The sequence below is a fragment of the Bradyrhizobium sp. BRP19 genome (genome assembly GCF_020194195.1).
Lineage (GTDB): Bacteria > Pseudomonadota > Alphaproteobacteria > Rhizobiales > Xanthobacteraceae > Bradyrhizobium > Bradyrhizobium yuanmingense.
Genome location: NZ_JADYVZ010000019.1, coordinates 1 through 115,343 on the forward strand (window position 1 = coordinate 1; position 115,343 = coordinate 115,343).

General features: G+C 58.4%; 90 protein-coding genes and 3 pseudogenes. 31 read left to right on the forward strand and 62 right to left on the reverse strand.

What is annotated here, in order from left to right; all coding sequences use genetic code 11:
• Window positions 1-517 precede the first annotated feature (517 nt).
• From I6F36_RS33020 to I6F36_RS33045, 6 genes are all read right to left on the reverse strand, one after another.
• Window positions 518-1,300 (reverse strand): SDR family NAD(P)-dependent oxidoreductase, encoded by a 783-nt coding sequence (locus I6F36_RS33020; RefSeq protein WP_225131283.1) that lies wholly within the window; start codon window positions 1,298-1,300, stop codon window positions 518-520.
• Window positions 1,297-1,617, reverse strand: coding sequence for a hypothetical protein (locus tag I6F36_RS33025; protein WP_225172912.1), 321 nt, complete (start codon window positions 1,615-1,617; stop codon window positions 1,297-1,299). Before I6F36_RS33025 ends, I6F36_RS33020 begins: the two co-directional genes overlap by 4 nt.
• Window positions 1,618-1,893: 276 nt before the next feature.
• A complete protein-coding gene (locus tag I6F36_RS33030; protein ID WP_225144543.1) occupies window positions 1,894-2,949 on the reverse strand; it encodes an LLM class flavin-dependent oxidoreductase in 1,056 nt (351 codons plus the stop codon).
• Window positions 2,950-3,287: 338 nt separating this feature from the next.
• Window positions 3,288-4,913, reverse strand: coding sequence for an ABC transporter substrate-binding protein (locus tag I6F36_RS33035; protein WP_225172913.1), 1,626 nt, complete (start codon window positions 4,911-4,913; stop codon window positions 3,288-3,290).
• 215 nt (window positions 4,914-5,128) lie between these two features.
• The gene (locus tag I6F36_RS33040; protein WP_225172914.1) at window positions 5,129-5,863 is read right to left on the reverse strand and encodes a GntR family transcriptional regulator; all 735 of its coding nucleotides are present in this window, start codon (window positions 5,861-5,863) and stop codon (window positions 5,129-5,131) included.
• A 298-nt stretch (window positions 5,864-6,161) separates the two neighbouring features.
• On the reverse strand, window positions 6,162-7,682 hold the full coding sequence (locus I6F36_RS33045) for a porin (protein ID WP_225172915.1): 1,521 nt from the start codon (window positions 7,680-7,682) through the stop codon (window positions 6,162-6,164).
• Window positions 7,683-8,012: 330 nt separating this feature from the next.
• Between I6F36_RS33045 and I6F36_RS33050 the strand changes: the two genes are divergently transcribed.
• The gene (locus I6F36_RS33050) at window positions 8,013-8,564 is read left to right on the forward strand and encodes a MarR family winged helix-turn-helix transcriptional regulator (protein WP_225131295.1); all 552 of its coding nucleotides are present in this window, start codon (window positions 8,013-8,015) and stop codon (window positions 8,562-8,564) included.
• A 103-nt stretch (window positions 8,565-8,667) separates the two neighbouring features.
• Here the strand turns inward: I6F36_RS33050 and I6F36_RS33055 are convergent, their stop codons facing one another.
• From I6F36_RS33055 to I6F36_RS33165, 23 genes are all read right to left on the reverse strand, one after another.
• The gene (locus tag I6F36_RS33055) at window positions 8,668-9,876 is read right to left on the reverse strand and encodes a S9 family peptidase (RefSeq protein WP_225172916.1); all 1,209 of its coding nucleotides are present in this window, start codon (window positions 9,874-9,876) and stop codon (window positions 8,668-8,670) included.
• 404 nt (window positions 9,877-10,280) lie between these two features.
• The gene (locus I6F36_RS33060) at window positions 10,281-11,213 is read right to left on the reverse strand and encodes a 3-keto-5-aminohexanoate cleavage protein (RefSeq protein ID WP_225172917.1); all 933 of its coding nucleotides are present in this window, start codon (window positions 11,211-11,213) and stop codon (window positions 10,281-10,283) included.
• Window positions 11,214-11,368: 155 nt separating this feature from the next.
• Complete coding sequence (locus I6F36_RS33065) at window positions 11,369-12,247, reverse strand: SMP-30/gluconolactonase/LRE family protein (RefSeq protein WP_346656695.1); 879 nt, start codon at window positions 12,245-12,247, stop codon at window positions 11,369-11,371.
• 23 nt (window positions 12,248-12,270) lie between these two features.
• Window positions 12,271-13,059, reverse strand: coding sequence for an SDR family oxidoreductase (locus tag I6F36_RS33070; RefSeq protein WP_225131302.1), 789 nt, complete (start codon window positions 13,057-13,059; stop codon window positions 12,271-12,273).
• Complete coding sequence (locus I6F36_RS33075; RefSeq protein ID WP_225172919.1) at window positions 13,056-13,796, reverse strand: GntR family transcriptional regulator; 741 nt, start codon at window positions 13,794-13,796, stop codon at window positions 13,056-13,058. The genes I6F36_RS33070 and I6F36_RS33075 overlap by 4 nt, the downstream gene beginning before the upstream one ends.
• A 149-nt stretch (window positions 13,797-13,945) precedes the next feature.
• Window positions 13,946-14,863 carry a DUF1028 domain-containing protein gene (locus tag I6F36_RS33080; protein ID WP_225172920.1) on the reverse strand — a complete coding sequence of 306 codons (918 nt, stop codon included), beginning with the start codon at window positions 14,861-14,863 and terminating at the stop codon, window positions 13,946-13,948.
• The gene (locus I6F36_RS33085; protein ID WP_225131308.1) at window positions 14,863-15,648 is read right to left on the reverse strand and encodes an alpha/beta fold hydrolase; all 786 of its coding nucleotides are present in this window, start codon (window positions 15,646-15,648) and stop codon (window positions 14,863-14,865) included. The genes I6F36_RS33080 and I6F36_RS33085 overlap by 1 nt, the downstream gene beginning before the upstream one ends.
• Before the next feature lie 226 nt (window positions 15,649-15,874).
• Window positions 15,875-16,384: a nuclear transport factor 2 family protein gene (locus tag I6F36_RS33090; RefSeq protein ID WP_225131310.1), complete on the reverse strand. Its 510-nt coding sequence runs from the start codon at window positions 16,382-16,384 to the stop codon at window positions 15,875-15,877.
• A gap of 567 nt (window positions 16,385-16,951) precedes the next feature.
• Window positions 16,952-19,408 carry a 5-amino-6-(D-ribitylamino)uracil--L-tyrosine 4-hydroxyphenyl transferase CofH gene (gene cofH, locus I6F36_RS33095; RefSeq protein ID WP_225172921.1) on the reverse strand — a complete coding sequence of 819 codons (2,457 nt, stop codon included), beginning with the start codon at window positions 19,406-19,408 and terminating at the stop codon, window positions 16,952-16,954.
• Window positions 19,409-19,476: 68 nt separating this feature from the next.
• Entirely contained in the window at window positions 19,477-20,184 is a 708-nt protein-coding gene (gene cofC, locus I6F36_RS33100) for a 2-phospho-L-lactate guanylyltransferase (RefSeq protein WP_225172922.1), read from the reverse strand.
• A complete protein-coding gene (gene cofD / locus I6F36_RS33105) occupies window positions 20,181-21,188 on the reverse strand; it encodes a 2-phospho-L-lactate transferase (protein ID WP_225140371.1) in 1,008 nt (335 codons plus the stop codon). Before cofD ends, cofC begins: the two co-directional genes overlap by 4 nt.
• A complete protein-coding gene (cofE, locus tag I6F36_RS33110) occupies window positions 21,185-21,949 on the reverse strand; it encodes a coenzyme F420-0:L-glutamate ligase (RefSeq protein ID WP_225131318.1) in 765 nt (254 codons plus the stop codon). Before cofE ends, cofD begins: the two co-directional genes overlap by 4 nt.
• 247 nt (window positions 21,950-22,196) lie before the next feature.
• Entirely contained in the window at window positions 22,197-22,673 is a 477-nt protein-coding gene (locus tag I6F36_RS33115; protein WP_225131321.1) for an Lrp/AsnC family transcriptional regulator, read from the reverse strand.
• A 28-nt stretch (window positions 22,674-22,701) separates the two neighbouring features.
• A complete protein-coding gene (npdG, locus tag I6F36_RS33120; protein ID WP_225131330.1) occupies window positions 22,702-23,364 on the reverse strand; it encodes an NADPH-dependent F420 reductase in 663 nt (220 codons plus the stop codon).
• Between the two features lie 200 nt (window positions 23,365-23,564).
• Window positions 23,565-23,798: a MoaD/ThiS family protein gene (locus I6F36_RS33125; protein WP_225131332.1), complete on the reverse strand. Its 234-nt coding sequence runs from the start codon at window positions 23,796-23,798 to the stop codon at window positions 23,565-23,567.
• Entirely contained in the window at window positions 23,795-26,068 is a 2,274-nt protein-coding gene (locus tag I6F36_RS33130) for a xanthine dehydrogenase family protein molybdopterin-binding subunit (protein ID WP_225172923.1), read from the reverse strand. Before I6F36_RS33130 ends, I6F36_RS33125 begins: the two co-directional genes overlap by 4 nt.
• The gene (locus I6F36_RS33135) at window positions 26,065-26,559 is read right to left on the reverse strand and encodes a (2Fe-2S)-binding protein (protein WP_225131379.1); all 495 of its coding nucleotides are present in this window, start codon (window positions 26,557-26,559) and stop codon (window positions 26,065-26,067) included. Before I6F36_RS33135 ends, I6F36_RS33130 begins: the two co-directional genes overlap by 4 nt.
• Window positions 26,556-27,431: a xanthine dehydrogenase family protein subunit M gene (locus I6F36_RS33140; protein WP_225172924.1), complete on the reverse strand. Its 876-nt coding sequence runs from the start codon at window positions 27,429-27,431 to the stop codon at window positions 26,556-26,558. Before I6F36_RS33140 ends, I6F36_RS33135 begins: the two co-directional genes overlap by 4 nt.
• Entirely contained in the window at window positions 27,428-28,468 is a 1,041-nt protein-coding gene (locus I6F36_RS33145; protein WP_225131338.1) for an LLM class flavin-dependent oxidoreductase, read from the reverse strand. The genes I6F36_RS33140 and I6F36_RS33145 overlap by 4 nt, the downstream gene beginning before the upstream one ends.
• Window positions 28,469-28,531: 63 nt before the next feature.
• Entirely contained in the window at window positions 28,532-28,852 is a 321-nt protein-coding gene (locus I6F36_RS33150) for a hypothetical protein (protein ID WP_225131341.1), read from the reverse strand.
• Window positions 28,834-30,417: a hydantoinase/oxoprolinase N-terminal domain-containing protein gene (locus I6F36_RS33155; RefSeq protein WP_225172925.1), complete on the reverse strand. Its 1,584-nt coding sequence runs from the start codon at window positions 30,415-30,417 to the stop codon at window positions 28,834-28,836. The genes I6F36_RS33150 and I6F36_RS33155 overlap by 19 nt, the downstream gene beginning before the upstream one ends.
• Window positions 30,414-31,490, reverse strand: coding sequence for a DUF917 domain-containing protein (locus I6F36_RS33160; RefSeq protein WP_225172926.1), 1,077 nt, complete (start codon window positions 31,488-31,490; stop codon window positions 30,414-30,416). Before I6F36_RS33160 ends, I6F36_RS33155 begins: the two co-directional genes overlap by 4 nt.
• Window positions 31,491-31,534: 44 nt before the next feature.
• Window positions 31,535-32,404, reverse strand: a complete 870-nt coding sequence (locus I6F36_RS33165; protein ID WP_225172927.1) for an IclR family transcriptional regulator — start codon at window positions 32,402-32,404, stop codon at window positions 31,535-31,537.
• 52 nt (window positions 32,405-32,456) lie between these two features.
• Here I6F36_RS33165 and I6F36_RS33170 point away from each other — a divergent pair, with 52 nt between their 5' ends.
• Genes I6F36_RS33170 through I6F36_RS33190 form a run of 5 tightly spaced genes read left to right on the forward strand, consistent with a single transcriptional unit; the run spans window position 32,457 to window position 37,948 of the window.
• Window positions 32,457-34,082, forward strand: coding sequence for an ABC transporter substrate-binding protein (locus tag I6F36_RS33170; RefSeq protein ID WP_225144534.1), 1,626 nt, complete (start codon window positions 32,457-32,459; stop codon window positions 34,080-34,082).
• A 36-nt stretch (window positions 34,083-34,118) separates the two neighbouring features.
• Window positions 34,119-35,135, forward strand: a complete 1,017-nt coding sequence (locus I6F36_RS33175; RefSeq protein ID WP_225131358.1) for an ABC transporter permease — start codon at window positions 34,119-34,121, stop codon at window positions 35,133-35,135.
• On the forward strand, window positions 35,135-36,013 hold the full coding sequence (locus tag I6F36_RS33180) for an ABC transporter permease (RefSeq protein WP_225131360.1): 879 nt from the start codon (window positions 35,135-35,137) through the stop codon (window positions 36,011-36,013). Before I6F36_RS33175 ends, I6F36_RS33180 begins: the two co-directional genes overlap by 1 nt.
• Window positions 36,010-36,987 carry an ABC transporter ATP-binding protein gene (locus I6F36_RS33185; RefSeq protein ID WP_225131362.1) on the forward strand — a complete coding sequence of 326 codons (978 nt, stop codon included), beginning with the start codon at window positions 36,010-36,012 and terminating at the stop codon, window positions 36,985-36,987. The genes I6F36_RS33180 and I6F36_RS33185 overlap by 4 nt, the downstream gene beginning before the upstream one ends.
• Complete coding sequence (locus I6F36_RS33190; RefSeq protein ID WP_225131364.1) at window positions 36,974-37,948, forward strand: ABC transporter ATP-binding protein; 975 nt, start codon at window positions 36,974-36,976, stop codon at window positions 37,946-37,948. Before I6F36_RS33185 ends, I6F36_RS33190 begins: the two co-directional genes overlap by 14 nt.
• Window positions 37,949-38,393: 445 nt before the next feature.
• On the opposite strand, the gene ald is transcribed toward I6F36_RS33190, so the two are convergent.
• Window positions 38,394-39,506, reverse strand: coding sequence for an alanine dehydrogenase (ald, locus tag I6F36_RS33195; RefSeq protein WP_225172928.1), 1,113 nt, complete (start codon window positions 39,504-39,506; stop codon window positions 38,394-38,396).
• Window positions 39,507-39,771: 265 nt separating this feature from the next.
• Here ald and I6F36_RS39765 point away from each other — a divergent pair, with 265 nt between their 5' ends.
• The 5 genes from I6F36_RS39765 (at window position 39,772) to I6F36_RS33215 (ending at window position 44,572) form a co-directional block, all read left to right on the forward strand.
• Complete coding sequence (locus I6F36_RS39765) at window positions 39,772-39,903, forward strand: hypothetical protein (RefSeq protein WP_275945364.1); 132 nt, start codon at window positions 39,772-39,774, stop codon at window positions 39,901-39,903.
• Window positions 39,904-40,459: 556 nt separating this feature from the next.
• Window positions 40,460-40,606, forward strand: coding sequence for a hypothetical protein (locus I6F36_RS33200; RefSeq protein WP_225131368.1), 147 nt, complete (start codon window positions 40,460-40,462; stop codon window positions 40,604-40,606).
• 72 nt (window positions 40,607-40,678) lie between these two features.
• Window positions 40,679-41,236, forward strand: coding sequence for a lasso peptide biosynthesis B2 protein (locus I6F36_RS33205; protein WP_225131370.1), 558 nt, complete (start codon window positions 40,679-40,681; stop codon window positions 41,234-41,236).
• 20 nt (window positions 41,237-41,256) lie between these two features.
• Entirely contained in the window at window positions 41,257-42,888 is a 1,632-nt protein-coding gene (locus tag I6F36_RS33210; protein ID WP_225144531.1) for an asparagine synthase-related protein, read from the forward strand.
• On the forward strand, window positions 42,875-44,572 hold the full coding sequence (locus I6F36_RS33215) for an ABC transporter ATP-binding protein (RefSeq protein WP_225144530.1): 1,698 nt from the start codon (window positions 42,875-42,877) through the stop codon (window positions 44,570-44,572). Before I6F36_RS33210 ends, I6F36_RS33215 begins: the two co-directional genes overlap by 14 nt.
• Here I6F36_RS33215 and I6F36_RS33220 read toward each other — a convergent pair.
• From I6F36_RS33220 to I6F36_RS33240, 5 genes and pseudogenes are all read right to left on the reverse strand, one after another.
• The gene (locus I6F36_RS33220) at window positions 44,481-45,176 is read right to left on the reverse strand and encodes a GntR family transcriptional regulator (protein ID WP_225131377.1); all 696 of its coding nucleotides are present in this window, start codon (window positions 45,174-45,176) and stop codon (window positions 44,481-44,483) included. The two genes, I6F36_RS33215 and I6F36_RS33220, sit on opposite strands and share 92 nt — an antisense overlap.
• A 1,368-nt stretch (window positions 45,177-46,544) precedes the next feature.
• Window positions 46,545-47,966, reverse strand: a complete 1,422-nt coding sequence (locus tag I6F36_RS33225) for an MATE family efflux transporter (protein WP_225144529.1) — start codon at window positions 47,964-47,966, stop codon at window positions 46,545-46,547.
• Complete coding sequence (locus I6F36_RS33230; RefSeq protein ID WP_225172929.1) at window positions 47,963-54,439, reverse strand: non-ribosomal peptide synthetase; 6,477 nt, start codon at window positions 54,437-54,439, stop codon at window positions 47,963-47,965. The genes I6F36_RS33225 and I6F36_RS33230 overlap by 4 nt, the downstream gene beginning before the upstream one ends.
• Window positions 54,440-55,721: 1,282 nt before the next feature.
• Window positions 55,722-55,898, reverse strand: coding sequence for a hypothetical protein (locus tag I6F36_RS33235; RefSeq protein ID WP_225172930.1), 177 nt, complete (start codon window positions 55,896-55,898; stop codon window positions 55,722-55,724).
• 791 nt (window positions 55,899-56,689) lie between these two features.
• Window positions 56,690-56,910, reverse strand: a pseudogene (locus I6F36_RS33240) (transposase); the annotation flags it as partial.
• Window positions 56,911-57,823: 913 nt separating this feature from the next.
• Here I6F36_RS33240 and I6F36_RS33245 point away from each other — a divergent pair.
• Together I6F36_RS33245 and I6F36_RS33250 are read left to right on the forward strand one after the other, a co-directional pair.
• Window positions 57,824-58,831, forward strand: coding sequence for a radical SAM family RiPP maturation amino acid epimerase (locus I6F36_RS33245; protein ID WP_225144528.1), 1,008 nt, complete (start codon window positions 57,824-57,826; stop codon window positions 58,829-58,831).
• Window positions 58,780-59,310, forward strand: a complete 531-nt coding sequence (locus I6F36_RS33250) for a hypothetical protein (RefSeq protein WP_225144527.1) — start codon at window positions 58,780-58,782, stop codon at window positions 59,308-59,310. The genes I6F36_RS33245 and I6F36_RS33250 overlap by 52 nt, the downstream gene beginning before the upstream one ends.
• Before the next feature lie 1,144 nt (window positions 59,311-60,454).
• Here I6F36_RS33250 and I6F36_RS33260 read toward each other — a convergent pair.
• The 4 genes and pseudogenes from I6F36_RS33260 to I6F36_RS33275 form a co-directional block, all read right to left on the reverse strand.
• A pseudogene (locus tag I6F36_RS33260) lies at window positions 60,455-61,054 on the reverse strand (IS3 family transposase); the annotation flags it as partial.
• Between the two features lie 499 nt (window positions 61,055-61,553).
• A pseudogene (locus I6F36_RS33265) lies at window positions 61,554-61,820 on the reverse strand (zincin-like metallopeptidase domain-containing protein); the annotation flags it as partial.
• Between the two features lie 1,127 nt (window positions 61,821-62,947).
• A complete protein-coding gene (locus tag I6F36_RS33270; RefSeq protein ID WP_225144526.1) occupies window positions 62,948-63,256 on the reverse strand; it encodes a hypothetical protein in 309 nt (102 codons plus the stop codon).
• 848 nt (window positions 63,257-64,104) lie between these two features.
• Window positions 64,105-64,680: a hypothetical protein gene (locus I6F36_RS33275; protein ID WP_225144525.1), complete on the reverse strand. Its 576-nt coding sequence runs from the start codon at window positions 64,678-64,680 to the stop codon at window positions 64,105-64,107.
• A gap of 1,743 nt (window positions 64,681-66,423) precedes the next feature.
• Here I6F36_RS33275 and I6F36_RS33285 point away from each other — a divergent pair.
• Both I6F36_RS33285 and I6F36_RS33290 read left to right on the forward strand, forming a co-directional pair.
• Window positions 66,424-67,770: an MFS transporter gene (locus I6F36_RS33285; protein WP_225144524.1), complete on the forward strand. Its 1,347-nt coding sequence runs from the start codon at window positions 66,424-66,426 to the stop codon at window positions 67,768-67,770.
• Between the two features lie 645 nt (window positions 67,771-68,415).
• A complete protein-coding gene (locus I6F36_RS33290; protein WP_225129470.1) occupies window positions 68,416-68,625 on the forward strand; it encodes a hypothetical protein in 210 nt (69 codons plus the stop codon).
• 822 nt (window positions 68,626-69,447) lie between these two features.
• Here the strand turns inward: I6F36_RS33290 and I6F36_RS33295 are convergent.
• The 10 genes from I6F36_RS33295 to I6F36_RS39775 all read right to left on the reverse strand — a co-directional run bounded on the left by I6F36_RS33295 (window position 69,448) and on the right by I6F36_RS39775 (window position 82,007).
• Window positions 69,448-71,661 carry a hypothetical protein gene (locus I6F36_RS33295; protein WP_225172931.1) on the reverse strand — a complete coding sequence of 738 codons (2,214 nt, stop codon included), beginning with the start codon at window positions 71,659-71,661 and terminating at the stop codon, window positions 69,448-69,450.
• A 543-nt stretch (window positions 71,662-72,204) separates the two neighbouring features.
• Window positions 72,205-72,558, reverse strand: a complete 354-nt coding sequence (locus I6F36_RS33300) for a hypothetical protein (protein WP_225144522.1) — start codon at window positions 72,556-72,558, stop codon at window positions 72,205-72,207.
• Window positions 72,559-72,835: 277 nt separating this feature from the next.
• Window positions 72,836-74,077, reverse strand: a complete 1,242-nt coding sequence (locus tag I6F36_RS33305) for a cytochrome P450 (protein WP_225144521.1) — start codon at window positions 74,075-74,077, stop codon at window positions 72,836-72,838.
• A gap of 333 nt (window positions 74,078-74,410) precedes the next feature.
• Window positions 74,411-75,292, reverse strand: coding sequence for a pantoate--beta-alanine ligase (locus I6F36_RS33310; protein ID WP_225144520.1), 882 nt, complete (start codon window positions 75,290-75,292; stop codon window positions 74,411-74,413).
• A 203-nt stretch (window positions 75,293-75,495) separates the two neighbouring features.
• Complete coding sequence (locus tag I6F36_RS33315) at window positions 75,496-76,977, reverse strand: pentapeptide repeat-containing protein (protein ID WP_225144519.1); 1,482 nt, start codon at window positions 76,975-76,977, stop codon at window positions 75,496-75,498.
• A gap of 1,014 nt (window positions 76,978-77,991) precedes the next feature.
• Window positions 77,992-78,756 carry an ABC transporter permease gene (locus I6F36_RS33320; protein ID WP_225144518.1) on the reverse strand — a complete coding sequence of 255 codons (765 nt, stop codon included), beginning with the start codon at window positions 78,754-78,756 and terminating at the stop codon, window positions 77,992-77,994.
• 205 nt (window positions 78,757-78,961) lie between these two features.
• Window positions 78,962-79,633, reverse strand: a complete 672-nt coding sequence (locus tag I6F36_RS33325; protein ID WP_225144517.1) for an ABC transporter substrate-binding protein — start codon at window positions 79,631-79,633, stop codon at window positions 78,962-78,964.
• 76 nt (window positions 79,634-79,709) lie between these two features.
• Window positions 79,710-80,633 carry an ABC transporter substrate-binding protein gene (locus I6F36_RS33330; protein WP_225144516.1) on the reverse strand — a complete coding sequence of 308 codons (924 nt, stop codon included), beginning with the start codon at window positions 80,631-80,633 and terminating at the stop codon, window positions 79,710-79,712.
• A 34-nt stretch (window positions 80,634-80,667) separates the two neighbouring features.
• A complete protein-coding gene (locus tag I6F36_RS39770; RefSeq protein ID WP_276573699.1) occupies window positions 80,668-81,402 on the reverse strand; it encodes an LLM class flavin-dependent oxidoreductase in 735 nt (244 codons plus the stop codon).
• Window positions 81,399-82,007: an LLM class flavin-dependent oxidoreductase gene (locus I6F36_RS39775; RefSeq protein ID WP_225144515.1), complete on the reverse strand. Its 609-nt coding sequence runs from the start codon at window positions 82,005-82,007 to the stop codon at window positions 81,399-81,401. The genes I6F36_RS39770 and I6F36_RS39775 overlap by 4 nt, the downstream gene beginning before the upstream one ends.
• A 2,831-nt stretch (window positions 82,008-84,838) precedes the next feature.
• Between I6F36_RS39775 and I6F36_RS33345 the strand changes: the two genes are divergently transcribed.
• Entirely contained in the window at window positions 84,839-85,129 is a 291-nt protein-coding gene (locus tag I6F36_RS33345; RefSeq protein ID WP_225144513.1) for a hypothetical protein, read from the forward strand.
• Between the two features lie 1,127 nt (window positions 85,130-86,256).
• Here the strand turns inward: I6F36_RS33345 and I6F36_RS33350 are convergent.
• On the reverse strand, window positions 86,257-86,697 hold the full coding sequence (locus I6F36_RS33350) for a VirK family protein (protein ID WP_225144512.1): 441 nt from the start codon (window positions 86,695-86,697) through the stop codon (window positions 86,257-86,259).
• Window positions 86,698-88,769: 2,072 nt separating this feature from the next.
• On the opposite strand from I6F36_RS33350, the gene I6F36_RS33355 reads away from it, so the two are divergent.
• The 3 genes from I6F36_RS33355 to I6F36_RS33365 are packed head-to-tail and all read left to right on the forward strand — an operon-like array spanning window position 88,770 to window position 91,585.
• Window positions 88,770-89,459, forward strand: coding sequence for a response regulator transcription factor (locus I6F36_RS33355; protein WP_225129483.1), 690 nt, complete (start codon window positions 88,770-88,772; stop codon window positions 89,457-89,459).
• A 28-nt stretch (window positions 89,460-89,487) separates the two neighbouring features.
• Window positions 89,488-90,942 carry a type II and III secretion system protein family protein gene (locus I6F36_RS33360; RefSeq protein ID WP_225144511.1) on the forward strand — a complete coding sequence of 485 codons (1,455 nt, stop codon included), beginning with the start codon at window positions 89,488-89,490 and terminating at the stop codon, window positions 90,940-90,942.
• 10 nt (window positions 90,943-90,952) lie between these two features.
• On the forward strand, window positions 90,953-91,585 hold the full coding sequence (locus tag I6F36_RS33365) for a CpaD family pilus assembly lipoprotein (protein WP_225144510.1): 633 nt from the start codon (window positions 90,953-90,955) through the stop codon (window positions 91,583-91,585).
• 196 nt (window positions 91,586-91,781) lie between these two features.
• Here the strand turns inward: I6F36_RS33365 and I6F36_RS33370 are convergent, their stop codons facing one another.
• From I6F36_RS33370 to I6F36_RS33420, 11 genes are all read right to left on the reverse strand, one after another.
• Window positions 91,782-92,819: an EscU/YscU/HrcU family type III secretion system export apparatus switch protein gene (locus I6F36_RS33370; protein ID WP_225129489.1), complete on the reverse strand. Its 1,038-nt coding sequence runs from the start codon at window positions 92,817-92,819 to the stop codon at window positions 91,782-91,784.
• Window positions 92,816-93,631: a type III secretion system export apparatus subunit SctT gene (sctT, locus tag I6F36_RS33375; RefSeq protein ID WP_225129491.1), complete on the reverse strand. Its 816-nt coding sequence runs from the start codon at window positions 93,629-93,631 to the stop codon at window positions 92,816-92,818. The genes I6F36_RS33370 and sctT overlap by 4 nt, the downstream gene beginning before the upstream one ends.
• A 694-nt stretch (window positions 93,632-94,325) precedes the next feature.
• A complete protein-coding gene (locus I6F36_RS33380) occupies window positions 94,326-94,601 on the reverse strand; it encodes an EscS/YscS/HrcS family type III secretion system export apparatus protein (protein ID WP_225129493.1) in 276 nt (91 codons plus the stop codon).
• 1 nt (window position 94,602) lies between these two features.
• Entirely contained in the window at window positions 94,603-95,268 is a 666-nt protein-coding gene (gene sctR, locus I6F36_RS33385) for a type III secretion system export apparatus subunit SctR (protein ID WP_225144509.1), read from the reverse strand.
• Window positions 95,261-96,316, reverse strand: coding sequence for a type III secretion system cytoplasmic ring protein SctQ (gene sctQ, locus I6F36_RS33390; RefSeq protein ID WP_225144508.1), 1,056 nt, complete (start codon window positions 96,314-96,316; stop codon window positions 95,261-95,263). The genes sctR and sctQ overlap by 8 nt, the downstream gene beginning before the upstream one ends.
• Before the next feature lie 54 nt (window positions 96,317-96,370).
• Window positions 96,371-96,907 carry a hypothetical protein gene (locus I6F36_RS33395; RefSeq protein WP_225129499.1) on the reverse strand — a complete coding sequence of 179 codons (537 nt, stop codon included), beginning with the start codon at window positions 96,905-96,907 and terminating at the stop codon, window positions 96,371-96,373.
• Complete coding sequence (sctN, locus tag I6F36_RS33400) at window positions 96,883-98,238, reverse strand: type III secretion system ATPase SctN (RefSeq protein WP_346656694.1); 1,356 nt, start codon at window positions 98,236-98,238, stop codon at window positions 96,883-96,885. The genes I6F36_RS33395 and sctN overlap by 25 nt, the downstream gene beginning before the upstream one ends.
• Entirely contained in the window at window positions 98,235-98,858 is a 624-nt protein-coding gene (gene sctL, locus I6F36_RS33405; RefSeq protein WP_225172932.1) for a type III secretion system stator protein SctL, read from the reverse strand. Before sctL ends, sctN begins: the two co-directional genes overlap by 4 nt.
• The gene (locus tag I6F36_RS33410) at window positions 98,855-99,475 is read right to left on the reverse strand and encodes a nodulation protein NolU (protein ID WP_225129503.1); all 621 of its coding nucleotides are present in this window, start codon (window positions 99,473-99,475) and stop codon (window positions 98,855-98,857) included. Before I6F36_RS33410 ends, sctL begins: the two co-directional genes overlap by 4 nt.
• Window positions 99,476-99,496: 21 nt before the next feature.
• Window positions 99,497-100,351, reverse strand: coding sequence for a type III secretion system inner membrane ring lipoprotein SctJ (gene sctJ, locus I6F36_RS33415; protein WP_225144506.1), 855 nt, complete (start codon window positions 100,349-100,351; stop codon window positions 99,497-99,499).
• Between the two features lie 17 nt (window positions 100,352-100,368).
• On the reverse strand, window positions 100,369-100,890 hold the full coding sequence (locus tag I6F36_RS33420; protein WP_225129506.1) for a nodulation protein NolB: 522 nt from the start codon (window positions 100,888-100,890) through the stop codon (window positions 100,369-100,371).
• Between the two features lie 190 nt (window positions 100,891-101,080).
• Between I6F36_RS33420 and I6F36_RS33425 the strand changes: the two genes are divergently transcribed.
• From I6F36_RS33425 to I6F36_RS33470, 10 genes are all read left to right on the forward strand, one after another.
• The gene (locus I6F36_RS33425; RefSeq protein ID WP_225144505.1) at window positions 101,081-101,782 is read left to right on the forward strand and encodes a secretin N-terminal domain-containing protein; all 702 of its coding nucleotides are present in this window, start codon (window positions 101,081-101,083) and stop codon (window positions 101,780-101,782) included.
• Between the two features lie 1,578 nt (window positions 101,783-103,360).
• Window positions 103,361-105,064: an HrpF/NolX family T3SS translocon protein gene (locus tag I6F36_RS33430; protein WP_225144564.1), complete on the forward strand. Its 1,704-nt coding sequence runs from the start codon at window positions 103,361-103,363 to the stop codon at window positions 105,062-105,064.
• 909 nt (window positions 105,065-105,973) lie between these two features.
• On the forward strand, window positions 105,974-106,267 hold the full coding sequence (locus tag I6F36_RS33435; RefSeq protein WP_225144504.1) for a hypothetical protein: 294 nt from the start codon (window positions 105,974-105,976) through the stop codon (window positions 106,265-106,267).
• 71 nt (window positions 106,268-106,338) lie between these two features.
• Complete coding sequence (locus I6F36_RS33440; protein ID WP_225129511.1) at window positions 106,339-106,572, forward strand: nodulation protein NopA; 234 nt, start codon at window positions 106,339-106,341, stop codon at window positions 106,570-106,572.
• Window positions 106,573-106,686: 114 nt separating this feature from the next.
• The gene (locus I6F36_RS33445) at window positions 106,687-107,577 is read left to right on the forward strand and encodes an FHA domain-containing protein (RefSeq protein ID WP_225144503.1); all 891 of its coding nucleotides are present in this window, start codon (window positions 106,687-106,689) and stop codon (window positions 107,575-107,577) included.
• A gap of 33 nt (window positions 107,578-107,610) precedes the next feature.
• Window positions 107,611-108,150, forward strand: coding sequence for a hypothetical protein (locus I6F36_RS33450; protein WP_225129515.1), 540 nt, complete (start codon window positions 107,611-107,613; stop codon window positions 108,148-108,150).
• A gap of 2 nt (window positions 108,151-108,152) precedes the next feature.
• A complete protein-coding gene (locus tag I6F36_RS33455; protein ID WP_225129517.1) occupies window positions 108,153-108,581 on the forward strand; it encodes a M48 family metallopeptidase in 429 nt (142 codons plus the stop codon).
• Window positions 108,582-108,589: 8 nt separating this feature from the next.
• Window positions 108,590-110,707 carry a type III secretion system export apparatus subunit SctV gene (sctV, locus tag I6F36_RS33460; RefSeq protein ID WP_225144502.1) on the forward strand — a complete coding sequence of 706 codons (2,118 nt, stop codon included), beginning with the start codon at window positions 108,590-108,592 and terminating at the stop codon, window positions 110,705-110,707.
• 217 nt (window positions 110,708-110,924) lie between these two features.
• Window positions 110,925-111,314, forward strand: coding sequence for a tetratricopeptide repeat protein (locus I6F36_RS33465; protein ID WP_225144501.1), 390 nt, complete (start codon window positions 110,925-110,927; stop codon window positions 111,312-111,314).
• A gap of 561 nt (window positions 111,315-111,875) precedes the next feature.
• The gene (locus I6F36_RS33470; protein WP_225144500.1) at window positions 111,876-112,046 is read left to right on the forward strand and encodes a hypothetical protein; all 171 of its coding nucleotides are present in this window, start codon (window positions 111,876-111,878) and stop codon (window positions 112,044-112,046) included.
• Between the two features lie 46 nt (window positions 112,047-112,092).
• Here I6F36_RS33470 and I6F36_RS33475 read toward each other — a convergent pair whose 3' ends face one another.
• A complete protein-coding gene (locus tag I6F36_RS33475; protein WP_225144499.1) occupies window positions 112,093-112,278 on the reverse strand; it encodes a hypothetical protein in 186 nt (61 codons plus the stop codon).
• 1,160 nt (window positions 112,279-113,438) lie between these two features.
• Between I6F36_RS33475 and I6F36_RS33480 the strand changes: the two genes are divergently transcribed.
• Both I6F36_RS33480 and I6F36_RS33485 read left to right on the forward strand, forming a co-directional pair.
• Window positions 113,439-114,188: a hypothetical protein gene (locus I6F36_RS33480; protein WP_092302639.1), complete on the forward strand. Its 750-nt coding sequence runs from the start codon at window positions 113,439-113,441 to the stop codon at window positions 114,186-114,188.
• Between the two features lie 59 nt (window positions 114,189-114,247).
• Complete coding sequence (locus I6F36_RS33485; protein WP_225172933.1) at window positions 114,248-114,967, forward strand: hypothetical protein; 720 nt, start codon at window positions 114,248-114,250, stop codon at window positions 114,965-114,967.
• Window positions 114,968-115,343 lie beyond the last annotated feature (376 nt).

Genomic DNA, 115,343 nt, shown 5'->3' on the forward strand with positions numbered 1-115,343 from the left:
GGGGGGGGGGGGGGGGGGGCGCCGAGCCTTTCAAGCTCTCTCGACCAAGATCGACTTTGTGCCGCTCTCCCAGTCAGCCCGATCCGCCGACCGGACTCTCAATCAATCCGCTGGTCCGAATGAATAGGCAATGTTGCCCGCGCGTCATTCCATGACATCCCGCCTTACGCCGCGCTGAGATACGGTCCTTCGTGTCACCCGTGCAACGAAAGCTAGCTCACACTTGCCGCGGATGAGGCCCAAGGTCAGGCGCCAATACTGCGGCCAGCTGCCGATTGGCCTCACATAGGATCCCGCCCCATTGCATTTCCCCTCGGGTCTACGGGCAAACTAGCACCGGGAAGACGTCGTTTCTCGGCGATCTGACTGCCTTCGCTGGAAACTAGCGGTGAAATTCCACGAAAGACTGGAGGTAAGTGAATGATTCCTGCAAGATACGATGGATTTTGACGCGCGAACGAATCAGCATCGGAAAGCACCCGCACCGAATGTCGCGCGCTCTGGCGCAGCCGGAGACCTAACTGGTCGTCGTGAGGTTGAGTTTCAGCGTGCGCGGCAGCGATCGTCCGCCGTCCATGACGATTGATTGTCCCGTCACCGCGGAAAACTCCGATGTACAGAGAAACGCCACCATCCGGGCGACCTCCTGTTCGGTGACCAGTCGCGCCATCGGTGTTTCCATGACGACGCTGGCCTTGTAGTCGGCCATCATATTGGTACGCTCGCTGGCGATCTGGCCGGGTACGATCGCGTTGACCGTGACGAGCGGCGCAAATTCGAGCGCGAGGCACTGCGTCAAATGGATCAAAGCCTCTTTGGCAAGCCCGTATACCGAATGCGACCTCGCATAGGCCGAGGTTGCGCTCACATTGATGATCCGGCCCCAGCCCATTCGCTCCATGCCTGTGATCGCGCTTTGAGCAAGCTGGTACGGGGTCCTTAGATTCACCGCCATGACCGTCTCCCACTCCGACAAGGATAGCGACCGAAACGGTGTATCTGAATAGGGACCCGCATTGTTGACTAGGATGCCTAAGGCTCCCAGTCGCTCTGTGACCCGGCATACAAGCGCTGCCGCCGCCTCTGGGTCTCTTAGGTCAACCGGAAACAGCATCGCTTTTCCACCGATCGCGGCGATGCGAGCGACAATGCTTTCGCCCTCGCTCAAAGCACGCCGGCAATGCACCGCGACACGCGCCCCACGCCGGGCGAGCTCGACTGCGATTGCAGCGCCGGTGCCTGATGAGGAGCCGGTGACAAGGGCGACCTTGCCGTTGAGATCACATTCGCCCGCACTCATGGATCGATTCTCCTAGACCAGATCAACTTCAGCTTCGACTCGTCCAGATATTTGTTGTGTATCAGGTCGATCAGATCCTTGGCGGATGTGGCGAGCTCCGCCTCATAGGCGGCGCGATCGGTCACCTCGATGCGCTCGATGTAATCCCAGGGGCCGTCGTCGAACGGCACCGGCTCCGTCAGGCGATGAATCCGATAGCTGATGATCGTCTTCAGCTTTGCTGTAAACGGATAGTCAACCTCGCGCTCGAAGCGTTCATATTCGTCCGGGTCGACACCGGTTTTCAAGGCGGTCAGGATATAGACGACCGTCGTCATCATTTGCTCCTTATGAATATTGCTCAGAGAGGACGAACGAGCTTTGATAGCCTGAAGGCCAAGCTTCGGCAGATCCTTATGTTTGGGATAGTCGGGCGCCGATAAGTACCGCTGTCCGCCAAGCACGAGCCACTCGTCTTCACCATCCCGCTCGTCTCCGACGCCAAGCTACACGCGTCATCCGTCACGTCCCTGGCAGGGCTTCGATCAGCGCGGCGCAAAGAGCCCGCGAGGAGACTGCCAGTCCTCTTTTGGGAAAAAAAGTTGGCTCGAGGCTTATGCCTGCCGATCGCTCGACGCCTTCGCGAAAGCCGCCTCGACGGCCGGCCAGACTTGCGTTCCGAAGCGCATGATGACGTCTTCGTAACTGACGCCAGGAGCCGGAACCGGAAAGATGTTGAAGCCGGTGACGCCGGCGCGGCGGAGGTCAATGACGTGCTGGGTCACCTCTTCGACAGTCCCGCAGAGGGTGAGAGCATCGACATGGCGGTCGGTGACGAGAGGAAATAATGCGGCGAACGGGGCGACGCCGGCAGCATAAGGGACTGGACCAATGGCATCGACGACCTCTTTTGGCAATGTAAGTCCCTGTGTCTGAAGCGTGTAGAACCGCGAAGTGGCTTGCGCAATGATCCGCGTCACTGAAGGGCGCAATATATCGCGCGCCTGCTTACCGTCATTGGCGATACAGCAATCAAGGCGCGCGACAAGCTTGATCTCGCCCGGAGAACGGCCGGCCTTTGTCGCCCCCTCGGCGACGGCCGACGCGAAGGCCTTTGCTTCGTCGACAGAGCCGCACCCTTCCATCATCACGCCATCGGCGACTGCGCCGCCCATTTTCTGACCGAGCGGACCATTGCTTGCGACGCGAACAGGGACGCGCGCGCGCGGCGGCGTGAAATTCAATCGGCCGCGGTGAAATCGAATGATCTCGCCCTGGTAGTCGACCTCCTGCCCGGCCATGAGCTGACGAATCAGATCGACGGCTTCGCGAATGGCGAGAGGCGGCTTGCGCGATTGGATCCCGAGCTCGGCGAAGCCGGAGACACCCGCGCCGATGCCGAGAATGGTGCGCCCCTTCGAGATTTCATCGAGGGTGCCCAGGGCCATGGCGGTCAAAGCCGGGTGGCGCGCGAACGGATCGGTCACGCAGGGACCAAGCTTGACGCGTGAGGTTTGCCCGGCCAGATAGGACAGACACGAGTAGGTTTCGCGGTAGAAGCGCTCATCCGCAAGCCAGACGGTTTCAAATCCGCTCTCTTCGGCAAGCCTGGTACGAGCGGCAAGGCGGGACACCGGTTGGTCGCCGAGCATCAACAGTTCTATCGACATGAACGACTCCGACAGTTGCCTCCCTCCGCGCTCAAGCGAGCTGACCCGGCCGAGAGGTGATGAAGAAAAAGGGCTTGACTTGCCGCCTCGCCGGTCCGCGGCCAGGTCCCTAACCAGCCGAGGCATCCGATCCTTGAGGGCGAATGCGCGATGAGGCCGAGCCACGTATTCGGGCGTCGCCATGGCGCCGGCCTTCACGAGGGTGGGATTACCGGGCAACAGATAGACGAAGAAAGCCGGTCACGCTGACGCCGAATAGGGTCGGCGTCAGCAAAGAGTGACTGGCGAAGCACGAAAGCGAAGAACGACATGATCTTGTCAGCGCGTCCAGGCCGCTCTCAACTCAGCTTCATCTTGTTGAAGCGCTCGAAGGAATCCCAGTACTTCGCAACGCCCGCGAGCTCGGAACGAGTCACCCTCGCCCAATTGTCATACCAAAGCAGACCCCAGGCCGCGTCATCCAGAAGAATCTTCTGCGCGTCCTTGACTGCGGCCATGCGCCTGGCTGGATCAGCCTCTCGGATATTCTCGTCGATGATCTTGTCGAGGGCAGGATTGGCGTAGCCCCCCTTGTTGGTCGCACTGGCTTTGCTGTGAAAATTCCAATAGAGGTGATAGAATGGGTCGTTGATCCAGGACTGCCACGTTTCAATCGACAGCTCGTGCCCGCCGCTCGATGACAGTTGGCGGAAGGTCGCGTCAGTCTCCTTCTCGATGCTGACCCGGAATCCGATTTTCTCCAGTTCGCGCTGAATCCATATCGCTGCTTGCTCATGCGGCGCATATCCAACACGCACCGCGAGCTTGACCGGGATCGGCTCCGAGCCGAGCCCAGCTTCCGCCATCAGTGATTTTGCTTTGGCGACATCGTAATTGTACGGCGAGAGCGAACCATCATGGCCGGGCGTTTGAGCTGCGATCGGGCTTTTCATCTGTTCGCCATAACCGTAGAGGACGTTCGGGATGATTGCGTGGATCGGCATCGCGTAATTGATCGCCTGGCGAACTTTCACGTTATCGAACGGTTTTTTCTTCAGATTCATGCAGAGAAAATTGCAATTTGTGTCGGGCAACGACACGACATTGAGACCCGGCTCGCCCTCAAGGCTCTTGAGATTCTTCGGCGACATCGAGTTGGGTCCGATCACCATGTCGATGGCTTTGCGCTTAAGCAGGAGAATCCGGTCAGCCTCATTCGCCGTTGATTTGATGACGATGCGCTTGAAATAGGGTGACGCCCCCCAATAGCCTTGTGTGGCTTCCAGGACCACCTCGACGCCTGGCTCGTTTCTGACGGCTTTATAGGGCCCGAGCCCGGCCGTGTTGCGCTTAAGCCATTGAGAGGCCCAAGGATCGTCGGCGGTCGCGTGCAGCTTGATCTCTTCGGGATCAAGAAGTGCGTTGTTGGACAAGGACAGCACGTCGAGCAACATGGCACTCGGCGCCGGCAGGTTGATCGCAAAGGTACTATCGTCGCGCACCTCGAATTGATCTGCCTCCGTCACCCCGATCATGGTTGGAAAGATGAGCCGCATGTAGCCGGAAGATTGCAGCCCACGGTCGAAGAGATATTTCACCGCGTTCGCATTCACCGGCCGGCCGCTCGGAAATTTCAGGCCACGACGGATGTTGACGACAAGGGTTTTGTTGTCGTTCTCATACGTCCAGCTTTCGCCGATGCCGCTTGCGAAAACAGCGGGCTTGGAAATCGCAAGGTTAGGCGATCCGGCGACTGGCTCTGCACCCCAGCTCAGCACCGTGTCGTAGATGTTTGCCTGAACGATATAAGCGCCGTCGGACTTGAATTGCGCCGGATCGAAGGAATCGATATCCGTGCCCCAGGCCACCGTGAGCGTCGGACCACCCTGTGCATTTGCAGACCCAATAAAAAGGCCCGGCGTGAACATCGCACTGCCGCTCGCCGCCAGCTTGAGAAAGCTGCGGCGTGATTGATTTCCCAACATTCAAGTCCCCTGCGTAGGTTCTGGATTTGCGTGAACAAGCTCGAATGACGTGGATAGCTCTGTCTCGTGCGCACGAGTCTTCGAAGGCGCTCCCGCAAAGGAGCGACCCAGGAAGTTCCGCTTGCGTCCGCACAATCGACGATCGCGGAGATAAAGATGCGCCTGACGTGTTCAGACACACAGCTCGGGATAAGGCATGAACCGCTGCAGGATCCTCAGGCAGAGGCGTTTCCGCGCCTGCCTTTCGGAGCGGCCGCCGATCGCTTCTTTACGGGTTTGTCGATAACGCGCGAGAGGCAATTGGCCGCCTGCATGATGTCATCGGTCACAGCCGCGCGGGCGGCGGGGCCGTCGCGATGCGTCAGCGCATCAAGGATGCGGCGATGAGCATCCATGGAGCGACGCAGGTGCGCGGCGTCGGGCGCAACGAGCACGAAGCACGGGCCAATCAGAACCCAGAAATTCTCGACCGCACCAAGGATGATGGGTGCTTGAGCGATCTCATAGATCCGCCTATGAAAGGCGAAATTCGCCGATAGATAAGCGGGCACATCGACTGCATCGGCCGCCACCTGGAGACGATCATAGAGCTCAGCGACCTCACTATCGTCAACGCCCGTCATGCGGATTGCCGCGCGCTCGGCAAGAAGCCCCTCAAGCGCCACCCGTGCATCGCGCACGTCGCGCAATTGCGCTCCTGACAGATGAACGACGCTCAGGCGCGCCGTGTCGCTGAACTCGAATGCACCTTCAGCCTGCAGGCGGCGGAGCGCCTCGCGCACCGGCATCGGGCTCGAACCCAACGCCTCGGCAAGTCCTCGAATTGTCAGCCTCTGGCCCGGCGCGAAGCGGCCGGCCATTACGCCGTCACGCAAATGCCGGTAAACCTGATCCGCCATCGAGTCCCGGGCAACGGACGGCAGTAGCGGCAGCGGTTTCTTGTCCTTCACCTTCGCGGGTCCCCCCAAGTCTTAATTTCGGATATGTGATCACAAATTCGCCCCTACGTCAAGTTTGCTCAGCCCATTCTTGATTTTGGACTTAAGGTTGCAGACTTGTCGGGTCGTTCGGTCAACGTGAGACTTCAGATGGGACGCGAGCGGCGGAGCACCGTTCGTCCCGCGGATCATGGGCCTGAAAAACCGGTTCTTAGAAAGGCCTCCGGCGGGCATGCCGGAGGCCTTCTGGAGGTCAAACTCGATTCTAAAAGCCTCTTCCTTTCTCCTTCGTGCTAGTTGCCAAAACAGATCACCAATTGCGCTGAGCTCGCAGGAGCAAGCTCACCGTGCTCTGGTCCTTCAGCTCGTAGGTCACTCCGGGCTTGGCAATACCCGTCTGCGCCGGCAACACCACAGTGCCGCCGGCCGCATACTTCTGGTCGAGCACGCTGTATGCCAGATCGGCCGAGAAGGTCAGGTTCTTGACCGGAGTCCAGCGAGTGATCACGCCTGCGACCGCATAGTTGAAGTCGGGGTTGCAGCCGGCCGCGCCGCTCGTGAGCGCTAGGCCCGCGACGAATGCACCGCAGATGTAGCCTTTCGCTGCACTATTATATCGCGCAGCAGCCCACGCACCGTAGATGCCAGTGTTCCAGTAAGGATCCCAGTTGTGGGTATAGCCGCCACGGAAGCCGTAGGTGGTGGTCAGTTCCTGACCGGAGCCCGCCACGAAGACCGAGTCGGCGAGACCGGCAAGGCCGACGCTCTGGTAGACCCCCGCAAGTCCCGCCCCCCCGTACATCGCGTAGGTGGTGGGTACGAGGTCCTGGAAATTATAGCGGCTTGCGCCATACGTATAAACGCCTTGGACGTTGATTGTGTCACCCGGACCGGTCGGGAGATTCTTGATTGACAAGGCCAGTTGACCCGCCCAGCCCCACTTGTCGCCGGGATGACCGGTCGTCGCGTCGGCGCCGTAGTAAGCGGCATGATTGTCATGCATCGCGACTGACGCCTGGAAGAGGCCCCAAGCCTGATCGACTCGAAGCATAGCGACAAGGTCAGGAGAGCTTGCACCGGCAATGTCGCTCGCGCCGTACGCGCCTGTCGCAAGACCAGCCACTGTCGCGCCGCTGATGTTCCAGATGTTGGTCGTGTAGTATTGGACCTGATCCTGCGCCGAGAATGATGCCGTGATACCCTGGCCGAAGTCAGCGGTGTACGTAAACTGATTCACACCCGTAACCGCACCGCCGCCGCCCGGCAGACCGTCAAAGTTGTTCGCGGGGTAATTGATCCAGGGCGTTGAGAACTGGGAGATGGTTTTGCCTATCGTGAACCCTGCGAACTGGATGAAGGCCAGATAGACACCAACCGATCCACCAGCGACGCCAGTTCCGCCGTAAACCGTCGAGCCGTTAACACCGCTGGTCCCAACGCCGGTATAGCCGCCCGACCCCCAGTCGAACACACCATCGAAGAAGGTGCGGAGCATACCGTATTGTGTTGCGGTGCGCGTATCGATCGTCAGATCTTCACGGGCATTGGTGGAATAGTAGTTGCGCAGGCGATTGCCCGCTCCAGGCGCACCATTCACCGCGCCCTGCGTGTAGATCGAGTTGGTGTTGAAGGCCGCATCAACGCGCAGATAACCTCCGAGCTTGATGCATGTGTCGGTGCCGGGGATATAATAGAACCCGGCGCCATAGAGAGAGCAGACCTTCACGTATTCAATCGGCCCTGCCTTGGCCGGCAGGTCGGCCGCCTGTGCACCACCCATCAAGCTGAGCGCAGCGGCCGAACCGCAGAGCATTCGGTTAAACGTCTTCATAAAAGCCCTCCAACATCTTCTGCGGCCCTTATGGGCGGTTGCCGAAGAATGATCCCAAGTTCACGACTGTTGCTTCTCGTTTCGCGCACCTCGACGTCTTCGCCACGCGCGAATGGATCGATTTGCTTGACGTGCGACCGAGGGGCCGCTCCGTCACGGGATGGACATTATATAAGCAACTTATATATGCAACTGATATAAGTTAGCGAAGTGTCGATTCGGGAAAGAGTCGTGGTATTCGAGCAACACACCACCGCACCCGCATTGTTGCTGCGTGTTGCAAACCGGGTTAGGTAAGTTGGCGAAATAATGAAGAGGAGGTCTCGGATCATGTCCCGAGATACGACCCGGCAGCAGCCCTCGCTGAGCGCGAAAGGTCACAGGACAAGCAAACAAACCGCTCCGTCGGACCGAATCATAGGAGAAGTCGGTTGGGACATTGCGGCCATCAATGTGCATCTGGAGGACATTCGGCGGACCTGGGCAAAGGCACTTGGCGTCAGCGGCCCCCAATGGCTGATCCTAATGGCGATTGCCGATCTGGATCAGGGTGCAGGCGTGTCCGTCGGAGATGTTTCGGCGAAGATCAACGTCCGCTCCCCGTTCGTGACCGCAGAGACCAAAATGCTGGAAAAGGGGGGCTTCGTATCTCGCACTGCCTCTCCGGCGGATGGCAGGGTCGTTTTGATGTCGCTGACCGAAAAGGCTCGTAAGGCAATTACGAGCCTTGCAGCCAAGCGCAGAAAACTGGATGAGACGATTTTTGCAGATCTTGGGCACGAAAGGCTGCAAGATTTCAGAGAAGTGCTTTCGACCATCAAGCGCAGAATGGAGAAAGTGGCCCTTCAGCTCGAGCTGGATGCAAGCAAGCCGGACGTGTGAGTGGCTATATTACAGGAGCCATTCGGCTCCGAAGAATTTATGAGCAGATTGTGCGCACCGGACGCCGAGCGCGAGAGCGATTGATCCCAATTGAATTCGCGCCCTAGGCCCTCGACGCCGTGCGGGTATCATTGAGCGCCAGCGGCCGAGCGTTCTTTACGCAATTCTTTCGCGTTGGAATGCTAGGCGCCTGGTCGTTTCGGTCGATGCGCAGTTTGTCTCTGAGCCAATCGAAGATAAACTGCCGCCCAATGCTCGGATTGTCGAGTTGCCGGTGCGATGAACCGGTCTCCTCGCCCTTGAAGATCTTGAGATCCATGGGTACGCCGGCGGCGCGGCAGTGCTCATGCAAGGCAGTGATATCCTCCAGGCTGACATAGTCGTGCTCTCCCACAACGACCAAGGATGGACATTTCATCTGACGGGCAAGCTTACAGAACGGGGATAGTTTTATATCTGGACCGAAGAGGCTGGCGGTGACATATCTGTGCTCGAGATCATCCCAAAATCCGCCGTCGCAAACGGCAGCAGCCCACCTCGTTTCGGTTGCCGCCACGCGTGTGGCAAGGGCCCCTCCAAGACCATCGCCTATCAAGGCGATTCGCTTCCGATCGACGTCATCGCGGCTGAGTAGATAATCCAACCAGCGACGTAGAGCCACGCATTGATAATGGTGGACCGGTCGATCCTGGAAGCGCTCGATCTCTCGCGGCAGGTCGGTAACGAGCAATGACAGGCCGTTCGCAATGGCATGAGACTGAAATCTCACCAATAGGTCTTCTTTCGTATCTCTTTCCTCGCCGATGGCCACGACCACCGGGGATTTGCGCGCGGCCGATGAACGAATGAGATAGCCTTGGAGCAAATTGGTACCGAAGCGGATCTCGAGCACCTCTCCACGCGGAGACAGCACTTCCAGGAAGGCCTCGGCACATGAGTTGGCAATGCGAGACAGTTCGGGAGTTCTCGGATCGCTGCGAACAAGAAAGGCGGAAGCTGTGCGATAATAGTTCAAGGCGCGCAGCCATTCGTTCCTTGCCGTCGTAAAGTGGCCTTCTGCGCTTGATAGGCGCGCGCGCCTTGCGATCCGGTCGGCCAGGGCACGCCACTCCTCGAGCCAGCTCTCGTCGTCGCCGACAACGATCTTGCCGGCAATCATGAGGCACTCGGACACGAAGCTTGCGCCCTCTTGAGCATCTCCCAGCAGGCGTCTCAGCTGGGTGCTCTCGACCTCATGATCCGGCCAGTGGGTCCAGCCGTCAGCGTCATATCTGGGCGAGCGGTGGACACTTTTCGCCTGTTCTCGCATCATCCTGCCCTCCCTATTAAGCCGCGTAGAACGTCTCTGTTCTTTGCGGTCGATCACCTTTTTTTCGTCCAAGCGCCGAATTGACACGTGGCGATATGTCGTATGGTGCGGCGCGCGCATGCAATGCTATTTGAACTCATGCTCGAACCCGAAAACGCGACGATTAGGCCGGCTGGTCACATTGAACCGCCATCGGCTCGTCCTGCGGAACGTGAGACCATTTCGTGTTCGTCTATGCCCAGCGGAGTCTAGGCGACGACGACGCACGCGCTCACGGCAGAGAGCCGGACGCTATTCACAGCTCACCGAGTTCTCCTGTCTTCGCCCCGAACGCTGATCGGTGGCCCTTGGCTGCCTTGCTGAGCTGGCGCCGGTCTCATTCGCAAAAGGTCGCCACAAGATCGCACTCAGAAGCCGACATCGCTCGTCCCTTTCAACTTCAGCATGACACGAGCCTCGTCCGGGGTTGCTGCCTCTAATCCGAGTCCTTTCAGGATCGAGCGGGCTAGCCTCACTTGCTCGGCGCTGGAGGTGGCGAGCTTGCCAGGCCCCGCCCAAAGGCTGTCCTCGAGTCCCACGCGGATATTGCCGCCCATTGCCGCAGCCATGGCGCCTATGCGCATCTGCGCGGCGCCCGCGCCGAGTACCGACCAGACATAGTCGTCGCCGAACAGCCGCTCGGCCGTGCGGCGCATGGTGACGATGTCCTCATGATGCGCCCCGATCCCGCCGAGCAAACCGAAGACGGACTGGATGAAGAACGGCGGCCGCACCACTCCGCGGTCGACAAAGTGCTTAAGATTATAGAGGTGGCCGACATCGTAGCATTCGAATTCAAATCGCGTGCCACTGGGCGCGCACAATGCGAGGACCTGCTCGATCTCGGCAAAGGTGTTACGGAAAACGAGGTCGCGTGAGGACTCCAGGTGCTCGCGTTCCCACTGATGGGTGAACTCGTGATAACGCTCGAGCATCGGAAACAGGCCGAAGTTGAAGGAGCCCATGTTGAGCGAGGCCAGCTCAGGCCGGAAATGCCGGGCGGGCTCCACGCGTTCGGCGACTGTCATGAATGGGCTGCCGCCGGTCGTGATGTTGATCACGGCCCCCGATCTGCGGCTCAACTCCGGGAGAATCTTCGCAAATCCTTCGACCGATTGGTCCGGCTGACCAGTTTTCGGGTTGCGTGCATGCACATGCAGAATCGCAGCTCCCCCTTCCGCAGCCCGCACGCCCTCTTCGATGATCTCCTCCGGTGTCACCGGCAGGTGCGCGGACATTGAGGGCGTGTGGATCGCGCCGGTTAAGGCGCAAGTGAGAATGACCTTGCCAGACCTGGCCATGTGAAACCTCAAGAGCTAATCGGTAGCGGTAAGCGGCGGCGGCCGCGGAATTTTCGGCTTTGATGACAGGACAGCCGGATCAGGAGTGCCCATCGCGCTTGTGCACGATGGATCTCCTCGCCTGCCAATTGATGACGAGGCAGCTTTTCGCGAGGTCAGCTGGCGAACCGCGGCTCCGGTATGCCCCGGACGCCAAGCCCCTTGATTGCAAATAGGGCCCCGCGCTGCTGTCCGTCATCGGGAAATCGCGGCAAGGGCGGCTTCGCCATGGAGGTCACATAGAGAATGTCGAGGTTGGGACCACCGAACATCACGCTCGTGACCTTGCGCACCGGCATCTGAATAACGCGCTCAACGCTGCCGTCGGGCGCGTAGCGTACGAGCTTTCCATCATAAACAAGCGCTTGCCAAAGAAATCCTTCTGCATCGACTGTGGCGCCATCGGCAGCACCGCCGTTTGAGCGATCTACTGGCGCGAAACGGCGCCGCTTGGTCGCAGCGCCGGTCTCGATGTCATAGTCGTAGGCCCAGATTTCTCCAGTCCAGGTGTCGGCGAAATAGAAGGTCTGGTCGTCCGGGCTCCAGCACGGGCCATTGGACACGATGATCTTCTCATCCAGGACGTGCAGCGAGAGATCGGGATCGAGCCGGTAGAGACGGCCGGAGGCCTGATCCTCCAGTGTATCCATGGAACCGAACACGAAACGCCCGCGGCGATCGACTTTGCCGTCATTCAATCGATTGCGCGGCAAATGTGCCTCGGGGGCCGCGATCAGCTTCAGCTCCCCGCTCTCCAGATCGAGATCATGCACGCCCGATTGCAGCGCGACGAGCGCATGCGTACCGTCGCGACGAAGCGCCATCGAGCCGATTTTCGCTCCAACATCCCAGGCGCGAAGCTCGCGTCCATCTGCGGTCGCACGAAAAACGCGACCATCGATGCTGTCTATCCAGTACAGACGCTGCTGCTCGGTGTCCCAAAGCGGGCCTTCGCCAAGCGTCGTCTTCAGATCCGCCACGATCTCGATCTGCAAAGTCATCCCCCCATTCTCACGTTTCACAGGTATTCCACATTCCCGTCAACGCTGATCGCTTGGCCAGTCACATTGCGTGCACCTGGCGAGCAGAGGAATAAGGCCATGGCCGCAACGTCCTCAGCCGTCACCATGCGACGCAGCGAGATCTTCTTGAGGTATTCCTGGCGCATCGCCTCGTAGCTGGTATGGAGCTGCTCGGCGCGCGCGCGGATTACGCCCTCCATGCGCGGGCCCTCGACGATACCGGGCAAAAGCGCATTGACGCGGATGTCGTCAGGACCGAGCTCGGCAGCAAGCGATTTGACGAGCCCAACAATAGCCCATTTCGTTGCCGCGTACGGGGTACGCCAGGCATAACCGAGGCGGCCGGCAACGGAGGCCATGCAGAGGATTTGTCCATAGCGAGATTGGCGAAGCATCGGGACCGCATGACGGGCGAAGCGGTACTGTGCATTGAGATTGATATCGATCGTTTGCTGCCAATCGAACTCTGCAATGGCATCGATTCCGCCCGTCGGTCCGGCAATGCCTGCATTGTTGATGAGCACGTCGAGCCCACCCCAACGCGCAGCCTGCGCGCGAAAGACGGCCGCGACCGCACCGCGGTCCGATACGTCGGCCTTTGTGGCAAGGACCTGCGGATGTTGATTGCAGAAGCTTGCAAGCGCATCGTCGTTGACGTCGCAGATATGCACATACGCACCAGCCTCAACGAAGGCACCCGCAAGTGCGGCGCCAATGCCGGATGCGCCCGCCGAGATCAGGACGCGCAGCTCGGGATGAGGCACAAGACGCTGCAGCACGCTCATGCCGGTGCACCTGCCCGGCCGCGTCTCGGAACGGCCACGGAGCGCCCAATGCCCGCATTGTCGAGAAAGCGGGACAGACAATTGGCGGCCTGCATGATGTCGTCTGTCACAGCGGCACGAGCGGCGGGCGCATCGCGGTTCAACAGCGCATCGAGGATCTGGCGGTGCGCGTCCATAGAACGCTGCAGGTGGGCAGCGTCGGGAGCAACGAGCACGAAGCACGGACCAATGAGCAGCCAAAAATGCTCGACGGCGCCGAGAATCGCCGGTGCCTGTGCAATTTGGTAGATCCGCCGATGAAAGGCGAAGTTGGTCCAGAGATAAGCGGGTCCATTGATTGCATCAGCGGCGCTCTGCAGCCGGCCGTAGAGTTGCGCCACCTCGGCATCGTCGACACGCGTCATACGCGAAGCCGCGCGCTCGGCCAGCAGCCCCTCGAGCGCCACGCGCGCATCGCGCACATCCCGCAGCTGCGCCTCGGACAGGCTCCCAACGCTCAGTCGCGCCGAATCGCGGAATTCGAAGGCGCCCTCGGCTTGCAGGCGGCGGAGCGCCTCCCGTACCGACGTCGGGCTTGAGCCCAGCGCCTCGGCAAGGCCCCGGATTGTCAACTTCTGACCCGGCGCAAAGCGTCCGGCCATCAGACCATCTCTCAAATGCCGGTAAACCTGATCCGCCATCGAGTCCCGGACGAGGGACGGCAACGGCAGCAGGGCAATGAGGTTGCGCGATTCCAAGTTCCCTCTCCTATATGAGATATGTGATCACATTATGAAAAACCCGTCAAGCTTCGTCGGCGGGGATTCCCGAATCGCGCGTTGAGGCAATTGCCGCCCGGCTGGCGGCGGCAGAATGCCTCGCAGAGGAGGCAAGAGGATTGAGCTTTTCACGCACCGAGGAGTTCGTTCGATGACAGCTGAAGGATGCCGACTGCGTAGAGCCCATCGACGAAGGCCCGATACTGCGGTCGCGCCGCAACGATGGCGGCAACGAGTCTCCTCCCTGAAGCGATCTCGCCGGCGCGGATCAGCAGCACGCCCTTCCAGAAGGTTGGCTCTGGATCAAAGCCGATCAATCCCTGGGCGTCCGTGAGCATGCGCAGCGCCTCTGCAAGCTGCGGACCTGTCGCTGCCGTCTCGCCCGAGAGCAGCCCGGGTGTGAAGACAGATGCGCCGAAGATCGTGTGGGCCTGAGAGAGCTTGGTGAGCCTGCGCAATTCGGCAAGCGGCTCCGGATGGTCGTCAACTCGCACATCGATGAGCCGGTTAGCCCAGGGCGCTGGAGCGATTTCGGCGGACACAATGAGGAGCGCGGCCGACATCCGGCCGCGGGCGTCACCTCCAGCGGCTTCAGCTGCATCCATCGCCGCGAGCATGCGGTCGAGAAGTGGGCCGGCAGTATCCTCGTAAGCTGCCAGCATGGCGGGAACCACGGCGTCGCTGGCCAGCATGTTTCCCAGCACCACAACGTTGCTGGCCTCGAGCTGAGCGCGGTGGGGAACGCAGCGATCGCCAGTGAACATGGCTTTGCCGCCAGCGGCATCGAGAAAGGCGACTTGGCGCAGCTCTCGGTCCTCGTCCTTCGCAAGCAGGCTCGTGAGCGCCATCGGCGCCGACACGCCGGAGGCCATGAGATCCAGCCCGTTCGGCCCGTAAGCTGGATCAACGAACGATTGGGTCGCAACAACACCAACGCCGGCTCGCGCAAACGGCACAACGCGCCCGAGGGCGAAATAATGCGATTGGCTCGCAACACCCAACTCACCCGTAACCGAATCCCGGGCGACAATCGAGTACGTCATCATCAAGACTCCACACGCTCGAGGTGCGCCTTGATCGCCGCGATCAAAGCCAGCGGATCCTCCAGCATCGGCAAATGACCGATACCTGGCAGGAGAACGTGTGGAGCATGCAGCGAGGCTGCCATTTCTGCGCCGGCTGCGGGAGGGCAAGTCAGGTCGAACTCCCCGGTCAGAACCGTCACAGGGCAATTGACGCTGGCCACATGGGCGCGGATATCGGCCGCGCAGGCGGCTCTCCACACGCGACGGATGTCGTCCTTTCCGTTTGGATTGCGCAGCGCAATGGTCTTGGCCACCACTTCGGCAGACGCGTGTGGACCCAGCGCATATTTCGGCAAGATAAGCTCAAACATTTCGGTGACGGTGTGATACTCGAGGGTGGCTAGAACAGCCGCATTGTCAGAATCTCGCGAGTAGAGCTGACTGCCTACCGCAACAACCGAGAGGACCCGTTTGGGCTCTGCAGCGGCGAGATAGACCGAAATTGCTCCACCAAGCGAACCGCCGATGGCGTGGAAGCGATCGATGCCTGCCCGGTCCACGGCATCGATGCAGTCCTGCGCCCACCGCGCAAGGTCGTACTGTTCGGCCGGCGGCGAGTCACCGAATCCACGCATGTCGGGGACAATCGTAAATCGGTCGGCGAATGCCGGAACAATTTCGGCCCACGCCGCGCCCTTGAGATTGATAGGATGCACGAACAGGATTGGCGGCCTGCTCGCGTCGGTCTCGCCATGGTAAGAAACGGCGATCGGACCGACCGGTCGCTTGATAGTGAGCCGCCTCATGAGTCCTCCACGGTCACGACGTTCCGAACGGCCGAAGGGACGCTCGATTGCGTGTGCTCTCCCTTTCCAGTGAGGCTCGCGCACTACGGTCCATCCGCTTCTCGGCGGTCACATCGGGCGGCAAGTTCAGCTGGAAAATCTTCTTTGGACGTTCTTCGCCCCGGCGGGATCAGCCTGTCCGCCGGATGTAGGCGGCGCGGCCAGCCCGGCGGGGCGCTCGCTTTGATTACAGCTTTTGGTCGTCCGTAACCGAGAAGCTCTTGCCGAAGCCTGGCGGCAGATAACCCACGCCGCGGCTGGCGTAGCTATCGCCGAACGGCTGCCGGATCTTGTCTTTGGGCGCCATCTCCGAGCAGTGGAAGTGCCAGATCTTCCACTCCGGCTTTCCCTCTCCGTCGTTGCGCACGTAAATTTCGGTGCTGCGCAGGTACTGGTCCGGTTTGTCGGCTTCCTCGAAATTGCCTTCGCAAAGCAGGTAGGCCATGTCGCCATGGAGATCCAGACGCCAGATGTGCATGACCGCAGGCTTCGATCGCGGCCTGTCCTTGAACGACTCCCAAAAAGCGGTCAGTTCCTCCCGCCCAAAGTACGGATCGCCGCTAAGGTTGAAATTCAAGAACGCGGTGCCACTCGGGAAGCAGGTTCGCATCAAGGGGATATCCCACTTGTGATTGGCAACCCACCAGTCGCGGTGCACTTTCAAAATGGCTGCTCGGTCCTCATTTAAAGTCGGCATGAATGCTCCTGATTGGTGTGATCGTTAAATTGGCCGCCGGGAAAATCCCCCTCAGATTGGCGACCTCATCGGCCTTCGGGTCAAAGACCAAGGCAGATTCTTGTGCTTACGCCTCGGCCACTAGCAGTCGCTCTGGACAGCAGTTCTGAGCGGTTCAGCTGAGCGCGCGCCAGAAACGCGAAATTTCGAGCGCTGAAGCAGGGCGTTGCCGCTGCTCGTCGTGATCCACTGACGCGGACGACGCCAAGAATGCACTTGGATGGCCTGCAACGCTGAGCCAACTCATAGGCCGCGGAATAGTTGATCCAATGACTCTTGCGGCACAGCGCATTGCGCGCCCACAACAAGCTTGAGCTGAGAGCAACACGAAGAGATGGCGCGAAGCGCCGGCCGATCGAAGCTGGATGCGCGATCAATGCCCGGCCGAAAGCGTGCGCTGGCGCGATAATGCGGCTCACTTTAGGGGCCCTCCGTTCTCGATATGTGATCACAAATCAAATTCAGCGTCAAGCATTCCCGGCCGACGCCTTTCGGCATCGTCTCAGGCTCGCGCGGGACGCGCTCCCATTACGTCATTTCAAGCGCGCGGGACCGAGGGATGTTTCGCACCTCGCGATGGTCGTCCAGTCCCGTAACAATCGGAGTGAGCGCCGGAGGGTTCAGCGACGCGAGATAACGAGCGTCAGCAACTTCGCCATAGAGCGTCGTACGTTGGCGCGGCAGGCGTGCCATGGCCCGGATGAGCTCTTCCATTTGTTTTGGAGCCATCTCGTGGCCATGCTGAGCACCGGCTGAACGCGAGATCGTTTCGTCCATCAGCGTGCCGCCGAGATCGTTCACACCAGCCTCAAGGCAGGCGCGAATGCCTTGTTCGCCGAGTTTCACCCAAGAGGTTTGGATGTTGGAGATTTTCGTGTGGAAGACGAGCCGCCCGATCGCATGCATGAGAACGACTTCGCGGAAGGTCGGCCCCTTGCGCGAGCGCCCTTTCAAGTAGATCGGGGCCTCCATGTGCACGAACGGCAATGGGACAAATTCAGTGAAGCCGCCGGTCTCGGTCTGAAGATCCCGGATGCGCAACAGATGCTTTGCCCAATGCTCGTAACGGTCGACATGACCGAACATGATCGTTGCGGTGCTGCGCAATCCGGCTCTATGGGCCGCTGCCATGACCTGCAGCCATTGCGCGGTGTTGATCTTGTCGGGACACAGAATCGCGCGGACCTCGTCGTCCAGGATTTCTGCGGCGGTCCCGGGCAATGTACCAAGACCGGCGTCCTTCAACTCGCGCAGAAACTCATCGACCGAAACTCCGAGCGTCTTGGCCCCCTGAAACACCTCCAAGGGCGAGAAAGCATGGATATGCATTTCGGGCGTGAACTGCTTTACGGTCCGACAAATCTCAAGATACTTTGCGCCGGTGTAGGCGGGATGGATGCCGCCCTGCATGCAGACTTCGGTCGCGCCACGCTCCCAGGCTTCGCGCGCGCGCCGCCCGATCTCATCCATGGAAATATCGTACGGCCGCCCGCGCAAGTTCTCGGCGAGCTTTCCTTTCGAAAACGCGCAGAACTGGCACCTGAAGTAGCAGATATTAGTGTAGTTTATGTTGCGGTTGACGACATAACTAACGGAATCCCCATTGACGGAGCGGCGCAGCTCGTCAGCAGCGCGGCACACGGCCGTGAAGTCGCACTCCTCGGCTTCGAACAGCGACACGATCTCTGCCTCGTCGAGTCGTGCCCCAGAATGAGCCTTTGCGACGATTCTCCGAAAGCTGCCGGTTAGGACGGCGGGCGAGCTGGCATCTTCACGCAGCATCGCGAGGTCCCCGGCAGGCGGCTCGCACCTCGCTCCAGGGCACCATTCGTCTCGGCGCGGCCAGCCATGTCCGTCGACAAGACCGAGCAGGTTCTTCTGCAGCGACATGTCAGTCCAGCGAGCATATTGACGCGCATAGGGCGGATAAACTGCGAGGCGTTCGACGAGCGTCTTGCCGCATTGAACGGTGGCCTCGGAGAGACGTGCCAGATGCGGCCATGGCGCCTCCGGATTGACATGGTCCGGTGTAACCGGGGATACGCCGCCCCAGTCATTGATGCCAGCGGCCAGAATCTTGTCCAGTACGCCCGGGCTGAGATTGGGGGGAGCCTGGATGTTCATGTCGGGCCGGAACAGCAATCGCGCGAGCGCAATGGTCCACAGATGCTCTTCCATTGTTGGGGCCGCCGCGCCCCTCATGCGGGTATCCGGCTTCGGCTTGAAGTTCTGGATAATGACTTCCTGAATGTGCCCGTAGCTTTCGTCTAAATTGCGCAATGCAAGCAATGAGGAGATGCGCTCAAGCGGCGTCTCGCCGATACCGATGAGCAATCCGCTCGTGAATGGGACCGAGAGCTGGCCTGCCAGTTCAATTGTCCGCAACCGACTTCCAGGCTCCTTGTCAGGTGAGCCGAAATGTGGCCCCCCGGGCTCGCACAGTCGTGCCGAGGCGCTCTCGAGCATGATCCCTTGCGAGATGGAGACCTTGCGCAAAGCTGCGATATCGTCGGCCTCCATCAAGCCTGGATTGAGGTGCGGCAACAAGCCAGTCTCGCAGAAAACCACGCGCGCGGCTTCCTGGAGGTAGGCGAGCGTCGATGCAAAGCCCATCTCGTGCAGCTCTCGCTCGGCCTGGCGGTAGCGCAGCTCAGGCTTGTCGCCCAGCGTAAACAGCGCCTCCTTGCAGCCGGCCTCACGACCGGCACGCGCGATCGCCAGCACCTCATCGATGGTGAGGTAGGCACGCTGCCCTTTTTGGGGCGGATGGGCGAATGTGCAGTAGTGGCAGACATCCCGGCATAACTGGGTCAGCGGAATGAAGACTTTTCGCGAGTAGGAGATCTTTCTGCCGTGAGCCTCATCCCGCTTTGATGCCGCCATCCGCATGAGATCGGGAAGGGACACGTCGCTGACGAGAGACATGGCCTCGGAAGCGGAAATGTCACTTCGCCTCAAGGATTCCAGAAGCATCCGATCCACCATTCTCAGAACTCCTCACGCTCCGCGAAAAACGTCGGAGCTCTCTGCATTTTGGGCAACCAACCCCGAGCTCACTTCGGCCGCCGCATCGACGCTTGCGCGCCCAGTCCGTCCGTTCCCATCCCCAGCCGCCTTTGGCCGAGATTAATCGAACGCAAATAGCGATCGGTGGCTGTGGACGTGTTCAGGTCAAGAAAATCAAAGACATCGGCGGGAGCATCGAGATCAAGCCCAATCCTTGCATTGCGGCACACGATAGGCTGAATGCCGAGCCTATCGGCTGCGGCGATGTGGCGGGCGAAGCTATCGGGGCCGAAACACGGCTGCAAGGCTCGCGCTACGGTGAATGCAACCGCGTTGGTGCCGCCATCGCGCGGCGCCGGCACGATCACGGCGTTGCCTTGCGCGGCTTGGAGGAGCGTCGAAACGTCCTCGCTCAAGATAGCCGGCACATCGCTCGGCAGAACAAGGATGAGTTCGTCCCCACGATTTTCGACCGCGGCGAGCCCGGCTGCCACTGCCGCATTGGTTCCGTCCGCACCGCCGTCATCAATCACGACAGTCCCCAGACGAGCCGCCTCTTGAGCGACATCCTCAGCATTTGTTACCACAGCGATATGATTTAGTTTTATCACGCCACATGCCGCGCTCAGAACATCGCACAGCATAGACCGGGCCAACAGGGCGCGCTCGGATGCCGTCAGCAATGGGGAGAGCCGCTGCTTCGCGCACCAGAACGATTTTGCCGGGATGACTACCCATGCATCACGTGTCGTCATGATGCGCCTCCCTTTGAAGGGGCCCTGCCCCGCCGCTCGTGCGTTGCGCGAAGGTTTTCGCCGAAGGCAAGCGCATGCTCTGCGAGCATGAACTTCGACTGCATGTCTGTCATGAGCGTAGGCGCCGGGTGTACATCGACCCCCAGGTCGCCCGCCCCTGCCGCATCGGCAATATCTATGATTAGGCCATCGAGCAGCCCCGCATAATGCCTGGAAATCTCTGCATTTGACGGCTCAAGGCCGAGTTCGTCCATGATCTTGCGCGTCGGTCCTTTGATTGCCTGACCGCCGATAATCGGGGAAATGGCCACAACGGGAACGCTGGTCGCACGCAGTTTTTCAGCCATCCCTGGAACAGCCAGGATTGGATCGATGCTGAGATAAGGATTGGAAGGACATAGGATGATGAGGCGGAGATCCTCGGCATCGAATGACGCAAGCACCTCCTCGCTCAGGCGAGCGTTTTGCGCCCCGCTGAACCGGATCTGCTTGACAACCGGTTCGCAGCGACGCTCGACGAAATAGCGCTGGAATTCGAGCTCGCCTTCCGTGGTGTCGAGGATGGTCGAAAGCCTGTCATTGGTGACGGGCAGCACAGCTGAAGCGATCCCGAGCCGTCGTGCAATGTCGCTCGCAATCGCTGTGAGACTTTCTCCCCTTAAGCGGCGGCGGGTCCGCTCGATATGCATCGCCATATCGCGATCCCCGAGCAAGAACCAGGTCTCGCCGCCGATCTGCTTCAAGGCCTCCATGAAGTTCCAGGTCTCATCGGATCGGCCCCAGCCGCGCTCGGGATCGCTGAGACCGGCGAGCGTATAAAGGACTGTATCGAGGTCCGGCGAGATATGGAGTCCGAGATGCTCGAAATCGTCGGCCACATTGATGACCACGGTCAATCGTTCTCCGAGAACGTGCTGTAATCCAACAGCGAGCTTTGCTCCTCCGACGCCCCCGCAGAGCGCCACAACACGCCCTTTTCCCGGCAAATGTGACCGCCCGTTCATCTGAACATATCCCGTTCTTTCGCACGCACGAGCGCGGACGCCGAATTGATAGGCGCACGAGAGGAGAATCCACGAACATGGATTACTGGTTGGCCTTCGGCCGCCTGTCCCATCAAGAGCGAGGCGGCGGCCGCCAGCTCATCCGCGACCGCGATCTCTGTTACCTGCATGGGCCGGCCGAACAGATCGGGCTTGCCGATCATGCTCTGAAGGGCAGGAATTCCAGCACTTCCAAGCGCCACACCTACGACGCCGTTGCGCCATGGACGGCCGAAGCTATCGTTTATGATGACGCCGACATCGACCCCGAATTGTCGATCGAGGCCGCGCTTGAGGTGCCGGCAACTGTCATCCGGATCTTCAGGCAGCAACAACACGCGATGGCCGCGATCCTGCTCGATATTGGATTCATCTATGCCGGCGTTCGCCATCACGAAGCCGAGGCGGTGAACAACGATGATCACATTCTGTCTTGCGCGAAGGACCTCGGTGGATTCTGAGAGTACCACCTCGATGTGCCGGGGATCTTTGCCGACCGTTTTTGCAAGCTCCACAGCGCGGTCGGAAGGCCTCACATCATCGAGATAGACGTACCTGTTTTCCGCCTTCGACACGATCTTTTGTGCGACGACAAAAATATCGCCAGATGCCACGGCGATCTCTCCGGTCTTCGCGCCATCCGCGATGACACCAACCAGATCGTCGCCAGGCCCCACCAGAGGGATCCCGGGAAGGGCGCTGTATGTGATGCTCCTCGTCATGGCGACTTTTTCCTCCTTCGCCGCTGCCCACACGTCTTGTTGTTTCTGGCGCGGGGCATCTCTCCTCGAATACGATCTCTACGCGCCGTACCCGAAATCAGTTCTGTATCCTATCTGCTTCTCCCTTAAGCAGACCCTGGCACACCTCCTGGATAAGTCTTCGACGTTCGCATCCTTCAAGCGTGCTGACGCGCGTTTCCGTGCTATCTCTTGCCCTTATTCCGAACTCCGCTTCGCAACGGAGAGGCTAGCCATGAAGCGCCGCCGGAGAAATTGACCGCTTTATGACAGTGCGCATTGCGAAACTCGATTGCAGTCTTGCCACCCCCGGCAGGCGTGACAGGTGCTGCTTATGAATGCGTTCGTAGTCCTCCATGTCGCGCGCCAGTACCGAAAGCCGATAATCGTCCGTACCGGACATCAGATGGCAGGCGATCACGTCGGGGCATTTCTGAATTTCGGCTTCGAAAGCCCTGAGCGCGCCCTCGCTTTGGCGGTCAAGCGTGATGTGGACGATCACGGTGAGGGGAAAGCCAAGCGAGTTTGCATCGATCTCGGCCGAGTAGCCTTTGATGATCCCGGCTTTCTCCATTTGCAGCACGCGCCTTGCGCAAGACGTTGCCGAGAGGCCGACCCGTTCGGCCAACGCCAGCTGGCTTATGCGGGCATCCCGAATGAGTTCGCTTAGGATTTTGCGGTCTAGAGGATCGAGGGCTGTGAGCATCGTTGCGAACGCCCGTGTGGTTTTCCATTCAGGTCAGGCCGGAAATCGTGATGCCGGCACCCTTCACCTTGTATTTGCGGTTGATCGCGATCAGGACGGAGGTGAGGGCCTCGGCTGCAGCGGAGTTCGCGAGCGCACCGCCATCGATCCCGCGATTGCTCACCGCATCCGCCAGCAACATCACCTCCTTGCGGGCCTCAGGATCATCGCTGAACACCAGAACGTCGCAGTCCGCCTTTCCTCCGGCATGGAGCTTCTGTGAGCCGACATTGTGAAACGCTCCGACCACCCGCGAACTCGGATCAAGCTGCGATTGGGCGATCAGCGCAGCCGACCCGGCGCTCGGGAGTTGAACAACAGAGACCTTCGGCGGCACGAGCGGCACGACCGCGGTGACAACAATCTTGCCCTTGGCCGCGTCCTTGATCTCGGCCAGGCTTGTCTCATAACTGGAGAATGGCACCGCAACGACAACAATATCGCTCTTCGCCGCGGCGGCAGCGTTGGCCTCGCCAGTCACATTGGCGAACCCGTCGGATTTTAAGAGCGCGACTGCATCCTGAGCGCGCTCAATCGAGCGCGATCCAAGAATGACGGAATATCCGGCGCGACTCCAGCTGCGGGCAAGGCCGGATCCGAGATCTCCAGTGCCGCCGACGATCGACAAAGTCGGAAGGGGCGCGTTCGACATTTGGCTTACACTCCTTTGCTTGCGGCATGACGCCTTGACAGTGAAACTCTGCTTCGCTCGAGCGTGCTTGACCGTATTCACACCAGGCCGAACACTCAATAGATCAGTCGCACCGCTCCTTCACGTGAACGAATTAGTTCAAAGACGGCTCGATCGCGGGTCAACACTTCTCGGTCCGTCGCCGAACAAAGAAGTTCATACTAGCCGCCTTCAAGATAGGGAAAGAAATTGAGCTCGGCTCCGTCTTTGACTTCAGCTGACAACGGCACGACCATGTCACCAATCGAGGCCAGCCAGACATCATGCTCGGCGCTCAACGAGCCGATCACGTTGAGAATCGTCGCTCCCTCGGGGAGGTCAAGCTGAATGGATCCAACCCCGCCGGGCAAGAACCGACGGAGATTTCCATGCATATTGACCTCGACGCGGATCATGAGTGCGGGGCTCGCATTGTGGCGGCAATCTTTTCAGCGGTCATCGGCAGCGAGTTCGGCCAGCAGCCAGTCGCCGCCGCGATCGCATTGCCGATTGCAGCCGGTGGTTCGATGCATGGTGGCTCTCCAACGCCCTTGGCACCGTAAGGACCGGCAGCGGATCGGCATTCGACGATAATGCTCTCGATCTCCGGGACATCCATCGCCGTCGGCATCTTGTAATCTGTCAGGTTCGCATTCATGACGCGACCGTCCTGATAGACGATCTCTTCCGACAGGGCCTGGCCTATACCTTGCGCCACGCCACCCTCGATCTGTCCCTCAATATAGGTCGGATTGATCGCATATCCGACGTCCTGGGCCACGACATAGCGATTGATCGTCACTTTGCCCGTGGCTTGATCGACGGAAAGGTCGACGGCGTGGGCATGGTAGCTCGGCGTATTCCAGACCGGGAGCGGATGGTTCTTGACGCGTGTCGGATCGTAGGCTGGTGCCGGTGAAATGGCTGTGCCATGCGCAATGAGCCCGCCACCGGCAAGACGCGAGATGCGTGCCAGCTCCGCAATCGAAATCGACTTGTTGCCGACGACCACGTGCTTGTCCTGCAGCTTCATATCCTCAATCGGTGCTTCCAGCTGCTTGGCCGCGAGTTCGAACATCTGACGCCGCAGCTCTTTAGCTGCCGCAAGGCACGCATTGCCCACAGAAAAGGTCGTACGGCTGCCTTGAGCGCCGTAGTCGAACGGCGCGGCCTGAGTGTCCACCCCGGTGACGTTGATGTCCGTCAAGTCCAGAGACAGCTCCTCGGCGAGCACTTGAGCGGCTCCCGTGATCGCGCCGGTGCCGATTTCAACGGCGCCGCTGACGAGCGTCGCACTCCCATCGGGATTGATCTTGACATAGACACCAGACGAGCCACCCGTCGTCATCCACCAGCTGCAGGCGATGCCCTTGCCCCGTCCTGGCTCGGGATTACGATCTTGCCAGCCGATCGCATCGGCTGCCTTGCGCAGACATTCCTCGATGCTCACAGAGGTGTGCGTCTCGCCCGAAGGGCCCGGATCCCCCTCCTTGACGATGTTGCGCAGGCGCATTTCGAGAGGATCCAGGCCGAGATCCTTTGCGATCATGTCGATCTGGCTTTCCATCGCGAAATTCGCCATCGGTCCCGCCGGAGCACGGAAGGAGCCAGAATGGACCTTGTTCGTGTAGACAGCGATGCTTTCGAACGCGAGCGCTCCTGTCTTGTACGGACCTGCCATGACCTGAAGTGCGATAGCAGCCGTGCCTGGACCTGAGCCGGCATAAGCGCCACAATCCACGATGACCCGACCGCTTCGGGCAAGAAGATGCCCATCCTTGTCAACGGCAGTTTTGAGCAGAACCACGGAAGCCTGACGCGGAAGCGCGGCTGTAAGCTCCTCTTCGCTCGTCGACATCACTTTGACCGGGCGGGCAGTCTTGCGCGCCAGGAGAGCTGCGAAGTGCTCGACACCGATCCTCAGCTTGCCACCGAAGCCACCACCAATTCCCGGCACGGTGACGCGCACCCGCGCGGCCGGCAAATCGAGGATTTCGGCCAATGTCGTTTGCGTGTCGAACGGCAATTGGGTGTTGCACCAGACCGTCACTATCCCGTTCGCATCCCAATCCGCGGTCGCAACGCGCGGCTCGGTGTATCCTGGATGCTGAAGCGAGGTCGTGAACCGATGCTCATAGACCTTATGAGCCTTTGCGAAGGCTCCTTCGACATCGCCGACGTGAATACGGGCGTGACCTGCGATGTTGTCCTTGCGCGAAATGATCGGGAGCGCCTTGTAGGTTTCCCAATCAGGATGGATGCGGATATCGCTTGTGAGCGCCTCTTCCGGATCGTACAGTGCCGGTAGATCCTGATATTCAACCTTGATGGCTTCAATCGCGCGCTCGGCGATCTCGCATGACGTGGCAGCGACCGCGGCGATCGCATGTCCCATGAACAGGACGCGATCGGTTGCAAACACGGTCGTGTCGCGCACCGCCGTTCCATAGCGGACCTGCGGGATGTCAGCGGCGGTGATGATGCCACGCACGCCTGCGATCGCAGCCGCGCGCGAGATGTCGATGTTCTTGATCAGAGCGTGCGCGCGAGCACTGCGCAGGATCTTGCCGTAGAGCATACCGGGCAGCTTGAAATCCGCAGCGTAAACGTGCTTTCCGGTAACCTTGCCGACGCCATCCCGCCGGGGCAGGCGGTGACCGGCAACGCGATGGGTTTGAGCGTTCATTGCTTGGCTCCCGAAAGTGCGATGCGCTCTGCCGCGGTTTCCACGGCATCGATGATCTTGCGATAGCCGGTACAGCGGCAAAGGGTACCTGCGATAGCTTCCCTGATCTCGTCGCGCGAGGGGCGGCAGCCCGGATTTTCGTCCAGGAATGACTTTGCCGTCAGGATCATGCCCGGGATGCAGTAGCCGCACTGAACGGCGCCGCATTCGATGAATGCTTCCTGAAGGGGATGCAGATGCTCGGGATCGCCGATCCCCTCGATCGTGGTGATCGAGCATCCCTCAGCTTGCCCCGCGAGCAGGATGCAGGAATTGACGGCCCTTCCATCGAGCAGCACCGTGCAGACCCCGCACTCTGCTTCCAGGCAGTTCTCCTTGGTGCCCATCATGCCGATCCCGTTGCGCAGGACCTGTAGCAGCGTCCAATGAGGCTCAATGAGCAGCTGATGGCTCTCGCCATTGACAACGATATTGAGAATTTTCCGGTTCATTGATCTTGTTCCCGAATTCGTTGCAAACATGTCCCGAGCGCGCGCTCGACCATGACCGCGACAAGACCGCGGCGGTAGCCGGCCGACGCGCGAACATCAGAAATGGGACTGGAAGCCTCTGCCGCGATCCTGCCCGCCTCCGCAAAGCTTTCCTTTCCGGCAGATCTGCCGATGAGATAACTCTCCGCCTGTTCGGGCCGGAACGCCTTTGGGCTTGCGGCTCCGATTGCCAGGCGCACTGAAGCGCAACGCGAGGTGGAGGCATCCAGCGTCAAGCAAGCTGCAACACAAACCACCGATATCTCCATGGCCCGCCGGCGCCCTTCTTTCAGGAAGGCGGTTGCGGATCCGGCCGGAAGCTTGGCAAATCGGATGCTGGTCACGATCTCGGCGGGCAAGAGATCAGTCTTTCCCGGGCCGACGATGAAGTCGCGCAAGGGGACGGAGCGCCGTCCATTGGGACCTGTCATGTCGAGGCTTGCATCGAGCGCGAGCAGTGGCGGCACAAAGTCGGCGGCAGGAGAAGCATTGACGATGTTGCCGCCGATGGTTGCGATGTTTCGTACTTGATGGCCACCGACGACGCTGGCAGCTTCGACCAACGCTCGCAGATTACCCCGAAACGCAGAATGCGTTTCGATCGTGCGGTACCTCGTTAACGCGCCAAGGGTGAATGCTTCGGTAGTCTCGGTGATTTCGCTCATTCCGGCCAGGCAGGCGACATCGATCAGATGTACGGGATCGATCTTCTTCCGATTGATCTGGATAACCGTATCGGTCCCGCCGGCGACATAGCGCGCGGTCGGCGCAAAGCGTTGAGCAAGGTCGATAGCTTCAGTGACCGTGGCCGGCCGATGGAGATCAAAGCTCATGGCTTGCTCCCTTCCAGCGCCTGGGCGGCAGGCCACACCTCGGAGCCCATCTTGGCGATCGTATCCTCGATCGTACCTCCTTCGGGAGCGAAGGGCATGATGATAATCCCGTCGACGCCGGCCTGGCGCAGTTCGATCACACGCGCGGTCACCTCCTCCACATTGCCGGCCAAAGTGAAGGCGTTGATATGGCGATCGGTCACGTATGGCAGCAGAGGAAGGTAAGGCGTCACCCCGGCGGCGTAATGGGCGCCCTGGACAGAGGCGAGCACGTCCTCCGGCAAGGTCAGCCCCTGCTCTTCGGCTGTTTCAAACTTGAGACGCCCTGCCCCGAGCAGTCTTGCAACCGTCGGCCGAAGCGCGTCACGGGCGGCCTGACCGTCTGAGGCAACACAGGCATTGAGCCGAACGATCAGCCTGACGGATTTGGGATCGCGGCCCGCCTTCCTGGCCCCATCGTCCAGTCTCGCGCGGAAGGCCTTGATTTCCGGAGCATTGCCGCCGGCCTCCATGAACGCGGCATCGGCGCAAGCGCCTGCCGTCCGTTGGCCGAGCGGACCATTGCTGGCCACATAGATTGGGATATCGGCGCGAACAGGGGTGAAATTCAGCTTGCCCTCCTTGAACCGAATGACCTCTCCCTCGTAGGTGACGGTCTCGCCGCGCAGGAGCATCCGAATGACCTCGATCGCTTCGCTGATAGCGCGCGCCGGCTTCTTCCGATCGATGCCAAGCTCAGCAAAACCGGAAATACCGGCGCCGAGGCCGAGAATTGCGCGCTTGTTGGAAATCTCGTCGAGCGTCGCAATCGCCATGGCCGTCAGCGCCGGATGTCTGGCGTAGGGATCTGTCACGCAGGGTCCGAGCCTGACCCGAGACGTATTTTGTGCAAAATATCCAAGACACGAATAGACCTCCCGATAGAACCGTTCATCGGCAAGCCAGACCGTGTCGTATCCGCTCGCTTCGGCGAGCTTCACGCGATCAAGCATCTTGGCCATTGGCGCGTTGCCGAGAATCAGCAGGTCGAGGGTCATCTTGTTGGTGTCCTGTTTGCGCTTACGTTCTTGGACTAGGCAGAGCTCAACGCGGAGCACAGATCATTCTATCTCGTCGCTGACGAAATAGATGTTCTTCGAGCGATCGAGAAACTTGCCATAGAGCTCCTCTCGCAGCGCAACACCAGCCGGTGAGGCAAGGTCCCTGTCGTGTTGCTCCAGGCTTTTGACCTCGATCCTTTCGATGTATTGCCACGTCGAGTTTTCGGCGCCCTGGATGGGGCGGCGAATGCGATGAACCTTGTAGCTCACGTAATTGTCGAGGCTCCGCACGAGAGCGTAGTCGCGCTCGCGGACCCAGGCCTCATATTCCGCTGGGTCGACCCCTTCCTTGAGCGTGCTGATCAGGAAACGGACTGGCATGTGACTTTCTCCTTGGCTGTTTGCCCAATTCGGGTTGATCGGATATTGCCGACGACTTTGACGCGCACGCGCATGGCATTTCCGGGCAGATAGGCGATCGGCGTATCCTCTGCCTCGACCAGGGCAAGCGATTCCGAATCCGCGCCGGCCTCCACTGCCCGGGAATCGGCAAGCTTGCGTGCTGAAGCAACCGCCTCGTCTCGCGTCAGCCCCTGGAACACCTGATCGACTTCACCACTGACCTGCGCAATGGCTGCGCCAACCGCATTCGCGCAGCCCCCGTGTTGAACCCGAACGACACGCCCGACGCCCTGCAATTCTTCCGGAACAAGAAACGCGCCGCCCCCGACCGCAATCAGCGTGACGTCTGAAGCGCTTGTCTTCATCCGGTCGACGTTCTCTTCCAGCATCTCCTTGCAGCGGCACAGAACCCTCTTCACGTCATCGGCAGTGATGTGTGCCACACGCTTGCGATCGCCAAGGTCGATCAGTCCGGCGGCAACGCCGATGTCGGTCGAGGTCACGCGATTGCCGCCAAACACCAGCGCTTCCGTGGACAGGCGATACCCAACGCTGAGCGGCCCGATGGCTGCCGCTCCAAGGTCGATATGGCTGCCGCCACCAAGTCCGATGGAAACGAGGTCCGGCATGCGGAATAGGGTCCTGACGCCTCCAATATGAACGACCGTGTTGGCTTCACGGGGAAAGCCGTTCCGCAAGTAGCCAAAGTCCGCCGTCGTTCCGCCGACGTCAACCACCACCGCATCTTTGAGCCCGGAAAGATAGGCCGCACCGCGCATCGAGTTGGTCGCACCGGAGGCGAAGCTGAACACAGGGTATGCGGCGGCACGCGAGGCCTCCGCGACGGTGCCGTCGTTTTGCGTGACAAAAAGCGGCGCGTTCAGCCCGACCTTTGACTTGGCTTGCTCAAAAGCCGTGATGGTCTCCCGAGCAAGCGCAATGAGAGAGGCATTGAGAATTGCGGCGTTCTCACGTTCGAGCAATCCGATCCCGCCGAGCAAATGTGCGCAGGTCACCGACACATCGGGGATTTCTTCGCGCAGGATGGCGGCGACCGCTTCTTCGTCGGACGGATCAAGCGGAGAGAACAGTGCGTTGACCACGACGTATTTGAGGCCGAGATTGCCGATTTCGCGCGCAATTCGCTTGGCTGCCGCGATATCCAGAGGGGCGAACCTGCGCCCGTCGTAATCGTGGCCGCCTTCGATTTGAAAGACCCCGCCATTGGCGAGCTCGGCAAGCCCAGCCGGCCAGTCGGTAAAGGGCGGCAGGGAGCTCGTGGCGGGGAGTGCAACTCGGATTACTGCCACTTTCGTCAGATGACGGCGCTGAACGACCGCATTGATGAAGTGGGTCGTACCTATCATCAGCGCGTCGAGACCGCTCGCATGCTCGGCACTCAGATCGAGCGCCCCGATGGCCGCAGCCACACCACTGGTGACGTCGGCCGTGGTGGCGACCTTCACGCCTTGAACGACTTTTCCGCCGTCGATCAGCACGGCATCCGTATTGGTGCCACCTACGTCAATCCCAATGCGTCTCATGAGCAGAATACCGACTTGAAATCGATGTCATAACCAAAAGCGCGGGGGCCGACATGGTCGAGCCCGCGCGGCGAGAGGAAGACCGGAGCCGCCGGCAGCGCGATCACGGTTGTCCGCTGGCCGTAGCGAATGGTTTCCGTTCCGATCGCTTCGCCGGATTCACTGTCGAGAACGCAAATGAGGTCGGGCGTCGAGACGAGCGCCCGCCCATCGCGCCACACGACGATCCACTCGTTCTGGAAATCGATCCGGATCTGGCTGCCGTGATCATCGCCAAGCCCCTCCACGACTGTGCGGCCGCGCAGGAAGCCCTCCGTTGTCCGCCGCTCGACTTCAACGACCTTGCCGGAGAACAGGAACCTGCCGGATTCCGCTTTCAGAATGGCTGCAATCGGGTCAGCGTGCTGCCGGTTGGCCTCGGCAACCGCCCGCCCGAGATTGATGGCTTTGGATGTGGTACGGGGAATGGCCCATTTCTTCACCTCAGCACCGGTGCGCGGCGCCTTGCAGGTCGCGACGATGGACCCGAACTCGGTACAAAGCTTTCGGCTCACACGTTCCATCCATTTCCAGGAGGAGGTTTTGCCAACGATCGCCTCATTACCGCGCGGGTCTACGGAGGTCAGCGGATAGGGAGCGAGACCGCCCACCGCAAAGCTCGTCATTTGCGCCTCAGGATAGGCACGCCCCATCGCATCGGCGTCGACAACTGGAATTTTCAGGTGGACGGCAGCGAGCAAGGACTGCATGCCGTTGCCGCCACCGATTTCGACTGCCATCACCGCCCTGAACTTGCGACCAAGATGCTCCTCCATGGCCGACACGGCGCGCGCGATGAGCCTGCTGTCGACCAGACGCTCCTGGAAAACAAGCGGCGCGCCCATAATGGAGACAACCGCGATCGCATCATCATCGTCCAGCTCGTCGGGATCGATCAGATCTACGCGAACGCCTTCATTGTAGTAACTCCGCATGCTCAAGAGCGCGTGATACGGACTCCCGCCGCCACCCGTTCCGAGAATCCAGGCGCCGACGGAGAGCGCCTCGATATCCTCCGGACTCAATTGTCTCATCTATAGCCTCCGAGCCGCGTCAATTGCGGCGACAAAAAACCGGATCAAGCAGCAACCGGGCCGCCACCACCAAGGGCGCGCTGCGCACGCTGCATGAGAAACTGATCGCCGAAGCGGTGCGCGATACGCTCAGCGGCAGTCGTAAGCAGCGTGATCGCACGATTCCTCTCCTCATCGCTCATGTGCGAGGCTGGATAGGAAATACAGAAGCCCACCGTCTCGCGGATTTCTGGATCGGAGACGCTCACGGAGATTGAGCCGACCCCGGGGATCGCTTCATCGAGGGCCTCGGCCCAGCCGAACCGGCGCGGCTGATCCAGCGCCGCCACCAGCTCGTCGACATTTTGAGGGGCGCGCGGCGAAGGCGACGTGACGCCTTCAGGATGAAGGGAGCGCACCACATTATCTGGAAAGCGCGAGAGCAGACTGCGCCCAATCGCAGTCGCAAATGCAGGAGCACGCTGGCCCAGCGGCGTGAATACGCGCAAGGCATGAGACCCCTGGTGCATCCGGATGACCAGAACATCCGCACCATCAAGGATCGAGACATAACCGGTATGCCCAGTCTCCCGGGTGATCTCCTTTACGGCCTCATCGACCGCGTCGATCAAGGAGGAGTTCAGCTTGTAGAGGCGCGAAATCTCAAAAAGCAAATTTCCAACCTTGTAGCGCGGAGGATTTTCCGAGCGCGACAGGAGCCCCTCAACCAGCATCGTCTTCAGCAAACGAGATGCTGAACTTTTGGGCATACTCAATAACTGCGAGACTTCTGTCACGGAGACTTCAAGCCTGCCGGGCCCAAAAAGTCTAAGGATTTGCGCGGCATTTTCAATTGCGCCCATTTTTTGATCACCTAGTTTCGTATATTGAAACTTAGTTGACAATAGCAGGACGATGACAATAATGCAAGCCATCGCGCACCGGACGACCGGCAAATCTTTCGCGCACAGTCAGGAGGGGAATGAGATGAACAGGGACACGCGCCGTCGGGATTTCTTGAAGTTCGCCGCAACCAGCGTCGCGGCGCTCACATTCACGGGCACAGCTCGTTTAGCTGCCGCACAAGAAAAGCGAACGCTGACAGTCGCCTGGGATGCCGACATCGACACGCTCGATCCGGCCTCGTTCAAGACGTCGGCCGGCTACACGGTGCAGGCAAACGTTTACGACAGTCCGCTGATGTGGAAGGTGCAGCCGGTCGAGGGAAAGCCGGGAGTGTCGCAAGCAAAGCCTGGCGAGATCGAGGGCGGCATCGCTCAGTCCTGGTCCTTCGAAAATGGCAACGCCACGCTGGTGCTGAACATCCGCAAAGGCCTGAAATTACCGAGCGGCCGCGACGTCAACGCCACGACCGTGAAGTATCTCCTCGACCGCGGGCTGCAGTCGCCGGGTTATATGCGCCTCCTGTTTCCGCGCCTTCTTGGGGTAACCAAGCCCGAGCAGTTCAAGGTGCGCGACGACTTCACGATCGAGATCAATATGCCCTCGCCAAGCCCGATGGCGCTGGACATGATGGCGCTTATGAACAACGCGCTGCTTGATCCGGATGAGGTCAAGGCGAATGCGAACGCAGACGATCCCTGGGCCGCCAACTGGTTGAAGCGAAATACGGCCGGCGTCGGGCCGTATCAACTAGTCAAGAACCAGCCGGGCGTCGAAGTCGTCCTGGAAGCGCAGGCTGATCACTGGCGTGGTCACCCCTATTTCGATCGGATCGTTCTCAAATATGTGCCGAACGAAGCCGATCGCGTGCTGCTGCTCAAGCGCAAAGCCATCGACATGGTCGTCGGCAGATCAACGCTGTCTCCGCGCAATGTGAAGAGCCTCGAGGCGGAGCCAGGTTTGAAGACAGTCTCCGTGCCGGACACCCTGTGTCACTGGCTTTGCATGAACACGCAGAAGGCTCCGCTTAACAATGTCAAAGTGAGGCAGGCCATCAACTACGCCATCCCGGTCCAGGCGATCATCCCGAGCGTGCTGTATGGTTTCGGCACCGAGATGAAGAGCCCTGTACCTAGTTTGACGCCCGGTTACGACAACACGATCAGTCCCTACAAGTACGACATCGCAAAGGCCAAGGAGTTGATGCGCGAGGCGGGCTTCGGCAAGGATCCGGTTCCGATAGACCTTGCGGTACGCGCTGGATGGCAGCCGCACGAGCAGGCCTCGATCTGGCTCCAGACCGAGCTGGAGAAGATCGGCTTCAAGGTGAACATCGTCAAGGAAACCGAAGCCACCTTCCGCCAAATCGCAACCAAAGGCGATCACCAGCTTTCGATCGAGTCCTGGCAGTCCTGGATCAACGATCCCTTCTATCACCTGTTCTTCAACTTCCACAGCACAGCGAAGGGCACGAACACCTCGTTCTATTCCAATCCAGAAGTCGACAAGCTGATCGATGAGAACATGCATGAAACCGACACCAGCAAGCGTCTGGCGGCGGCAAAACGCCTGCAGGAGATCATCATCGGCGACGCCGTTTGGGGGCACCTCTGGTACGAGAACTGGACCCGCGTCATGCGATCCGACCTCGTTGGCATTGAGAAGCGTTGGGATAGTTATGAGCGCTTTTTCAGCATGAAGCTCGCCTGAGCACGTCATCTTCGTATTAAACGGGAGAGCGCTCCAATGGGTTTCTTCAATTATGTCATGCGACGGTTTGCGCTGGCTCTGCCGACCTTGTTCGGGGTCAGCGTGATCTGCTTTACCCTCACCTACCTACTCCCGGGCAATCCGGCCATGGTCAAGGCGGGCCCGTTTGCCACGCCCGAACATCTCGCTGAAATGGAGCACCAAATGGGCCTGGATCGCCCGTTTCCAGAGCAATACTACCGCTACGTCTCGGGCATCTTCAAAGGCGATCTTGGCGAGAGTGCCTCGACGGGACGGCCGGTGTCTCAGGACTTTCTGCAGCGCCTGCCCGCCACTCTCGAGCTCAATCTGGCGAGCCTTCTCATCGCGATCGTGATCGGACTGCCTCTTGGGGTCTTGTCAGCGGTGCATCGCGACACATTGATCGACCATATCGGACGAGTGGTCGGCATCATGGGTGTCGCCATGCCGAGCTTCCTGACCGGGCTCCTGTTCGTTTACGTCTTTTTCTACATGCTCAACATGGCCCCCTCACCGCTGGGGCGCCTCGGATCCGGCATAGAACCTCCCGCACACATAACCGGACTTTATGTGATCGACTCCCTGCTTACCGGCAATTGGACCACCTTACGATCAAGTCTGCATCAGCTCATGCTGCCTGCAGCGACCCTCGGGCTCAGCGCGATCGCGCCAGTCGCACGCATGGTGCGGTCCACCATGCTTGAGATCCTCGAGTCCGACTACATCAAGGCGGCCTGGGCGGCCGGATTGCCGCGAAGAACGGTGATTTATCGGGATGCGCTGCGAAATGCGCTGATACCTGTCATCACTATTTCCGGAATCGTTTTTGGATTCTTGATGGCCGGAAATGCGGTCGTCGAAAGCGTGTTCTCATGGCCCGGCATTGGCAATTACGCGGTGACTGCATTGCTTACGAAGGACTCGGCTCCGATCCAGTCTTTCATCCTCTTCGTCGCAGTGACGTGTGTCATGGTCAATTTGGCAGTCGATATCGCGTACGGCCTCGTCGACCCCCGGATTAGGTTCAGCTGATGTCCTCATCATTCTCCTCTTCGATTTCGCAACCGGCTTCATCTCTGGTGTGGCAGCGGCTTCAGCGCAATCCTGTTTCCTTTGCGGCACTGTGCGTGATCGTGCTGATCGCGGCGGCTGCGATATTGGCGCCGATCGTGGCGCCCTACCCGCCCGATGCCACCGACCCTGCAGCTTCTTTGCAGCCGCCTTCCTGGCAGCATGCGCTTGGAACTGACGAGTTCGGCCGCGATCAACTCTCGCGAATCATTTTTGCGGCCCGGGTCGACCTGCTGGTTGCCTTTGCCGCAACGTTTGTTGCCGTTTCAATCGGAGGGTTGCTTGGAGCAGTCGTCGGATACAGCCGGGGGTGGGCTGATACGATCGCGATGCGCGTCGTCGACGCTCTGATGGCCTTCCCGGCCTTCGTACTGGCCATGGGCATCACGGCAGGGCTTGGCAATTCCACCACCAATGTCGCAATTGCCATCTCGATCACACAAATCCCGGCTTATCTGCGGCTGACCCGTGGAGAGATGCTTCGGCTCCGGGAGATGGAATATGCCGATGCTGCTCGCACGCTCGGCAATCCGACCTGGAGGATTGTGTTCATTCACCTGCTGCCGAACTGCCTTCCCCCGCTGATTGTGCAGGCGACCCTCTCGACGGGTTTTGCGCTTCTGACGATGGCCTCGCTCTCCTTCATTGGCCTTGGAATTCAGCCGCCACAGAGCGAATGGGGCGTGATGACCGCGGAAGGTGCCTCACAGATCGTCACGGGAGAATGGTGGCTGTTCCTGTTTCCTGGCCTTGCCATCATGATTTCCGTTCTCGCATTCAACCTTATCGGCGACGGACTCCGTGACTTGCTTGACCCGCGCATGAGGGGATTGAGATGACCGAGCTGCTTGAGATTTCTGATCTGACCGTCCACTTTCAGATAAACCAGGGTGCCATTGAAGCAGTCGACCACATCAACCTGACGATCCGCCGGGGCGAGGTTCTCGGGCTGGTCGGCGAGTCCGGGTCGGGAAAATCAGTCACGTCTTTCGCCATTCTGCGCCTGATCCGTCCCCCAGGGCGCGTCGTCTCTGGAAGCGTTCACTTTGACGGAGTTGATCTGGGTACGCTCCCTGAGGAACAGATGCGGCGCATGCGCGGCGCAAAGATCGCGATGGTATCGCAGACGCCGCGAACCGCCCTCAACCCGCTTCTGACCGTTGGAAAGCAGATCTCACGCTTGCTGATGGTCCACGCCGGCTTGTCGGCACGAGAGGCGGACAAGAAAATGCTCGAGATGCTGCGCCTTGTGCGCATTCCGGCGCCGGAAAAGCGAGCCAAGCAATACCCGCATCAGCTCTCGGGAGGGATGTGTCAGCGGATCATGATCGCTATGGCTCTTGCAACCTCACCTCAGCTCCTGCTCGCGGACGAGCCAACGACCGGGCTCGACGTTTCAATCGCGGCCAAGATTCTCGATCTGCTGCGCGAATTGAGCGCGAAAACAGGTGCGGCGATCATGCTGGTCACGCACGATCTCGGCGTCGTTGCCGAGATATGCGACCGCGTTGCCGTTATGCATGCGGGCCAAGTGGTGGAATGCGCCCCCGTGCGGGAGCTGTTCCATAATCCCGCCCATCCCTATACCAAGGCGCTCGTCCGATCGATACCGAGGGTCGATCGGGACGTCGTCCTAGAGCCCATACCGGGGTCGGTTCCTTCCCTGGTCAACCCGCCGAGCGGATGCCGTTACGCAGGACGCTGTGAGTGGGTAATGGATCGCTGTCGCGCGGCACGCCCTGCGATGATCGAGGCCGCCCCCGGCCATGTTGTAGCATGTTATGGATTCGAGGAACGCCGTGGCACTTGTTGAGATACGTGATCTGCAAATGCACTTTCCGCTCGGCGGGATGGCCGGGACGCTCGCACGCCTGCGAGGTCAGGATCAGCCCGTCGTGCGGGCAGTTGACTCTGTCTCCTTCGATATAGAAGCCGGCGAGACGGTTGGATTGGTCGGCGAATCCGGCTGTGGAAAATCGACAGTCGCGCGGTGCCTGGTCCGGCTAATCGAGCCGACGGCGGGATCTGTCTGCTATGATGGCACGGACATAGCGAGGCTTGATGCGCATGCCATGAAGCCTTTGCGCCGCGACATCCAGATGGTGTTTCAGGATCCTACTGCCTCGCTCAATCCCAGACTATCGGTGAGACGGATGGTGGAGGAGGCGCTCACGCTTCATACCAAGCTTCCGGCGAAGGAGCGGCGCGACCGCATCGAGGAGCTCATGCAGGAGGTGGGGCTCGGCCGCGATCTATTGGACCGCTATCCGCACGAGCTTTCGGGCGGTCAACGCCAGCGGGTCAATATAGCCAGGGCCATTGCAACGAATCCCCGCTTCGTTGTTCTTGACGAGCCAACCTCCGCACTGGACGTATCACTACGCTCGCGGGCAATTCTTCTGTTGGAGAAGCTGCGTGAACAACTCGGGTTGTCCTACCTCTTTATTTCCCACGACCTGGCCACTGTGAAGTACCTGGCGAGCCGCGTTGCGGTGATGTATCTCGGCAGCATTGTGGAGATGTCGGGCACAAAGGATCTGTTTGCAAAGCCCTTGCATCCCTACTCGCGCGCTTTGCTGGCGGCCATTCCAGTTCCGGATCCCGACGCAAAGCGCGACGATTTCGCTTTGTCCGGGGAAATTCCAAACCCTATCGATATCGCGCCTGGATGCAAGCTGAGAGGGCGTTGTCCTTTAGCCAAGCCTGTCTGCGCGGAAAGACCGCCTTTGAAGGAGGTTGCGCCCGGCCGGTTCGTCGCCTGCCACCTGGTCTGAGACGGATGTCTTTACGTTAGAGCCGCGATACTGAGGAGCCCGTGGGACTATATCGAGCGTATCGAGGTGACTGATCGCGCGGTCTACGAAGCTGAACTCGCCCTCGCCGGCAAGGAACTGATCGACCAGCGAGAAGTATCGGGGTAAATCGAAGACGATATCGCTCTGGTCGGAACGTATCGAGCCGTAACACCCCCGGCGAAGCGTGGGCTTGGTCTGAGTGCGTCTCCTTCGGATCTTTGGGTTGTAAGCACTTACTAGTCCTCCGCGCGAGTTCGCTCAGGGGATGATTCACGTTGATTCGATCCCGTGGGGGATTTCATAGCGATCCAAAAGTAGAGGGCTTCCACCTCCAAGCTGCCGAACATGCCGGGCACAAAAAAAGGGCCACTCCAAGGAGCGGCCCTTAAGTGAGGGAGGAAACGTCCCATAGGGACTTCTGGGATCAGGCCGCAGCCTGTTCGATCGGGGAGAATGGCAGGCCGAGGCTCTCGGCTACAGCCTTGTAAGTAAGCCGGCCGCGATACGCATTGAGGCCTGCCCGCAGATGCGGATTCTCGAGCACCGCCGCGAAACCCTTGTTGGCGAGCGCCAGCCCGAAGGGCAGTGTGGCATTGTTCAGTGCCTGGCTCGATGTGAGCGGGACGGCTCCGGGCATATTGGCGACGCAATAGTGAATGACGCCATCCACCTCGTAAGTTGGATCGGCGTGCGTGGTCGGGCGCGATGTCTCGAAGCAGCCGCCTTGATCGATGGCGACGTCAACGATGACGGATCCCTTGCGCATTGAGCCTAGCATGCTGCGGCTCACGAGTTTCGGTGCGCTTGCACCGGGGACGAGGACCGCGCCGATGACAACGTCGGCTGCAAAGACCTCCTCTTCGAGGGCATCTATGGTCGAGAATCTGGTACGAACGCGGCTTTCGAACAGTTCATCCAGCTCGCGAAGGCGGGGGATCGAACGGTCGAGGATCGTGACCTCGGCGCCCAGGCCAGCGGCCATTCGGGCCGCATGTGTCCCAACAACGCCGCCTCCGATCACGACGATGCGGGCCGGCTCCACGCCAGGAACGCCGCCGATCAACAGCCCTCGCCCGCCGCTATAGCGCTTCAGGGCGCTGCCTGCCGCTTCGACCGCAAGCCTTCCCGCGACTTCGCTCATCGGCGCAAGCAGCGGAAGCCCGCTATGCGCATCCGTCACGGTCTCATAGGCGATAGCGGTGCATCCAGACTTGAGGAGTCCCCGCGCCTGTTCCGGGTCTGGCGCCAGATGCAGGTACGTGAAAAGGATCTGCTCCTCGCGCAGCTGAGTCCATTCAGAAGGTTGCGGCTCCTTCACCTTTACGATCATCTCGCTGGATGCGAAGACCTCACGAGCTGAGCCGACAATCGTCGCGCCGGCCTTGCGATAAGTGTCATCGCTCGCGCCAATGCCGGCACCCGCATTGGTCTCGACCAGTACATTGTGACCGGCAGCCACATATTCGCGGACGGCGCCAGGGGTCAGACCCACGCGGTATTCGTGCGTCTTGATTTCCTTAGGGACCCCGACCTTCATATGCAATCTCCTGTTTGGCCCCTCCTTTTAATCGAAAGGCCAGGTTGTTTCTCTGCAAAATCGCGAAGAATGGGCGACATAACGGCGACAATATGCGCTGACCGAGATCGTTCTGCAGAATTCCAAACAAACGCGGCCAGCCCGGCAAAGTCACACGATCCACTGCACGGGGGCGACACGATCAGTAAAAGCTCTCTCATCATTGTTGGAAGGCGTCCTGCAAGCGGACCGCTGGGCGTCCGCTCGGCTGGCGGAGGTTCCATGTATGGAGACAGCGGTCAACCTCATGCGGCTGGGTCTCGTCACTGAGAACGGTTTAACCTCGGCCGGGCTTGAGGTCTTCGTCGTCGCTTTCAAAGCGCAACGTGACGCGCCTCAGCGGGAGTTGCTGCCGTAAATCACGCAGCGTTACCAGAACGCCAAGCCGGCTGAGAGATCTATGTTCGGTTAGACGGGTCGGTGCGCTGCTGCGCCGGACCCGATGCCAAGCCAAAAGTGGTTGGCGGCTTGCAAGCCCAGCAGCATGGTGCCTGATTCGGCAAATATCGCGATCATTTTGAGCAAGCTTTCGCACGGCGACGGAAACTGTCGCGGCATTGCGCGGTGACGAAGTCGGATTAGACTTTGCTTAAGTCAGATCGGCTGCCTGCACTGGATCTGGTACTGTCTGTCAGCGCGAAGCGGTCGCTGGCCATGGAATTGCTACCATTGAACTAGACGCCTTCCGTGCCGGTAACTCTACTCAGGCGCTATAGGTGATTGAATCATCGTCCCTTCGGCCGCTGGCCGCAAACGCGCCACCTAATTGCCTCGTCGCCCATCCCGCATCCTCCGCAACGTCAAACTATTTTTCAAATCGCTCGAGATCATACTCAGAAAATAAAAGCCCTATTTTATATCACGATGCTAGCTTCCGCGCGCTGGCGATATGCCGGTCACTCTGGAGAAAGTGGATGAATACAACCGCTATCAATGAAACCGCTATCAATGACACGGTGCAGGACCTCGGGGACGCCACCGAGCTCACAAAAGGCTTTGGGGGCTCGTGGCGCGCAGAACACACGACCGGCGATTATTATTTCGTGGATGAGTCCGATTGACGCGGACCGTCTTGATGGGATGGGCTTCGGCCCATCCCATCAGTTTGAGGCGGTGGCCAAGGGATCGCTGCTGTGAGCGACATATTTCATGCGTGGTCTAACGGGCGTTGGATCAGCCTCGACCTGCAATCCAATCGTTACAGCATGGCGAGCACTTCTGCAGCTTGTCCGGAGGAGCGTGAACGGCTAACCGAGACGACGGCCAAGTTGCGCGATTGCCTGAGTTCACCGCCAGCCTTTCTCCCACCCCTCCATCTGGTGTGGCACTATGCGCGTGCGGCTCATGCTGCTCGCTTCGTTCGCAGCCAGACCATCGCTCGTCAACTCGACTTTTTACGTGCCTCGCGTCGGGGAACAGCACCGGCGTCAATGGGAGTCGAAACAATCGATTACTACGCCAGCGTATTCCAACATCTGCGCAATCTTCGGTTCCGCCGCCCGCGCTGCCTTGAGGATTCCGTAGGGGGGTATCTGTTTTTCTATCCCTACATCGCATCGCTCGAGCTCCTCGTTGGTGTGAAGCAGCCCCCTTTCAGAGCCCACGCCTGGCTGCAATCTGGTGACCTCATTTTGAACGACGCGAAGCGTGCTGTGGAGGACTACAGCGTCATCTTGAGCTTCGCGAAATGAGACTCAATGTAGATGGGCTCTTGGATTCAGCGAAGGAGCTTGCCACCATCATTGTAGACGGCCGCGTGGAAATCACGGTGCTCAACGATATTGTTGACGCCGAGACCGGCATGCCGACTGAATTGGAACCAACACACTTCAAAGACACGTCTCTGCCGGAGATTGTCGCCTTGCTGCAGGAGCGGTACGCTGGCGATGCGGCGTTCATTGTTCGCGCGCCAAGTGGCATCGCGATCGTACGCCCACCTTTCTCGGAGATCTCCATCTTCTACCAGGTCAGAAATGATGAGATTGAGTGCTGGGCAGGACTGAAGCTGCCAGATGCCGCCTTGGCGCAACGCCACGCCTTCAACTTTGGCTATTTGACTGGCCTGATACGCAACGCGTCTTGGTTGACCCCGGAAACAGGGTTGTGTGGGATTTTTGAGCTACTGAGTGGCGCGGCGCTCATCGTCTCAAGGGGGACTTTTCGGCAAGTCGATTTTCTGGCGGGCGCCGTAGCCAGGCTCAACACCTCGACGTTCTCTTTCAAGGATGACGTGGCCAGTTTTCGCCAATTGATCTCAGCGAGCGTCGCTCACAAAACCCGCCACTATGGCGGTGCTTTCAGTATTCAATGTTCCGGGGGCCTTGATTCGTCGGTAGTGGCGCTGGCTGCGGCCGACCTCCATCGAGGCAGGCCCCTTTCCCTCCTGAACAGCTACTCAGAGACGGACGTCAATGGTGACGAACGCTTCTTTTTTGCCGCGCTAGCCGAGCAGGTGGGCGGCGCGCCAACCTATGTCGAAACGAATGCTCGCTCGTCGATGACCCATCTATCGTCAGAATTGCTGGCTCCAACGCCGCGGCCTTGTAAGCTAGCGGCCACGATCGCCACAACGGCTCAACTTCACGAGGCTGCGCAGGCCGCAGGATCGCGCCTGGTGCTCACAGGAGACGGAGGCGATCAACTATTTCTCAGAATGCGCCGCTTGACGATGGCCAGAGAGCTGCTTGCCGAATCCCGATCGCCACAAGATGCATTGCGCGAGCTCGCCGGCCTTGCGATTCAGGCTCGAACGTCTGTCTGGCGTGTTCTTCGCGAGGTGATCACCGGTCGGAGCGGCCGGGACTTACGCCGCCATATGCTCGGTGATCATCGGCCGCAGTCGCCTGTCGCGTCAGTGCGGCCGGATTTCGGTGCAGAGCTCGTACCAGGCGCCAGGTCCCTACGCCACCTGCCGACGACGCGACTGTTTCAGTTCTTCGGCATGCGTCATGCGGAGCTCAATCGCATCGCACTACGAGACATTGCGGTAGAAGAGCGAAAGGCGTTTGTGTTCTGGCCGCTCATCAAGGCAAGTCTCGTCACGGCTCGCCGACATCATCACTCAAATGGAATTGATCGTGCACTTGAGCGCGAGGCCTTCCGGGAACATTTGCCCGACGTGATCTACTATCGGGTTGGCAAAGGTGCCGGGCGCGACATGCTAATGCGGTACGAATATGGCGCCTTAGTGTCACGTGTCGAGCGTAGTGCATTGTATCGGCAAGGCTTGATCTCCCGCGATCTCCTCCGTTCAGCTATCGACAATTTGTCATACGACGCAGCGTTTGCACTCGTTCGTCTCTGCGCTGTTGCCGATTGGATGGACCTTCATGAACTGGGGTAAGCCGCTCTTGCCCCCGCTCCAATGGGACATCATCAAGACGAGCCTGCAATCTTCCCGCGTTCTTGTCGCGGGCTTCTTGCTCACGACCATTGCAGCGTCTGCCTGCACGGTCGCCGGGCCGCTCTTGTTCTCACGGGCCGTCGCCCGGCTGGCCAGCGCGCCGCCGCTTCTTACGCTCAGTTTGTTGTTGCTGTTTGCCGTTACGACCGCACTTGCTCGGTGCTTGCAGGAGGTCAAGGCGGTTCTGTCGAACAGGCTGGAACAGGACGTTCGTAATCTCTCCAGCAAGAAGATCATGGCCGCTCTGGTGAGCGCCGAGGGCTCGCTGTTTGCTCAAAACAATCCGAGCAAGATTTCGGCAATGGTAGAGAGTTGGCACCAGTCCAATAAGATCTACATTCAGCTCTATTTGATGGTGCTGATGGGCGGGGTCGCCGATGTTGCGTTCTCGTTCCTTGCCGTCGGTGGAGCAGCAAATTGGTTTGTGGCGCTGTTCGTTCTAGCCTACGGCGCCGTCCTCGTGTTGATAACGTGGAAGAGCAATAGAGTTACAAAGGTGTATCAGGCTGAGGCGCAGGCCTCAAGTAACGAGGGCTCGAACGTTTTAGGAAATGCAATCGAGAACATCATTTCGATCAGGGTGTTCCGCGCTCAACCCTGGATAGCTGAGTTGTATGACCGCCAGGCCGCCGCCACGCGCCGAGCCTGGCTCTCGTTCTATGGCGCCCGGTTGCGCTATGGCGCTTTGCAAGCGACCCTCTTGTTCGTTCAGTATGCCTCGATCTTGGGGCTTTCGCTGTGGCTCTATGACCGATCAGGCGAGATAGGTGGGCTCGTCATGGTGAGCATGATCCTGGTTCAACTGAACCGGCCCTTCGAGCTTATTGGCATGTCAATTCGAGACATCATCATTGCGCGTGGCATGGCCCGGCCGCTGCAGGCGCTGCTTGATGCCCATGCCCCAGCGGCACGACCCGCTATGCTCAAGCGTACTATGCCGATATCGGGCTCACTCGCCATTTCCATCAGCGCGCTTTCGTTTGGTTATGAGCGCGCCGCCTCGCCGCTTCTCTCTGGGATAACGGGCGAGTTCAAGCCCGGCGTCATCAACTTCATCATCGGACGCTCGGGCGCTGGCAAATCGACGCTTATGCAGCTCCTGCTAAAAATGCATCAAGGCTACAGCGGCCTGGTACGCGTTGGCTCTCTGGACCTGGCCACGATCGATCCGGAAGATTACTTGGCGCACGTAGGTTACGTGCCCCAAGAGCCTATGATGATGAATCTGAGTATCCGCGAAAACGTTCTGCTGGGCCGCCCGTTTCCCGATGCGGACGTGTTCCACGCCCTAGAATGCGTCCATCTGGCTGATAAGGTGACCTCCTTGCGGGACGGTTTGGACTACCGCGTCGGCGAGCGGGGCCAATTGCTAAGCGGCGGCGAGAGGCAGCGCCTTGCGATCGCCCGTGCCCTCATCGCAAGGCCTCGGCTGTTGCTCCTCGACGAGGCCAGTTCCGGGTTGGACGAGCAGACCGAGCGCGGAATCTTCGACGAACTTCGGCAACTCGCGTCGGACACGACGATCATAGCAATCACGCATCGCCGGGGCGTGATAAGTCCACGTGACTACGTGCTAGATTTGTCGTGGTCGGCATCCGCGAGAGCCTCGCTTGTGCTCGCATAACTTCCGTGACCCGGCGCCTGAAAAAGTCCTGGATGGCACGGGCTGCGCCTTTGTGCTGCCCTTCGACCATCAACGCACTGATACTTTGACTTTCGACAAGCAACTCGCTGTAGTACGTACGTGTTCCCATTGCGCGTGAAAGGTAGACATAAACGACGTCCGCGACGTGATCCGCAATGTGGCGATGCTGTTTGACCAGCAACGCGCGCCGATAGCACTCGCCTGCTTTCAAGAAGAGTTTGGCGGGATCCTCATTGCTTGCGTAGATGGGCTTAATTTCACCGCAGAAGCTTGCCGCCACTTCATCAATCAGCTTCGCCTTGGTGAAATCGCTGATGCTATCGACATACATTTGCGACAGCATGTTGCAGAACAGGATGGCTTGATGTGGGTCGATCGGCCTGGCGTTGAACCCCTTGTGGTCGACATTTTGCACCACATCGCGCTCAGTCAGCCGTATCAAAGCCTCTCGTACGGGCGAAATTCCGACGCGAAGCTCATCGGCAATGTCGGCAGGCTTCAAGGCTGTGCCGGGTAGCCAATGGCCCAGTAATAGACGCTCGCGCAAGGCCTGGAATACTGGATGCTGTGTCTCAAAAGCCATGATTACTCGCCCGTTCAAGCGGCCTGACTGAGGCGGTCAAGGGAGCCTCACCTCTTGGCATAGCTCATGCCGCCCCGGAAACCATGCGCGGTCCGGTCCGCGGCGAAATGGCTGCTAGCATAGGCCGCCATGGCAGGCCGTCCGCTAGGGCCACGAAGCTCTGCTGCCGAGTAGGAGGTGGGTATGTCCAAAGCGGAATAGGCGGTCGCAACGGGTAGAGGCGATGATCGAGCGGCATTTCTGCCATTGTGCAACCCGCCCAAGAAACAGCGTCGCTGCCACTGGTGCCGACGTCGGCGCCAACATGTTGGTTTCGCTGTTCACGATATTGCGTCCGCACTCGCGGTCCGCCGCCCAAAATCAGGATAGATTCGCCGGTCATCATGGCTCCCATTTCGTTCATCAAAATGTTAGTCGTTTGTTGGATCGGTGGAGAGCTCCAGCTCCGCTCGTCGCGCAGCCGCGTTCGTAACGAGATCAGCATCGGCGATTCGTAAGCCGCCACTTGCGCAATGGCGTGTTGGTGCTCCGAGGTGCATCCGAAGGGGAACGGGCCTGCATCGGGTGAACAACACCGCCACCATCGCTAAAGAAGAGCGTGCCGTTCAAACCGCCCTGCTTTCGCTGATCACGGAAGTCCTGCGGCCTGAGTCTAAGAATTGAAACATTCGCAATCCTTTTCGCTCGTTGGATAGCCTTGGCGTGGTCGGGGGCCGTCCCACCCATCTGAGATACAACTTGACGCTACGTACGATTCAAGGGATCTGAGGCCGTCAAACTGGACCATTTTTGGCTAGAGTTTTCGCCGCCGAATCCTCTCGGCTCGGAGCTTAACAACGGACTTAATCCCTCGATCTTCGAAATTTGCACTCGGCACGAATGCAGGTCGTCCCCGTGATGCCGTGTCTTTCGTTCTACCCGGAGACGTAGATTTTCCTTACGGCGTGCATGCCGCTTGGCCTCGCGGTAGTTGAGTACACACAATCGAAACAGAGCGCCCACAGCCGGGAATATCGCTCCGAAGGCGTCTTTGCGTTCTCAGACTGCAAGCCGCAAATTCCGGCTGCCTATCTTGCCTCACTATGAGCGACACGACACTGAAGGGCGGTCGGATTTCAGCCACGGATGTAGCTTCCTCATGATCGGTCTCTCTTATCCTTGGCTTGAGCTCGAGTGCTCGCCAAGACTAGGCGCGACGTCGACCTCGCCGCGCTGCGCCACCCGCGCACGACGTTCGACGGCTTTGCCTTCATCGCGATCGCAGCGATATAGACCGATACATAGCGACTCGCTTTGCACATCACACTTAATTTTGGAGCCATCCCGTCGCCGGCCATGCAGGCTTAAATGCCGGCTCCGATGATCAGATCAAAGAGCACTTTCGATTCCAGGCTGAACGTGTCGGCCGCATCGCCTGAGCTCAACGAACTGACGGCGCATGATAAACAGTGCAATCATCCCGGCGCCTAGCTCCGCGATGGCTTGACTGGCCAATACTCCGCTGAAGCCAGAGATGGCAGGGAAGAACAGTACAGCCGGAATGAAGAGATAATGTCTCGCGAAACACACAACCGCGCTGAGACGCGCTCTCCCGAGCGATTGAAGCATCGCCGTGACGACAGTCTCAATACCATACAGTCCAAAAAAGAGATGGAAGACGGTGCAGGCAGAAACGGCAATTTCCCTGACGCTATCGCTATCGCTGAACAGCCCGACCAAAGGACGGACAAAAACCATAACGGTCGCGGAATACGCAAAGGAAAGCGCAACCGTGATAGAGAGCATGACCTTTGCAGCCCTCAGTACGCGAGCAAAATCGCGTGCGCCCCAGCCAAAACCCAGGATAGCTTGAGACCCCATACAGAAACCGCTGATAAGCAGTGCGCCAATCGTTAAGAGTCGCACGGCTATTCCCACGGCCGCGATGGACTCTTCGCCGAAGGGCGCAGCTGCTCCGTACAAGAGCACGACAGTAATAGCAGATAAGATGCTGGTCATGGTCGCTGGCGCCCCCACGAACGCTATCTGTCTGATGCGATCTGCTCGCAACGAGATGTGAGACATCCTGACGACGACCATTCCGCGTCGCTTGGTAAAATACGCGATATAGAGGCTAATAGCCGCAGTCTGAGACACAAGCGTTGCGAGAGCGGCGCCTCGCACACCGAGGTCCAGCACGGATATGAGCACTGGATCAAGGCCAGCGTTCAGTATGAAGGCGGTCATCATCGTCCACATGCTAAATCGTGTATCGCCTTCGGCTCGGACGATGAAGCCGTTGACGATATTCAGAAGCATCAGGGTGCATCCGAACAAAAGTGTGGTCGCGTAGTCGAGCGCCAGGGGCATGATGGTTGGAGTTGCGCCGAGCGCTAGGAAGATCTCTCGCATGTTTAGAAACAGAGCGACTGTGACCGTGATGCCGACTGGCGCGGCGAGCGCGAGAGCAGTACTGGCGCCTCGACTCGCCTCTAGGTACTCACCAGCACCAAGATGACGAGATATGAACGACGCTGCTCCAACTCCTATCCCCTGTCCGGCCGCCGCGAGCAGGACCACGATCGGCAAGGTCATGCTGACGGCTGCGATCGCCGGCGCGCCGAGTGCGCCAACAAAGATTGCGTTGACGACCTGCTGCAACGCGTTGATCGACAAGCCAACAACAGACGGAATGGCGAGCCGTAGGATAAGTCTGAACAGACCGGGGTCTGATAGATCGATGCGCGCGTTCTTGTTCGGCATCACATCGTGATCGGCCTCGGCGGCGAATTCCGCATCGGGCTCATTCATGGATGAAGGTGTCCCGAGATCTTCCGAATTTCATTGATCGTCTGCAACAGCTCCTGTTGCAAGACCGTGCAAAGATGGCGGGTCACCTCATAATCGACCATGCTCGGATCATACGTGGTGTCAATCTGTAGATCGCCCGATTGATATCCGACATCGAACCAGAAGACGTGGATCGCCGCCGCTTGATGCATGTGTTCGCCGATCCAAAGTGGAGAAGGTTCTGTGTCTAGAAAACGGCGTGGGAAATGGCGCTGCAAGCGGGCGCGATAATTCACCCCAATTCTGGGCAGTGGCAGGCGATCGAGCCGACGCCGCATGGCTGGATCTCGGTTTAGGAATTTCAGGGCCCGAAAGCCTATTCCCCCGCGCGGCAGCGCATTGCGCTGCCGGTATATCAAACGAGCACGGTCGGAACGCGACTCCCTTCCTGTGACATTCAGTGAAAGCGGAACGAGCTCGCTGAGAAGACCAATGATCTGAGATGAATCGAAATCGTCAAACAGCCGGCCTCGTGTCGAGGTCAGGCTATCAATCCAGAGCGAATAGTTTCCGAACAGGGCGCCAAACGCACCCGACAGGGCAGCAAGAAACACATCAAAGTCCTGACAATTCGCTGATCTGGCTCCAATACTGAGGAGACTCGCTGTCCCTTCCCGGTCGATCTCAAGATGATACTTGGCCCGATCTACCCGAAGCGAACGGCCATCCGCATCCTCGCGACGACCTTTAAGACTTGCATCGTGAAGCTCTCTCGCGCTTCCTTCGGCAACACTCGTGCGGCCCGATGACGCGTCGCTGACACGGAAGTTGAATTGATCGTAGTCAATGCCTTCCCAGTGCTTGAGTTCGTCTGGTGCTTCGCTGTTCGCGTAGTGCTCGAGCCGCTTCAACCAGGGAGAGAGCCTTTGTACGGCCTCGGCACCATTCACATCATGGCCTGCAGCAAGAGCGTTGTATGCGTCCTCCAATGCTTCCAGGAATAGCCGATAGCCCATCCCATCCACTACGAAATGATGCACCAGTACCAGCAGATAATAATCGCCGCTTTCCGAAGCACGGAAGGCCACGACGTGAACAAGAGGCGTGTGGCCGTCAAACCGAAACATGTGTTGACGTCTTGCCGAGACGCTCTCGATTGTCCTGCGCTGGTCTGGGCCGGTCATCCGGACGAGATCGATCTCCTCCACGATGCGCTCGGCCGGACAAGGGCCAATCCCCAGCCGTAGTCCATCTTGGGTTCGGGCAACGCGGAGCCTGAGGCCTTCGTGCCTCTCGATGACATGGGCCAGAGCGCGGTCCAGGATCTTGATGTCCAGGATGCCGCCGCGCAAGAAGAACAGATCGCCTAGGTTAAAATGCTCGTCAAAGCCGACAAGAGAATTCCAAAACGATATTACGGGGGGCACAGGCAGTAGGCCGTCCGCGGAAGCCGCGTTGTGGGGTGCCGCCTCCGCTTCCCCGGCCGCCAACTCCCTGATGGTCGGTGTTCGATAGAGCAGGTTGACAGTGAGATTCAGCCCGGCTTTGCGCGCCAGCGTGACGCAACGTACGCTCAGAAGAGAATCGCCGCCGATATCAAAGAAACTGCTGTCGATTCCCACCCCCTCGGCGCCTAATAGATCCTCCCAGATCCGAGCAAGAACCCGCTCGTTCCTGGTGCGGGGCTCAGCAGATGGACTAGTTTCTATCTCGCGGTAAGGAACGGAGGAAAGGCGAGCACGGTCTATCTTTCCGCTTGTCGTCAGGGGAACACTGTCAACCAATCTGAAGGCTGTGGGAACCATGGGAGATGGCAATCTGTTGCGCAGGTGGGCGAGAATCTCTCGAGAGCTTAGATTCTCCCGAGCGGGCTCCAGGCTCGCCGTCAAGCGGCGATCCTCATCGATGCCTTCTGCGAAGACCGCGGCCTTTGCGATTGCCGGATGAGACTCAAGGGCAACTTCGACCTCCTCCGGCTCGATGCGAAAGCCCCTCACCTTGATCTGGTTGTCCGATCGGCCGCAAATCTCGAGAAGGCCGCTGATTGAGATGCGTGCGATGTCCCCACTTCGATAAAGCACATCGTATTGTCCGCCATCATACGGATTCGGCAGGAAACAGCGGTCAGTCCGATCTTGATCCTGCCAATACCCAGCGCTCAGACAGCGGCCCGCGATGCACAGTTCGCCGGAGGCTCCAACAGGCACTCTCTTCAATCGTGCATCGAGCACGTAGAGTTTTACGTTGTCGATTGGCCGTCCCACTGGGATAAGCGCCGAGTTGCCATCCGCATCCGATGTTTCGTGCACGGCTGCATTGGACGCACATTCCGTCGCACCATAGAAGTTCCACAAGGGCACGCCCGGAAAAGACCCGCGCCAGCGAGCAGGCAGCGAGGAAGGCATCGGTTCGGCGCTGCTTGTGACCAATCTCAAGGCGGTCCTTTGCGGTTGCCGTTCCTGGGACCCAATGATACCGGACAGGAGTGGCGGAGAGGCAAAAAAGCGTGTCACACGATGTTTTGCCAAACTGCACAACAACAGATCCGGATCTAGCACCTGCCCTTGGGTGAGGATCAGCGTGGGTACACCTCTCAGAAGCCCACCAAAATACTCCCAAGCGGACGCAACAAGGGAAGCGGACTTCTGGACAACCATCACGTCGGTACTATTGAAGGGAAAGCGTCGCCACATCCAGTTCAGCCGATTGAGAATGGCCGATTCCGGAATAAGAACCCCCTTCGCCCGCCCTGTTGAGGACGACGTGTATATAAGATTCGCAATTTGGTGATCTGAGGGTGAGTCGCTGGATTCGAAATTATCCGTCAGCGCCCTGCACCTGTCTAACGTCAATAGAGAAATCGAAGGTATGTCAAAGCCAGTCTCCGTGGTATTTGCGTGAACCAACACCTTTGCCTGACTATCTCGCAGGATATGTTGGATCCGATCAGGGGGATAATCTGGCGGTATCGGCACGACGATAGAGTGCAAAGCTCGCGCCGCCAGCATAACAGCGGCAACGTCAGGCGACCGGTCGACAAGCATGGCGACCATATCGCCAGCGCCCACGTCCAAATCCAGCAGGAAGGACCTGATAGCTGCTACGCGCTCACGCAGCTGGCTGAATGTGACTTCCCCGAACTCGCCAAAATATGCTACCTTGCTGTGATTGGAGACACTGATCTGCTCGAAGGCTTCTACAAGCAGACATTCACACTCATATGGCTGCCTGGATCCCTCCAGTGAGTTCAGTAGAGTGACGTCTGACGCGCTGAGGCAGCTCAGCTCCTCAATGGGCGCAAGCGGTTCGTCAACGCAGGCGGCAATCAGACACCGCAGATTGTTGGCCATGCGGACAGCCAGATCACTCGAGATTATGTCTTCCGCATACGCGAGCTGGAGCGCAATCTCGTCGCCGTCATCTTGCGCGTACAGTGTTAAGTCGAATTTGACATAGCCTGTGTCGTATTCGCGGAATGTCAGATCCAACTCGTCCCGACCAACGGGTTCGGCGGCTTCGGAGTACATGTTGAACATGACCTGGAAGATCGGTGATCGCCCCGGTTCGCGACATAACCTTGTATCCCTGACCATCCATCCGAATGGATAGGCCGAATTTGCGATGGCATCGCTGACCAGGCCCTGGATGCGCGTGGCATGAGCAGAAAAGGACTGACCGGCATCGATCGCGGCACGGATCGGTAGCATATTCAGGAAAAAGCCGACGATGTCGGCGCTGCCAGGTTGATCCCGTACAGCGTGTGGTATGCCGACGACAATGTCGTCCTGACCGCTATACATTCGTAGCAGCAGCTTGAAGCACGCCAGCAGTGTTGTCGACGTGGTGCAGCTGTTTCGGCGCGCAAATTCTCTTACACGACTGGAAAGATCGCCGCCAAGCAGCACTGGATGCGAGGCGCCGCGGTATGAATTTGTCTGCGGGCGCGCTCGTCCCGTTCCAAGCGAAAGCACCGGCGGATCATCACCAATCTGACGACGCCAATAGTGACGTTGGCTCTCCAGCGCCTCTGGAGAAACGTGTCGTTTTTCCCACGCCGCGTAGCCCGAGAGTGACGCACGGTTCTCTGGGCAAAACGCCACGGCATCTACGTACCTTTGCTGAAGATCTCTGAGCAGCACAGAGATGGACCAGGCATCGACGATGATTTCATGAGCGGTGATCAATATGAGATGATTGTCAGGACCAAGCCGGACCATGCGCGCGCGAAACAAGTGGCCCTGTCCGAGATCGAAATTGTCTTTCAGCTCCGTTCGCCGAAACTGTGCGATGAGCTCCTCAGCCTCGGAGGAGGTGAGATGAGATACATCGATCAATTCAAGATTGGTGCATGGCGGAGCATCAAAGCATTGAACCGGACCGTCTTTGTCGATAAAGCGCGCCGAAAGTGCCTGGTGGGAATGAATGACCTCGGTCCAGGCGCGATTGAACCGAGCTAAACTGATGTTTCCCTTAATGCGCAGCCCGCCTTGAATGATGTAGTTCCTGGCAGATGGATCGAGCTGCGCCAAAAACCAAAGGTGCTCCTGGAGGTGCGTCAGAGGTGATCGGTTTAGCTTTCGGCATGTCAAAGCCGTACACGGATTGAGCTCAGTGCGCCCCTCGATCGAAGCGGCAAGAGATCGAATTGTGCCATTCAGGACCAGTCTGAAATCCGCTCTCACTCCTAGCAAGGTCTGCAACTGTCCCAATATAAGCATTGCGCGGAGCGAGTCTCCGCCAAGGCTTATGAATTGGTCATTTACACCTATGTTCTCGATGCGCAAAATGCCGGACCAGATTTGACGTAGCCGGACTTCGAGGTCTGATTGCGGCTCCGCGAAGGGCGTTGACAATAACGGCCGAACACTGGCCGGGTCAGGCAACGCTGCAAAATCGACCTTTCCGTTCCTGGTCAGTGGAATATCGTCCACATGGACGATTCTTTCCGGAAGCATGTAGCTGGGGAGTGCCTCAGCAAGAAACTTCCGAAGATCGCTTTCCGCCAGTTCAGCTGGAGCCGACACATACGCGACCAGACGCCGCGATTCGGCTTGCGCCTCCGACCCAGCTATATCTCGCGCCGTAAGCTTTACACCTGCGCAGACAGATGCGACTGCGACGGCGCCATGCACCGAGGGATGAGCGGACAAACGAGCTTCGATTTCTCCCAGCTCGATTCTGTGCCCGCGAATTTTAACCTGACGATCCCGTCGACCGAGACATTCCAGAAGCCCGTCGGAACGAACGCGCCCAAGATCACCTGTCCGGTATAGGCGCCCGAACGACGGGTCGTTTGAGAACGGGTTCGGCCCAAACGCATTCTTGGTGCGGACATGGTCATTGACGTAACCGGCAGCGACACCGACGCCGCTAACACAGATTTCGCCGACTTCTCCTACACTGCAGAGCCGTGGTCCGTCCGCGACATAAACCTCAACGTTTTGAATTGGCCTGCCGATCGGCACATAAGGCTCAGCCAGCGCAGGCGGAACGGAAACCAGATGATGCGTCACGCCGTCGGCGCACTCGGTCGGCCCGTAATGATTGAGAATGGAAACGTGGGGATACAAGGCAAGCCACGCACGCGCCAATCCGGGCGTTAAAGGTTCTCCGACCGTAGAAATAATCCGCAAGCCGTCCATGGCTCGCTCTGCCGCGGCAAGCGATTGCAGATATTCAACAAACACTGCCAGCATCGACGGAACGAGTTGGACGATCGTAGCGCCGCATCGTTGAATTGCTTGAAGGAGCGATGAGGGCGATCTCAGTGTCGAATCATCGATGATTGATGTAGAGGCTCCGACGCAAAGCCCAGAAAGAAGCTGCCAAAGCGAGATGTCAAAGCAGTGCGATGCCGTTTGCGCGACGCAATCCGTCCGAGTGAGACTTAGGGCATCGATCTTTGCCGCCAAATGATTGTTTAGGCCGTCGCGCTCGATCATTGCGCCCTTAGGCTGGCCCGTCGAACCAGACGTAAACAGAATATAGGCAAGTCCATCCGCGTTCGGGGATGGCACAACAGACGAGGTCTGCACCCGGCGCAGAGCCGCCTCTATAGCTACGAATTGCGGAGCTGCTTTGCTGCTCTTCTGGAATAGGCTGAGCGAATCCGGCCGGTCTCGGCCCATCAACAAAGCGCAGCGGCTCTGCTCGATCATGAATGATGTACGGGAAGCCGGCAGCGATGGATCGAGCGGTAGGTACGTTGATCCAGCTTTCAAAATTGCGATGACCGCCGTCGCCCAGTCGAGGTCCCGCCCTCCCCAATAGCCGACAACCGCGCCGCGAGCACCCTGCTCTCGTAAGGTCCTTGCAAGGGCATCCGATCTTGATCGTAGCGCCTCATATGTGAGTTCGTCTGCGCCGTGCCTCAGCGCAACTCTCTCCGGATCCGAATCTGCAAGCCGATCGATCGCCGTGACCGCGTCAACCGGTTGACGTTCCATAGACTGCTTCTTGCCTGATTGATTTTCCGTAGGCACGCGCCCCGCCATTCGTCGCCTTCTTCGGCGCCCAAATCGGAACGCCGGAGCTCGTCATCGAGGTGACATGCGCAGCCACCCTGATTCCGCACGTCGGTTTTGTCCGTATGACCTTCTCGCTGTTCGCTTCTGGCTCGATGATCGGCAGAGGAACAGGAGGACGCTAGGACCCCGCGTCCACTTTGGCACCTACCCACTCTTGTAGTGGACCTGCCATCGTCTGCATGGCACTCGCGATCGACGCGCCCACAGGCTCGTTACGGCTTGTGATTAGCGTAATTGTCCGATTTCGCGGCACTTGAGCCGGCACCACCAACCCATCGAGAGCGTGTAGGCCACCCCGGCGATACAGCTTGTACGGACGAAAGGCTTCTTACCGTAACCACCGCCAGACCGATGGTGTTCAAGCCGGTGATCGTCGCCACAGGGACCCGGCGGCGCCTCAACATTCCAACGAGTTATCGAAGCTCGCAGCAGCAGTCCCAAGCACGGCCTTGAGGTCATCCAAGTGCTGGCACCGGCAAACAAAGCGCCCGATCACCTCGTCACCTAAATCCGAATAGCTCCGCTTATTTGGCCGTTAGTCAACGGAGATTTATTTATGACGATGACAACGCGAGCTGGAAATTGAGGCGTCGTGTCATCGCCCAAACTGGTGTGGATAGGCGCCGAGGGCACATTTTCCGGGCGGCGAACGGTTGAACGGCTGGCCGTCCGCAGCGACGAATGGCTCACAGAGACTTCGATCGACAGAGACGCAGCCTGCCCACGGGCCCTCTGCGTGAGGATTAATCCATCGCAATGCGCTCGCCAGACTTGCTTGATGAGCTACTCGACCATTTTCCACGACCTTTGCGGTTTCGGGCGCGGCAAATTCCTTTCCGCTTAAGATCATCTGGTGAAATGCGAGCGTCGCGTCCTTGCTCCCGATCGGCAGACTTTACCAATCAAGCACTCCGATTTTGCGCTCTCCGCTCAGCTATTCGGGCCCGTCAATTGATGATGTTGGGCTGCATGAGCAGCATCATCCACGCCACAAATCTCATCCTGCTGATGCTGCTAACGGCGAGCACTAGTTCGGCTTGTGCGGTCTGCTCAGCGTATTTCCAGGCGCCATTTGTGCCCCCCGGGCAGTCCGCGGTACTAGATGTGATTGCGACCTTAGTGGCCTGGGGGAGACTTGAGACGTTTGGCGTTAGACTGAGATTTTTTGTCCGCCAGCCAACACAACGTGGTGGCAGGTTTGGTGGGGCAGTGCCAGCGCTCGCATGAACGGTGACCGATGTCACGAGGCCTAAATGCCGCAGCGGGACCTCTCCTGAGCGATCGTGACCGCGGCAAGGCCGAACATCACGTCGCGGTTGATGCCGAAATGGAGGCGATAGAGCCACCAGATTGCGCAGCACCGGTCGAGATCGGAGAGTGCCCGAGCGCGGTTTATTGCTGCTGCGACCCGCGCTATTGGCTTCATGACACGTCTCGTCTGAAAACCTGAACGTCTCGGGACCAGTGCTCTAAATTTGGTGAGTTCTTGATCGGTGACGGTCGGCTGTCGCGCGCATGCGTCGGCAAAGGATTGGAAGCTTAGATTCATGTTTGCCATGGCATTGCGCGTCTCGAAGCTTGATGGGAACACGCATATGCGTATCCGGCCTTTCCGTAACCTTACGAGGCAAGTACTGCTTCCCCCAACACCCAGATCTGGTAGCGACAATTGACAGCACTCTTATGCGGTAGTTACGCGGTGGCGCGCGTTAGTTCGCAGACCCGATGCTGTCGCATCGAAGCGATCGGAGTCGATGGCGTTGGCTGCACCTCGGAAAACGGGGCGGCGCGGCCCGGAGCCATGTGATATTGCCTCGACTCATCGATGGCAGGTAGAGCTCCTGAGAGAGACGGTGATGCACTGCGACTTCCTGCCGCTGTGGGGATGCAGTCAACGAATGTGAATTCGTCATTTGAACAACTCGCCAGCCGACCACCTAACGGATTGACACGCGACATAGCCAGGGTAGCAAAGCTGCCCGCCCACAACACTAGTTCGGTACGGTCGACAGCACGTTGCGCAGCCTGTTGCGGCCTTCTCGAATATGAGGCCGAGCGAATACAAATTTGGCGCGCACCACCCACTCTCTGAGGACGATCCTTCAACTGAACAGACTACCAATGCATTATCATGCTGTGGGCACACGCATGCTCTAAGACCAATTTCCCGGTCGCGATGACCGGGTTTGTTGAAGTCTGTACTTGCCCGCCTACTTCATTCTTCTCCATGTCAGCCAGCTCGAAGAAGCCCCGCCGCGCATGGGCAATGCAAAACGCCAGTGTAATCGGCCGCACCTTCTTCTGCGGGTCGAACAGCGGTTCGAACCCGCTGTAGCACCGGCGTACAGCATGCCGGCGAACGCGGCCAGCTTCTTCTGGAGATGCTCGCCTCGTCGGTTGCTCGAGGCGTACTAGACTGCCGCCGCCGGCGCAGGCCCGGTGGCCGGCCACCGCACACAAGCGCAGAACCGCCCGGTTGTACCTTGCCCTTCGCCGGGATACGGATGGTGTGGTGAAAAGGCCGGCGGGATTTCACCTCCAGCCTCTCGCAGAACCGGGCGTATTGGACGGAATGCGCGCCGTTTCTAATCCGCAAGCAGACGCTGCTGAGCACGGTTCTGACCGAGCTTTTGTCGATGGTAACCGCTTGCTGCTGGGTTAGCTACCCACAACGAGCTTTCATCCCGCTCGACTGAGCGCTTGTTATGTTCGAGACCAATGTCGGAAAGTTGACGATACGCACGCTCAGACAAAGCGCAAAAGCAGCGATGTCAGTTTGGCATGCGGATTGCTGTGTCATCACCGATCGCTTCCAAGGCGACGGCTAGGTAGAAACATTTAGCAGAGGCCGGGCTATGTCGCAGGCTGAGGTAGAACGGTCAAGAATCTAGCGAAAGAGGGTAGTCTGCTCGAAAACGTTAAGCAGAGTGCTACAGGTCTTCGCGATCGGAAAGAGCCACGGCTACGATTTCACGCTTGATGAGGTTAGGAGCAGCATCCGAGTGCCACGCCGACATGCGTTGATGCAGCTCGACGCGATTGTCGGCGGCAAGCAGGATTTGAGCGGTGTAGGCTTGAGGAGGATTGTGCATACCACTGCGTTGGCTAGTTCCACGTCGGAGGCACCTACGACGCCGTGCAAGCCGCGGAAGCGGGCCGTGACCTAGTCGCTGTCGTTTTGCTTATTGTAGTTTTTGTCGCTGTCGCGGCCTGACGTATTTTCACTCTGATCGCATTGGCTCGTCCTGAAGGAAACGATCCGGTGCGAACAGAACTGAAAGCACGCCTCGTCAGGAGTGAGATCATTGCTTTCAGGCCTAGAGATGCGGCTTCAGGGCGTACCCGTACCTTATGACGCACACTGCGACCGAACACTGCCGACGGATTTTTGACCGGCGTACCCCCGAGCAACTGCGCACGTTGTCACACGTCAAGCGCTTCATGGAGCGGCTGGCCGGTGACTTGGAGTTCCGCAGGGCGCTTTCGGAGAACGTTCATTCTCCTCGAGCGGTAACAGAGCGCTACGGCATCGAAGTTGCCCCAATGAAGATGCTTCCTCTCTGGCGCGGCGGCTACCTGAAATACCGCTTCAAGCCGGAGTCTACGCCCTGGCCCCTGGCTATGATGTGGGACGAGTTTATCTGCGACATGTTGCGCGATCGCGACCTCCTGCGCGAAGAGGGCGAAATGTCGACGATCAACCCTCGCTTTCATGCCTGGCGTGAGCGCCAAATCCGGCGCTGCAACGACGAATTGGGCGGAACGGCGGCCTCGGTCACGTACCCCATCATCGCTTTCGAGCTGAGCGACGGCTGCACCATCGGTTGCTGGTTCTGCGGCCTCTCGGCCGACCGCTTCAAAGGCTATTACGAATATAGCGAAGAGCATGCAGCGCTTTGGCGCGCCGCGGTCGGTATTGCGAGCGAGATGTTTGGTTCGGCAGCCCGTACTGGTTTCTGCTACTGGGCCACAGAGCCTATGGACAACCCCCATTACGACCGCTTTCTATTCGACTATTATCAGATCACGGGCGCATTGCCACAAACAACGACGGCGGCCCCGCTCAGGGATCGCGCACTCACCACGCGCGTGCTCGAACTGTTCCAGCGCTATCGCACCGTGACGAACCGTTTCTCCGTGCTGAGCACAACACATCTCGACCAGATTCACATGGCGTTTTCGCCTGAGGAGCTGATCGGTGTCGAACTCGTCCTGCAGGGCAAGGAGGCGCTGACTGCAAAGGCTTTTGCCGGGCGCGCGCGCGGAGCGAGAAACTTAGGGCTGCCAACAAAGATGATGCAATCGCCTTGCTGGAGAGCGATCACACGACCATCGCCTGTGTTTCCGGCTTTCTCGTGAATATGCTGCAGGGACGTTTACAATTGGTGACGCCGGTGCCCGGTAGCGAACGCTGGCCTCTTGGCTACCGCGTCTTGAGTGAACGCTTCTTTAGGAGGTCTGACGAGTTCCGCGAGGGGCTGCAGCGCATGATCGACCAGCATGTGCTCGAGAGTCCAGCTCCCAAATTGCCGATCCGCTTCCGCAGGGACTTGCAATACGAGGCTGGGAACCGATGCTTTCATCTCCGGTCCCGCAACATGGAACACCGGGTGCTGGACGACATCGCTCCGACTTCCGTTGGCCATCTAATCGCCTATGGCAACTGCACAGCGTCGGAGCTGGTTAGGCAGGTCACGACTGACGGAACGAGCGTGCTCGCAGTAGCCGACCTGCTCGATCAGTTATGCACGGCCGGGGTGATTGAAGAGGACTTAGACGACAGCTTCGCCTGGCAGACCAGCTCACCTGTTACTGCGCTTTCATCGGGCAGCGGTTAGAGTTTCGGATTTTGTACGCCAGTGAGTCCGCCGGAAGAATTTCATTCTCGAGTTGCCCAGGCGAACGGTGCGTGATGCCCCTGCAGTTCCACCGCGCTGTCGAAAACATGGAAATTTGGAGTGCGCGCAGCGGCGGCTACTCGTTCGTTATAAGCTTGCAGAGCCCGACCGGTCCTGGCTTCCGCGGAAGGTTCGGCTACGTCGCTTCGTGGCGTCCGCTTGACCAGAGCCGTGGCGCGATCAGGGTGCTCGGCTCGCCCCTGCAGAGCTTGGCTGAGGCCGAGGACGCCTGCAATAGTATGCTCAATTACCTGAGAGACTGAACTGATTCCTGGTCGCGGAAAATGGAAGCAGCTTAAAGATGCTGCAGTCGCGTCGGGTGCTACCCAGGATGTTCACGGGGTCGAGACGTACTTTGTAGCGGCTGAGATTATCGCGCCCGATTTGAGCGGGCGCTACACGTTCTATCCGTCGGACGGGCTTGCTTCCAAATCGAGCTCATCTGGATTATCTTGAAGATCATCTGCCGTCCCTCACGCCGGTCGGAGCAAACATGTTCGTCGAAGGCTCGACAGATTTGTTCGCGTTTCCCAATCCGGTAGCTAAGCCGTACATCAGGATCGTGATCCACAAGACGCCCCTAGCGAACGGCTGCGCCCTACCGGATCTATTCACGAAATGATCATCACGATCCGTACACGGATGCGAGCCAGAACAGCTTGATGACAAGGGCGGGACAGGTCGTAACACCGTAGTCCCAATGACTTCACTGATTTTGCCGTCCTGCCACGCCTGTTTGCAGCGGCTGCGGTAGTCGCTCCTCAATCGCGGTAGCGCTGACAATGCTGCTAAAAAATACCGTCGCGCTTAAAAATGCTTTCAGCACAGCCAGGACCCTTTAGATTAGGAATAATCAAGCGGTACAAAGGCGATATTACCCTCGGGCCCAGACGATCGCCGTAAAGCGCCCCGGCCATTTCCGGAAACCGCGAAGTGAAGATTGAGCCGCCCATTCATTTCTTGCACAGAATATGTCAAGTTCGGGTGACCTGCCACTGCATTTTCATCCAGCGGCAGTTAGAGTCTCGGGTTTTGTAGCGAGACCGGACTTTGGACCACCCAGAACTAGAGTTTTGCGCTCTTATCACGTTGGCGGGCTGGTGGCGCCGGCGTGATTTTGCAGCAAAATCGGCGGCCGATTGCCGATGGCTCCATGGGGCCGCTCCTCGTTGTAGTATCTGCGCCAAGTCTCCACCTTTTCCCGGGCGTCCGCAAGCGACAGGAACCAATGGGCATTGAGGCATTCGACCCGGAAGCGGCCATTGAACGCTTCGATAAAGGCGTTGTCGGTCGGTTTGCCCGGGCGTGAGAAGTCCAGCGTGACGCTGCGTTGGTAGGCCCAGAGGTCGACGTCACGCGACACGAACTCGCTGCCTTGGTCGACGCGGATTGTCGCCGGGAAGCCCACTTCGTTGCAAACCCTTTCCAACACCTCCACAACATCGGTGCCGCGGAAAGTGAGCCGCGGCTCCAGGGCGGGCGAGAAGCGGGAGAAGATATCGATAATCGTGAGCACCCGGAGCTTGCCACCATTTGCCAGCTGGTCATGAACAAAGTCCATCGCCCAGGTCTCGTTGGCGCGCGTCGCTGGCCTGCGGTCATCGCGCAGCTTGGCCTTGACCCTCCGCTTCGGCGACTTGTTACGCAATTGCAGGCCCAATTCGCGATAGATGCGACGGGTCTTGTTCTGCCCACCGACTGGTCATTGCTCGGGTTGCAAAACGGCATACCGGCGGCGCCGCAGGTGCACGCACGGGTGCCAAGCCACGGTTGATCCGAATCGTTCTCGCAAATCTGCCTTCCGCGATTCGTTCCTCGTTCATTCGCTCTCTCATCGGCTATTCGCCAAGGAGAGGGTAATCCTTTTCGCCGACGGGGGCTCATTGCGCGAGCTTGTATTCACCCCCGACTTTCATGGCGAGTTTGATCTTGCGCTGATCGCAATTCGAGACAGGAACGCCTCAAGCTAGACCAGGCGACACTGGCCAAGCGGATCGGCGTCAGCCGTCGCCAATCAAAATACTTGCAGCCGCAGCGAATTATCTATCTGAAACCCGGGCGAAAAATCCGCCTCGCTGTAAGTAGGATGACGCTCAGTCAACAACTTCGTCCAGAGTCCATTGGAGATCCAAGCTATTTGGAGTTAAAATGACGAGGTCCAGATCGATTATTTCCGCCGCGGCTCAGGCCGCGGCGGAATTTTTGGCCTGAAACCGATACAGGAAGTCCGCCGCCCGCTGGACGAAGTTTGAAGATCGCGCGTTTGTCGTTCTTCAGCACCTTGATCTAAGAGGGCATATAGGAGGCGTGCCCCTCCCTCACCTCCGGTATCAGGCCCAATCGGCGGACAGGAAGGCCGCGCCAAGCTCTGCGACCAACTTTTCCATGGCATAGCCTTCATCGCCGAAGCGCTTGCGGCCGAACTCGCGACTCAGGCGGCTCTCGTGGCGGTATGTAGTGTCCAACGCCACTCATTGCGCGCGTCGCGGCAGAATGGAAGTACGTGGCCCTCACCTTTTCAGGTGATGTACCGACCTTCGCCAGAGTACCTGCGAAGCTTGTCGGAGATAGCAGCGGGATTGGTCGGGGCAAGATGTAGAAACAGTGCGGGCGCGGCTCGGTGCTAACCAACCCGGGGGCTGAAGCCAGGCCAACTAGTCCCTACCACATCCGCACTGCCGTTGAGACTAGCGGAAAAGTGACTCGGCGCCGATCGATCTGGAGCGATAACGCTGTCCCTGTCACATCCCGTTAACCCCAAGGGCTCTGTATCTGTCATAGCTTACCGCAAGCTGACAGGCCTTTTGCGCAGTCGGTCAATAATAATGGGGTATCAACACCCCTCAATCCGCCACGGAAATTCCTGCAACCACTCAGACATGCTCTCTGTGCTGTCAGTCGTCACGACTTCAGGATCACCCGGACGGTTCAGGCTGCTGATCAGTGAGACATTGTCGGTTGAGGACCACACCATCGTAGATACTCCGCCCCGTTAGAGGGCAGGTCTCCTGTGGAGTCAAATTGCGAATTCGGTGCTTTGCGCCCCGCCCATCCCTCTGCCGTGCATATTGTACTGCCATGTTCGTCGCACTCCGCATATCGGTCGATTGTCGGAGTGCATTTGTAGAATTCCAGTAAGCCTAAACCGGGGAATCCTGCGGATGACGAAAAGCGGGCCAGATCATGATTGCACACGAAATTGTAGGCTCTGGGATGTGAGAGAAATACAGCATCGCACGACTGAGCAATATAGGCGGGTCAGCAATAGATGGAACGCAGCGCCGCCTATCGAGGCTGCCAATGATGTTAGCCAGGAGATCGAGAGGCTAACGCACCGGCTTTGCCTTGAGGGCTGTTCACACGAAATGCCTGGTGGGTATTAACGAGAAATCGGCCTTGGACTGATAGGGTAGACTGAGGGCGTAGGTGATCGCTCAGATTCATCCCCGGGGAGATACCATCGTCCGCCGAGAATGAGCAAAGACGGGCTTGCTGACGCCGCTGCCTGCTCCGGACGAACTCGATTCAAAGTCGATTGCGCGCGCCATCGGGCTGGGATGCGCTCGATGCACGATTTCTAAATTCCGCAGCGGGATCTCTCGTGGGCAACCGAGACCGCGGCGAGCCCCAACATCACGTCGCCGGTGAATCCGAAATGGAGACAATAGAGCCACCAGATTGCGCAGCACCGGTCGAGATCGTACATGGCGAGTGCGCGCCTCGTTGCTGCGACCATCCGCGCCATCGGGTTCATTCCGCGTATCATCTGGAAACCTCGGCGTCTCGGGGCCAGCGCTCTCCGTTCAATGACTTTTAGGGCGGTGATGGCCCGCTGTCCGGCGCGTGCACCTGCAAGAGATTCGGAATTAAGATTGATGTTCGCCATGGCATTCTTTTCCGCGTTTCGAAGCTGCATGCGATCTGTGTCGTAATCCTACGGTTCAGGTGCTGCTTGCAAAACGCCCAGATCTGGTAGTGCCAACTGATAGGATTTCCATCCGATAAATACCGCTCACGCGATTGCACTGCCACGCAAAGCCACTTGCGACCGTCGTTCTCGGTTACGCGACCTTTGCTGCCAGCTCCTTGAGAATACCTCCGCGTCCGCGAGTTATTGACGCTCGCACAGGCAGGGCCTACGCCGTTTCCGAGTAAGCCCTCCACGGTCACCGGTTTCGCTGCCCAATTTGCGCGAATCCAGCCGACGTCGAGCGCTGGTTGGCGGCCGAGCCCCGTCTGAGGGCGCTGGCAATTCTCGGTCGCCTCGCTGAGCAACGCCCCAAACAGTTCGGCCCGCAGCACACCATCGTGCAGCGCTTGTTGGGATGGCTCCGACGCAAATCAGCCGAAACGATCATCCCGCACGGCGCAAAGCTGCGACGCTGGCCGCGTGTAATGGGCATTCCGCGACGTCTCCAGTCCCTCCGATTCTGCGCGCCATCGTGGAATCTCGGACTGGCCCACAGCGGGAGCTACATCGTTTAAGCGAAAGTCACACCGGCAGGGGAGGCAATACGGGCGCAATATGGCAGGCCGGATGACAGGCCGGCACCACGCAGATGAAATGGCAAGGATGACCGTGCATCTCGTGGGCTGCCAGGGGGTCCAATGATGCGTACCCACTGGCGGCGCGAACAGTCCACTGTTAAGCGGCGAATGTCTCTCCAGGTAAGGACAACCGAAGTGATCGCAGGCCTCCAGTCCGGCGCGATCGCTTCACCGTCGGGTTGCGTCTCATACCCTTGTAAGCCTAACGAACCCTCCTTCCACTAATTCGGCTTTGTAGGCCCGATTGTTAAGTAGGATTGTGGCGGGGTTATCTGCGGTCGGCATGAAACCTTCTTCGCGCAGCTTGTCCATTAGGGCAGGTGTGGCCCATTGCTGTCCTAGCGGCATTCCGTAGCGCCATTTCTCCGCAAAGAAGGCTCCGAAGTCCGGTACTCCCGCCCGGCCGGCCCCAACCACTTGGTCCTCCGCGGGGTTATGAACAAGACGAACGCGATTGGACTCATCCAAACCGGCCGTGTAGCGGTGACCTTGGATTTCATAGGTCATCGTCGGCTGGTCCGAGTCCGGCAAGAGACCGTGGTGGAATAGCCTCTCAACCATGGCGTCAGGGGCGATTTGCGAACCGTGTGAAAATCTCTGTGGAGCGGCGAATGAGACATCTACCGCTTCCTCAGGTGCGGCAGGTGATGATGGTCCAGCTTCATTCATGATCTGACTGAACAAATCATGATCTTCCTGTGTCCAGATGTGCGCCGTTGGCGATTCCGGTGAACGGGCATTATCGATCGGGTTCGGATCCATAAAGCTCTCCTTTCTGTTATAAGAACAAAGGCCTCTTGAAGATCTGCCCCCAGGGAATGAGCTGAAGTTCGTCACGAATTCAGAGATGGGTGGCTTCGTCATCGAGAGGCCAAGTTCGAATGTTAAAGAGGCTGGCTTTCGAGAAGCTGACAAAGGTCGAAAAAGGAGACAAACCCGCGGCCGCATCTGCCCCCTCTGATGCGATCATCTCCGGGCCAAGTCTCATTCCGCCTGGCCTCGCAGTCGGCGCGCGGGTCTGCGTCGTGCATTGCGTTCACCTGAGCGTAAAGCTGGTTAGGAGGTCCAGGTGATGCGGACCGCGACCAGACTCAGTCTTGCACCGAACATGTGCATTTCGACCTCTGCCCTCGACCCGTCGTTCTGGCTGACGCTTCGAGCCTATGCTCGGGGCCGCTAACCAGAATGGCCACGATAGTCGCGCGAGCGCGAGAACAGACGAGAGCGAGACCTACGTGAGAGTCCGGCAAGCGCGGAGCGAAGTGTTCACCTGAGATAACGAAATCGCTGAGACGCAAACCAGCCGAGACGATCATCCCGAGCACGGCTAAAGGTGCGGCGGTGCCGGTGATCCGGGGACTGCGGCCGCCGCTGCGTGTAGTGGGTAGTCCGCGAAGTCCCCAGTGCCTCGAACCCTGCGCGCCATGATACAACATCCGAGTGACAGCCGGAGCTACATCGGTCAAGCGGAACGCTACGTCCTCAGGTGAGGCAATACGAACCGCCAACTTTGTCCCGGCTGCTATCGACGCTCTGCGTCATGCAGATGGCACTCGTGTCAGGGCGTTGGAAAGAGATTCACTGGTGTCCTGAATAAGGAAAATCGTCGTAATTCGTGCGCGCGGTGGCGAGGTCGCCGCTGAAATGTCCGCTTCCTCCAAGCGTCCGTTGGCGAAGAACCGTAGGCCACATTCGTGCTCGCCCGTTGCGGGCGCACGAACAGTAGCTCCTGGGGATGCGTCACTGGTTTGCCTTAACAGCTCTCTAAGTGGTTGACCAAGATGTACGCCCCCTGAACCTTTGGCAGCGCTCCCCGAACGACTTGAGATCGGCCTCGTCGGCGTCGGGGCCGAATAGCCGGGCCTTCTCCCCGTCCCGGCTGATGCCCTCGCGCAGGAGATAGCCAAGATGCGCGGGCGAGCGGCGCCGAACGCACGTTATGACTGGACGACCTAGGTCTTGATGGTCGCCAGACGCGAGCGTCCCGCGAGCAGGCGTTCGCCCACTCGCCGGCGACCCGGCCGGGACGCAAAGGTGGAGCACTGATGATTGGTGGATCTTGTCCGCCGCGCGAGAGAGAGCGGCAGGAGCGCTGAGCGGCGGCAAGCGCCTTGGCGACGAAGGGCGTGGCACGCTGACTCCTTAAGGAGCGGACGCAACCTGGCCGAGGCTGAAAGGGCGCGAGACATCGCCAATCGTGTTCGGCGCCCGCCAATTTGTCCCAAACTCGCCAAAGCAGCGCGATGTCTGGGTGCCCGACAACTATAGCAGGTCTCATATTTGTCTTGCCGGGAAGGCCAGCGATCAGATCAAGGGTAAAATGGGCCACGAAAGGCGGGCATTTTTATTGCAGAGCTTACCGTGAGGTTCGTCGTGACACGCTTCAGCCTACATGTGAACAGGCGATGGCCGTGAGGACGAGCTCGGGCAAGTGGAATGCAACTTTGCGCGACCTGTCTGGTCGAAATGTTCGGGCCATGGATCGCGCTCCAGATCAGGTCGAGGATGGCGAGGCAATTTACTCCAGAGGGGCTGGAGCCGGTCCTCGGTCCGGCAGACGAACGCTTGACACGCCGCGCGGTGTTGGGCGCAACCATCGGCAACATTATCGAATTCTACGACTTCGGGACCTATAGCTTTTTCGCAATACAGATCGGTCAGGCGTTCTTCCCGGCAACTGACCAGTTCGTCAGCCTCATGCTGTCACTCGGAACCTTCGGCGCAGGTTTTGTAACCAGGCCGATCGGAGCCATCGTGCTCGGCTCGTATTCGGATCGGGCCGGCCGCCGACCCGCGATGACCGCCAGCTTTGCCATGATGAGCGCCGCGGTCCTGTTATTGGCTATCACGCCATCGTACGAGACAATAGGACTTGCCGCTCCGTTGCTAGCCATTTTCGCACGCTTGCTGCAGGGCTTTGCTCTCGGAGGTGAAGTCGGTCCAACGACAGCCTACTTGATGGAAGCGGCCCCCACCAAAGCCCGCGGTCTTGCGGTCTCCTTTCAGCCCGCGAGCCAACAGGTAGCTGCGACGGCCGGAGCGTTGGTTGGAGAAATACTCTCGCTCACCATGACAAGCGAAGCGCTCAATGCGTACGGATGGCGGGTCGCGCTGTTGCTCGGCGCGGCTACGTTGCCGTTTGGACTTTGGTTGCGGAGCGTCCTGCCCGAAACGCTGCACCGCCCCGAGGCGCCGGTTCTTGTCACCCAGCCCGAGGGGCGACCACCTACCGATCGCCGCATCATGAGCTTGGGATTTGTCATCTTGGCCAGCTGCACGATCACGACTTATGTTACGGGATACATGACGACCTACGCGTTGAACACCCTCCGCGTTTCCACGCCTCTCGCCTTTGCTACTACGCTCATCAGCAACACGGTCGGAATTTCTGCAGCACTGCTGGGCGGCCTGCTCGCCGACCGCGTAGGCCGTCGGCGTATCATGATATGGCCGCAGGTCACTGCATTACTGATGACCTATCCGGTATTCTTGTGGATTGCAGAGAGCCGCAGTGCCTTGGCACTTCTAGGAGGTCTCGGCGTCCTCACCCTGATCGGAACGATTCCGTATAGCGCCTTCTACGTGAGCATGGCCGAAGGTTTGCCCAAGTACATTCGTGGTCGCGCGTTCGCGACGATCTACGCTTTTGCGATAGCGATTTTTGGAGGCACAGCTCAACCGATCGTCACCTGGCTCATCCACCTTACCGGGAGTGCACTCGTGCCCGCCTGGTACATGCTCTTCGCGGGCGCGGCCGCGCTTTGTGCCATGCTTATGATGCCGGAGACGGCGCCACTCAATTATGTGCCCGACCATAGACGAATGGCCGTAACGCCACGACCGCTGCCCTAGTCATGCCCGAACAGGTAAGGATGACATCTATGATGTCCGAAATGCGAAACATCGACCCGGAGGACGGGTATGGGGCCACCACGTAAAAGCAATCTATCCTGAAAATTCGAGCAGCTTTACATCGAGCAGGAGCTCCTGTCGGAGCGCAGCGTCTCCGTCTGAAATGACTTTTCCCCATTTACCCGATCTTGGCCGATGCGGCAGTTGCACGATCGGCGGACGTCACCGAAAGGCTGTAAGTGAGCCGTCACTCTGATCGTCGTTTAGAGAACAAGAAGGCCCGGCTTGTACTATCTACTAGCGCAAGTACGGCATGAGGATGCGGCCGCTGTCGGAGCAGCGGCCGCACGAGGGTCAATCCTCATCTCTGCTTGATATGTTTCCCGCTGTCAGTGCTGGACGCACGAGGGATCCGTCAAGCAAAAAAACAGATCGCAGATACCATTCAACGGGTCATCCACGCACTCAGGATATGATGTATCGGCTACCGGCGCACTCGCCGCAACCGGCTGCGCGGCAACGTTTGCAGCAAAAGGAGGCATTACCGCCGTTGCAAGCGCGAGGGCGCTCGCGGTCACTAACACAGACTTTTTCATTCGAGATATAGCTTCCCTAGGTTAGCCCCAGCCGCCCTCGAGGGTCTATATGACCACGCTGCAAGCGGTAAAATTGATTTTCTTGATCAGATCTATTGACCGAATGGATAAGTACGCAGCAATCGACGATCGGCTCATCGATGCGATGGGCGACGAGTTTCAAATTTGGCTGAAGCAACGGCTGGCCGAAGCGGGTCTGACGGACGATGCCGAGGTTAAATCGTCAACGAGATCGCCTGCGAGATCAAAAGCGAGATGACGCACCGGGTGCTTAGGGAGCACGGCATCCAGCTGTAAAAGCTCGGCCAGGCCCGTCTTACGGATTGCTGTCGCGAGCTCGCGCCATGACTCGATGAACAGTCCCACCAAGCTGATCGTGCGGCGCAGCCTGCTCTTCCGACGGTGCCACCGTTGCTCACTCGTGGCGGCGAGTGAAAAAAGCAGGGAAATGACTGACCATACGCCGGTGTACTGAAATTGTCTCCGCGGCGCCCGGCGCCATTGCAGTTGAAACGAAGAAGCTCCGACTTACTCGGATTGAGACGCTCAACGAAGAACGACAAGCCCAGCATCCTTTTGGGGGGCCAAGGAGGCGTGATGCTGGGGCCGTCGTAGGCTGATGCTAGAGTAGCAAACAGGCGGCGTTGTTGTGCACCGCCCGGCTTGATTCGTCAAAGCGGCCGGGACGCTCAGCTCCCGTACATCCGGACCATCCGCGATCCGTTGAAGCTCGCCCGAAGAGTTTGCGCGCCAGTTCGCCGCGGGCAGGCTGGTGAAAGCACTGTGACACCGGGCGTATCGCCGCCAGCATCTGGTATATCTCCCGCCTGCAATAGTCAGCGGCCCAGCTTCTCGTCCGAGCGCCGATGTTCGCCACAGCAGAGAATGGCAGCTTGCTTGTACGACGACCGACCTCCGGATCGCCAGCCGATACCCCTCCGTAAGCAGTGTTCTCTCCCAGGCTCCAGCCTTCTGTGAGCTGGAGCCCGACGACGCTCAGCGCAGCTCAGGCAATCCGCCGAGCCGGTCCAAAAGGCATGAACTCACGCCGACGGCTCACCGCCGCAAGACAACCAGCTCACTAGATCCCCAGTCGAGCCATCTGAGCTGAAGCGTGCTCCGGGTCGGGAAGGGGCTGCCACGGCTGGCCAGCGGCGGTGCTCAACAAGGACCTACAGAACGCAGGAGTAAGCTTGCCGCGGTGGATCACGACGTTCTCGTGCCCCTCGGCGGCTCGAGCGTTCTGCCAGTGCTGATTGTAGCCGCGCTGTTCGTCAGACTTCACGTGGCAAGCGGCGAATTCGCGATCGCCCAGCGTTGCCAATTGCCAGGCATGTACCGGCCGCTTGGTATGGATGTGTACCCACATCGGCCTTGGCGTCCCGCCATTGCTCAGCGCCATGGGCTGTAGCTTGATTTCGAACAGCGTCCCTGGCTCTCCCTTCAAGGCGCGAGGTGGATCCACTGACGCCAGTTCCCCCGCTGCCCGCAACTGTGCAAGGTATTTCTGCGATGGAAACGCATAGGTCTTCATGCAATCGCTCGTGATTGCTGCCTTTCGCGCGCTCAATGACTTTGCCTGCCCCTGAACCTCGGACCCCATCCTTTGAAGCCGGACTATCTTTTCGTGCACTTCGGGCACCTGCGCAGCCGTGAGCAGGCCCCGTCGGCGAGGCTCCTCCAGCGCGACTACACAGGCCTCAATCTCGGAGGACTGCGTCTGCAAGCGCTTGATCACGCGATTCAGGACATGTTCGGCGTCCTCGGGCTTCATCTGGCGCGCTTGCGAGACGGCGCTTTGCTGAGCCCGCAGATCGAACTGCAGCAGCTCGTCCAATCGCTCAAGTAATCCCGGCAGTGCCTTCCTGGAGGGCGGAGCCTGCCACATCTGGAGGTGATCGGTCGCAGAGGATGACGCAGCTGCCTCCTCCGGCGTGGCGAGTTTCTTTGTACCGAGATCCGAGAGCACGATGACCTTGCCCGTCGCGGCCCCGGCAGCATCGGACCTTCCCAGTTGCGGCGCGGGCGGGCTGGCCGTCGAACTCCCTTCGCCCGCGGCTGCTCCGCGCCTTGCTTTGCCCTTTCTGCGCACTCGAGTGCCTTCACCCACCAGCGCAGTGTTTTCTGGCAGCGCAGCCCAAGCCGGCGGTTCAATCGTCACTTCCGTCTTTGGCTGCAATGCCAGCAGCCGCATGACATCGTTCGCCGTCACCCACGCACCGTCCACGATCTCGCCAAGCAACTGCAAAGGAAGGTCAGCTTCCGTTCCAGCCTCCCTCAGGGGCTCAAGCATGCCCCTCAGTTGGGATGCAAATTCCGAAAGCCGTTCCATGACTCCTTCCAGAACGGCGCGGTGCTCGGCGTCGAGCACCGCTCCTCCGCGAACGGCCTCGCTCGTCGAAATAAATGCCGGAAAAACATCTTCAACAAAGGTCCCGAGCAGACGCACCTGCCCGCTCTCGTCCATGAGGGCGGCTCGCACGTCTGGTGCTAACGTGCTCGCTCGCGACTGAATCAAGAGCTGCGCGAGAGCGATCCGCGATTGCAGATACATGCACCTGGTATTGAGCGCCCAGCCCGTATTGAGCCTGAGTTGGGCCTCTTCGGCCTTGCGCATCTCGGGCGTGCTGCTTGGCAAATGGGCGGTAGCCGCACAGACTGACTGCATCCGCTCGAAGCGCAACGCCTTCTTTCCCCACCAGTCCATGCAGGCAACATACTGGTTCGCGACGCCCGCAACGATGCGGCTCAGCTGGTCGGGCGGAGCGGTGTCTTTGACCTTGTCGAGCAGGGCTTCTGCTTTCTTTCTCCTGTTCTCAAGTGGGTACAGAATCTGGGTGGCTACTTCGTTACATTGGTTGCCCGCATCCAGCGTGTCGTCGCGGAGCCGGCGAGCCTGATCGTCGGGCAGGATACGACGCGCCAAATGGGACGGCAGATTCGCGTAATACTCCAGAACTGTTGAGCCTGCTTCGACCACTCGATCGATCAGCTCTTGCGCCTTTTCCAAGTTGCAGCGTTGCGTGGCCGCTCGACGGCAAGCTTCAAACTTCTCAAGCAGGCTGTCCAAATTTCGCTTTGCCGCCTTGATCTCGTTGCGCGTTGGCGCCGCCATATCTGAAGCCGCAGTTCTGTCTTGAGGCCCGGAGCGCATCCGCTCCAGGACGGCATCGAAGGATTGACCGCGTTCCCCAGGGAAGAGACCAGGCTCCAGGCTCGAACGGCTCAATTCCCCGGCGCTGTCGGCTCCCGCCGCCTCACCCTGTGATGAATCAGCTCGGCCAATACCTTTCATACTTCATCTCCGAATAGTCGAGAGTGCGCAGCCTGTCTGGATAGGCCCCCCAGCTGACGACTAGCTGACCAAGAGCATTCATCTGGATGCACAAGAAAGAAGATCTCGCCTTGTGTTCGACTTCCATCGCAGCTCCTCGTGTTGCTGAACTAGCCGCATCAGTGCCGGTGTGATCAGCTGGGACGTGACCGGGGCCCGACCTGCCCTGCCCGCGAGATAGTCCCGCCCCAATGCGGTGCCTCGGTGCACGCGAACTGGGCCAAGTCATCCCCAACCGCCTCCTGGACGGCAATTTTGGCCAAGCAGGAATGGCTAGCGTATGTCTATCGGCAGACCTGCGCTCGCAACACGCGTCCCGCTATCCAGCAAACAGACTTCGACCGAAGAGCTTACCAAGTCACCAGCCATACACGGGCGTGGCGAGACGCCGGAGGCCATCAGCAACAACATTCTCCAGGTCCGAACTGAGCAGAATCGACGTTGCGCAGCCTTCAAACTACATCTCGCCAAAGCCGGGCCGCGCCGAGGCCGGTTAAATCACACTCATAGAAATATGGCAGCGAGCGTACCAATCGCACCGAACATCAACCCTATCAACGAACCGGCTGTCGGCACGTCTCTAAAGAGCAGGAGGGTGAGCATCGGTTCCACTACCAGAATCGCTCCCATCGATATCGCGACAATGATCCAGATATTCTTCAGATGCATGTAGCCCAGCGCGTATCCGAACACGAGGAGGATGCCGCCGAACGATATCAGGAGAAACATCGGCAACAGCATTGCCAGATCACCGCCGGCCTTTCCAGATTGCCGTGAGGCAATCAGCTCGGCGAATATCGAAAGCGCTTCTCCAAGGAAAATCGCTGCCACCGCTACAATCTTCAACATCAAATTCATCAGCGTCTGCGGTCCCGGCTACCCAAGGCAGCCCGGAGACGCGGCATCGGAGTTACCGTGGCGGTTGGCTTTTCGGCGTCAGGCGCTTTGCAAGTCGTCCGCGCGCTACACTATCGCTCTTCACGTGTACTTCGAACATCTGCCCGGCTGATATAGATTCCTACATGCAGCCATTGTTTCGCGCCGACCAAACCATCTTCGCTGCTTGCAGAAGCGAAGATGGTTCAGGACGGCCCACCCCACCGCGTGCCGGCTGCCAGACCGGAGCGATCAGGGCCTAGGCTGCAATCCGCACGGGGAGAGCGGAATAGCCGTGCACGAAGTTGGACGCAATTCGCTCGGGTTCGCCGACAACCTTGACCTCCAGTCCCGCACCCAAAATCTCTTCCCAGAGGACTCTCAACTGCAGTTCCGCAAGATGTCGACCAAGACAGCGATGGATACCAAATCCGAACGAGAGATGCTGCCGTACATTCTTGCGGTCGATGACGAAACTGTTGGCGTTCTCAATGATCTCTTGGTCCCGGTTGCCGGAGATGTACCACATGACGACCTTGTCGCCCTTCCTGATCTGCTTCCCGCCTACGATGCTATCGGTCGCGGCGGTGCGGCGCATATGTGCGATCGGCGTCTGGTATCGAATAATCTCGGACACGGCGCTCGAGACCAGCTTGGGATTGTCGGTTAGTTTTCTCAGTTCGGAGGGGTGCTGACTCATGAACAGGAGGCCGCCGGTAATCGAGTTGCGCGTGGTGTCATTCCCCCCAACGATCAGCAGAATCAGATTCCCGAGAAACTCATTCGGCTCCATATGGCGTGTGGCGGGCGAATGCGCCATCAAGGAAATCAGATCGAGGCGCGGCTCGGCATTGATGCGCTCGTTCCAAAGCCGTGTGAAATAATCCAGGCACTCGGACAAGATTGTGCTTCGCTTATCCCAGCTGTCGATCGCATGCCCTGCTTTCGGAGTTCCAACAGCTACGTCTGACCAATAGGTCAGGAGTCGCCGATCCTCAAATGGAAAGTCGAACAACGTGGCGAGCATCTGCGTCGTCAACTCGATGGAGACCATCTCCACCCAATTGAAGGCATCATTGCGCGGCAAGCCGTCTAGAATCGCCCTGACCCGAGAGCGGATCAAGATTTCGAGTTTCGCCAAGCTTTCCGGTCCGACTATCGGACTCACGGTATTACGCTGCTCGGCGTGCTGAGGAGGTCCCATCTTGATGAAACTCTGGGTCCAGTGCTCGGCAGGCACGTCGACAATAGTGACACCTTGCTCTGACGAGAATGCTTTGTGGTTTGTGTCTACCGCTACGATATCCCGGTATTTCGTCAGGGACCAATATGGGCCATGAGGGCTGTCTTGACAGTAGTGAACGGGATCTTCCCTTCGCAACCGCTCGAAGCACCCCCATATGCTGTCGTCTTGAAAGCGCTTGGCCTCGCTTACATCCAGATTTCTTAGCGGGATAACACAAGCGTCGTCAGCTCTATAATCTTCCAATCGCCTTTCCATATCATCTCCGCAGATTCTGCTCTCGAGAGCTTTACGGATCCAAAGGTCGCGATTCACCGTTTTCGAGCTGCCGTGACGTTTGGCTGCGACGGGCCGCTCGAGCAGACTATCTCAACGTGCGGCTAGCCGACCCTACCATATTGGGCAGTTCGGTTTGGATTGACTTTTTCAGGTCGATCTACTCAGTGGATCGTGAGAGCTTCACCGCTGGTGGGACGATGGCTGTGCGCTTGGGCAGCGCAAAGCGGAATGCACAGTCATAACGTAGGCGCTGCGTTCAGGCGCGGCCGGGTGGCTACTTTTGTCAAAATCACGACATTCATAATCGTCTGGCTAGGACTTTTCAGGTAGATCGATCCAGATATCCGGAGCGCCATTCAGGAGTGTATCCTGATCCGGAACGTAGATATTATCGAAGACCCTGAGGCCATGAGCCGTTGCCGCTGCAACAATTATGAAGGGGAGCTTGACCTGCTCCAGGTCTTCGAAGCTATCAGCGCCAACAATGCGAACAAAATCGAGTTTAAACTGTCGGAACGCTATTTGAGTTGTAGCCGACGCGACAAGATCCTTGACGCTCGACGCCCCTTGGGCGATCTCTTTCCTCGAATGGTTGAGGGCCGTGAAGAGGCACGAAAGCTCATCAAGCTCGGATCGGCTAAATCTTCGCAAGCGCGACGAAATGGGCACTCCGTTCCTGTATCTCACGGTCGGCACAAATCGTATCTCACAATCAAGAAGCAAGTCTGCGACAGCGCGCTTCACCAGGATCGCCTGACCGATATCCTTGAGACCGAAGTAGCTGCGAGTTGGTCGCGCATAACAAATCCAGCGGATTGCCCCCGTAACGGCTTCCTTCAAGTACGCCTCAGGCCCATCTAAACGCAAATGATAGTCGCCTTGCGATACGAACGTTCGATAGCCAGGCGGGAACATTTCGGTGTCGTTCGAGGAAATCACGGCAGTTGCTCCCGCACGTAGGGCAAGTCCAATATCAGCGTCCAAATCGAAATCGTAGCTCCCACCTGGTCTAAGCTGAGTCTTGTTCGGGTAGACTGTGACAATCGCGACGTCATTCTCCGATGCCGCTCTTCTGATCAGTTCTGCATGCCCATGATGCAGGGCGCCTAGGGTGTGTACCGTCCCAATACTCTGACCTGTTCTCGCCACCTCCCGGATGAACGCTTTGCCTGCGGAAAGACATCCCAGATGCATTTTCTTACTCCAGTTCTTTTAGACGCCGAAAGAGTGGTCTGATCGGTCGGATCGCAGAAGGTAGGCCCTGGGTGTCGTATTGGCCGCGCACGCCACCGAGCCCCAAAGAGCTTTAACGCCCGCTCACAGCTCGGACCACCGCACCAAGCTGCTCTAAGCTCACCGACATTGTACGCCATTCTATTTTGCGATTTCCAAAGCCGTCAGGTCGAGCCTTCTCGACCACGTCTGATCAACGATGAGAATTCAGCCAGATAGCTTGATGGCTCGCGCGGCTGATCAGCCTTCAAAGCGGTCTGCAGTCCCGGACATCGGTCGGCAAAAAACGGTGGCTCGAATGTGGTTATCTTAGCGCCCGAAAAGTCGACCTTTACGAAGCTGGCCTGGAACGGCGATATCCCACTCAGATTCGCGTCGCGCAAGGACGATTGGTTCATGCGAACGTATGCGACGCGCGTTGCCTCCAGGTTGGTGTCGGTCATTCCCGCGGCGAGATATGCCTGAACGAGATTGGATCCTTCGAGATTTGCGTGATCCAATGCCATTGATTGCGGGGGATCACCGGTCATCATCGACCTGTAGAGGTAAGCCTGGGATAAGTCTGCATATTCAAGATCGCAGTCGCGCACAAAGGCACAGCGGCCACGAAAGCCCGTCAATTTGGAGGCTCGCATTGTGCTCTCTGTAATTGAAATGCTTTCGCCTGATGCCCGAGACAGGTCCGCTCCATCGAGCTGACAGGAATGAATAGAGGCACCGTCCAACACAGCACCGATTAGGTTCGCGTTGGACAAGCTTACGGACAGAAGCCGCGCCTTGGTCAAGTCTGCCTGCTCAAGCTCCGCACTTGAAAGATTTGACAGGTGAACATCAGCGAAGGGAGCGCTCAGGGCCCTCGCCGCAATGCGGCCGCTCACCTTTGAGAGTCTCAGATACGGAAGATGAGCGCCTTCTAGGGCGAGACCGTCGACCGAGGTGGGACGCAAGATCGATAAACAGTCCCCCTTTGACTGGAAGAACGAGCAAGCCGCCAGGTGCGCTTTCGTGATCGTGACTTGGCTCAGCTTGGCAAAGCGGAAGGAAGCGGAAGGAAGGAAGCATTCATTAATGGTCGAACCCTGTAATTCCGCGCCATCAAATACAGCATCACTCGCGTCGCACTGGTAAATGAGAAGTCCGCTTAGCATCGCGTTGTCAAAGCGTGTCCTTTTCATGCTGCAACCGTGAAACAGACTGCCGGTTGCATCAATTACACTGCGCAGACTGGCATCATCGAAATTGCAGACCTGCGCTGCAATCGCGTGCATATACGCAAAATCGAGCTTGGCCCCGCGGAAACTTGCCCTCTCTAGCCCTGGGCAGATAAGGTTTGCCCCAGAAAGGTCTGCCCGATCCAACTTTGCTCCGTAGAGCTGCGCACGATTGAGGGTACAGCGTCGCAACGGGAAATCTGACAGGTCGTGACCGTTAAAGTTCTCGGAGGATAGCTGCAAACCAATCCCAGTCCTTCTGATCGCCTCCTCGGTTCGCCTCCCGACAGCGGCCACTGCGCGCAGCCGATCGGCAGCTCGGCTCCAGTACCGAACAAACTCGCCATCTGATGAAAGTTTGTTTTTCGACTCTGACCAGTGCTCTGCCCCTTCATTTGTGGTGCACTCGCTATCAGCGCCGATTGTTTGCGACATGTCGACGATTCCGTATTGCCCGGATTACGAGGGGGCCTGTTATTGACCTCTTTTTGGTAGTCCTTGGAGTTACGCTATGCGATTTGTGGCGAACTCGTCGGCGAAATGGCGACAAGATGCGTCGATGAGACACCTATTGTGTCGGTGGCCTCCGCAGCCGGCACGCTTGAGCACGTCAGCCGAATTCTCGTCATGCGTGCCCACTGCCGCTCGCTGCCATTGTTTATCGAGACCGGCAACGCTGGCAGCGCAACGGTCGTTTGACAGTGCCGATATGTCCAGAAGTTGCGATTTGGCTCGTCAGCTCTTATAGGCAAATCCACATCGCTCTCCATCAAACCGAATGCGAAGAATTCAAGGTCTTGCTTCTTTTTCAGAAATGGACCCACGGCTTGCCGGCGGAAACGTGACCATTCACAGCGCTGCTCTCAGCCTTTCCTCGGCATTACATCAATTTGATAGCAATGACCGTGCCAGCCGCATCAGTCGTATTAATGGCTGAGTAGGCGTCATGAAATCGATATTGACGCCGAATGTTTAGAACCTGACAAACACGGTCTCATTGTCAGAGACCGCACCATCATCGCAAGGCTATCGTGAACGCGACAATTCCGAGCTCTTTTGCCAGAGAGCAAGAGCCGTAATCCTTGCGGGCACCCATCGATGACTTGCAATCCAACACTTGCGGATCGCCGACCTCACGGTTAGCGAGTGTTCGAACTCGGCTAGTCCTGCTCCGCGCGCCCGCCGGTCCATCTAAATGGGAGCCCGGGCCACAGCTGTCCTGGTCGAGCGATGATCGAGCGCGCAATCGTCACCAAATCGGCGCGCAAGGCGAATGCCCGCGATCGGAGATAGACATTTTTATGATAGAGGATCGAATTCGAAGGCATTCACGCGATGCCTTCTTCGAGGATCGTAGATAACTGACCTATCTCTTGCTCGCGCACAAGACGCGGCATGGCGGCGACAAGGCTCTTGGTATATTCAGACAGTGGATTACGAAATATCTCTTCAGTGGGGCCACCATCGACGATTCTCCCCCGGCGCATAACTATGACGCGATCGCTGATATGACGAACAACAACTAAGATCATGCGAGATAAAGAGATAACTTATGACCTCGCCTCGTTGCATGACGAGGATCTCATCCGCCACGCGGGAGACCACTGCCAGATCATGACTGATCAGGATCAGAGCCTTGCCCCGTTTTTTGGTCTCCTCGAGCAGTGCCAGCACATGAGCTTGCGCCACGTTCCGATTGTCTTGGGGGGTCGTTTGATGGTGAAGCCTGACGCCGAAATCACTCATACCTCGGGTCCGCGCGGACGTAACGAAGGGCTGCTCGAGCACGCGCGTGAACTCGTTCAGAACGACTTGTCCGAAAAAGCCGGACAGTTCGAGAGCCAGAGCAAATGTCGGGAGAACGAGTCCCATCGGCGAGCTTTCTCCGACAACTGGAAAAATGCGCAAGTTTACCGCGAACACGACGGGCATAGTTGTAGCTAGCCAGTAAGGCGGCGCGGTTGCCAAGAAGATTTGCGCGCCGCTGAGCAGCTTCGACCATATGTTGTCTCTGCCGGCGATCAACAGAGTAGTCAAGATCGCAATAACCCAAGCCATCAGCAGCGCGGCGATCGCCAGAACAATGGTGGGGCCAATCTGTTCTGCGATGATCGCCGCGACGGGTCGATGCTGCTGGTATGATTCACCAAGATCTCCATGCAGGACGTAATATGTATTTGCCGTATTGAACGGCGAGCGGTTGATCAAAGCCATATTTCGCATTGATCGTTGCGAGCTCGGCCGCAGGTGCCGGCCCGACGTCGCCACTCCTCACATTGATGACATCTGCGCGCGATCGCCGGGCATCAAGCACTGAACTAGGAACGTAAATGTTGCTGCAGCCCACACGACGGCCACACCGGATAAAATACGGCGCGCGAACCAAACAAGCAGGTTGTGGGATACGACCTTCACGGTGTCATTTCTTCTCGTCGAAATGAGCGTCATAGAAGACGGGCTCGCCCACTGACCCGTGGTCCAGCCACACGTCTTTCAGGCGCGGGGTGGTGGCCAAAGTCACGTCCAGCACCGTAAGGCCTATCACAGGAGCCTCATCCACGATCTTCCGTTCCGCCTGCTGATAGAGGCCGGTACGTTCAGCGCTGTTGAAATCCTGCTCCGCCTTTTGGATCAGCTCCCAAAGTGTCGGATCCTGGAAGCGCGATGGATTGAAGCGATTGGGCTCGCCATTCTGGTCCGGCTTCCAGGAAATTCGGAATATCTCAGCGCCGGGTGCAACCCAATAAAGAAGCACGATCTCATAATCGTTGGGCCCTAGGTTTTTTCCGGCGAAGAAATCAGCAGGATTGGTGGGTTGAAGACGTACGTCAAAACCGGCTGCTCTTGCCTGCTGCTGGATAACTTGCAAGGCTTGCTCGCCATCGAGCTTCAGAAACGCGTACGAATAGGAAATGTGCACGATGAGCAAATTGCCGTTCTTGACACGAACGCCGTTAAGGTTGCGCTCGGTCCAACCCGCCTGATCAAGCAGCTGATCGGCTTTCCGAATATCGTACGCATAGGACTGCCCGAGCTCACGCAGGTATTCCGGCGAACTCTGACTTAGCGCACCGTTGCCTTCAAATGGCAAAGAGCCGAGGAAGGATGTGTCGACCGCGACCTTTCGGTCAGTAGGTTAGGCAAAGGCCTTGCGGACGAGCACGTCGTCAAATGGGGGCCGAGCCGTATACAACGCCAGGCGCAGAGGGGTGCCGCCGGTAACGTGTCGCAATACTGGAAAGCGGGAATTGGCGTCCTTCCATGCGATGGCCGAGACATCGTATATAGCATCGGGAGCCGTATCGGACAGTCTGATCTGGCAGAAACTTCCAGCTGATCCCCTCAACGTAAGCCGGCCCTTGATGTTTCGCGGTGGCCGGCGCCGAATTGTAGTCGGGATTGCGGCGGAAGGTGACTTCCCGCCCATGGCGCCACTTGTCGACAATGAATCGACCTGAGCCGACAGGGTTCTCGCAATTCACCGCAAGGCCACGTTTGAGTGCCGATGGCGAGAGAATGCCTTGTGAGGATTGGGCGAAGACGTTCAGCAAGGGCTGGAACGGCACCTTCAAGTTTACCTGCAAGCTCAGAGGAGCGATTGCCCTTGCCGATTCGAAGCTATCGCCGAGATAAGGAGCAGCAGTCGGATTGCGACGATCGGGGTCATTGCTGAGCCATCCGTTGATATTGTCAGCGATGGCCTGCGCGTCGAGGGCAGTCCCGTCGGTGAACTTCACATTCGGCTTTATCTCGAATGTGTACACCTTTTTGTCCTCGGAGATGGTCCAAGACTCGGCCAGCCATGGCAAAATCTTGCCGTCCTCGTTGCGCGCAACCAGATTATCGCTGTACTGGCGTTGCAGATACCATTGTTGGACCCATCCTCCGAACAGGCAGGCAGGCTCTTGAAAATGCCCGTAACGAATGACGCATCCTCGCTTTACGCTGCCGGCTACCCCTTCCTGAGCATGAACGCTGGGCGACAATTGCGACAGGCCCAAGAGCACGACAAGGATAGCCGCCACTGTTCTTGCTTGACGGTTGGATTTGCCAGTGAAGAGCCTCGCTGACCACGCATTCGATAAATGCATATCCGGGCTCCCGAGATTTGGTGTTGAGGATGCGTCAGAGCGGTGAGCTAGCTGTGGCTCGTGCCGCCTCGAAAGGAATAGAAGTGCCGAAATGCTCTCTCAGTGTCTGTCCCAAATATTCTTTGCGAAACAGCCCGCGCTTCTGCAGGATGGGAACCACATTGTCGACAAACGCTGAAGTGCCATCGGTCAGAACATCCGGAATGATGTTGAAACCATCGACCGCGCCGGCGCGGAACCATGTCTCAATCGAGTCCGCGATCTGCTCGGGTGCACCCACAAGCAAGCGGTGGCCAAAAGCTTGAACGCTGCTGATGATCTCGCGAACCGTCCGACCTTGACGCGCCAGAGCTTCAATCGTGCGATGGTGACCGACAGAAAACGGAACATGATCTGCATCAGGCAAAATCTCCTCCGGAATTGGCCGCTCGAGGCTGAGCTTCTCGACCGCCACACCCATGCTTCGTGCAAGGGCGCCGATGGCGCGCTCCAGATCGATCAGTCCATCAAGCTTTTCTTTGCGACGAGCCGCTTCTTCCTCGGTGCCCCCGATACAGGTGACAAGACCCGGCAGGATGAGCGGAGCCGCAGGGCGGCCGAATTGCCGAGAGAGCGCACGCAGGCGCTCTGCCTCCCGCAGAGCCGTCGTCAAGTCCCCGGCTGCCGCAAACACGACATCTGCACTGCGGGCACCAAGCCGTAGTCCGGGATCCGAACCGCCCGCCTGAACGATGACTGGGTGACCTTGGGGCGAAGCGGGATGCGTCAGTGGCCTCGGATGCCGAAACTATTGGTATCGGGATCGAGCAGGCGGAATTGACTCTGATCTGCGTAAACTCCCGCGGCCTGATCGGCGATGACCATCTCGTCGCTCCAGCTCAGCCAGAGAGCACGGACGGTTTCAACGAAGTCCTCGGCCCGTCTGTAGCGATCCGCTCGCCCGACTTCTCGACCGCCGAAGTTTGCTACCGTCGCCGGGCTCGACGTCGTGACTGCGTTCCACGCAACGCGGCCACGGCTGATAACATCGAGCGATTGGAAACGCCGAGCGAGATTGTATGGTTCATTGTAGGTCGTCGACGCTGTCGCGATCAGGCCAATCCGCTGCGTTTCGCGTGCAATCACCGCAAGAACGAGGGTAGATTCGAGCCCATTCAGCGGTGGCTGGTGCGTAATGTCGAAGTTTATCGCGGGAGTATCGGCGAGGAATACAGCATCCAGCAGACCACGCTCCGCAACCTTCGCAGCCCGGACGTAGTGCTCGATATCGAAAAAGGCGCTTGGATTTGTACCCGGCCAGCGCCACGCGGCGGAATGGCCACCAGCGCCATGAACATTTAGACCAAGATGAAGCATGGAGTTAACCGAAGACATCACAACCCCTAATGCGGCGCCCTCTGAGCCACTTGGTGGGCCTTGAGGACAAGTCAATGTCGGCGACCACCCTGCCCTTTCGCGCAAGCCACGCTGAATGTGCGCCGGGCAGCCGATTTGAGCATGGATAACAAGCCGTCGGCTGATGTTAGAGGACTCTCACCGAAGAAGATTCCGCTACGTGCTGTGACGTTCTGCGCACGGGCGCAGCCCAAAAGAGCTTCGACCGCGGTGGTTGGCGATTGACGCCGTCGTGACAGCCAATTTCCAGCGGCTAGTTGATCCCACACGAGTACACTCACATCGGCGCTCCAGAATTCATCAACAAGCCAGCTGCTTCTCAGGAAGGAGTTCTGATGCCCATTCGCGATCGGAACGTTTGGACTCGCGACCGAGCGAGCAAGGATCGATAGAGGATCTTTAGAGGTCGAAACCACACAAACGCAATAGTTGAGTATTTCAATCTACTATTGTCTGTCGGCATCCCCTTCTATTGCGACGTCTATCTGTCCATCGCTTAGCCCAAATGGTCTCTGATCAGGTTCCCGAACACGCGCTGCGTGATCGCCAAATTAAAGTCGCTGCGCCGGCTCAAAGCGAGGAACATGAATTGATGCGCTCGAGAACACACGACAGATTTGGGAGACATTGTTGATCAACCGCATGCTGCCCCGTTGCAAAGCGACATCCGATCAATAATGCCGCGCCAAGACAACACATCTAATAATGCGATGAAAAATTCTGGATTATAGATGCCTCGTTAAGGCAATGCTTGGACGCTGAGCTTTCTTCTGCACCACCGTGGCGCCTGCTGCATTCAAGGATGCTGCGGATCTTCGCTTGATTGTCTTGCAGGCGCCGCATGTTCTCGCTTTTTCTATCGGTATGATGACCGACCGCGACTTTGCAAGAATGCCCGTCCTCGAGGCCCAGTTGCTTTTTGAAGACAAACGCCTTGGAGCGTCAAACATCGGGAGCATCAACGTTCACGACACTCAGTTGGGTATCTGCGTCACTTACCGGCAGATGAGGCCGGGCGCGCCTCTCGCGATGATGAATCGCGGGTTATCAGCTTCATCAATGCCAGCTCGAACCGTTCTGGCTAGCCTCGAGGTCTGCGGCCATCTCCGGCGAGAAAGATCACGGAGGACACGCTGCGCGCCAGCATGGTGGACGACCGCAGCCCCGGCGTTCTGACCTAAGCCATCACCGTCCTGCCATTAGCAACAGGAGTGCAACCCGCGAGCGCCAAGAGCCGCTTCCTTCGGCCGTCCCGGCTTTGGATCAACCCAGGAAGACTGATGCTTGTCAAATTTTCATGCGTCGGTGCCTGGTATCTATCGCTACTTTGACCGGAAACGCGCCGGGCTCGGAGGAAGGAGGGGCCGATACGACCGACCGCGGAGATTGCCCTAGGTCTTTTTGTTCAGCTGCGCCTGCAGGTCACACCAACGGCTTGCGCGGCGAGATGTTTATAAGGCGCGACTAACGTTGTGGTGCATTGTGTGGCGCATCGGCTGCAAGCGTCAACGGCCCATTTTTCTTTTCCGAACTGAGGCGCCCGAGCGCCAGTCCTTGCCGCCACGTTCTTTATACACCCGAATCGTTTGTGGCCCCAGCCACGGTTCAACGTCTCGCGGCCGCACAGCCTGTTAACGTTGCGAGTTAAGCCATTAACCGCGTGTTGCGGATGCCTGGATCGGAGCCGCACGCCCGGCTCTTGTTTTACGGCCAGCGCCCCGCGCACCGACGCAAGGCCCTGCATCAGCGGTCCCGACAGAGGACAATGAGCTTCAGCCACCCCAGCCCGGACACGAGCCCGACGGCTGCGGCCAGGCTAAGCTGTTCGGACCACAGCTAGCATCTTGACGAGCATTTAAAGGAGCTCCACTGGGAGCCGATGCAAGCTGGCCCAGGCATACTTCTCCACGCCGCTCAAGCCCACCGATAGCCGCGCTTCCGCCGCGCTGCTTCTCCCGGACCTTCACACGGCGCTGCCGTGGAGCGGATACCGACGATGGTCCCATCTCCCAAACTCCGCTCTGCAATGAACAACAGGCTCGCTGGCATACTCGGAAGGGCCCCGAATTTCTTCAATGAGGCTGGTCAGGTGTTCGACAGCTAACCCTTCTAGCATGGCAAGACTTTGTCCGGACAGGAGGCCGACTTGATGGCCCAAACTCTGGAACAGAAGAATGACTTGGATCCCCGGTCAGTCCAGCCCGCACGCCCTCAACACACCGATCCGCTCGAGAACAGCCTCGGTGTGTTTTATCGACATTGCGCGGGTCTCGGTTTCTGATCCTTATCGGATCAACTTCGTACGAATGATATTGACAAGGCTACCAAAGGGAGAAGGGTATGGACCCATTTGAGGACGTCAACCGATCCGAGGCTCGGATGCATCACCTCGAGCCGCGACAGGAAGAGACAGCGCAAGCAGACTTTGAGCAGCGGCTTAAAGAGTCTCAGCCAATTCCTCGCAGCATCGGCTTCACCCGTGGCTGGATCGAACCGGACGGTAACGGATGGTAACAAGAGAGCGCAAGCTATACTGGAGAATGAACGGTGCACGGCTCCATCCTTTGTCAGAACGCGCGCTCAACTTGCCGCAACGCTGACGTGCGCGAACATTGCGGAACTCAGAAGAGAAATCGAACTCGCTGCGCAAAGATCAGCAAAATGGTCACGAGTGAGTGGATCGTCAGTCGACCGCGTCGATAGTGGCCGCGTTTACGACGACGTGATGGCATCGTCATACCTGGAGCTGCAGCGCTTTCAAAACCACGCCAGTCATTGCAAACCACATGCGCTTGGACCGTCTAAGCGCGATGGCCCATTTGCGTTCCATGGCGGCTTTGCGTTACGACGCCGCCCCTTGGAATATCTGGGGAGGCCAACGACTTGATCTGGGTCGCGCAGCGGCAGAGCACGTGAGGGGCGATACCAGTTGTTCGCCTTTTGTGTCGCTGTCAGAGGAGGCCTCACAACTGCTCCTTTCGCCGGACGATGACAACGAGTATGGCGCCAAAGTCATCGCGGAAAACGCGAATGAGTTGCACACCTACACGGTGCCGAGGGTCACAACTTGGACGGCGGAAGAGATCGTCAGTATTCTCTAGGACGGGACTGAGAATGATGAACCCGCTGTGGCATGGATGACTGATACCCCGACTGAGGAGCGTGAGGTACTATTTCTGGGCGGAAACCTGGACGACTATCGGACCCGCTAGCGCATCTAATCCATATAGAAAGTCAGGAACAAAAGGCTGAGTGGTACAGGCTACGGAAAGGGTGATTTGCCTTTTCCGGCGCTCGGAAACATCGAACGCAGCGTTTCGCGCTACCAATAATACTCCGGTCCAACTGGCCAGCGCGGGCGACCGGCCGCGTTCCGCGCTTGGAATGAGAGTTTCAGCCCAAACCTGTATGGTCTCTAAAGTTCGCCCACTTATCCTCGGGTTGGAAGGGCCCGTGCCGATCATTATTCACTTTAGCTTTCCGTCTGGCCAGGTCAGGTTTTGCGAAGCTAACATGAGTAGCGATAGAACGAGGTAGTTATGCCCGCCGACCGCAGCATGGATCGATACAACGAAATCAGCCCAACCGATGGCCGCGCTCTTCTCTTCCGTTGGCCGCAATTTGGCTGAACGAGGTGCTCGTCGGCACCTCGGGCGGATGCTCAAGCTTTCGAAACCACGGATCGTTTGCTCAGAGAGCTTAGATCTGCGCCCGAACGCAGTTTACGAGCGGTGAGCAAACCCATAGCAGCCAGCCCAGATGATCTTAAGCGGGATCGTTCATTCACCTTGTGGCTGCATTCGGCAGTACTGAGATTTCAGGTGAAAGGATCCCAAAAAGAGGCGGATGAAAGATAAGAGCGCACCCGGGCCTAAGGTCGTCATCATTGCGGGCCCGCGGCTGGAGCGACTTGGGAATAATGTTCTTACGATAACCGCAGCGTGAGGACGTCCTTCGAACTCATCTGAAGCGTTCAACTGAGAGCCTTGGGTCCGCCCATAAGACGACTACCTGAACCGCCGACCTTCCAATCCCTGAGATGGAATGGAGATCGGCGGCCCTCATGAGTTACCTGAGCAGCAAGTTCGTACAACTTGATCCTCGTCCGACGAAACGACCGTCAGAAACACTCTGATCTTTCCTGACGATCGAAAGTATTGGTATCCGTGCGAAGGTGTCCGCACGAAAGGATTAAGTCTTCGAAGCGCCCCCTGCTCTGTGCTCTTCGTTACCAGATGAACTTTGCGCCATCCGGCAGTTCGCAGATGAATTCTCCCTGGTTCACGAGTTCGGTGGTCCCGACGACAAGTTTCGAGGCTCGCACCGTCAGCTTGCCTTCGCGGCTAAGGCTATGGCGGATGTACTCGGTCACGGCATGCCCGGAGCTGTCGACCGTTTGATGAGCATTGGCGAAGCTGATGCCGTTATGGACGGTCACCCTGAAGGCAGTGATGACCAGACCGGCTTGCGTCGCGGACGCAGGCTTGCCACCCTCCGCTGTGGTACAGCGGCTCATGTCCAGTATGAGCTTTACATTCTTCCCCGCCTGGAGGGCACTGAGCACCTCAGTGTATTTCGGCGAGGGCTCATCGGCTCTCGCCGGCGCGCTCACGCTCGCGGCCGAAAGCAAGGACAATAGGATCGGTAGTGCTCGGCCAGTAAACTTCATATGCTCTTCTCCCTCGATAAGTACCGCAGATTGCGCTTTTAAGGACGTCGTGCTCGCAAGCCGTTTGTCTGCTTCCAGACACACGCGCGCTCGCGCCGGTACAAAAGCAGCCTGTCGCAACGAGGCGCAAGTCGCCGTGATGGCTATTCCGACATCACAACCTCGTAGGTCAGGTTTGCTGGAGTGACTTAGCTTCGCGCGCCGACTTGAACGATTTGATGCAGCGTCTCCTCCGCTTGGAAACCACAAAACGGCAGCCGGTTGCGCTTGTCCGTCGCAGTCCTAACGGGCGAGAGAATGCAGTTCTCACATCTGCATAAGGAGACGATCCAGGAAAGAAATTCGACCAGCCGCAAGCGCCAGTTCGTCCGCCTTGCTGTGCACCGTCTCCCTAGATGACGCGTCCGCAATGAGGTGGTGGAGCGAACCTGACGCGGCGGTCCGAAAAAGCTCAATCAGGGGACCCGATCTCGGCCTGATCGAACACCAATGTCGGAAGGCACAAGGTAGCACCCTATTATGATCCGTCGCTTCGCGCGGCTTCCGTCCAGCTGACCGTTCGCGTCGTTGACGGAATCTATTCGACTCATTCCAAAGCTATTCGCTACCTGGATGCGTTCCATCAAAACAATCGATTTTGTCGATCGCGCCTAAAGCCCCATAATCTCTCGTGATGTATGGAGGCAGCATTCAAGAATGTCCCTTGGCAATCGATTCCTTCTTCAGTCCCTTTCCGGTCAAATCGGCTTGCGCGCTCCGGCGTCTGCATCCCAGAAGTTAGCTGTCCCTGTGCGTCACATAGAGGCATCTCGCCACCGTCTCCTTGCTAGATTGACACGCATGAGATCTCTGACGACCGTGAGGTCACGCCTTAAGGCCTAGCAAAGACGACTGCCTTCACACACTGTCATCGGCTTTGGCTCAAGCTACGCCTTATTGGACCGACGAAACGCTCATGACCCTGGCGAGAGGGCCGAGCGTTCCGCAGGTCGATAGTCTGGCTTCAGAGGTCGCCATCGTTTCAGAATGCTTGCGAGGTCGAGAGCACTGCTACGACCAGCGGTCAAAGCACTTGAATCTCACCTAGCGTCAGATTGTAGGATTTCCGACAGCCCCGCGACACAGACCAGCTCGCGTGTACCCTTCCTGACAGGTAGCAAGAATTGCGAACGTCTCAAAAGCACAATGCTAAGCCGCTCCGTCCCTCACGCTGCTGGACTGCTCCTCTCCGGAACGCTGGCGGTCGCCATCTGGCCCTTACTGGGCGAGACCCGAACATTCTGGCGCCGTGCACCCCGAAAGACGAAATGGTGCTGGTGTAGTCACCTGGATCTATGCGCGATGACAACCACGAGGAGCTCGATTGGATCGTTCGCAGCTTCCGCTGGGCTGCGGCGGACGAGGGGACCTCGGGCGCGACGGAACTTCAGGGCGGTCGACGTCTTGCGTGCAAAGAGTCGGCTGCGAGAGGGTGTTCTTCAAACCGGGAGGGGCATTGATCGTTTCGTCGAGCATCTCAGCCTGTGAAGCCATTGGCCAGGTGCGTCGCGTGATGTGGCTTCGAATGCGGAAAGACTTGCATTGTCGTGACTTCACGACACGACAGGCTCAACAGCCCAGCAAGACTGACCGCAGACCAAGACGAATTGGGGAAGTTTCCAAATGTCGGTTTCGCTCATCTGTTCAGTCACAAATCCGATCGTCTCCCGCGCTTTGGTTACGATTGCGCGTCCTGGCGCTATTCGCACTGCAGGCGTTGGCTCAGTGCACGCAAGAACGGCTGTGATCGGCCTGCGAACGCGTCAGCGAGCTGCCGCGGTTCAAACAGAATCAGCTCTCTTGCTCGCATGAGCGGCATGTTGAGCGGCGCCGAGGTCGTAAGCAGCCCCGAGGGGTCCGTGGTCCATCTGACGACAATGGACCGGCAGAGACGGATCGACTGTCAACATGTTCCGCCCTCTCGTTTCGGGCTGTTCAAATTCACACCAATCCAGCCGCCTCTCAGTTCCATCGAGCCCATGGTCAATCGTGACGCGCTCAGGTCTTGACGTGGATGGACGAGAGGCGATGAAATGCGAATTCTCCTGGTTGATCATCATGCGGACTTTGCCCGCGCCGTGAAGGAAGCGCTCTTAAATTGCGGCTTCGCCGTCGACGTGACACGCACGCTGGATGAGGCGGCGGCCGCGCTCGATTGCGCGAACTACCACATGGTCCTGGTCGAAACGGATTTGCCCGATGGAGACGGATTGGACTGGCTGAAGCAGCTGCGGCGCGAGGGACGGTCAATGCCGGCGGTGATGATGAGCAGTCTCAATGATCTCGGACGGCGGATTGCAATTTTCAATGCGGGCGCGGATGATTTTCTGCCCAAGCCCGTGTCTATCGACGAACTCATTGCTCGCATGCGGGCCATTTTGCGACGGTCAACGCAGATGATGGCGCCGGTAGTGACATTCGGGAATCTGCATTTCGATCCGATCGCGCGACAGGTCTCGGTCGGTGGTCGAATACTGAGAATTGCGCGCCGCGAAGTGTGCATTCTTGAACATCTGCTCAACCGCGCCGGCCGTACCGTGCCGCGCGCATCGCTCGAAGATAGCTTGTATGCATTTGACGACGAGGTCTCGACCAATGCGCTGGAAGTCGGGATTTATCGCTTACGCACGCATTTGAGCCAGGCCGGTGCAACGCTAAGGATCAAGACCGCGCGCGGTGTCGGTTACACTCTTGAACTCATTGGCGCAGCATCGGCTGCCTAAGCCGATCCAACTTGAAAGCTACACTCCCTTGAACGTCATTAACAATGCCGCCGGCGCTGATGAGCCGTCGATGGTCGCCAGCGGGTTGCAGTGTGCCGCTTTTCCCCGCCTCTGCTACGTGCTGTGCGCAGTCGCTCTGCTATTTCCGCTTGCAGTCACAGCTCAGACAAAGCGGGATGGCAAGGGAGAACCGCCACGCGCGGCGCCAGGCAGCACCACCGGCACGCTCAACCTAACCTCCTCACAGGGTAAAACAGTTCATCTGACCGGACCGGCTGCGAGCATTTTTATAGCCGACCCGGCGATTGCGGATTATCAGGCGCCATCGAACACCACGATTTTCGTGTTTGGCAAAAAGGCCGGACGGACGAGCCTGTTTGCCCTGAACGACAACGGAGAGGCTCTCGCCGAGCTGCGTGTTGTCGTTACCCAACCGATCGAGGATCTGCGGGCCGCGCTTAAGGCCGAGGTCGGCGACTATCCAATTCAGGTCAGCTATACCCCGCGCGGCGCGATCCTTAGCGGTACGGCGCCTAATGCCGATGTCGTCGAGACCGCCAGGAAGGTCACCGAGCAGTTTCTTGGTTCGGGCGCGCTGGTTGTCAACAAGATCCAGGTCGCCGGCTCATTGCAAGTGAATCTCAGCGTACGGGTGGCAGAAGTCTCCCGCAGCGCCGTCAAGGATCTCAACATCAACTTCACGGCCTCGAGCCCAAACGGCGCTTTCCTTGTGACTGGCAAAGGGGGCGGGTCCGGCGCGGCCGGCGGCGGCGGCACGATCGGGATTGGGTTTAGCGCCGGCAATACCAACCTGAGCGCTGTTCTCGACGCTCTCGCGAGCGAGCACCTCGCCTCAATCCTGGCTGAGCCGAATCTAACGGCCATGTCCGGCGAAGCCGCAAGCTTCCTCGCCGGCGGCGAATTCCCCATTCCGGTGATGCAGGACAACCGGCAGGTGTCCGTCCAATTTCGCCAGTTCGGCGTGAGCCTCGAGTTCGTTCCGACGGTTCTCAACAATAATCAGATCATTGTCCGTGTGAAGCCCGAAGTCAGCGAATTGTCGAGCGAAGGCGAGGTCAAAATCAATGGCATGGCGGTCCCTGCCCTCTCGACTCGGCGGGCCAGCACCGTGGTCGAGCTCGCCAGCGGTCAGAGCTTTGCAATCGGCGGCCTCATCAGGCGCAACTTCAACACTGATATCGGCGAGTTTCCCTGGCTCGGCGATGTGCCGATCCTGGGCGCGCTTTTTCGCTCCTCATCGTTTCAAAAACGTGAAACCGAGCTGGTCATTATTGTCACGCCCTACATCGTACGGCCCGCATCGAACCCGAACAAGATGAGTGCGCCAAGCGACCGCATCGCACCGTCCTCAGATGCGGGGCGGATTTTGACAAACACGGTGGCCCGGCCGCCGCGAGGTCGCGATGCGCCTCGCGCCAGCACACCAGGATTGACCGGCAGCGCCGGCTTTATTATCGAATGAGGATCGCCAAATGACTTTGCGACATCTGTGCTACCCGATCGTTATTGGAGCAACATTGGGGGGCTGCGCAAATACTGCCTCGATCCAGCCCGCGCCGGCTGACCAAGAGATCCGGGTCGAGCAGAAGAGTAGCGTGCTGTTCCTGCAGAGCCTTCGTGGCCCCGAGCGGCATCGGCTGCGAAGCTTTATTGCAGCGACCAGTCGCGGCCGGCGGGATGCCCTCCATGTGCGTGTCATCGGCCCACCCAGACTCATTGCACAGGTGGCCCACGAGGCTCGCGCCATGGGCGTTGCCACCTACAACATCCACCTGTCCGCTTCTCGTGTGGATTTGCCGGCTCGTTCCGGGGTGAGGATTGAAGCGATCACTTTCGAAGCCCATCCTCCGGTCTGTCCCTCGCTCTCCATCGTCGCTCCTACAGTGAACGACAATTCGTTCAATCCAACCCTTGGCTGCTCAGTCCGGAATAACCTTGCGGTTATGGTCAATGAACCTGGCGACTTGTTAGGCAATGGCGCTGTCATGTCGACCAGTGGTGATCGTGCAGTGCTTCCCTTCACCGCACTTGGGGCCACGTCGGCGGGCAACAGGAGCAATTTGGAGAATGAAACGCATAGCAGGGTTGCGCCAGAAATCCAATAAGCGGCTCGTAAGACCCGAGCAGCATGAACATCGGTTGGCCATTCTTGTCCATATCAGTCTTGGAATCGGCCGACGAGCCTCCTGGAATCCAATCTTTGCCCGGTCCTTTTCTTGGGATCGTGCAGCTTGCCGATCAGGTTCTGGGACAGTTGGGTCGTTGACCAGAGATTTGAGCGCATCGCTGTTTTGCGCGACGCTAAACTAGGCCGGCGGCAAAGACTGCCTTTGCAACCCTCTCGAAACACTCCATCGGAACGGCCTTGCCCATCGCACCCTTCCGGATCAGCTGACGCGCCAACACATGATCCTCGACAATGCTCAGACGTTGGGCGCGCGCCTCCGCCAGTAACTGTGAAGCCGTTTCGCCCTCGCCGCGGCACACCAGTACCGGGACGCCGGTCTCGCCCCGAACGTAGCGCAGTCCAATCAATGTCGCTCGCCCCGTCAGTATCACTGTCGCCCGATGAATGCCGAGTGGAGACTCGTTCGCCGACTCCCGGCGGAGCCTGCGGTGTTCACCCTTGATCTGCGGATTACCATCCTGTTCCTTGGACTCGCGCTTGGCTTCACTCTGCGTCATGCGCATGTCGCGCAAGAACAACCAACGCTGAATGAGCAGATCGGCCAAGCCGCCAATCAGAAGAGCGCCGGCAGCAATCGCGATCAGCACTTTGAGCTCTTTAAAGACAAAACCAAAGCAGCTCAAATCGCACACGGGCAAGTATACCAGTGCCCTCCAACTTGCGAGCACAGTGAAAACGAACGTAGCGCCAAGAACCAAAACTTTGACGATAGACTTTCCAAGCTCGACAACCGACCGCTGGGAGACAATCCGCTTCAGCCCTTTGACGGGGTCCAATTTCTCAAAGCTGGGTTTAAGCGGCTCAACCGAAATCGTCAGCCCGCCGCCGGCCAAGACACCGGCCACAATCGCCGCAGCAACCGCCGCACCTAGGATGGGAGCCGCGGCTGTTATAGAAAGGTCCATCAATCCGACCAACGCCTGCCGGGCCGCACTGTTGAAGGGCTGTTCCTGCAGCTTGTCGGTGAACCGCACGGCTTCGCGCCATCCGTCTTCGATCGGGCCCGCCCTGAAGCACAGGCAGCCGAAACCAGCGCAAAGGCTTGCCGCGGTAACAAAGTCGGCGCTGCGCGGGCTCTGTCCTTTCTTCCGCGCGTCCCTCAGCTTCTTGTGACTTGGTGGAAGGTTTTTCTCTTCGCTCGTGTCGTTCATTTCAAGAACTTCTCGAGCCACTCCAGCACGCCGTTAAACCGAATGATCTCTGCTCCCATATATTCGATCAGGAAGACGGCGTAGCTGGCCATAATGATGCCAAAGGCGGCATTCTTGATGGTCGAAGAGAGATCGTTCAGCTTGACTTGCGGCGCAAAGCGCCCGAGCAGCATGAGGGATACGTCGATCAGAAGCAGCAGAGCCAGCACGGGCCCGGCGACCACGAGGGTCGTATGCATGATATGGTCGAGAAGCCCGATAAACTCCATTGCCCCGTGGTGGGTCAGGGGCGGTAGCAGCCGATATACGGGCCAGATCAGATAACTTCCATAGAGGCATCTGACCATGGTCTGCAGACCTCCTGATACAACGAAGATCGTAACCGCGGCAGTCCCGAGAAAGAGCCCCATCGGGGCGGCTTGACTGCGTGTGGCAGGATCGTCCACCTGGTTGGAGATGCCGCGCTGGGTATCAATGATGTCACCAACGGCCTGGATGCTCCAGAGTGGTATACTAAGCAGAAAACCGAACAGCAGGCCGATAAATATCTCCTTCAAGCCGAGGAGCGAGACCGCAACCATACGGGTACCCGGATCTAGTGTCTGCAAGCCGTTCCTGATCTGCATCAAGCAAGGCAATCCAATCACAACCGTCGCGCTTGCGCGGATAATCCCGCTAATGTGCGGTCGCGTGAATACCGGAAGAACCAGCATAATGCCGAGGGCCCGGGCCCCACCAAGTCCGGCCGCAACGACGAACTCGACAGCAGTCTGAATCAGAGTTTGCGTCTCGGTAGGTGACAAGGCATCCATTTGAGCTCAGCTCGGCGTTCCTTCAGCCAATGCAACCGTCGCACTCACGTCGCCATGATGTGAGACGTCAAGAACTCTGCAGATCTCGTGTCCGAGCGGTTGCAGAGCGACAGGTCTCCCACAAGGCAGATGACTTCGGCTTCAACCATCCATATGACTACAGCCATCCGGCGCAGAGGTATGACCATTCGATGAGAGCACCGGCGAAAGCCGCTGCGCGCCTACAAGCCACGCTTCTTCCGCTCTCACCGGCCGCAGCGCGGTTTGGAGATCTGAGGGCCTCAAAGCTTCCATCAATTTCGCAGTCTATGGAGATCGGCTCGAGCGGCACCTTCATTCGCAGGCTCATTCACCAGAACGCCAGAATCGTGGGGCCGCTTGCAATCAAAGCAGTTCGCCCGTTCACTGCGTCGACAACTCGCCAGGCAATGCATCGAGGACCAGGTCTCAGCAGGTAATTCCGTCACGTCGTAAGCAAAACCCAAATCGAACGGATAGAACTTCCAAATAGGGTCATTCTTCCTCCGAATAAGGCAGGCTCACGGAGCCGAACAGGACAGTTCGGATACCTATCCGTCGCATGCTAGTGAGGCGAGCTTTCGATAAGCTGACGAACTCGCCCTTTTGTGGTTCACGATCAAGGCCGACAAACGCGCGCTATAGCTAAAACTCAGACAGCCGTGCGTTCCGCGCTCTAATACCTCGCTGTGAGCGCGGGGAACTCAGTGAAGATCTGCTGGGCTTGCTCGATCAGCGGCGCGCTCAGCACCGGAGCAAACAGAACGAGCACGGCGACGACGACGAGGAGCTTCACGGTAAGCGGCAAGGTTTGATCCTGGAGCTGGGTTGCTGCCTGCACGATGCCGATACCCAATCCCGCCACGAGGGCTGCCAGGAGCGGCGGTAGAACCCAGATCATGAACAGGACTAGTGATCGGCTCAGGTGGGTGAGGATGCTGGCCTCGTGCATCTCAACTCCCCGCAGATGCGTAGCTTAAGACCAATCCGTGCATGAGCCGTGACCAGCCGTCGATTGTGACGAACAGAAAAAGCTTGAAAGGAACGGATATCATTGTTGGTGACACCATTGACATGCCCATGGCCATCAGAATTGTCGTCACAATCAGGTCAATTGTGATGAACGGAAGATAGAGAAGGAAACCGATTTCAAACGCGCGCTTAAGCTCCGAGATCAAAAAGGACGGCACGAGGATCGCAAAATCATCGGCTGTTGCGTTGCCGCGCATCTCCTCCGACCAGATATGTTCCGTCGACGACAGGAAGAACGTGCGCTGCTCCTCAGTGGTGAACTTCTTGAGATGGGCGCGCAGCGGCTCGCTGCCCTCCTTGGCGGCGGTCAACCAGTCGTCGGCGGTTTGGTAACGAAGTTGCATATCGGTCACGCGGTTGTATGTTTGCTCGAATACCGGGGCGTCTATGAACACGGTGAGGATCAATGCAGCGCCATACAGAACGATGTTCGGTGGTATGGACTGAGTGCCGAGCGCGTTGCGGATCAGGAAGAGAACAACGGAAACCTTGATGAACGCCGTCGTTGTGACGACTGCGAACGTCAACAGGCCAAGGCCGACGGTCGTCGCAACAAGCGCGAGGATGCTCGGTTGAATGTCAACCATTGACCGCCAACCTGCTACGTAACCGGATGCCCAACGCTTCACCGACACGTACGATGTCGCCGCGGCCGATCAATTGACCGTTGGCGACAATGTCGACCGGACCGTCCAGCTGCCGGCCAAGCTCGAACACGTGCCCCTCGCTGATGCTTCTCAACGTACCCAGCGGGATGGGCCAGCGGCCGCATTCGAACACAAGCGTGATCTCAACACTGTCGATGTCGGCTTCCGAGGGCGGGATTGCTTGCTCCGCTTGGGGTCGTATCGTCATATTTGCATACCTTAGAGGATGGGACTGCAGGCGGAATGGTCCCCGAAGGATAAGTCTGTCGCCCGCGACCTGCGCCGGCGCCCACAACTTGTCCGCAACGAGGATGAGCTGGCCATGGGCAAATGGAATGACGTCGGGCAGCAGTGCGTCGCCGGCCTGTGCTTGACGAAGAAGCCTGACGGGCGCCCGCAGCGAGCCGATCTCTCTCGCAATCACGACCGGCAATTCCGAAGAAATCTTGCCTAAGTCTCGCGGTAATTGGCCGATCAACTCGCCTAACACACGAAACGCAGACGGAACCAGACCGTCAAGTGGCGCGAACAAGAACAGGCGGGCCTTGGCTGCCAGCGGTCCGAAAGTAACGTCGAACTCCAAATAGGGATCTTTGGCCGTCGCGTCTTCGATGCGGATCAGCTGCAAATTCCGCGCGAGCATGATCTCTAATCGAGCGAGCCAAGGTTCCAGAGCAAGTTCTAGAAGCAGCGAGCGGGTTGGGTCGGAAGGTAAAGTAAGGCCATACTGGACCATTGAAATCAGCGCCTCGACGAGAAGGCGGGGCAAGGACAAGACAGCGGTCTCGCCTCCGGCGCAAAATACGCAGTCGAGCATCGACATGGCATATGGCTCGGCCTGCCAAACAAGCCGGCTTATACGGATCGATAGCGGCTTATCGCCAAGGCGGCTCTGCAGAACCGTGCGTGGTGCGGCGACCTCGTTGAGCCACGAGACCACGCCATGCGACAACTTTACCGCTGGCTGAAATAATGCGGGTTCACCCACGGCATTTACCGACAGGTTCCACGGCAGCTCGCGACGTCATAAGAGAACAAGCCATCAGTTCGAGCCACCGACCGCTTGGCTGCGCGAACCACCCTGATATCGGAGCAAAACCTCGTCGTCGGCATCGATTTCGGCTGCACACTCCGAACGGACAGCGGTGGTGCGCTGGACATCGCCCTCAATCTCCTCCCATTTCTGGCTCGCCGCCGAACGCTTGGCCCATATGGTCCGCGCCTCATTCACTGACCGCTGAGCCTGGTCATGCGCGACGCGCGCCTGCTCACGCGCCTGGCGTGCCGATTCGATCTGTGCTGCCAGTCGCCCAAGGACGAGTTGACAGCGACGATCGAGCTCGGTCACGGACATCGTCTTGAGCGACGCCAGCTCCTGATAAAGTTCAGCTTCGACCTTGGCGCGACGATTCTCCGCGCCTTCAAGATTCTCAGACGCTCGCTGCAGCGCTTCGACCGCAATTCGGCGCCTGGCTTCCATGTTGGACAATTCACGAAGCGCGCTTCGCTCTCTCATGTCTTTCACCAGCCGCAATTTCGACGCTTGCACGAGATTTAGGCCGTCAGACGCGACATCCATGAAACGGTCTCCTCAAAGCTAGACGGCTCGTCCTGTCCTTGGCGCAAGAATGCGCGCAGTTCCTCGATCGAATCGATTGCCCGATCGGTCAGTGGATCGCTGCCCGACTTGTATTCACCGACCTTGATCAGGAACTCAGCCTCATTGTAGCGCGAGAGCAGATCGCGGAAGACGGATGCCGCCTTGCGATGTGGACCAGAGACGACCGCATCCATGACACGACTTCGGCTCGACAGCACATCGATGGCGGGAAAATGCTCTCGCGAGGCCAGCGCGCGCGAAAGCATGATATGACCATCGAGAATGCCGCGCGACTCTTCGGCGATCGGATCGCCCGTGCCGTCACCTTCGACCAGCACGGTATAGAATGCCGTGATCGAGCCCCGCTCGCCCATACCGGCACGCTCCAACAGACCAGGCAGCAGCGCAAAGACGGAAGGAGGAAAGCCGCGCCGGGTAGGAGGTTCTCCTGCGGCAAGGCCGATTTCGCGCATCGCACGGCTAAAGCGCGTCAGCGAATCCATCATCAGAACGACCTGCAGCCCTTGATCACGAAAATACTCGGCGAGTGCGGTCGCCATATGAGCGCATTGCGCCCGCTCCATTGCCGATCGATCGGATGTCTCAACGACAACGATCGTGCGAGCGAGGGCATCTCCAATATGACGTTCGATGAATTCGCGTACCTCGCGTCCACGCTCTCCTATGAGCGCAACCACGGTGATATCTGCGGCCGCGCCTTTTACGATTTGCGACATCAGCGTCGACTTACCGCAACCGGCATCTCCATAGATTCCGATCCGCTGCCCTTCGCCACACGTCAGAAGTCCATCCAGCACGCGAACGCCGAGCGGAAACGGCTGCTCGATGCCACGCCGCCTCATCGGGTTGGGCGCCTTGCCGCGGAGCGGACGCGTGTGGATCGTCTTTATCGGCCCCTTGCCATCGAGTGGACGGCCGAAGCTATCGATTACGCGGCCGAGCAGGTCGGGCCCGACTGACACCTCCTGCATGCGCCCGGTCGGGAGCACTTCCGCGCGGTGGGACAAGCCTACCAGATCGCCAATGGGCGTCAGCAATACCCCGTCCGGCAGCAAACCGATGACTTCCGCTTGAAGTGACCATCCGGAAGCGTGATCCTGCAACAGGCAAAGTTCTCCAACACGGGCCCCCGGCAACACGGCATGGAGCAAGGTGCCGATCGCACGCGTGATCCGTCCCCGCACGGCACGCGTATCGACATCCTTTGCTGCGAATCTTAGAGATGCTATCGCCGCATGCACATCTCCTTCTCCGGCCGATTGATCATGGCCTGATCGTTGCGTCGTCACGGATCGCTTTCCTGAGAAGATGGATTAAGGCTGAGACGCAATGTGCGGAGCTGCGCGGCAAGTCCTAAATCGACACTGCCGAACTCACTCCACAGGACGCACTGGTCAGGCCCCACGGCCGGGTCCGGATCAATTCTGACTTTCGGCCGACTATCCGTTCCGTCGAACGCCACGAATTCACGCCTTAGTGCATCAGCATTCACAGGAGACACGTGAAGGCATACTTCTGCGCTGCCATACCTTTGCTCGATGGCGTGACGAACGGTCCTTACCAACATCTCACCCGGATCAAAGGAGCCCAACAAACCGGTCAATATCTCAATCACGAGCTGTGGCAACTCCTGTTGCAGAACGGCTTTTCGCCGGGCCACATCGGAAGCAGCTCGGGCGACCAGCTGTGCCATTTCGTCCGAGCCTGACCTAAGACCTTCGCAATGGCCGCGCTCCCGCTCCTGCTGATAGGCTCTCCTTGCCCAACTGCGAACCTGCCGCAGATATCGCTCGGCTAGCGCGAGCGTCTGCACCGCATCGTACCAGATACCAAGTTCCGCGCATGGTATCAGCGGACCAAGCGGCCGTATCCGCGGGCTATCTGGCAAGTCTGTTTCGTTGGCCGTCATGCCGCTGGCTCCTCCGTGGCCAAGTGGGCCACCACCAAAGACAGTAACTGACCCGCTGAATTGTGGTGTTCGGCTGTTGGGGATTCGGCGGTGGTCCCCACAGGTAAGCGGAAAAGAACGCGCACACGGTCAAGCTCTGATGCGTCCTTGAGCCAAGCACCAAGGCAGGCACATCCGTCATGTTCAATCTGGCTCGCGAGCTTCTGCGGATCGTCAATCGATGTGGTTGCGACGGCGATGGATGAGTGTCGGATTGCGAAAGCATGAGCTTCCGCACCAATATTTTCGATCAGAATCGCTACATCGTGCTTTGACACAAGCTTGAGCACCGAACGGGCATGCCAGATACTGCCGGCGAGCAGGGCCGCCCGACGCGGATCATGCCCGAGCAGAACGTCCCTACCCCAGTCGGTTCCGTTCGAGACCAGCTCACTGCCCATTAGCAATTCGACCAGTCTTTGCTGCAGTCTCGGAGTCTTCTGCAGCTGCAGCACTGTGGCGGCCGACAGGAGCTCATCAAGATGGCCGGCAAACCGGCCGGGATGAATCAAAGCGGCAAGCTCGCGCAGGCGATCGGGATGCGGGTTGAGTGAATGATTTGGGTCAGTGGATGCCATCGATACGGACCTGCTTGCCGCCTATTTCGAATCGGAGGACGGTTTTTTGCCGGCGGACTGGACCGCTCGCTTGCTGGCACCTCTGCCGAGATTTGTCACTTTGCGCCAGGATTGACGAAGCTGTGGCCCACGTGTGCTCAGCAGCACGTAAGATAGAATGCCCAACACGGCGAGCGCACCTCCTGCACCGATCGCAATGTGAGTTGCGATGAATTTGGTTGGTTCGGCGGAAGCTGCCGTCGGCACAACGGAGACCTCATGCTGAGCTCGCTCAACCGGCACGAACACGACCGCCACCTTGTCGTACGATAGACCTTCGATGCTGTTGGCGACGAGCATCTTGATCTGCGGCAGCAAGGCTGAGAGCTTCGCGTTCGAGGCGTGTCGAATGAAAACCGACGCCGAGGACGGGGTTGCATCCTGTCGCAAAAGATCATTCTTCGGCAGAACGACATGAACACGGGCGGAGAGAACCCCATCGATATCGTTGATCGTGCGCGACAATTCTTCACTGAGAGCATAGACGTAGCGGGCTCGCTCCTCAACCGGAGAGGCAACGAGGCCCGCCCCCTTGAACACCTCACCAAGACTCTTGAAGGATTGGCGCGGCAAGCCATGGTCATTCAGCAGCTCGATTGAGTAGGCGAGCTGCCTTTCTTCCACCTGAATCGTGCTGGTCCCATCCTTACCGACCACACGGATGGCATCGACGCCCTTGCTCAGGAGCAGCCCAAGCATCTCGTTGGCTTCACGCTCCTGAACTTTGGTATACAGATCAGCTTTGCAACCGGCGAGGGTCAGCAAAAGCAGCAACAGGACGAGAGCATCAAGCCGCTTTCTTGCGGGCCGGCCATTACCGATCTTGTCTTTCGTCAAGACAGCCAACGGCCCGCTCAGCCCGCCGATAGAAGCTTATTCAGAGACGAACTGACAGCACCTGTCCCCTTGGAGATGAGCGAAACCTGGATGACGCCGCTGTAAACATCCCGCAGATTCGCCAGCGCCGAGTCGAAATGATCCGCACCCTCCGGTTTTCCCACTGGATGCACCTCCACTTGCTGCACACGCAAGACCGGTTGTGCGGCCGGCCCAAGCTGCAGACTCTTGGTAGGATTAGGCTCGCCGACGAGCGTCGGCGAAACTGCACCCGACGGAAATGGTTTGCCCTGGTGGATAGCAGAAATGCTCTGAAGGACGCGATCGCCTAGCGGGCTCGCCGGCGCTACTGCGCGCTGCACTTCCGGCAGCGATGGAGCTGGCGCGTGCTCGGTCACAGAAGAGACGACACCTTGGTTCGAGGCCACCTGCGCAAGACTCTCGCCAAACTGAGTGTGCGCCGGCGAACAGCCGTTAGAGGCACACTCTACGGAGTTGGCAGGGATCGACGTAACGCCAAACAACATGGAGGAAATCATTTCTGTCACGTGGTGAGATGAGCCGTTCGTTCACACGAATGGGCCGCACCTTAGAGAAGCAAGCTGACCAAAAACTGACGAGCATCTGTCATCTAATGATCACGGTTAGCTTCCAATTTGGGACGAAGCATCGGCTTCCAAATTTTGGGACAAATTCCGGTGCTTGTTCTCAAGTGTAAAAATAGCAGGAATGCTCATCCCACCCACAAGGCTGCACATCTTGAAGAAAGTTCTCTATGCTGGTGTTTTCATTTGCTTTGGCGTGGTCGAGGCGCTCGGCGCTCCCCTGGCGCTGCCATCGACGCCTTATAGTTACACAGTTCTGGATCAGGACCTCGCGGCCGCACTGCAGGAATTCGGCAACAACCTAAATATCAGAGTCAATATCAGCACCGGGGTGAAGGGTCGGATTCGGGGGCGAATGCCGGATCTACCACCGCGAGAGTTCCTCGAACGGCTGATTAATCTCTACAATCTTCAATGGTACTACGATGGGCTGGTGCTCTACGTATCCGATGCGCATGAGGCGCAAAGCCGCCTTTTGGTCTTGAGTCCAATCAGCTTTGATGCGTTCAAGGCGGCACTCGATGCGCTCGACATCTCCGACGAGCGTTACATCGTGAGACCCGTACCGGGAGATGGCCTCGTCTTCGCCTCTGGTCCACCCCGCTTTGTCGCGCTTGTGGAGCAAACAGTAAAAGGACTTGCGGCGGAGGCACAGGCACGGCGAAACCCGAGCGGTGCCGAAAAGCCGCCGCACGAGTCGGTTTTGATGCTGTTTCGCGGATCCTCCAGCGTGGTCATTCGCGAAGGACGACCGAATGACGCTCCTTCGCCGGAGGCACCACATCAAGACGGCGTGGTCCACACACCCGATGCAGGTAAGAAATGACTTGATGACAACAGATGGCCTCGAAGAGATGCAATGCGTCTGCTTATGCCCTCTGTCAGCTTTTCGAAAGCTACTGCTGCCATTGTCAGAGCGCGGATGTGTAGATGGCCGATGCCGCAGGGTGGCGCAATATGCCAGCAGCATCGGTGAGCGTGCTTTTCCACTTTAGCGCCTCATGCGAGCTTTTGAACAACTCCACGAAGTCCGTCATGCAAACGAGCTTCGTCGCATAAGAATGAAAGCCACTCCGCTGTCCAAAAGGAGGAACAGCATGGACTTCAACGCGCTAAGCCGGGCGGACAACAGCCCAGCGTCCCACTCCTCCTCATCGCCCGCCGGTCCAAGGGAGTTTGAGCGTGAACTAATGGCATTGCATGAAATACCCGAATACAGCCAGGACCTAATTTGGCAGGAACTCGGAGGCAGATCATCGCGTGTCGAGCCATCATTGAGCGGCGGCGAGCGGTCCAATTCCCAACAGCCGATCGCTCAACACCGCGCGGACGCCTCCGATTTCGGCAACGACCTTGTTTGGCAAGATCTTGAGCCTTGGCTCATGCGGGCCGGGTCACCTCACGCTGGACCGTCTCAAGCTGGGCCCGCGTTGCACGCAGGGGTTGCTCCGCCGGAAATTGGAGATTTCGCCATGGCGAACGGTCGTCGCGCCAAGGACGACTGGGTCTTCACTGGCCAAACAGCTACGCCCGCTCAGATCGAAATGCTAAGAAGCCGCGATCTCATACCTACCAGGGGTGTCCGGACAACAACGTTCACCATCCTGGGTGTGCCTCACACGGCGGAATGGCGAGAAGAAGGTTTTATTCGTCTCATACCGTCGCTGGACCCTTCCCTTTGGCCTGTGGGTTCGAGCGAACACTCGCCAAGCGGCTAAGCATGATGAAATGAAGAATGCCGAGTGCAGCTGAGCTTCGATCCGCTCGGGGCAATAGGGGCCGCACAATACCGTCGGACTCTTCGAGCATCTACGCAAGCGCCAACACTCTCGTGGGGGCAGGCGCGAGGTCGCTACGCGTGGGTGATTTCCACCATAAGATGCTGCGGAGACCTGCGACCTTGTTTCACGAATCATCGCACGTGACCATCCGCAGAGCGGCAGACTCGGCCTCTGTAATTCGAGCTAGTGGGCCCGGAGGCGAGCGATCGAGCATAACAAGCAAGGCAATTCCGATATCGAGAACCCATCACCGCCTCTCACACCATCATTGCGCGTCTCGTTGTGAAACCTCTGAGCGCCGTCAGCTTTTGGAAAGCTAATCGAACCTACCATGTGGCGTGAATATCTAGACGGCGATGTGCCTATAGATTGTAGCGGAACTGAGCGCTGGGGGCGCACTGAGCAATCGGAAGCAAGTGGTAGGAGCCATCGAAGCCCATCGACATTTCTTGCTCGTTGTTCGTCGCGATTCTCGGGCTGCGCCACATGACCGGCTTGTGGTGCGATCTCAAATCAGAGGACGTATAATGTCAGTCAACAACCTGTCACTAACCGCCAACTCGAGCTTGTCCGGGCTGGCCCCCGGACCCTCATCGGCGCGGGATCTTTCAAACTTCGAGGCGATGCTGGCTAGTTTCTCGTTGAAAGACAATGCCGATGACCGTTCGACTGCACAGGATCCGCCGGCTGCAGACTCAGCCAAGCAGCTGACGGAGGAACTCACGCAGGAGGTGCGGAACATCCTCCCGCCGGAGATCAAGGCTGCACTGGACGCATGTCAGCAGGCCCCCGAGCCATCCTCCGCGGAGTCCTCCTCCGCTGCGAGCGCCCCGAAGATTGCAGAGGCACCCGTACAAAGCTCCAGGATCACGTGGAACAGCGGCACGCTGACTGATGCCGAGCTGCAGATTGTGTCGGTGCTGAACCGACACAAAGACAAATGCCCGCTGGATTGGAAATCTCTTGGAGATTTGGCCAACGATCCCTCCACACCGCCGGATCTAAAGGCGGCGATCGAGGCTCTGCAACAGGACCCAGAGCTCTTCTATGCGATAGGCTCGCAAGGTGACGGCCGCTGCGGCGGGAAGATCAAAGCAGGTGATCTCTCCGGCTTCTCCGATCACCACCCTCAGGTTTCTGCTTTCCAGGAGCAGCGGGCAAAGAGCTATACGCAAAACTACATCCCTTCCGACGGCACCCGGAATGGCGAGCCATCGGTGATGACCCAGACCGATGCATTGCGCGAGCTCTATCGGTATTCCGACAACCTGCCTAAGAACCTGAGCCTTGCGGATTTCAAGCGGATCGTCGACGGCGAAGCTAAGACCGGCAAATGCCCGCCACAGGTCCTCGCGGCCGCTCAATACTTCCTCGACCACCCGGATGAATGGAAGCACTTGTACGGAGGCTCGATAGACAAGGTCCACAAAGAGGACTTCCTGCAGGTTGCTTCATCATCGATGAATCTCACGCAAGCCGAGCTCGATACGCTCAATACGATCAGCAAGAACCAAGACGCTTTCTTCGGGAAGGGTGATCTGACCCGGGAAAAGCTGGCGAGCATGGTGGATGACAAGAGCCTCGCGCCCGAGGTGCGAAAGGCGGCCTCCCAGCTGCTCTCCGATCCTGTGTTGTTCGGGTTGATGAACAACGCGATTACGGGCTACAAAACCCACCATAAGTTCTTCGACTTCGGCGGCGGCCATACGGTCGATTCCGGCAACATCAGCAACACCGACTTCAACCAGTTCTTCAACAACATGTCGGGTGCGAACCGCACCGTTCACCAAGTGAAGACGCATGCCGTCCGAACGCCTGCCGAGCAGGACGCGGTCGCGGACATGACGATGGGAGTGGCAGACCAGCCCGACATCAAGTCTCCCAAAAAGAACGGTGGCGCCTTCATGCACGCACTTAATGACGTGCTCAAAGTTGGCTCTAAGGTATTCGACTGGGCCGCGACAGCAGTCGGTGTACTTGGCTTCATTCCAGGCTTGGGTGAATTGGCCGATCTGGCGTCAATGGTGCTCGAAGCCGAGGCGCAAGCTGCAAATCTTCTTCACACTGCCATCAGTGGCGGCAACATAAAGCAAGCGCTGGAAGAAGCCGGGCTGAGCCTTGCGGCACAGGCGGTGGGCTGCATCGCCGGACCTGAAGTCAAATTAGCAATGCGAGAAGGCTTGGTGAAGCAGGCAATTCAAGAAGCCGCGACGGCCGGCGTCAACCTGCCGGTTTCGGTGGCGCAGTCCTACGCGGAGGATTATCTGAATAACCTGAAGGCTCGCATCGAATCCGAGCGCTTGCAAGCTGCAGGCGCTAACGCCTAGGCGGAGCGACGCTATCTTCTCAGGATCACGCCGGAAACGCTAATCGAGCTTGCGCGGCCTCCGCGCGGTTGGGCCTCTCTGCCGAGCAGTAGGTCGCGCAAGCTCTACTAGCATACTTGAGACCGCCTCCGAATCCGAGGAACTTATTTCGGCTTCTTCACTGCGTACAAACTATGTTGGCCGCACTCGATCGTTCGAATCCGACCTCAACTCCAGTCTGCCGCTGTGAAGTTCACATCGACTGCATACGCCGCCTGTCAAGACCGCGATGCATTAACACTACGCGACAGACCGGCCGCAGCCGCGGAGCCTGCCGGTTGCGCAAGGATCGAGAGCACATTGGTCCAGAGCGGGTAGAAGTCCGAAGGGCTCTTTCTCGAGTGGCGGGCTTCTGCTCGGTCTCCCTGAAAGTAAGTCGCGATTGACGGATCTGCTATGGGCCCGCCAGGACCGAGAGACCGCTCTTGGCCGCTGAATCGGCCGTCACTCTGGCTTTCCGCCTCGCTCCGACCCAGGTCAAGCTCCATGCCGCTTCGCCTGACTCCAAGCAAATTGTCGAAAGAGCTCGGAGGCATCGCAAGGGACGTGAGTTCGAGATTGCAGCACGTCGGCCTCAAAACGCTTTTGTTAGTGGTGGCTTTGATATTTCGCTATTGAAGCTTTCGAAACGATGAGCAACGTGCTCACCCGGTCAAGCTCCACAAACGATTGTTTGTCTTAACCATCTGATCTCTAGCTTTCGCGGGCAACTTGTTCAAATACGGTCGGCTGGTGAAGACATATAATGATGATCGACCATCGGCTCATTACATTTTCTACGACTCGTCAGCTTGTCGAAAGCTAATACTTGCATAGTGGAGGGCGGAAACTGCCTCCATTGGCACGATCGAATTGACATAGGAGAACCCGATGCGCGTTACGAGCTCTAGCGCCGCTGGGCACGTTGATGCTGACCTCCATGCGGCTGGCGGCAAAAGCGGCGGCAAAAAAGGATCTCACAAGCCTGGCGAGCGCGACGATCATGCCGGATCGCCTGATGCAAACATTCCCGTAAATGGCGGCGCGTCCATGGGCGGCAACTCGCAAGAAGCCGCTATGCAGCAAGCGTTCAGCGTCGCTTTGGGAGCCGTTGCTCTCCAATTTGCGAATAGTGCAATGAGCCATTTCGACGATGTCATGGCCGAGACAGAGGAGGATTCCTGACGTCGCATATTGCGACGTTAGGAAATAGGAGCCGCACGTCGCGGCGAAATTCGAGCACACAGGAGAATAGTATGTCTAAAAACGTTGGTGCGTCTCATACCTCGACTGCAGGTGGGGCAGCCGGCACCGCTACTGCTGCAGCCGGTTCCACGGCTGCTGAAGTTGCTGGAGAGGCGGCATTCCAACGGCAAATCGCCGCTCTGACCTTGACCAGCACAAAGGCTGCTGAGAGGGATGTTGAACTTCGCGTCGTCTCGACCGAGCTCTCGACCGTCAAGAAAGCGGCCGATGAGCGGGTGCAGTAAGGGATGAGATGGGGCGACGTCGCCGCCCCACTTTCCCCGGCTGCTTAGTCTGTGAAGTCGCACGGGCCGTACGGTTTTGCCGTACGGTTCCGTTCGCTGTTCAGGAAACCGATCGTGAATGAACCAAATTGCCCGCATTTCGAAGTGTTGTCAGGGTGTTACTCCGGGCTGACAAGTAAAATGGGGGTCGGATCGTGTCTGATTGGCAGCAGCCTCGATGCTGACTTAATCTTCGTCGAACAAGGCCTCGAACCGCACCATCTTCGTGTCACCCCTCATTCCAATTCAATCGAGATCGAGGCCCTTGCGAGGGACGTTAGGATCGAGGGGCACGAGACTGTTTTACCGAACGAATCCATTGTTGTCCCTCTTCCTGTCGTTTTGCATGCCGGGGCGATGTCCATTCGCTGGACGATCGAGGACTACAAACAAGCTGGCTCCATCGACCGCCGGCATATATCGCTCGCCTTTCTCGCTTTGGTCCTGATCAGCTCTGCCGCGGTTGGCGCAGTCTCATCCAGTTTTGTCCAGACCGATACCGCCGTGGCGTCAAGTCCGTCGTCCCCTGCTCCGGACATTGCGCCCAAGCTGGCGCTCAGCGCTCCTGATGCTCTGGCCACCGATGCAGCTGCCGAACGGTTGCAAAAGGAAGTTGACAGAGCGGGACTTGTCGGCATCAAGGTCGGCTCTGGGGCGGGCGTTGTCACCGCCGATGGCTCCGTTACGCCCGCCTCGCTCGCCACATGGCGAGACGTCCAGCAGCGGTTTGATCACAATAGCAATGGCGCTTATACGCTCGTCAATGCGGTGGCTATCAAGGATGAGAAGACGCCTCCCGCAATTGGGGTCCAAGCTGTTTGGCGCGGGAGCGACCCCTATATTGTCATTGCTGGTCAAAAGTATTTCGTCGGCGCGCTCTTGAGCAATGGATGGACCGTCTACGCGATTGAGGAAGGGCGTGTTCTGCTGAGCCGGGATGGCCGGCTTGCGACTCTACCCTATTAGCGTTTTAGGCCGCAGGTAAGGAAGCAAAGTGCCATGACTAGGCTGCCCCCCAATCCCGTCGAGCCCGCCACCTCTTTTCAGGAGCCAAACGTTGATCATCATGCATCTGCCATCACGCGGGTCAATTCTCGAGCCAAGTCCATCGGGATCGACCGGACGCGCGGCAATGATCACAAGAGCCACACCTCAATTTCTCGCCATAGTGACGTGCTGGATCGGTTGGTGGACGCCACGATCGAGAGCGCGCTCGAGCTCAGTTCGATCGATGCAGTTTCGCGCATCAATCTAGACGAGGCGCGCGCCCCGCCAGGTCAGATCGAGCCAAGCTCGGAACTCGCTTGGCTTAACGAGCCCAATCTCGCGCACAGTCTGCTCTCCTTCGTGACGCCGCGCTTACGTCATTCGCATGTTCTGCGTCCAGAGCAACACGGCCTTCTTCTGGAGCGTTTGGCTGATACGCTATCAGCCGCGCCAGAGGATTTGGTGCCACGTGAAGGGGCCGCCCTTCTCCAACTGGAGCTGCAACGTTTAATCCTGCTCCGGCAGAGTCACAACGGCTTGATCAAAGGCTAGCAATGGTCGGGCCAGACAAAGTGCAACACTTCACATCTACACAGCCGCCGATCGTTTCCGAACCCGGCGCTATCGAGCTGATCTCCGGGCCGGAGCGAGATTTGCTCTGCGTGCTTTCTTATGTCTACCTTGCGTGCGGACAGAGCGCCAAGAGCCTGGCTCTGTTGCGGCTGGTCGCTCACGAACAGTCTCAAGACATCGGCCTGCTCCGCATCCTGGCCTACGCTCTCATCTCGGAGCGTCGCGGTGACGAAGCACTGTCGGTATTGGACAGGCTTGACAAACTGGATGACGAGCCGTCTTCGTGTCCGCCCTTGATGCTGATGCGCAGCCACGCCCTGCGCCACGCTGGCCGCATGACCGAAGCGCAAGCCGCCTTCAAACGCTATGTTTTGTTGCGGGGCAGCACAGCTGCAGTCAAACAACAATAAGGCTTCTCATGGCCAACCTTCTACGAAATCTCATCACGCGCGCGCCGGCTCACCCGGATTTGATGGTCGCGTTGATGCTTCTTCTGGCGATCGGAATGATGATCATGCCGATCCCGATCGTCGTGATCGATATGCTGATCGGCTTCAATCTGGGGTTTGCCATATTGCTGTTGATGGTAGCCCTGTATCTCAACACGCCGCTCGACTTTTCGTCCCTGCCGGGCGTCATCCTGATCTCCACCGTCTTTCGTCTCGCTCTTACCGTTGCAACGACGCGACTGATCCTAGCCGAGGGCGATGCCGGCAGCATCATTCATACGTTCGGCGATTTCGTCATATCCGGCAACATCGCCGTCGGCATTGTCATATTCCTGATCGTGACCATGGTGCAGTTCATGGTTCTCGCCAAGGGCGCCGAACGGGTGGCGGAGGTATCGGCGCGCTTCACGCTCGATGCGCTGCCGGGCAAGCAGATGGCGATCGACGCGGAGCTGCGCAACGGCCATATCGATCAGCACGAAGCCCGCAGCCGGCGCGGCGCGCTGGAGCGAGAAAGCCAACTGCACGGCGCGATGGATGGCGCTATGAAATTCGTGAAGGGCGATGCCATAGCCGGACTAATAGTCATCTGCATCAACATGCTGGGTGGCATCACGATCGGATCGCTCTCCAAGGGCATGTCCCTCGAGGAGGCGATGCATCATTATACCATCCTGACGATCGGTGATGCGCTCATTTCGCAGATTCCGGCCCTGCTGCTGTCAATTACAGCCGCAACCATTGTCACTCGTGTCAACGGTCCTTCTAGACTCAATCTCGGCGCCGATATCGTCAAGCAACTTACGGCCAGCACACAAGCGCTACGCTTGGCCTCCTGTGTCTTGCTTGTGATGGGGTTCGTTCCTGGCTTCCCTTTGCCGCCCTTTGTCATACTGGCCGCGCTGTTCTCCGCCGCCAGCTTTCTCAAGGTTGGCGTGCAAGAGGGCAAGACCGCTCCCAAGGCCGGCGCCGGTCCCACCGGTTCGGCCGCCGCTTCCGCACAAGGTCAGAAGCAAACCGTGCCCGCGGAGGCACTTCCGATTACGCTGTTGCTAGCGCCGAGCCTGATGCAGGCAATCGACGTAGGGGAACTCGAGCAGTGCGTCGCACGGGTTTCGGCACTGGTTTCAGCTGATCTTGGCATCACAATTCCACGCATTCCCGCCCAAAGCGCACAGCACCTCGCCCAATCGCAATTCCGGGTGGATGTCGAAGGAGTGCCGGTGGAAGAGGGCGCCATTGACCCGACACAACTCTTACTTAACGACGACGTGGCGAACATTGAACTGAGCGGGATCCCCTTTTGGCAGGATCCAGACACGAATCGGATCTGGATCGAACAAGGCCACGCGCCCGCTCTCAAAGCTGCCGGAATAGGGCACCACCGTCCGAGCGAAATCATCGCCTTGCGCGTCCAGTCGACGTTGACACGCTATGCTCAGCGCCTGGTGGGCATTCAGGAAACGCGTCAGTTGCTTAGCCGGATGGAGCAGGAATATGCCGATCTGGTGAAGGAGGTGCTGCGCACGACACCGATCCCTCGCATCGCGGATGTGCTACGTCGCTTGCTGGACGAGGGCATCCCGATCCGGAACACCCGTTTGGTTCTGGAGGCGCTTGCAGAATGGAGCGAACGGGAGCAAAGTGCCGTATTGCTCACCGAATATGTGCGCTCCGTTCTGAAGCGGCAGATCTGTCACCGCTATGCCAACGCCCATCGTGTTGTGGCGGCCTTTATCGTCGAGCGTGAGACCGAGGATATCGTGCGAGGTGCGGTGCGCGAGACCGCTGTGGGTCCCTACCTCGTTTTGGAGGATCGGCAAAGCGAGATGCTACTTGCACAATTTCGCCAGATTCATTCGAGCATCGCGCGCAGTCAGAACCAGCCAGTTATTCTGGGCTCGATGGATATCCGCCGCTTCGTCCGCGGATTTCTCACCCGCAATGGAATAGACCTACCTGTTCTCTCGTATCAGGATCTCGCCTCGGATTTCACCGTCCAGCCGATTGGCTCCGTCAAACTTGCGCCTGGCAAGGACAAGACTCCTACAGGCGGGCATCGTGACCTCCTGCCTGCGGCCGGCTGACGAGCACAGGTGTGGGGTCGTGAGGTCGCTTATGAATTCATGTAAGATTAATGTTCTGCGGCGCTGGCGTAACTTTCGTCGCCATTCGTGCTCGGCCTTTCTCCCCATGCTTGCTATTGTGCTGCTCGCGGGTTGCGCTAACTCGCACACGTCGGGACTTTCACAGCAGCCGACGTCTACGGCAGAGCTGGTTGGGGCCAAGGAGGTCGATCCAGCTATGCGCGAGCGCATCTCACACGCCCTCGGTCGGGATGCTGACGAGAAGGCTTTGCGCGATGCGCTGAAGCAACGACCGGACAATGTCGATGCGGCAATTCCTCTTGCGCGGGCCCTACTGATGCGTGAAAGCCCTGATGAGGCGCTTGAGGTGCTCGACAACATGTTGCTTGCAGCACCCGGCGACCTGCGCGCACTGAATGCCAAAGGTGTTGTGCTCGATCACGAGGGCCGCCATCACGAGGCGCAAACGCTATACCGCCAAGCTCTGGCAATTGACCCAGAAAATCCGATGTTGAGCAACAATCTCAAGCTGTCGCTCGCCCTTGAAGGGACGACGCAGAACGGCCCACAACTGCAAGCGGATGGCCGGCACGCACCGCGCCGTTAGAGGTAGTCAACGAACAAGAGCGGATCGCAGCTGCTCGGTGCCTGTCTGTCAGCTTACCGATAGCTAGCCGATTATCAGCCGCCGTGGAGGCTCAAGACGTAAATATCCTGCGAAGCGACATCATTTCGTACAATGAAACCGACATGTAAACCAGGATCAGTAACCCAACCACACGCCAAGTGTATCCGCGACGGATGAATGAGATGACTCACGAACAATGGCTCGTACTGAACTGATGGCCAAACGTTTCCAGGACATAGTCTCTACTAAGAATTCGGCGCTATCGAATTCTTCCTCCGGGTCGATCTTCGATCGCAACCCCGCCGTACTCGCTCATTTCCAAGCCGCCAGTGGTTGATATCTCAAAGTCTTCAGTTTGCTGGATGAGATGAAAGCACCTCGACGATAGATCTCAGCGTCACTCACCGCTGGCCAACAACCCAGGCGATATCCTCCTGGAACGTCAGCTCCGGCTCAATGGCGACGAACCGCTCGTCCTCATCCAATCGTCCAGCGAAAGCTCGCGCAGCAGCGTTTGGTTTTGCTGAGGTAAGCGACTCGATGATGGCGCTTGATCCCGCCAAGCAGGGCAACGAGTGGAACAAGAAACAAAGATGCCAAATGCGCCAGCAGGCAGCTTGTATCTTTGCCGCAGCTGAAGACAGTAGCGCCAACGCCGACATGATTTCACGACGGCTGGCTTGCGCAACCGGCCACCGTTCTCCCTCGTGAACCTTACTTATTGTTCGATCGTAAATCTGCGAAGCGCCCGCTGCCGTTAACGAAAACATGCGGCCGAGGAACTAAAGTATCTCTCGAGCTCCGCGATCGCGCGTTCCTCCCATTCCACAGCTTGCACTAGTAATGAGTCCCGTTGGATTGGCCGAAATGCGGCGGACTGACGGCACAACGAAGCTATCGCGCGATAGCGGCGCACGTTTTCCATAACGGCCAGTCCGGTCATGTGTGGATCTCCTCCCCTGCTATCCCGGGCAAGAACTTGCTCGAAAACCGTTTTCGATCCGTTAGCGGTCGGAGTGGAAGGCGTGAATGGTTGGCAGAATCTTGTCGGCATGAGGGGGACCGATAATGAACGTCTTCCACAAGGCGCACATCCACCCGGCTCGGCAGTGCTCCATCCGGGCGCTTCTGCACCCCGTTGTCTCAGTTTATTGGTTGGATAGCGGAATGTAGAAATAGCTAACGGCAACGAAGCACGTTTCGGCTTGCAATCTCAATCAGATGACTGTGATCTGGCCTGTCTTTCGAATCCTCAGAAGTAATGAGTAATCCGTTTATTGGTGATTTGAAGGACGAAGAGGGCCGATGCTTTGTCGGCATCCCTTTGCCTCCATAAACAGCAAACGGCACGCAAGTGTGACTTCCTCCGTCTCATCGACGCTAGCGAGACTGAGCAGTTGTTTACCTCGCCGGTCGACAACCGAAATGCTGCTTAGAGACAGATCCTCTTAATCTCGCAACCCTAGGCGATCTACCAGGTCGTGTAGGTAATCGCATAACCTTCCGCGGCTCGGTTTACTTGATTTAGAGCGTTAGGCCATCTGACTGAATCGTCGGGGATTGAACGAAGCCGCTGGCGCGGCATGGTGAGAGTTCGGTCGTTCAGGGTCATCTCTCAGTGATTGACCAGCCACTTCGCTGTCTGCCGAAAAGACGACGATCTGATCCAGCATACCTTTGATGATCTGCCAAGTCATAGTTGGACCGCGTAGCACCGCCTCGATTGCGCTTCCACCGAGCTCGCAATCTGACGCTACGTAAGATTCGGCCGCTTCATGCCAATCATAGCAGCAGCGATAGATAGCCTATGGCAATATCGCCACGATCACCACAGGCAGCCGTTGATACTTGGTGACGCGCATTCCAGCCGTTTACAAACCTCACGTAGATCACCAGTACAAGTGATTTACTCTCCATTTTCGGCCTGCATCGTCGTTGCGATCCAAGGACGTCACTCGCTTGATGTTGAAAACGTTCATCGGTTGCAGAGCTCTCGCATCGAAGGTTCATTGCCCCTTCTTTCTGCCATGTTCGCACCCAAAGCAGAGACGCGCCGGTTGCGTACTTTGCGCGCCGCGATAGCGAGTGTCTCAGGAGATTTCCATGGTGAAGCCAGTTGTAATTGTGGTCGGTGCGGACAAGGGAGGTGTCGGCAAGACGACCGTATCACGAACGCTACTGGACTACTTCAGCGTCAACAACGTGCAAACACGCGCATTTGACACGGAGTCGCCGCGGGGAACGCTGAAGCGCTTTTATCCCGAGATCACCGAGATCGTCGACATGACGACGACGGCGGACCAGATGAAGATCTTCGATACCCTGAACTCAGGGCTGTCCGTCACTGTCATCGATGCTCGCGCAGGCTTACTGTCCTCTGCGCTGGCTTCCTTGCGCGACATCGGATTTCTGGACTCGGCGCGGTCTGGCCAGATAACATTCGCCGTGTTCCATATCCTGGGATCGTCCATCGCCTCGCTAGACGAGATCGCGGAAACCGCGACCTTTATGAGCGGCGCGAAGTACTACCTGGTCAAGAACTTCATCAACGACACTCAATTCTTCCAGTGGGATCAAGCGACATACAATTCCTATTTTCACCGCATCAAACATGCGACCGAGTTGGTCATACCGAAGCTTAACGAGATGGCCTATGAGCAGGTGGAAGTCGCATCCGTCCCATTCATAGACTTCGTCGCAAACAAGGGGCGGAACGATGAACCTGCGAACAACTCCTTCGTGCTGCGCGGCTATGTCCGGCACTGGCTGGCAAATGTCTGGAGCGAATTTGATCGCATCAACTTGACGGAATTGGCCGGCGCCAAGTCCGCCACCCGTGCCGGCGAGAAGTAATCGCATATTCGGCGAGCTCAGGTCGGGCCCACGTACGAAACGAAATTGATCTGCTGGCTATGTTAGCGACCCCAATCTACATTATCTGCTCTCCTAGCCCGCAGGTCGGTAAAACCCTCATCGCTCGGGCGATGAGCGAGTTCTTGCTGCTGAAAAACGGCACAGCGCTGTCGTTTGATGTCAACTTGAAAGAGCCATCGTTGCTCGACTACCTCCCCAACATCACGGAAACCGCGGATGTGATCGACACTTACGGCAAGATGCAGCTGATGGACCCTCTTATCATCCACGATCGGGTACCCAAGGTGATTGATCTCGGATTTCACGCCTTCGACGAATTCTTCAAGATGTGCGAGGAGATTGGCTTCATGAAGGAGACGGCGCGCTGCTATGTCGCCCCTATCATCCTCTACGTCGCGGGCGCAGACCGTATCTCCTTTCGCGGTTATGAAATGCTGCGCCGGCGAATTCCGCCGGCGTCGCTGGTCACCGTCCACAATGAATTCGTGCTGCGCGGCGGATTACCTGATCCGATGGATGGCGAGCGGGTGATTCGGATTCCCGCACTTCCGCTGTTCCTCAAGAGATATATAGACCGTCTTGGCTTTTCCTTCACGGGATATCTGCGCAACGAGAAGGACTGGTCCACCGAGCTGCATCAATGGATCCGACGGAATTACAGCATGTTTCGCGATCTGGACTTGAGTGTGATGCTGCGAGCGTCCTATCGATCGCGGGGGACGGATATCGATAGCCTACGTTTCACAAGGACCACTTGAGATTTCGGTCTGCTCGCCATCTATTCGTCCGGCCTATGAGTGGTCGTTGACCAATGACTTCAATGGCGTTCGCAACGCGAACGCATGAATTGCGGTATACGACTCTTCGCTTGGATCGCGCCCGCACGGACCGCGCGACCGGTAATTGACGTCAGCTCATTCGCCGGATGCCGCATGTAGACACGCCCGTCCTCGAAAGGATCGATGACTGTCTTGACCTTGTGAGCAGCTAGGCAGTCGTCCGTGAAGAGTGGCTAAGCGATTGAGCTAGAATCGCATTTGTCGTTGTGGACTGTTTTGCGTTTGCAGGGGTTTGATGCTTCGGGCGTCGGAACCTTGCAATTTCATTTTCAGGATTCCGTCGAATCGCCAACCA

Coding starts and splice junctions, on each gene's coding strand:
- I6F36_RS33300 (WP_225144522.1), bottom strand. CDS start 72,558: ATGAATTTGATGTTGAAGATTGTAGCGGTGGCAGCGATTTTCCTTGGA.
- I6F36_RS33485 (WP_225172933.1), top strand. CDS start 114,248: ATGTTAGCGACCCCAATCTACATTATCTGCTCTCCTAGCCCGCAGGTC.
- I6F36_RS33315 (WP_225144519.1), bottom strand. CDS start 76,977: ATGTCGCAAACAATCGGCGCTGATAGCGAGTGCACCACAAATGAAGGG.
- I6F36_RS33350 (WP_225144512.1), bottom strand. CDS start 86,697: ATGAAGTTTACTGGCCGAGCACTACCGATCCTATTGTCCTTGCTTTCG.
- I6F36_RS33020 (WP_225131283.1), bottom strand. CDS start 1,300: ATGAGTGCGGGCGAATGTGATCTCAACGGCAAGGTCGCCCTTGTCACC.
- I6F36_RS33370 (WP_225129489.1), bottom strand. CDS start 92,819: ATGAACGACACGAGCGAAGAGAAAAACCTTCCACCAAGTCACAAGAAG.
- I6F36_RS33115 (WP_225131321.1), bottom strand. CDS start 22,673: ATGCTCACAGCCCTCGATCCTCTAGACCGCAAAATCCTAAGCGAACTC.
- I6F36_RS33275 (WP_225144525.1), bottom strand. CDS start 64,680: ATGGATCCGAACCCGATCGATAATGCCCGTTCACCGGAATCGCCAACG.
- sctV (WP_225144502.1), top strand. CDS start 108,590: ATGGCCAACCTTCTACGAAATCTCATCACGCGCGCGCCGGCTCACCCG.
- I6F36_RS33480 (WP_092302639.1), top strand. CDS start 113,439: ATGGTGAAGCCAGTTGTAATTGTGGTCGGTGCGGACAAGGGAGGTGTC.
- I6F36_RS33160 (WP_225172926.1), bottom strand. CDS start 31,490: ATGAGACAATTGAGTCCGGAGGATATCGAGGCGCTCTCCGTCGGCGCC.
- I6F36_RS33465 (WP_225144501.1), top strand. CDS start 110,925: ATGCGCGAGCGCATCTCACACGCCCTCGGTCGGGATGCTGACGAGAAG.
- I6F36_RS33395 (WP_225129499.1), bottom strand. CDS start 96,907: ATGGATGTCGCGTCTGACGGCCTAAATCTCGTGCAAGCGTCGAAATTG.
- I6F36_RS33130 (WP_225172923.1), bottom strand. CDS start 26,068: ATGAACGCTCAAACCCATCGCGTTGCCGGTCACCGCCTGCCCCGGCGG.
- I6F36_RS39765 (WP_275945364.1), top strand. CDS start 39,772: ATGGAGACAGCGGTCAACCTCATGCGGCTGGGTCTCGTCACTGAGAAC.
- cofH (WP_225172921.1), bottom strand. CDS start 19,408: ATGGTGGATCGGATGCTTCTGGAATCCTTGAGGCGAAGTGACATTTCC.
- I6F36_RS33145 (WP_225131338.1), bottom strand. CDS start 28,468: ATGACCCTCGACCTGCTGATTCTCGGCAACGCGCCAATGGCCAAGATG.
- I6F36_RS33435 (WP_225144504.1), top strand. CDS start 105,974: ATGCGCGTTACGAGCTCTAGCGCCGCTGGGCACGTTGATGCTGACCTC.
- I6F36_RS33220 (WP_225131377.1), bottom strand. CDS start 45,176: ATGGCTTTTGAGACACAGCATCCAGTATTCCAGGCCTTGCGCGAGCGT.
- I6F36_RS33225 (WP_225144529.1), bottom strand. CDS start 47,966: ATGAATGAGCCCGATGCGGAATTCGCCGCCGAGGCCGATCACGATGTG.
- I6F36_RS33080 (WP_225172920.1), bottom strand. CDS start 14,863: ATGATGACGTACTCGATTGTCGCCCGGGATTCGGTTACGGGTGAGTTG.
- I6F36_RS33070 (WP_225131302.1), bottom strand. CDS start 13,059: ATGAGCGTGCTGCAGCGTCTTGTGCCTCATCCCGAGCTGCGCGTCCTG.
- I6F36_RS33320 (WP_225144518.1), bottom strand. CDS start 78,756: ATGGCTTTGATCAACCGCTCGCCGTTCAATACGGCAAATACATATTAC.
- I6F36_RS33440 (WP_225129511.1), top strand. CDS start 106,339: ATGTCTAAAAACGTTGGTGCGTCTCATACCTCGACTGCAGGTGGGGCA.
- I6F36_RS33430 (WP_225144564.1), top strand. CDS start 103,361: ATGCTGGCTAGTTTCTCGTTGAAAGACAATGCCGATGACCGTTCGACT.
- I6F36_RS33235 (WP_225172930.1), bottom strand. CDS start 55,898: ATGAAGCCAATAGCGCGGGTCGCAGCAGCAATAAACCGCGCTCGGGCA.
- I6F36_RS39775 (WP_225144515.1), bottom strand. CDS start 82,007: ATGTCTTCGGTTAACTCCATGCTTCATCTTGGTCTAAATGTTCATGGC.
- I6F36_RS33330 (WP_225144516.1), bottom strand. CDS start 80,633: ATGCATTTATCGAATGCGTGGTCAGCGAGGCTCTTCACTGGCAAATCC.
- I6F36_RS33025 (WP_225172912.1), bottom strand. CDS start 1,617: ATGACGACGGTCGTCTATATCCTGACCGCCTTGAAAACCGGTGTCGAC.
- I6F36_RS33135 (WP_225131379.1), bottom strand. CDS start 26,559: ATGAACCGGAAAATTCTCAATATCGTTGTCAATGGCGAGAGCCATCAG.
- I6F36_RS33050 (WP_225131295.1), top strand. CDS start 8,013: ATGTCCCGAGATACGACCCGGCAGCAGCCCTCGCTGAGCGCGAAAGGT.
- I6F36_RS33475 (WP_225144499.1), bottom strand. CDS start 112,278: ATGACCGGACTGGCCGTTATGGAAAACGTGCGCCGCTATCGCGCGATA.
- I6F36_RS33420 (WP_225129506.1), bottom strand. CDS start 100,890: ATGATTTCCTCCATGTTGTTTGGCGTTACGTCGATCCCTGCCAACTCC.
- I6F36_RS33295 (WP_225172931.1), bottom strand. CDS start 71,661: ATGAAAGGTATTGGCCGAGCTGATTCATCACAGGGTGAGGCGGCGGGA.
- I6F36_RS33045 (WP_225172915.1), bottom strand. CDS start 7,682: ATGAAGACGTTTAACCGAATGCTCTGCGGTTCGGCCGCTGCGCTCAGC.
- I6F36_RS33345 (WP_225144513.1), top strand. CDS start 84,839: ATGGCCCATTTGCGTTCCATGGCGGCTTTGCGTTACGACGCCGCCCCT.
- I6F36_RS33125 (WP_225131332.1), bottom strand. CDS start 23,798: ATGATCCGCGTCGAGGTCAATATGCATGGAAATCTCCGTCGGTTCTTG.
- I6F36_RS33245 (WP_225144528.1), top strand. CDS start 57,824: ATGACGCACACTGCGACCGAACACTGCCGACGGATTTTTGACCGGCGT.
- cofD (WP_225140371.1), bottom strand. CDS start 21,188: ATGAACGGGCGGTCACATTTGCCGGGAAAAGGGCGTGTTGTGGCGCTC.
- I6F36_RS33055 (WP_225172916.1), bottom strand. CDS start 9,876: ATGATGCGAGAACAGGCGAAAAGTGTCCACCGCTCGCCCAGATATGAC.
- I6F36_RS33270 (WP_225144526.1), bottom strand. CDS start 63,256: ATGGCGAACATCAATCTTAATTCCGAATCTCTTGCAGGTGCACGCGCC.
- I6F36_RS33355 (WP_225129483.1), top strand. CDS start 88,770: ATGCGAATTCTCCTGGTTGATCATCATGCGGACTTTGCCCGCGCCGTG.
- I6F36_RS33185 (WP_225131362.1), top strand. CDS start 36,010: ATGACCGAGCTGCTTGAGATTTCTGATCTGACCGTCCACTTTCAGATA.
- I6F36_RS33030 (WP_225144543.1), bottom strand. CDS start 2,949: ATGTCGATAGAACTGTTGATGCTCGGCGACCAACCGGTGTCCCGCCTT.
- I6F36_RS33175 (WP_225131358.1), top strand. CDS start 34,119: ATGGGTTTCTTCAATTATGTCATGCGACGGTTTGCGCTGGCTCTGCCG.
- I6F36_RS33285 (WP_225144524.1), top strand. CDS start 66,424: ATGGCGAGGCAATTTACTCCAGAGGGGCTGGAGCCGGTCCTCGGTCCG.
- cofE (WP_225131318.1), bottom strand. CDS start 21,949: ATGACGAGGAGCATCACATACAGCGCCCTTCCCGGGATCCCTCTGGTG.
- I6F36_RS33035 (WP_225172913.1), bottom strand. CDS start 4,913: ATGTTGGGAAATCAATCACGCCGCAGCTTTCTCAAGCTGGCGGCGAGC.
- I6F36_RS33180 (WP_225131360.1), top strand. CDS start 35,135: ATGTCCTCATCATTCTCCTCTTCGATTTCGCAACCGGCTTCATCTCTG.
- I6F36_RS33140 (WP_225172924.1), bottom strand. CDS start 27,431: ATGAGCTTTGATCTCCATCGGCCGGCCACGGTCACTGAAGCTATCGAC.
- I6F36_RS33170 (WP_225144534.1), top strand. CDS start 32,457: ATGAACAGGGACACGCGCCGTCGGGATTTCTTGAAGTTCGCCGCAACC.
- I6F36_RS33215 (WP_225144530.1), top strand. CDS start 42,875: ATGAACTGGGGTAAGCCGCTCTTGCCCCCGCTCCAATGGGACATCATC.
- npdG (WP_225131330.1), bottom strand. CDS start 23,364: ATGTCGAACGCGCCCCTTCCGACTTTGTCGATCGTCGGCGGCACTGGA.
- ald (WP_225172928.1), bottom strand. CDS start 39,506: ATGAAGGTCGGGGTCCCTAAGGAAATCAAGACGCACGAATACCGCGTG.
- I6F36_RS33410 (WP_225129503.1), bottom strand. CDS start 99,475: ATGGCATCCACTGACCCAAATCATTCACTCAACCCGCATCCCGATCGC.
- I6F36_RS33380 (WP_225129493.1), bottom strand. CDS start 94,601: ATGCACGAGGCCAGCATCCTCACCCACCTGAGCCGATCACTAGTCCTG.
- I6F36_RS33165 (WP_225172927.1), bottom strand. CDS start 32,404: ATGGCTTGCATTATTGTCATCGTCCTGCTATTGTCAACTAAGTTTCAA.
- I6F36_RS33365 (WP_225144510.1), top strand. CDS start 90,953: ATGACTTTGCGACATCTGTGCTACCCGATCGTTATTGGAGCAACATTG.
- I6F36_RS33450 (WP_225129515.1), top strand. CDS start 107,611: ATGACTAGGCTGCCCCCCAATCCCGTCGAGCCCGCCACCTCTTTTCAG.
- I6F36_RS33230 (WP_225172929.1), bottom strand. CDS start 54,439: ATGGCGGGGCGCGTGCCTACGGAAAATCAATCAGGCAAGAAGCAGTCT.
- I6F36_RS33155 (WP_225172925.1), bottom strand. CDS start 30,417: ATGAGACGCATTGGGATTGACGTAGGTGGCACCAATACGGATGCCGTG.
- I6F36_RS33090 (WP_225131310.1), bottom strand. CDS start 16,384: ATGCCGACTTTAAATGAGGACCGAGCAGCCATTTTGAAAGTGCACCGC.
- sctL (WP_225172932.1), bottom strand. CDS start 98,858: ATGACGGCCAACGAAACAGACTTGCCAGATAGCCCGCGGATACGGCCG.
- cofC (WP_225172922.1), bottom strand. CDS start 20,184: ATGACGACACGTGATGCATGGGTAGTCATCCCGGCAAAATCGTTCTGG.
- I6F36_RS33060 (WP_225172917.1), bottom strand. CDS start 11,213: ATGGCCAGGTCTGGCAAGGTCATTCTCACTTGCGCCTTAACCGGCGCG.
- I6F36_RS33085 (WP_225131308.1), bottom strand. CDS start 15,648: ATGAGGCGGCTCACTATCAAGCGACCGGTCGGTCCGATCGCCGTTTCT.
- I6F36_RS33150 (WP_225131341.1), bottom strand. CDS start 28,852: ATGCCAGTCCGTTTCCTGATCAGCACGCTCAAGGAAGGGGTCGACCCA.
- sctT (WP_225129491.1), bottom strand. CDS start 93,631: ATGGATGCCTTGTCACCTACCGAGACGCAAACTCTGATTCAGACTGCT.
- I6F36_RS33425 (WP_225144505.1), top strand. CDS start 101,081: ATGCTCATCCCACCCACAAGGCTGCACATCTTGAAGAAAGTTCTCTAT.
- I6F36_RS33200 (WP_225131368.1), top strand. CDS start 40,460: ATGAATACAACCGCTATCAATGAAACCGCTATCAATGACACGGTGCAG.
- I6F36_RS33290 (WP_225129470.1), top strand. CDS start 68,416: ATGACCACGCTGCAAGCGGTAAAATTGATTTTCTTGATCAGATCTATT.
- I6F36_RS33305 (WP_225144521.1), bottom strand. CDS start 74,077: ATGGAAAGGCGATTGGAAGATTATAGAGCTGACGACGCTTGTGTTATC.
- I6F36_RS33470 (WP_225144500.1), top strand. CDS start 111,876: ATGATGGCGCTTGATCCCGCCAAGCAGGGCAACGAGTGGAACAAGAAA.
- I6F36_RS33310 (WP_225144520.1), bottom strand. CDS start 75,292: ATGCATCTGGGATGTCTTTCCGCAGGCAAAGCGTTCATCCGGGAGGTG.
- sctR (WP_225144509.1), bottom strand. CDS start 95,268: ATGGTTGACATTCAACCGAGCATCCTCGCGCTTGTTGCGACGACCGTC.
- I6F36_RS33455 (WP_225129517.1), top strand. CDS start 108,153: ATGGTCGGGCCAGACAAAGTGCAACACTTCACATCTACACAGCCGCCG.